Genomic DNA, 87,465 nt, shown 5'->3' on the forward strand with positions numbered 1-87,465 from the left:
TGTCACTTTGAGTGCCCACACAGATTGTCTGATAAATTGTTAAAGAGCAGTGCAACGCGGCTTTCGCTCACCGTTGCGAGGTCCCGTATAATACGTTTTCCTCATTCAGAGTCAAGCGTTTATTTTCACTTTTCTCTGTCGGCGTTCATCGCTGAACCCCTGCTGCCACGGCGGTTTGTAATCCGTTGTTCCGTGTCAGTGGAGGCGCATTATAGGGAGTTCTTCGGCGGTGACAAGCATAAATATGAAAAAGTTTTTCGTTCGCTTACTTTTCGGTCTTTACGTTTATTAAAGCCGCGAATCGCGGGTTAAATGCGCTATCTGATGGGCAAAACTGGCAACCTGGGACCAGTCTGTGTAGACCACTTCTTTACGCGTATCGGTTTCACCGCCCGTCATCTTCATAATGAGGCGAATCATAAAGCGATCGTACCAGCGATAACGCGGATAACGCAGCGCCCCCGCAAAGACCGCACTCACCATTGGATGCCAGGGAGAGCTCAGCAAAAACTTCCGCGTGTAGCTGTTGGTCTGCGGCGTACGCTTTTCTGCTTTACGCGCCACCAGGTTCACAGAATAGAAAGCGCTCGGCAGGTCATTCAGCATTGCCGCATGCTTTTTCACAAAACGGTCCACTGCGGGATGGAAATGACCATAGCGAATCGATGCGCCGATCACCACGCGGTCATACTCTTGCCAGGCAATCTCTTGCGTGCGGTTCAGATTAACGACATCGGCATAGATGCCCTGCTCTTTAAGCTCTGATGCCAGGTAAGCTGCAATCTCACGCGTTTGTCCGTCACGCGTGGAAAATAGAATTAATGTTTTCACAAACAACTCCCTTTATTCGCGCCAGAAGGTTGGCGTAAAGAGGACCAACAGCGTAAAGACCTCAAGACGTCCGAACAGCATGTTGGCAATCAGGATCCACTTCGCGGTTGGATTCATGCTGGCAAAGTTATCAGCCACCACGCCAAGCCCGGGTCCAAGGTTATTCAGCGTGGCGACGACAGAGGCAAACGCCGAGAAGTCATCGACACCCGTTGCAATAATCGCCAGCATACTGACGATAAATACCAGCGCATAAGCAGAGAAGAAACCCCACACCGCTTCGAGGATGCGCTCCGGCAGCGCGCGGTTGCCAAGCTTAATGCTATAAACCGCATTAGGATGCACCAGGCGCTTAAGCTCGCGGTTGCCCTGTTTAAACAGTAAGAGAATGCGGATCACCTTTAACCCGCCCCCCGTCGACCCGGCACACCCGCCAATAAATGCAGAGCAGAGTAACAGCACCGGCAGGAACAGCGGCCAGCGGGCAATACTGTCGGTTGTGAAGCCAGCGGTGGTCGCCATTGACACCACCTGGAAGAAGGCCTGATTTACCGTCGTCAATGCTGAGCTGTAGACATCGTGCAGCCACAGCACCAGCGTACAGATGATCACCAGCGTGAGCTGCACGCCGATAAACATCCGAAATTCCGGATCGCGCCAGTACACCTTCAGGTTACGGCCACTTAATAAAGAGAAGTGCAGACCATAGTTACAGCCGGAGATCAGCAGGAAGATAGCAATAATGGTGTTGATTGTTGGGCTATCGAAATAGCCAATGCTGGCATCATGCGTCGAGAACCCGCCAATCGCGATGGTGGCAAAGCTGTGGCCTATTGCATCAAAGGCTGGCATCCCGGCGAACCAGAGTGCCAGCGCACAGGCGATGGTTAACAGCACATAAATGAACCACAGCGTTTTCGCTGTTTCGGCAATGCGCGGGCGCATTTTATTGTCTTTCAGCGGCCCCGGCATTTCAGCACGGTACAGCTGCATCCCCCCGACGCCCAGAATAGGCAGAATAGCCACGGCTAAAACGATGATCCCCATACCGCCGAACCACTGCAGCATCTGCCGGTAAAAGAGGATGGCGTGAGGAAGCGAGTCCAGCCCCACCAGCGTGGTCGCACCCGTGGTGGTCAGCCCGGAAAAGGATTCAAAGAATGCATCAGTGACGGTTAAATTGGGTCGTTCAGAAAAGATAAAGGGCAACGCACCCACGCTGCCCAGTACGGTCCAGAACAGCACCACGATAAGAAAACCTTCGCGGGATTTCAGCTCGCCTTTTTCCCGGCGGTTAGGCCACCACAGCAGGGAGCCAATCACCAGCGCGACAAAAAAGGTCTGTGTAAAGGCGCGGCCCGCACCATCCCGATAAATAAGCGCCACCAGTCCCGGGAGAATCATCGTCCCGGAAAACAATATGACCAACAATCCAACGATTCGGGTTATGGCACGAAAATGCATTCTGCCGCTTCCTTAGGTATTCAATAAGTAAGGGGGGGATTATTCTTCAATCGACCGTAATTGCAACGCGCCACGACTAAAATCAGCCAGTTTTGCTGAAAACGCCGGAAGCGATACCTGAGGCAACGCCACCCGCAGTTGCACCGTGGCCTGGTAATCACTGTGGACAATCAGACCCTGATAAAGCTTCAACAGCGCTTCGATGCCGGATAACTGGGCGTAATCACACAATAAAGTATATTCGGTTAACGGCGTTTTGCGGAGCGTCGTGAGGAGATTGAGCGCCTGCTGGACACCGCCGCCATAGGCCTTCACCAGCCCACCCGTACCTAACAAGACGCCGCCGTAGTAGCGCACTACCACGGCGGTAATTTCACCAACCCCACTGCCCATTAGCTGAGAGAGCATCGGCTTGCCCGCCGTGCCCGCCGGTTCACCGTCATCCGAGAAACCGAGCTTTTGCGAATCGTCAGGCGGCCCGGCCACCCACGCCACACAGTGGTGGCGGGCGTCAGGATGTTCCGCGCGTACTGACTCAATAAAGGCTTTTGCTGACTCCACGCCGTCGGTATGCGCCAACAGCGTGATGAAACGGCTTTTCTTGATCTCTTCCGTAAAGGTGACCGGCGCTGCCGGTATGAGCCAGCTTTCCATTACGCCAGCTTTAAATCTCGCGTCATGTTTTCTGTACCGTGCTCGTGGATCACCACGTTATCTTCGATACGGATCCCGCCAAACGGCTTCAGCGCGTCAATTTTCTGCCAGTTGAAGTGTTTGCTGAACTGCCCTTCACGCCACGGCGCAAGCAGAGACTCGATAAAGTAGATACCCGGCTCAATAGTCAGCACCATGCGCGGCTGCAGGATACGGGTACAGCGCAAATAAGGATACTTCGACGGTGCCGCCAGATGCGTGCCGGTGTCATCCTGCATAAAGCCTGCGGTGTCGTGCACCTGCAGACCCAGCGGGTGGCCGATACCGTGCGGCATAAACGGCCCGGTCAGGTCGTTTTCGACCATCGCCTCTTCGCTCATGTCATTGAGGATCTGATGTTTACGCAGCAGCTTCGCAATGCGCTGATGGAACTGGATATGGTAATCAACGTAGCTCACGCCAGCCTTCATGGTAGCAATCAGGGCCAGTTGCTCTTCATTGACATCTTTGATCAACGTAGCAAACTCGGTATCGCTGTTACCGGCCCAGGTACGGGTCAGGTCAGCGGCATATCCGTTGTATTCCGCCCCGGCATCCAGCAGGAAGCTGCGCATTTCGGACGGAGCACGGTGATCGAGTTTGGTGTAATGCAGCACCGACGCGTGTTCATTCAGAGCCACAATATTGCTGTACGGCACGTCAGTATCACGGTGGCCAGTGGCCGTCAGGTAAGACTGGTTGATATCGAACTCGCTCATGCCGGACAGAAACGCTTCGTGCGCCGCACGATGGCCGTTGACCGCCGTTTTTTGCGCTTCACGCATGCACGCCAGTTCATAGTCGGTCTTATAAGAGCGGTAATAATGCAGGTAATCGATCACGCCTTTCGGGTTGACGTTATCCGCCGTAATGTCGAGGCCGCGCGCACGTTCAGGTACTGGTCCGATATAGGCGATGTTGCCACGATCGGCAGGCAGCTGGCTGCCAATTCCGTCTGCTTTCGGCAGCGCGATAACCTCAATGTCTTCCGTCCAGAAGGAGGTCGGCAGCGGCTCCACGTTGTGCCAGTAATCAACCGGCAGATAGAACCACAGTTTCGGCTTGTTCACGCCATCCACCAGCAACCAACAATTGGGAACCTGCGTTACCGGTACCCAGGCTTTAAATTGCGGATTAACCTTAAACGGATAAGCGTGATCGTCGAGAAAGACATTGAACAGTTCGCCAGAGTGGATGAGCAGCGCATCCAACTTAAAACGAGCCAGTACGTCGCGAGTACGTTCCTGTAACGTAACAATATGATTCTTATACAGCGCGGCCAGTGAGTCCATCTTAGTTCCTTTTGTTTTGACCTCAAGTCACCGCATCTTAGCACACCTCAGAAAAGCTGCGTGATCTGCACCGAGCGTGATCGAGCCTACAATTATTTAATGAGTAATTTGCATTTTATTAACATAAATCCCACACTCCGATTCATCTGGTATGACCAGATCCTATTGCTGGATTCAGGAGACTGACATGCTCTACAAAGGCGACACCCTGTACGTAGACTGGCTGGAAGGTGGCATTGCCGAACTGGTGTTCGACGCCCCCGGCTCAGTGAATAAGCTGGACACTGCGACGGTGGCCAGTCTTGGCCATGCGCTGGACGTTCTGGAAAAACAATCCGACTTAAAAGGTCTGCTGCTGCGCTCAGAAAAAGCGGCGTTTATCGTCGGGGCAGACATCACCGAATTCCTCTCCCTGTTCCAGGTTCCGCAGGAGCAGTTGAGCCAGTGGCTGCATTTTGCCAACAGCGTCTTTAACCGCCTCGAAGATCTGCCGGTCCCGACAATCTCTGCGGTGAATGGCTATGCGCTGGGCGGCGGCTGCGAGTGCGTGCTGGCGACAGATTACCGTCTGGCGACGCCGGATCTGCGCATCGGTCTGCCGGAAACCAAGCTGGGCATTATGCCGGGCTTTGGCGGTTCTGTGCGTCTGCCGCGTCTGCTGGGTGCCGATAGCGCGCTTGAGATCATTGCCGCCGGTAAAGATGTCGGTGCCGATCAGGCCTTAAAACTTGGGCTGGTTGACGGGGTCGTCAAACCTGAAAAACTGTTAGAAGGAGCCGTGACCATCCTGCGTCAGGCGATTAACGGCGATCTGGACTGGAAAGCAAAACGCCAGCCGAAGCTGGAACCCCTGCATTTAAGCAAGATTGAAGCCACCATGAGCTTCACCATCGCCAAAGGGATGGTGATGCAGACGGCGGGTAAACACTACCCGGCACCGATCACGGCGGTGAAAACCATTGAAGCGGCGGCGAAGCATGGCCGTGAAGAAGCACTCAAACTCGAAAACCAAAGCTTCGTTCCGCTGGCGCACACCAGTGAAGCCCGCGCGCTGGTCGGGATTTTCCTCAACGATCAGTACGTGAAGGGCAAAGCGAAGCAGCTCACCAAAAACGTCGAGACGCCAAAATACGCCGCGGTACTGGGCGCGGGCATTATGGGCGGCGGCATCGCTTACCAGTCTGCGTGGAAAGGCGTCCCGGTCGTCATGAAAGATATCAGCGACAAATCGCTGACGCTGGGGATGACCGAAGCCGCCAAGCTGCTGAATAAGCAGCTCGAGCGCGGCAAAATCGACGGTCTGAAGCTTTCCGGGGTGATTGCAACCATTCATCCGACGCTGGACTTCAGCGGTTTCGATCGCGTTGATGTTGTCGTTGAAGCGGTGGTCGAAAACCCGAAAATCAAAAAAGCCGTGTTGGCAGAGACCGAAGATAAGGTGCGCCCGGATACCGTACTGGCCTCCAACACCTCCACCATTCCGATTAACGAGCTGGCCAGCGTACTCAAACGCCCGGAAAACTTCTGCGGGATGCACTTCTTTAACCCGGTACACCGGATGCCGCTGGTTGAAGTGATTCGCGGGGAAAAAACCTCCGACGAAACCCTCGCCAAAGTGGTGGCGTGGGCCAGCAAGATGGGTAAAACCCCGATTGTGGTGAATGACTGCCCGGGCTTCTTCGTTAACCGCGTGCTGTTCCCGTATTTTGCCGGTTTCAGCCAGCTGCTGCGCGATGGTGCCGACTTCCGCAAAATCGACAAAGTCATGGAGAAGCAGTTCGGCTGGCCGATGGGCCCGGCTTATCTGCTTGACGTGGTCGGCATTGATACTGCGCATCACGCCCAGGCGGTGATGGCAGCGGGCTTCCCGCAACGGATGGAGAAAGATTACCGCGACGCTATCGACGCGCTGTTCGCGTCCAACCGGTTTGGTCAGAAAAATGGCCTTGGCTTCTGGCGTTATAAAGAAGACAGCAAAGGCAAACCGAAGAAAGAAGAGGATGCGGCCGTGGATGGCCTGCTGGCCGAGGTAAGCCAGGCGAAGCGCGATTTCAGCGACGAAGAGATTATCGCCCGCATGATGATCCCAATGGTCAACGAAGTGGTGCGTTGTCTGGAAGAGGGCATTATCGAAAGCCCTGCTGAAGCGGATATGGCGCTGGTCTACGGCCTTGGCTTCCCGCCGTTCCACGGCGGCGCGTTCCGCTGGCTGGATACCATTGGCAGCGCCAGATATCTCGATATGACGCAGCAGTATGCACATTTGGGTGCACTGTATCAGGTACCGGATGGCCTGCGTAACAAAGCGCGCCATAACGAAGCGTACTATCCCCCGGTTGAGCCTGCCCGTCCGGTCGGCGCACTGAAAACGGCTTAAGGAGTCACAATGGAACAGGTTGTCATTGTCGATGCAATTCGCACCCCGATGGGCCGTTCGAAGGGCGGCGCATTCCGTAACGTACGTGCAGAAGATCTCTCCGCACATCTGATGCGTAGCCTGCTGTCGAGAAATCCGGCGCTTGCTGCCACCGCGATTGACGATATCTACTGGGGCTGCGTGCAGCAGACGCTGGAGCAGGGTTTTAACATTGCCCGTAACGCGGCTCTGCTGGCGGAAATCCCGCACTCGGTGCCGGCCGTCACGGTTAACCGCCTGTGTGGTTCGTCGATGCAGGCCCTGCACGATGCGGCTCGCATGATCATGACCGGTGACGCGCAGGTGTGCATGATTGGTGGCGTGGAACACATGGGCCACGTCCCGATGAGCCACGGCGTCGATTTCCACCCCGGCATGAGTCGCACCGTGGCAAAAGCCGCGGGCATGATGGGCCTGACGGCAGAAATGCTCTCCCGTCTCCACGGCATCAGCCGCGAGATGCAGGACAGCTTTGCTGCCCGCTCTCACGCTCGCGCCTGGGCCGCCACCCAGTCCGGTGCCTTTAAAAATGAAATTCTGCCGACCGGTGGCCACGACGTGGACGGCGTGTTGAAGCAGTTTTACTTTGACGAAGTGATCCGCCCGGAAACCACGGTGGAAGCACTCTCCACGCTGCGACCGGCCTTTGATCCTGTGACCGGAACCGTGACGGCGGGCAGCTCTTCTGCCCTCTCCGATGGTGCTGCGGCGATGCTGGTGATGAGTGAAAGCCGTGCCCGCGAATTGGGTCTGACGCCGCGCGCGCGCATCCGCTCAATGGCGGTTGTTGGCTGCGATCCGTCGATTATGGGCTACGGTCCGGTTCCGGCGTCGAAACTGGCGCTGAAAAAGGCCGGGCTTGCCGCCAGCGATATCGACGTGTTCGAGATGAACGAAGCGTTTGCCGCACAGATCCTGCCCTGCATTAAAGATCTGGGGCTGATGGATCAGATTGACGAAAAGATTAACCTCAATGGCGGTGCCATTGCTCTGGGTCACCCGCTGGGTTGCTCCGGGGCGCGCATCAGCACCACGCTAATCAACCTGATGGAACGCAAGGATGCCCAGTTTGGTCTGGCGACCATGTGTATCGGGTTAGGTCAGGGGATTGCGACGGTATTTGAGCGAGTATAAATCGACGAAAGGTATCTCTTCGCCAATGAAGCCATCACTGCGTTGGCGAAGAGAGAGAGTTTAGTTGCCGTTTTTCCCGCCCGTCAGGGGCGGGTTTTTTTATGCTCAGATAAAGGCAAACGCATCGCCGAACAGACGATCTTCACGCGCCTGGCGTTCGTTGCAGAACAGATCCCGGGCAATTTTTGCCATTTCGAAGCGGCCCGCAATATAGATATCGTGGTTAACCAGCGTGCCATGATCCTGCAGCACTGCCGTTAACACCGTCCCGCTGCGACCACGCCAACCCTCTTCCGGCTGTTCGACCACCGGCTCAACGCGCAGATTCGGGTGCGTAATGCTCAGCGATTCCAGTTCAGAGAGATCGTAAAGGTGCTTCTCTTCGCGGCCACCCCAGTAAATGGTGATATCACGGTCCGGATTACGCGCCAGCGCCGTCAGCAGAATGGAGCGCACGTAAGAGAAACCGGTGCCGCCCGCAATCAGGATCAGCGGACGCTCTTCGTCATCGCGCAGCCAGGCTTCGCCGTGCGGAATATCAATCTCGATTTCACTCTCTTTCAGGATGCGATCCATCACCGCCATCGCATACAGGTTGAGCTCTGACGCCCCAATGTGCAGCTCGATAAATTCTTGCTCATCCGGCGTGGACGCCATTGAGAAAGGGCGCTTATCCCGCTCATCCATCACTACCATCAGATACTGGCCAGCACGGAAGGAGAACGCCGCTTCAGGCACTAAACGGACGCGATATACGGTGTCGGTGATAGCGTCTACCGAGGTCACTTTACAGCTTAAGGTTGTCATTCGCTCTCTCTGTCGGGAAGTCTATAGGGCTTAACGGCTGCGTCAGGCATCTTTACCGTTATTCAGTATGGCCAGTTCGTCCCAGATGGCGTCAATACGCGCCGTCACTTCGGGATCTTTTTTGATCGGACGGCCCCATTCACGCTGAGTCTCGCCGGGCCATTTATTAGTGGCATCCAGTCCCATTTTCGAGCCAAGGCCGGAAACCGGCGAGGCAAAATCCAGATAATCAATTGGCGTATTTTCAACTAACACGGTGTCGCGCGCCGGATCCATTCGCGTAGTGATAGCCCAGATCACGTCATTCCAGTCGCGGGCGTTGACGTCATCATCACAGACGATCACAAACTTGGTGTACATAAACTGGCGCAGGAAAGACCATACGCCCATCATCACCCGTTTTGCGTGACCCGCATACTGCTTCTTGATGGTCACCACGGCCAGGCGGTATGAGCAGCCTTCCGGCGGCAGGTAGAAATCGACAATTTCCGGGAACTGCTTTTGCAGGATCGGCACGAACACTTCGTTAAGCGCAACGCCGAGAACTGCGGGCTCATCCGGCGGACGGCCCGTGTAGGTGGAATGGTAAATCGCATCTTCACGCTGAGTGATGTGCGTGACGGTAAAGACCGGGAAGCTGTCCACTTCGTTGTAATAACCGGTGTGGTCGCCATACGGGCCTTCCGGTGCCATTTCGCCTGGCTCGATATAGCCTTCGAGCACGATCTCCGCGCTGGCGGGCACTTCCAGATCGTTGGAAATGCACTTCACCACTTCAGTTTTGGTGCCGCGCAACAGCCCGGCAAAGGCATATTCAGAGAGGGTGTCCGGCACCGGCGTAACGGCACCCAGAATGGTGGCCGGATCGGCACCCAGCGCAACCGCGACCGGGAAGCGTTCACCTGGATGAGCGGCACACCACTCCTGGAAATCAAGCGCGCCGCCGCGATGCGACAGCCAGCGCATAATCAATTTGTTTTTGCCAATCAGCTGTTGGCGATAGATACCGAGGTTCTGACGCTCTTTGTGCGGGCCGCGAGTGACGGTCAAGCCCCAGGTAATCAGCGGCGCGGCATCTTCTGGCCAGCACTGCATGATGGGAATGCGCGTCAGATCAACCGCCTCACCTTCCACGATTTTCTGCTGACAAGGCGCACCGCGCAGCCGTTTGGTCGGCATGTTCAGGACTTGCTTAAACTGTGGCAACTTATCAAAGAGATCGCGAAAACCTTTCGGCGGCTCGGGCTCTTTCAGAAAGGCCAGCAGCTTACCCACTTCACGCAACGCACCGACATCCTCCTGCCCCATCCCCATCGCCACGCGTTTTGGGGTGCCAAACAGGTTACAGAGCACCGGCATGGTATAGCCTTTCGGGTTTTCAAACAGAAGCGCCGGCCCGCCCGCCCGCAGGGTGCGGTCGGCAATCTCTGTCATCTCCAGAATAGGGTCAACAGGAAGGGTGATGCGTTTAAGTTCGCCCTGCTTTTCCAGCAGTGCCAGGAAGTCGCGTAGATCGTTGTATTTCATGAAGTTAGTCATGGCCTCTCTGTAAGCGCTTCATTATACGGTGTAAGACTGCGTGATGCTGTAGTTTTGTTAAATTAGCGTAAAGATTCACGGTTACAGCGCCGTTTCGCCATTATAATCAACTTAGCCATCGCGCCAGGGTTTTGATATGCTTGCCCACATAAAAAGCGGAAAAGAGTCATTATGCAGGCCTGGTATTTACTGTATTGCAAGCGTGGGCAACTTCAACGTGCTCAGGAACATCTTGAACGTCAGGCGGTGAACTGCCTGACGCCGGTGATTACGCTGGAAAAAATGCTCCGTGGTAAGCGCACGACGGTCAGCGAACCGCTGTTTCCTAACTATCTGTTTGTCGAGTTTGACCCTGAGGTTATTCACACCACCACTATCAATGCGACGCGCGGTGTAAGCCACTTCGTGCGTTTTGGTGCACACCCGGCAATGGTGCCCTCTACCGTTATTCATCAGCTATCCGTCTACAAGCAGCCAGAAGGCATTACCGATCCCGATACGCCCTTCTCCGGTGACAATGTGGTGATCACCGAAGGCGCGTTCGAAGGACTGGTCGCTATTTTCGCTGAGCCAGACGGCGAAGCCCGCTCCATGCTGCTGCTCAACTTATTGAATAAAGACGTTTTGCAGAGCGTGAAAAACACCAGTTTCCGTAAAACTTAAAACTGTACGCCAAACAGGCGGCGTACGTTGTCATCCGTCTGCTCCGCCAGCCGCTGTGTCTCTTCTCCACGCCAGTGGGCGATCCGCTCAACGATATGTCCCAGATAAGCCGGTTCATTGCGCCGCGATTTAGGTTTTGGGCTGAGATCGCGTGGCAGCAGATACGGGGCATCCGTCTCGATGAGCAGGCGATCGGCCGGGATAACCGGGAGTAACTCGCGCAGTTCCAGCCCGCGTCGTTCATCACAGACCCAGCCGGTGATCCCCAGATACAACCCGCGTTCCAGACAGTCCAGCGCTTCCTGCCGGGAACCGGTAAAACAGTGCAGGACTGCACCCGGCAGTTTATCCAGCCAGGGTTCAAGCAGCGCCAGAAAACGTTCGTGTGCATCCCGGCAGTGCATAAACACCGGCATGTTCAGCTCTGCCGCCAGCGCCAGCTGGGCGTTAAAAGCGTATTCCTGCTCAGCGGGCGTGGAGAAGTTACGGTTAAAATCGAGACCACATTCCCCGATAGCCACCACCTCAGGCGAAGCGGCCAGGGCCCGCAGGGCGTCAGCGCTTTCCGGCCCCCACTGGCTGCTGTCATGGGGGTGAACGCCGGCGGTAGACCAGCAGTGGGCATAGCGCTGCGCCAGCTGTTGCGCCTGTTCACTTTCATGAAGATTGGTCCCCGTCAGCAGCAGGCCATTAACCCCAGCGTCGAACGCCCGGGCGACGACCTCATCGCTATCGTGCGCAAACTGCGGGCTGGTCAGGTTCAGACCGATATCAAACATGCTGTCTCCCATATGACAACCGCCCTGACGGGCGGCTGGTATTATTCTTCAGTGGTGTGTTCCGACTCGTCGTCGTGATCCGCTCGCCGCTTACCGACATAGAAGCGCGAGAAGAACAGGCCGACCTCAAACAGACAATACATCGGTATCGCCAGCAGGGTCTGCGAGAAAACATCCGGCGGCGTCAGCAGCATGCCGACAACGAAGGCCCCCACCAGAATGTACGGGCGTTTGTTACGCAGATCGTCCGGGGTCGTTATTCCCACCCAGCACATCAGCACGATAGCGACCGGAACCTCAAAGGCGACGCCGAAGGCCATAAACAGCGCCATCACGAAGCTCAGATAACTCGCAATATCGGTCGAGACCTGGACACCTACCGGCGCGGTATTTGCCAGGAAGCCAAACGCCAGCGGGAAGACAACGAAGTAGGCAAACGCCATGCCGATATAAAACAGCAGGGAGCTGGAAACCAGCAGTGGGATCACCAGCCGGCGTTCATGCTTATACAACGCGGGGGCGATAAACGCCCAGACCTGATAGAGGATCACCGGCGCAGAGGCAATCAGCGACACCCAGAAGGTGAGCTTAATCGGCGTGAAGAACGGCGAGGCGACGTCGGTGGCAATCATGGTTGCGCCCAGCGGCATCTGCTTGATCAGGGGCGCAGAGACCACCTGATAGATGTCATTGGCGAAATAGACCAGCCCTAAGAAAATGAGACAAACCGCAATAATGCAGTTCAGCAGGCGTTTACGCAGCTCGATCAGGTGCGCAATCAGCGGTTGAGTTTCTTCTACTGCCATGTTTACGATTTATCACTCGACGAGGAAGACGGTTCGGCAACGGGCGCAGGTTTTGATGCTGCTGAGGCTGCCGTCTTTTCTTGCTTCTGGATGGGCGGTTCTGTCGGCGTCTGCTCTGGCGCACTGGCCTGATGCTCGGCGCTGGCAGGCGTTACGCCTTCATGCTGCGCTTCGTTGTCTTTGACCAGCGGATTACGAATGGTATTGGCTTCATCGCTCGCCTGTTCCGGATCGTTAACGCTGTAGGAGCGCTTCATGGATTCTGCTGCTTCGCGCAGTTCATCCATCGAGGCTTTGAGTTCAGGCGTCAGGTTATCCAGGCTCGCCTTCTCCACTTTTTTCAGGCTGTCCTGAAACTCCTGCAGCTTAAGCTCTTGCGCCAGCTCATTCTGCACCGTCGTCGCCAGCGAACGCAGCGCGCGTACCCAGCCTGCAACTGTTTTGACTGCCACGGGTAAACGCTGAGGCCCCAGCACAATGAGACCAATCACGAATACCAGCAGCAGTTCGCTAAAACCGATATCGAACACGAATTACACCTGCTCGTTGTCGTGGCGTTTAGCGTTTTCCTTTTTGGCGTCGTCTTGTTTGTCGGCGATTGATTTAGCAGTGAAATCAGCGTCCTGGCTGGTTTTCTCCTGCTTATCTTTATCGTCATCATCACTGACCGCTTTCTTGAAGCCTTTGATGGATGCGCCAAGATCGGAGCCGATGGAGCCCAGTTTCTTGGTCCCAAACAGCAGCACAACGATGACGGCAATGATCAACAATTGCCAGATACTGATACCACCCATACATCTTCCTCGTTATAGATGATTAATTAACCAGGTCGCATTATACGTTATGCGACCCTGCGTTAGCGACGCAATTCAACGCGTTTTACGCCACCCTATCAACCAGGCCACTACGCCGCCTGCCATCAACCAGGCGGGCATAAATTCCCACTCCGGTCGATTGATCAGCAGTAGCGTGCCGCTTAATAACAGCGTCGCACCAATCCCAAACAGATAACGGGACTGACCCTGACGCACATGGTTTGTTTGCAATTCGTGGGCGATTTTATCCACGCTGTACTGCAATTTTTTGCTCTGGCGCAAACTGTCATACACCAGTTCCGGAATTTCGGGCATTTTTTCAATCCAGAACGGCGCTTTCTCTTTCAAGGAGCGAACCAGCGAGGGTAAGCCAACCTGATCCTTGATCCACGACTCAAGAAACGGCTTGGCCGTTTTCCATAAGTCTAACTGAGGATAGAGCTGCCGCCCCACCCCTTCAACGTAAAGTAATGTTTTCTGGAGTAAAACTAACTGTGGCTGCACTTCCATATTAAAGCGGCGTGCAGTATTGAACAGATTCAGCAGAACGTGACCAAACGAGATCTCTGCCAGCGGCTTCTCAAAGATGGGCTCGCAGACGGTGCGAATGGCAAACTCAAATTCCTCGACATTGGTATCCAGCGGAACCCAGCCAGAATCCACGTGCAGCTCAGCCACTTTGCGATAGTCGCGGTTGAAGAAGGCGATAAAGTTTTCCGCCAGATAGCGCTTATCTTCTTTGTTCAGCGAGCCGACAATCCCGCAGTCAATGCCGATGTACTGCGGATCTTCAGGGTGTTCGTAGCTGACGAAAATATTGCCTGGGTGCATGTCAGCATGGAAGAAGCTGTCGCGGAACACCTGGGTGAAGAACACCTGCACCCCACGTTCGGCCAGCAGCTTCATGTTGGTGCCCTGCTGTTCCAGCGTCACCACATCCGAGACCGGGATCCCGTAGATACGCTCCATCACCATCATGTTCTGGCTGCAGTAGTCGGAATAGACTTCCGGCACGTACAGCATTGGGCTGTTTTCAAAGTTACGGCGCAGTTGTATGGCGTTCGCCGATTCACGCAGCAGATTCAGCTCATCAATCAGCGTTTTTTCATATTCACGCACCACTTCCATCGGACGCAGGCGGCGACCGTCAGGCAGCAGACGCGGCACCCAGCGGGCCAGACGATAGATGAGCTTCATGTCCGCTTTGATGACCGGCAGAATGTCAGGGCGGATCACCTTGATGACCACCTCTCTACCGTTTTCTTTCAGGCGTGCGGTATGCACCTGCGCAACAGAAGCCGAAGCCAGCGGCTGGATATCGAAATCATCGAACCAGCTCTCAACCGGAATATCACCCATCGCTTTCTCGATCTGCTGCTTTGCCAGGGCGCCGTCGAATGGGGCGACCTTGTCCTGCAGCAGTGCCAGCTGATCGGCGATCGATGGCGGAAACAGGTCACGACGCGTGGAGAGCATCTGACCTAACTTGATCCACACCGGACCAAGCTCCTGCAGCGCCAGCCTCAGCCGCTCGCCAAGCAGTTTGTCCTTATGGCGATTAGGTATCCAGAACAGCGTCCGCCGCCAGAGGCGCAGCGGCAGTGTGATACGCATTTTGGGGATAAGCTCGTCGAGCCCGTAACTCAAAAATGTGCGAATGATAAAGTAGAGGCGCCGAATTTCACCAGGCGTCATTTGCCCTCCAATTTTTCAAGCCGTTTTGTCAGTACATCGACCGCACGCTCAACCGCGGCGGTTTCTTCAGCGAACCATGCTGCCTCTAGCGGGCCAGGGGCCATGCGCCACTCTTCGGTGATCACTTCGGCCACGTAGCGCTGCTGGCGCTGAAAACCTTTCTGCAGCAGGGAAGCCCCGCCGCGCAGCACTTTGCTGATCCCCTCAGCGGCAATATCACCTGTCCAGGGGGCCAGCAGTTCTGCCGGGTCGAACTCGGCCAGATCGGCCAAAGCGACGAAGTTTTGCACCACCTGAATATCGCCTTCGACCTCCAACTCACCGCTGCGGATGAGCGCGGTAAGCTGTTGGCGATCGCGCAGTTTTGGCAGCACGTTAATATGCGTGATGACGGAGCAGTCGGCCTCGCCTTCCCATTCCCCCATCACATCGAGCTGGCGTTCGCTGAACACCAGCACCAACGGGGTCGTGAACTCTTTTAACACCACCCGCAGCACTTTGCCGTTCAGACGCTGACGCGCCGGTTTTAACGCCACAGAGCGATAGAGAAAAGTATTGAGTACGTTTTCTACACCGGCTGTAATCAAGGGTTTAAACGGCATCTGCCACCTCCACTCAGAACTTGTAACCGCGATGCAGCGCAACAACACCGGCCGTCAGGTTGAAGTAATCAACATTGTCAAAACCTGCATCCTGCATCATCGCTTTCAAGGTGTCCTGATTGGGGTGCATACGGATGGATTCAGCCAGATAGCGATAGCTTTCTGCGTCGTTGGCGACCATTTCGCCAATACGCGGCAAAATGTGGAACGAATAGGCATCGTAGGCTTTGCTCAGCGGCTCGATAATCGGCTTGGAAAACTCGAGCACCAGCAGACGACCGCCCGGCTTCAGCACGCGGTACATAGAGCGCAGCGCTTTCTCTTTGTCGGTGACGTTACGCAGGCCGAAAGAGATGGTGATGCAGTCGAAGGTGTTGTCCGGGAAAGGCAGCGCTTCGGCGTTGGCCTGCACGTATTCGACGTTACCCACCACGCCAATATTGCGCAGTTTTTCACGGCCCATTTTGAGCATCGAATCGTTGATATCGGCCAGCACCACGCGGCCAGTTTCACCCACCAGACGCGAGAATTTTGCCGTCAGATCGCCCGTTCCTCCGGCCAGATCCAGCACAGTTTGACCACGACGCACGCCGCTGCAGTCAATGGTGAAGCGCTTCCACAAGCGATGAATACCGAATGACATCAGGTCATTCATTACATCGTACTTCGCCGCCACGGAATGGAATACGTGGGCCACCATGTCAGCTTTCTGCGCTTTAGCGACAGTCTGAAAGCCAAAGTGCGTTGTGTCTTGTGAATCTTCAACCATCTCAGAGCCTGCTTATCAGTCAAATGTTCGAGAAGTGTAACAGATTGGGCGCATTTGCCCTACGATTCAACCACCCTGGGAATATCGTTCCGCGGGTGCAGTTGGCGTGTGTGGATCCGCTAACGCGTTGTCTTTGTTGTCTGTATTTTGAGCGCAGGTGCTCTCTCGCAAACGATACTCATCGTCCTGCGAAAGCGCCTGCTCAACCAATTCCGGATTAATCTCGCGCTTCACCTCCACGCCAAGACTGCGGAACGATTCGGCCTGCGCCAGCAGATTTCCCCGGCCGGAAGTGAGCTTTTTCATCGCCTGGCGATAGTTGTCCTGGGCGCGGTCAAGATTTTGCCCGACCGAGGACATGTCATCGACAAACAGGCGCATTTTGTCGTACAGGCGGCTGGCGCGGTCAGCAATCTGCTGCGCATTACGGCTTTGGTGCTCGTAGCGCCACAGATTAGCAATGGTGCGCAGCGCCACCAGCAGCGTGGTAGGGCTGACCAGCATAATGTTATTTTTCAGCGCTTCGGAAATCAGCTCCGGCTGGCGATCCAGCGCCAGTAAAAAGGCCGGTTCGACCGGGATAAACATCAGGACGTAATCCAGCGAGCGTAGCCCCGGCAGTTGTTGATAATCTTTGCGCCCCAGCAGGCGGATGTGGTTTCGCACCGAGGCGATATGCTCCTGCAACGCCGCCTCGCGGGTGTAGTCGTCTTCTGCATTGAAATAGCGCTCGTAAGCCACCAGCGTCATTTTGGCGTCGATGACCACGTCTTTGTCCTGCGGCAAACGGACGATAACGTCCGGCTGCATGCGCGAGCGGGTCTCGGTTTCTATGCTGACTTGCGTTTGATATTCATGGCCTTCGCGCAGGCCGGAGGCCTCAAGTACGCGAGTCAGGACCACTTCTCCCCAGTTGCCCTGGGTTTTATTGTCGCCTTTTAACGCCCGGGTCAGGTTGACCGCCTCCTGTGCCATCTGCGCATTCAGCTGCTGGAGGTTACGAATTTCATGGGCGAGGGTGTGCCGCTCCCGCGATTCCTGACCAAAGCTGTCCTGCACCTGGCGACGAAAGCCATCCAGTTGCTCGCGCAGGGGAGTCAGCAGGCCGTTCAGGCTCTGGCGGTTTTGCTCATCGACGCGGCGATTACTGTGCTCAAAGATGCGGTTCGCCAGGTTTTCGAACTGCTCGCTCAGGCGCTGCTCGCTGTTCATCATTTGGCGGATTTTGTCTTCTGCATGCAGCTGCGTCGACTCCAGCCGGGTGGTGACTTCGCGCAGGTCGGCTTCCAGCGAGGTGTTGATATCCCGCAGATTACGCAGCTCGTTGTTAAGCAGCTCGCACTCATCGCGCCAGTGCCCGCTCTGGGCCGTTTGTTGTCTCAACGCACTCAGATCGGCCACCATCTCTTCACGTTCGAGCAACTGGTCGGCCTTTTGCTGCGCATGTTGATAGCTGGCCATCAGCCAACCCACTCCCACGCTGACCAGCGCAATAACGGCATACATTAAGATGGAAATATCCACAACGCCCCCGGCATCAAGCGATTACCCGCACAAAATAGAATTGTGCTGTATAAACGTCCAGTTTGAAAAGGGTTTTCTGCGAGGCGCTGCGCAAAGAAAAAGGCCGAACAGGTCGGCCTTTGTTGAAGAGAGAACGGAATTACAGCAGGCGGCGAGCCGCTTCCACCACGATTTTCACCGCGTGGCTTTCGGTCTTCTTCATGGTCTCCGCGTTCGGGATCTCCTGCTGGGTGCGGTTGACGATCACGCCCGCCACCATCCCGGCGCGCAGGCCCTGGCTGGCGCACATGGTCAGCAGCGTTGCGGATTCCATTTCATAGTTCATCACGCCCATGGACTGCCACTCTTCCATCGAGCCTTTGAAACGGTTTACCACGCGACCGGAGAAGGTGTCGTAGCGCTCCTGGCCTGGGTAGAAGGTATCGGAAGACGCGGTCACGCCAATGTGGGTGGTGGCACCAACCGATTTTGCTGCTTCAACCAGGGCGGTGGTGCATTCGAAATCAGCCACTGCCGGGTATTCCATCGGTGCAAAGTGCAGGCTCGCGCCGTCCAGACGAACAGACGCCGTGGTCACCAGAACGTCACCGACGTTGATATGTGGCTGGATTGCGCCGGTAGTCCCGATACGCAGGAAGGTACGAATACCCAGCTGGGCCAGCTCTTCAACGGCAATAGAAGTCGACGGGCCACCGATACCGGTAGAACAGACGATCACGGCTTTACCGTCCAGCTCCGCACGCCAGGTAGTGAATTCACGATGTGATGCCAGCTTAACCGGCTTATCCATCAGCGCGGCGATCTTTTCCACACGCTCTGGATCGCCAGGGACGATAGCGAGCTGGGCCCCTTGTAAATCATTTTTAGTGAGGCCGAGATGAAAAACATCAGACTTAGACATAAAAACTCCTCTGTGGATCGGGTTGTCAGCAGAAGTAAAACGGTACTTTACCGAAGCACATGGCTTCTTTTCGTGACAGACATCACCATGAATGAAATTGATTGCATATAATTACCATGAAATAGTGATTTACATCACATTAACAAGTTATATCGCTATCCGTTGCACAAAAGATAGACTGTTTCGGGCACTGTGAATTCATTACCTGCGGACTATATTTACCCTTGCGCTAATTGGTACGGAGAATGCCATGACTGAAAAAACTGAATTTGCACCTGCTGCTGGCCCTCAGGCCGATACCGTCGTCACTACGCCCAACGCGGCGATTAGTGCCGGAGAGACCTCGATTCCGACGCAGGGCGATAACATGCCCGCTTACTATGCTCGTCCACAAGATGTGGAGGGCAGCCTGCCGATCGTCATCGTGATTCAGGAAATTTTCGGCGTGCACGAGCACATCCGCGATCTGTGCCGTCGCCTGGCGCTGGAAGGCTATCTGGCGGTGGCGCCGGAGCTCTATTTCCGCCAGGGCGATCCGAATGATTACAGCGACATCCCCACCCTGTTCAGCAATCTGGTGACGAAAGTACCGGATGCGCAGGTGCTGGCCGATCTCGATCACGTGGCGAACTGGGCATCGCGTAATGGCGGCGATCCGCATCGCCTGCTGGCAACCGGCTTCTGCTGGGGCGGGCGCATCAGCTGGCTGTATGCCGCCCACAACCCGCAGCTCAAGGCGGCTGTGGCGTGGTACGGCAAGCTGGTAGGTGAAAAAACGCTGAACTCACCGAAGCATCCGGTGGATATCGCGACCGATTTAAACGCGCCGGTGCTGGGTCTGTATGGTGCCGACGATACCAGCATCCCGCAGGATACCGTCGAGACCATGCGCCATGCTCTGCGCGCGGCAAACGCGACGGCAGAAATTGTGGTCTATCCCGGTGTGGGGCATGCTTTTAATGCCGACTATCGTCCGAGCTATCACCAGGAATCAGCGCAAGATGGCTGGCAGCGCATGTTGGCGTGGTTTAGCCAGTACGGCGTGAAAAAGAGTTAAGCCGCTCACAATTCACGCGCTCAGGCGCAGCGGTTGTTTGACTTTCAGCCGCAATATGGTCGATATAAAAAGCACAGGCGTGTAACTACGATCCGTAGGCAAGACCTGAAGCCCATCTCCTCCTCCAGGGGGAGATGGGCTTCAGGTCTTTTTTTTTGCTCTGGAGACAGGGGCCAGACATGAATCACTTGCAGACTGCGCTGGATATCATCACCCAGGTGGGTGGCGCGGAAAATATCGAACATATCGAACACTGCTCCACCCGACTGCGACTGAGCCTGTACGACAACGGCAAGGTCAACGAGGCCGCGCTGGCAAAAATCGACGGTGTGCTGGGTGTACGCATTAACGTGCAGTGCCAGGTGATTATTGGCCACGAGGTCGTACAGGTTTACGAGGCCGTACGCTCGCTGGCGGGTGAGCCGCAGGCCAATGCACCGCAGGTGACCACCCGCCCCAGCCGGGGTGCGCAGGCGGTGGATTTTGTAATCAGCGTGTTCCAGCCGCTGGTACCGGCCATCGCCGGGGGTGGGGTGCTGAAATCGCTCCTGCTGTTGCTGGACGTGCTGGGCTGGCTCAGCCGCGACAGTTCCACTTACAAGGTGCTGGATAACATCGGCTCGGCCCCGCTCTATTTCCTGCCAATCCTGGTGGCGATCACCACCGCCACCAAACTAAAAGTGAACGTGCTGGTGGCAGTCTCGGCCGTGGCGGTGATGGTCCTGCCCGCGATGACCAAACAGCTGGCGGACGGGGCGCAGTTTATGTCGTTCGACCTGCGCAATGTGGCCTACGCCTCACAGGTGTTCCCGGCTATCCTCTGCGTGCTGTTTTACGCCCAGACGGAAAAGCTGTTTAACCGCTATTCGCCGGGCGCGTTGCGTATTTTTCTGTCACCGATGCTCTCCCTGCTGGTCACGGTTCCGGTCACGCTGCTGATTCTGGGGCCGCTGGGCTATGAGCTGGGCGCCGGGCTGGCGACGGTGATCCTGTGGCTGTACGGCAAACTGGGCTTCGTGGCGACCGGTCTGCTCGCCGCCGCCCTGCCCTTTATGGTTGCCGCCGGGATGCACAAACCGATGCTGCCTTACGCCGTAGCCTCGATGAGCCAATTTGGTCGGGAGCTGCTTTACTTGCCTGCTTCGCTGGCGCACAACATTGCCGAATCGGGTGCTTGCCTGGCGATTGCGCTCAAAAGCAAAGACAAGGTGCTGAAGTCCACCGCCTTCTCAGCCGGGATCTCCGCGCTGTTCGGCATTACCGAACCGGCGCTGTATGGCGTGACGCTGCTGAATAAAAAGGCGCTCTACAGCGTAATTCTGGGCAGCGTGGTGGGCGGGGCATTTATTGGCTGGATGGCAATCGAAGCCTTTGCGCTGGTAGGACCAGGGCTTGCCAGTATCTCGATGTTTGTCTCGCCGGATAATCCGCTGAATATCGTCTGGGCCTTTGCAGGCGCAGGGCTGTCGTTTGTCATCGCCTTTATCAGCGCCCTGCTGCTGTGGCGAGATAAAGTGGTCGAAAAAGAGGATGAGCTGGCCTTTACCCGTCCGGTTGAAGGGCAAATCGTTCCCCTGGAGACCGTTAACGACGACGTGTTCTCGCGCAAAATCATGGGCGACGGCATCGCGATTATTCCCTCGCAGGGTGTGCTGCGCGCCCCGGCGAACGGCACGGTTGTGAACGTATTTGAAAGCGGACACGCATTAAGCCTGCTTACCGACACCGGTGTTGAACTGATTTTCCATATTGGCATCGACACCATCAAGCTGCAGGGCGAAGGCTTCTATCCCAAGGTAAAAGAGGGTCAGCAGGTAAAAACCGGCGACACCTTAATTGAGTTTTCCCTCGATACCATCACCGCCGCGGGTCTTGATCCGGTGGTCATGATGGTGGTCACTAACGGCGAACGCTTCTCGCTGACACCAGGCAATACCCACAAGAAATCCTCCCATCCGCATATCATCATGACACTTAAGGAGTCCATGTAATGGATAAATCCCTCCCGTTTCCGCAAGGTTTTTTATGGGGCGGTGCGATTGCCGCTAATCAGGCCGAAGGGGCATGGAACGTTGACGGCAAAGGGCCGTCAGTGGCTGACGCCATCACCTGGAAACCCAATCTGTCGCTGAAAGACTATGACGGCCACATGGCGCTGACCGATGAGAACATCCGCGACGCCTTTGAGGGCAAGAATGACGCGCTGTACCCCAAACGCCGGGGGATTGATTTCTATCACCATTATAAAGATGACATCGCCCTGTTCGCCGAAATGGGCTTTAAGGTGCTCCGCGTCTCTATCGCCTGGTCACGCATCTTCCCGACGGGCGAAGACGCCGCGCCGAACGAGGCGGGTCTGCACTATTACGAAGGGATGTTCCGTGAGCTGCGTCGGCACAACATTGAGCCGCTGGTGACGCTCTCCCACTACGAGATGCCGCTGGCGCTGAGCGAAAAATATAACGGCTGGGTGCATCGCAGCGTGGTAGATGCGTTTGTACGCTTCAGTAAGGTCTGCTTCGAGCGTTATAAAGAGCTGGTGCGCTACTGGCTGACCTTTAATGAGATCGACAGCATTCATCGTCACCCGTTTACCACCGCGGGCATCCGGGAAGAGAAAAGCCTGCCAGGCAAAGCGAAGCAGGACATATATCAGGGTCTGCATCATCAGTTTGTCGCCTCTGCGCTGGTCACCCGCGACTGCCATAACATCATCCCGGGCAGCCAGGTGGGCTGCATGCTGACCAAGCTCACCACCTACCCGCACAGCTGCCGCCCGGAAGATGTCGAAGCCACATTGAAGAAAAACCTGGAGAACTACTTCTATGCCGACGTGCAGGTATTTGGCGAATACCCGCCGCTGATCCTGCGCGATCTGGCCAGTCGTGATATTCAGATCGACATGCAGGCCGAGGATCAACGCATTCTGAAGGATCATACCGTCGACTTCGTCTCCTTTAGCTACTACATGTCGCTGACCGAATCGACCCAGCCAGACGTTGAACGCATTCCAGGCAATACCATTCTCGGGGTGAAAAACCCGTACTTGCCTGCATCCGAATGGGGCTGGCAGATTGATCCGGTGGGGCTGAAGATCTCCCTGCTCGAACTGTATGACCGCTACCAAAAGCCGCTGTTTATTGTGGAAAACGGGCTGGGGGCCAAAGACGCAGTGGAAGACGGCAAAATCCACGACAGCTACCGTATCGACTATTTCCGCGCCCACTTCGAGCAAACGTTGGCAGCTATTAATGAAGGGGTGGATGTGATGGGATTCACCACCTGGGGCTGTATCGACATTATCAGCGCCGGCACCTCGCAGATGTCCAAGCGTTACGGCTTTATTTATGTCGACCAGGACGATGAAGGCAAAGGTACGTTAAAGCGCCTGAAGAAAGATTCTTTCTGGTGGTACCAGAGAGTCATTGCCAGCAATGGCGCTGACATGAGCTAAGCGGCCCGGCCGCAGGAACAAACGTGATAACGATAAAAAAATCGCTTAACAACAGCATGCTGCTGGTTGATAACGACCAGCGCGAGATGATTCTGTTTGGCAAGGGAATTGGCTTTGGCGCTAAACCGGGCACTAACATCGATCTGGCGCAGGTAGAGAAAGTCTTTCTGCCGCTGAGCGATCTCAAATCCCGCCACTTTTTATCGCTGACGGATACCATTCCTGCGGCATTCTTCGATATCAGCCACGATATTCTGACGCTGGCACGCAGCATCTGCGGCGACAAGCTCAATTCTGTGCTGCTGTTTACCCTCGCCGAGCACCTGCATTTTGCCGTGGAGCGCAGCCGTAACGGGCAGCTAATCCTCAATAAGCTGAGCTGGGAAGTGAAACGCTACTACCCGCAGGAGTACAGCGTGGGGATGCAGGCGCGATCCAAAGTGAATGCCCTGTTTGCAGTTGAACTGCCGGAAGATGAGGCGGTGAATATTGCCTTCCATCTGATTAACGCCAGCAGTCAGACCGACGACAGTACCGCTCACCAGCAGGTTGAACTGGTGAACCGCATTGCCGAGATCGTGCGTTACAAGCTGGGCAAATCCATTGATACGCAGTCGGTGAACTACATGCGGTTTATTACCCATCTGCGCTATTTTGCCGAGCGGGTGTTAAGCGGGAAAATTGTGGTCAGCGAGACCGAGGATTTTTATCAGGAGCTGATGCGCCACCGCCCGGATGCGATGACCGTCGCCTGGGTGATCCGCGACTATGTGCAGGAAAAATACCAGCTCACCTTACCGAAAGATGAGCTGACGTGGTTGAGTATTCATATCAGCCGGTTGATGGATGGGCAGTCATAAATCGCCCGGTGGCGGCTACGCCTTACCGGGCCTACAACCGCAGTGAATTGTAGGCCGGGCAAGCGCCAGCGCCGCCCGGCAATCGAGCGCCGGGGTTAACCATACTCACCTCCTGATTTAGTGATCCTTCACAAAGTACAAACGCTTTAGGAAATTAACCATACTTTTAATGTTTCCTGTTCTGTACGCCGGGCGTACGTTGGTATTAATACCTATTGTTGAAACAGGAGGTCTTAATATGGCTATACCCGTCTATCTTTGGTTAACAGACTACGCAGGAAAACAGGTTAAAGGTTCTGTTGATATACGTGGGAGAGAAGGAAGCATAGAGATTATAGAGCTTATGCACTCTGTCGATCTTCCCACAGATGACCTTACAGGTAAAATCACGGGTAAACGCATCCATGGTGACTTTTCTTTAATCAAAGAAATTGATAGTTCATCCCCTTACCTTTATCAAGGCGTATCTACTGGTAAAACATTCAAGCAAGCACAGCTTAAATTTTATCGTATAAATTTTAATGGTCAGGAAGAAGAATACTTCCGAATAACAATGGAGAATGCCAGGATTAATGGAATAGAATCGTTAATGTTTGACATTAAAAACCCTACCTTTAACAAACACAATCATCTTGAAGCATTTTATTTAGCTTATGAAATAATCACTTGGCACTATCTGGACGGTAACATCATACATTCAGATAGATGGAATGCTATGCAGGAGGCCGCATTATGACGTGGGTTTATAAAGTGAGTTCGCATTCTTTTTATTTAAATGGCACGCACCAGTTTGATGGTCAGTATGCAGGAAGACCAGAATTTAGAGATGACTCGGCGAATGAATGCGTAAAAAATAAAGGCCCTTTACCAAGAGGAACTTATACAATAGGACTCGCCTTTTATCACCCGAAAACCAAAGCATGGACAATGAGATTAACCCCCTTCCTCGGTAACGATATGTGTGGTCGTGATGGATTCATGATACATGGTGATAGTTCAGCACATCCAGGTGAAGCATCAGATGGCTGCATTATTCTTAATTTATCCAGCCGTAAAATCATTGCCGCCAGCAGTGATCGAATATTAGTTGTGGAGGACTAAATGTTTAAAAAAAGACTCCTCTGGATATTGGTAATGGTTCCGTTACTCTCAGATGCACAGAACCATGGGTGTGCTACTGTCGGGTCATCAATGGAAGTAGATTTATTGAATGCTGTTTCCAGAGATCTAAAAATAGACATATCGAACATTCAGAGAAAGAAAACCATCGTTGAGACTATCGATACTTCTCCCGTATCAAGACTGTACGCAACATCATTAGCCAAAATTGATTTTCAAAGTGCTATAACACAGGGTAAAGCGACAATATCCGAAAGCGCTTACTTTGACAGTTATTATGAAAACCATACTCAATCGCTAACTGCAAAATACATATACATAAGTAAAGAGATGAAGAAAGATATATTTATCGCCTCCAGCCTTATTAATAGAGATGAGTGCTCTGTCAGGTTTAATGGCTATATAACGCTTTCAAGAGAATTTTAATCTCTCAGGAAGGCTTTATGTAGGCCGGGCAAGCACCAGCGCCGCCCGGCAATTTCACATCACGCCTGACGCAGGTTCTGCGCCGCTTGCACCATATTCGCTAGCGCGGCACGTGTTTCCGGCCAGCCGCGGGTTTTCAGGCCGCAGTCCGGGTTAACCCACAGGCGCTCTGCCGGGATACGCTGCGCCGCTTTTTCCAGCAGCGCTTCAATCCATTCCACGCTCGGGACGTTCGGGGAGTGAATGTCGTATACACCCGGCCCGATTTCGTTCGGGTAATCGAACTCTTCGAACGACTCCAGCAGCTCCATGTCGGAACGGGAAGTCTCGATGGTGATCACGTCTGCATCCAGCGCCGCAATGGAATCCATGATGTCGTTGAATTCGCAGTAACACATGTGGGTGTGGATCTGGGTGTCATCTTTCGCCACCGCGGCGTTGATGCGAAACGCGTCCACACCCCACGCCAGGTACGCGTCCCATTCGCTGCGTCGCAGCGGCAAGCCTTCGCGCAGGGCCGGTTCGTCAATCTGGATGATACCGATACCTGCCGCTTCGAGATCGGCCACTTCATCACGCAGCGCCAGCGCAATCTGCTTCGCGATGGTTTCGCGGGTGACGTCTTCACGCGGGAAGGACCAGCAAAGAATAGTCACCGGACCGGTGAGCATGCCTTTTACCGGCTTGTCGGTCAGGGACTGAGCGTACTTCGCCCACTCGACAGTGATTGCCTCCGGACGGCTGACGTCGCCGATCACCACCGGTGGCTTCACGCAGCGGGAGCCGTAGCTCTGCACCCAGCCGTTCTGGGTAAAGACGAAACCGTCCAGGTGTTCACCAAAGTATTCCACCATGTCGTTACGTTCGGCTTCCCCGTGCACCAGCACGTCCAGACCTAAGCGCTCCTGTTCAGCAATCGCCTGTTTGATGTGTTCGGCGATGCCGGTGCGGTAGTTGCTTGCATCGAGGTTGCCCTTTTTAAAATCCAGGCGCAGGCCGCGGATCTCGGTGGTCTGCGGGAAAGAACCGATAGTGGTGGTCGGCCATGCTGGCAGGTTAAAGCGCGCACGCTGGGCTTGCGCACGCACGTCGTAGGCGTTTTCACGCTGACTGTGCTGGGCGGTGATGGCCGCCAGACGTTGTGCAACTGCCGTATTGTGAACGCGCGTGGAGTGACGACGGGCCTGAATTGGCGCGCTCCATTCGGTAATGGCCGCCGTGTCGCCGCTGTTCAGAGCATCACGCAGCAGGGTCAGCTCTTCACATTTTTGCAGGGCGAAGGCAAACCAGCTCTTCACTTCAGCGTCCAGACGGGTTTCTACGCTCAGGTCGATTGGGCTGTGCAGCAGGGAGCAGGAAGAGGCGATCCACAGGTCACGATGACCGACAATGTCTTTGATCTGCGAGTATTTCTCGGTCAGATCGGCGCGCCAGACGTTACGCCCGTTCACCAAGCCAGCCGAGAGCAGCCACTCAGCAGGCAGACGGTTATGCAATTCAGCCACATCATCTTTGCCGTGAACCAGGTCAACGTGCAGACCCTGTATCGGCAGGGCGGTAATGGTCTCAAGGTTTGGCGTCACACCTTCGAAATAGGTGGTCAGCAGCAGCTTAACCTGGCCTTGCAGCGCGTCGTAAGCCGGTTTGAAAGCATCCAGCCACGCTTGCGGCAGCTCCAGTACCAGAGCGGGTTCGTCGATTTGCACCCACTCAATGCCGCGTTTCGCCAGCTCGGCCAGTACCTGCTGGTACACCGGCAGGATGTCGTTCAGCAGGCTCAGGCGGTCAAACGACTCGCCCTTTACTTTGCCCAGCCACAGGTACGTTACCGGGCCCAGCAGTACGGGTTTGATCGTGTGGCCCAGCGCCAGCGCTTCGTCCACTTCATCTAGCAGCTGGGTCCAGGTCAGCTTGAACTGCTGGCCTTTAACGAACTCCGGCACCATATAGTGATAGTTGGTATTAAACCATTTGGTCATTTCGGCTGCCGCTGCGGGCTCACCGGTTGGCGCACGGCCACGGCCGAGGCGGAACAGGGTGTCGATATCTACCGATCCATCGCTGTTCTGATGACGAGCCGGCACGTTGCCAAGTAGCAGGCTGGTGGTCAGAACATGGTCGTACCAGGCGAAATCGCCCACCGGCAGCAGGTCAATACCCGCCTGCTTCTGTTGATCCCAGTGACGAGCACGCAGCTCACGACCCACCGTCAGCAGTTCTTCACGAGTAGCGTTGCCTGCCCAGTAGCTTTCTTGCGCTTTTTTCAGTTCGCGGCGCAGACCGACACGAGGAAAACCCAGAGTGTGATTAATGATTGTCATAGTGTGCCTCTTATGGAATTTTCAGGATTTAGCCGTCCAGATGTTTACACATCTATAATTGGCGGTTACTGTATATTCCTCAAGCGCAACTTGTTCATGGCGAAGTGAAGGACTTTCATGATCGAAATAAAACATCTGAAAACGCTACAAGCGTTGCGGAGCTGCGGTTCACTCGCGGCAGCAGCGGCCACGCTGCACCAGACCCAGTCCGCCCTTTCTCACCAGTTCAGCGATCTGGAACAACGCCTTGGCTTTCGTCTGTTTGTGCGCAAAAGCCAGCCGCTGCGCTTTACGCCGCAGGGCGAAGTGTTGCTTCAGCTGGCTAACCAGGTGCTGCCGCAGATCGCCAGCGCACTGCAGGCCTGCAACGAACCGCAGCAAACGCGGCTGCGCATCGCCATTGAGTGTCACAGTTGTATCCAGTGGCTGACCCCCGCGCTTGAGATTTTCCGCCAGAACTGGCCGCAGGTGGAGATGGACTTTAAATCCGGCGTGACCTTCGACCCGCAACCCTCGCTGACGCAGGGCGAACTGGACCTGGTAATGACCTCGGATATTCTGCCGCGCAGCGGTCTGCATTATTCGCCAATGTTTGATTATGAAGTGCGGCTGGTGCTGGCCCCGGATCATCCGCTGGCTGCCAAAACGCGCGTGTCACCGGAAGATCTGGCCAGCGAAACGCTGCTGATCTACCCGGTACAGCGCAGTCGTCTGGATATCTGGCGCCACTTTTTACAACCAGCCGGTATCAACCCGCAGCTGAAAAGCGTGGATAACACCCTGCTGCTGGTGCAGATGGTGGCGGCAAGAATGGGAATTGCAGCGCTGCCCCACTGGGTGGTGGAGAGCTTTGAACGCCAGGGTCTGGTGGTGACCAAAACCCTGGGCGAGGGACTGTGGAGCCGGTTGTACGCTGCGGTGCGCGATGGCGAGCAGCGTCAACCGGTAACGGAAGCGTTTATTCGCTCAACGCGGAATCACGCTTGCGACCATCTGCCGTTTGTGCGGAGCGCGGAGCGACCCAACGGCGATGCACCCACAGTGAAGCCAGGATCACCGTTCCCCCAATAATAAAGCTCGGCCAGTGCGGTTGTTCCTGCCAGATGGCCAGGTTCACCAGCAGGCCCGCCGGGACGTGCACGTTGTTCATGATCCCAAGCGTACCGGCGTCAACCTGGGTGGCGCCGTAGTTCCACATAAAATACCCCAGCCCGGAAGCGACCACGCCCAGCCAGATCAACACGCTCCACTGCACCGTGGTGGTCGGCAGTTTTTGTGGATTCCCCAGCATAAACCACGCCACCACCGCGACGATAAACGCCCCCATATAAAACCAGGCAAAGGCGTTGTGCTGCGGCATCGGATGGATCTCCATCAGCCGTTTATAGCCCACCATGCCGATGGCAAAGCTGATATTGGCGAGCTGAACGAACATCAATCCAGTCCAGAAGTGATCGCTGACTTTGTCGTAGCGAATGATGGCCGCCCCCGCCACCGCCAGCGCCGCACTCAGCAGATAGCCCCAGCGCAGGCGACGTTTGCTCATCAGATCGTAGATCAGGGTGATATACAGCGGCGTCAGCACGGTAAACAGCAGGAACTCCGATACCGACAGGTAGACGTAGGCGCGGAAGCTGAATAAATACATGATGCCGAGCTGCAGCGCGCCCACCAGCATGTACAGCGAAATCGTTCTCAGCGTTTGCCCGCGCAGGCGCAGAAACGGCAGGAATACCAGGGCCGCCAGTCCGACGCGCATCAGCACCGAAAAGTAGCTGTCCACGTGCCCGGCAAGGTACTCACCGATCAAGCTGAACGAGAAGGCCCACAGAATAGTGGTGATAATGAGTAGCGCCACAATGCTTGTCTCTCTGGAAGAAGGACAGGCATTGTAGCGAACTCTTAGGTTGACAACTGAACGTTAAATAACCAAATGAAGATTATTCAAGAAACAGCTTACGCAGGTAATTCGGGACGGCGTTGTCGCCGTTAGTGCCAATCACTTCCAGCTCCGGGTGGAGATCTTTCAGGCGCTGGTGCGCATTTTCCATAATGCAGCCTTTACCCGCCATCGACAGCATCTCGGCGTCGTTCATGCCGTCACCAAAGGCGATGCAATCCTGCAGTCTAAAGCCCAGACGTTTCGCAACCGCTTCCAGCGCATGGCCTTTAGAAACCCCGCCGGCCATCACTTCCAGGCAGGTCAGCGTGGAGAAGCTGACGTTAACCCGATCGCCCCAGCGGGCATTGATCGCCTGCTCCAGCGGCAGCAGCGCTTCGTGGGTGTCGGTGGTGAAGAACACTTTGCTGATACCTTCCGGCTCCAGCAGGCCCGGCTCGTACAGGGCATAGTTAAAGACCGCTTCTTTGAAGAAACGCATCTCGTCCGGACGGTGGCGGTTCATAAACCACTCATCATCACGGTAAACGTTGGTGATGATATCGGGGTTGTTATGCACCACGCCGAACAGGTCGGTGGCAATATCGCGATCGAGGTTGTGGGTGAAGATCAGATTACCGTCCAGATCGTGCACGCGGGCCCCGTTGGAGGTGATCATGTAAGATTTGATCTCCAGATTATCGCGGATCTGCCCCACATCGACGTGATGGCGGCCGGTCGCGAAGACGAAGTTCACACCGCGGGCAGTCAGGAGTTTTAAGGTTTCTTTCGCGTAAGGCGATAAGGTGTGGTCGGGAGAGAGCAGCGTGCCATCTAAGTCAGACGCGACAACCTGGTACATAGGAAAATTTAACCTCTGGTGAATATCAGTTATGCCTGCCGAAAAAATCGACAATGGCGTGGAGTGCGACTGAGCGCATGGCGTCCTTTTCGAAAAGGATCTCATGGTACGCGCCGTTTATGACCAGCGGTTGACCCCCATCACACGGGTATCCCACTGCGGCTCGCTGTTCACAAAAGCGTTGGTGCATGCGGTTATCCACCACCTGCTCGTCTTCTGCCTGAAGTAAGAGCATCGGGGTGTCATCCCGATCGGCACCTGCCAGTGCCTCTTCACCCGCCAGAATGCCTTCACGCACCCAGTGGTAAGTTGGACCACCGACGCGTAAGCGGGGTTCATCCGCATAAAAGCGCAGGTTGCGGCGATAGCGCTGCCGACTGTGGGTTAACACGTTAAGGGCAAACGGCAGTGCGCGCCAGCGTCCGGTGCCGATGGCATAGCCTTCACGAACGCGCTGATGGCCCTCAGCCCAGTCGAGAATATGGCGTATCATCCACTCCGGCAGGCGCATCACGATGCCAAACATCGGGGCACTGAGCGCAATGGCATCACACTGATGGGGGTGACGCTGCAAAAACAACGTCGCAATTGCGCCTCCCATCGAGTGCGCCAGGATAAACCGTTTTCGCCACGGACCCGGCTGCACTTCCTGCTGCCAGAAGGCGGCAAAATCATCGACGTAATCGCTGAATTTACTCACATGGCCCCGGTGCGTGTCGGACAACATGCGCCCGGAACGTCCCTGACCGCGGTGATCAATAATCAGCACATCAAAACCGAGGTGGAAAAGGTCGTAGGCCAGCTCGGCGTACTTCACATAGCTTTCGATACGCCCCGGGCAAACGACAATTACCGAATCGTGATGCTCTGCCCGAAAACGCACAAAGCGTACCGGCACATCATCGACTCCCGTAAACCCGCCTTCTTCACGCTGGCGCCAGAAATCGGTCAGTGGCCCCATGGAGAAAGCAGCAAATGCCTTTTCTCGTGTTTCCCAGTCCGTTTTCTGCTGAAACATTGGGTTTGTGCCCCTGTAAGCCAAGGAATATCGTTTTTTCGTGACGGGTCACAAAATGACTCAACATTAGCGTATTGTGGCATAAAAATAGACGATTCGGGAGTTTCAAATGACCTTAGAGTGGTGGTTCGCTTACCTGCTGACATCCATCATCCTCAGCCTTTCCCCGGGCTCCGGGGCGATCAATACCATGACCACAGCGATGAATCACGGCTATCGCGGCGCAGCGGCATCGATTGCCGGATTGCAGACCGGGCTGGCCATTCACATTGTGCTGGTGGGTGTTGGATTGGGCACGCTGTTCTCCCGTTCGGTACTGGCCTTTGAAGTGCTGAAATGGGCGGGTGCGGCGTATCTTATCTGGCTGGGCATTCAGCAGTGGCGCGCCGCAGGTGCCATCGATCTGAATACGATGGCCAAAACTCAAAGTCAGGGTCGGCTGTTTAAACGCGCGGTATTTGTGAACCTGACCAACCCGAAGAGCATCGTCTTTCTTGCCGCCCTGTTCCCGCAGTTTATCGTGCCGCATCAGCCCCAGCTCGCGCAGTACGTGGTGCTCGGGATGACGACGATTGTGGTCGATATTATTGTGATGATTGGCTATGCGACGCTGGCAACGCGAATTGCGGTATGGATTAAAGGGCCTCGTCAGATGAAGGCCCTGAATAAAGTGTTCGGTTCGCTGTTTATGCTGGTTGGCGCACTGCTGGCGTCAGCACGACATGCTTAGCGCGACAAAATGAGATGAATGCCGAAGCCGGCGAACAATGCGCCGGCAACGCCGTCAATCCACTTCGCCAGCCGCTGATAACCGCGGCGCATCGACGGTAAGGCAAACAGGCTCGCCACCACCGTGAACCAGGCGAAAGTTTCCAGCACGATCAGCAGGAAAATCCCCCAGCGTGCACCGACGCCCACGCTGTCGCCAACGAACAGCGAGAAGACCGAACCGAAATAGATAATCGCTTTGGGATTGGCCAGGTTGGTCAGCAGCCCTTTGACAAAGCTCCGTCCGCCCGACGCCAGCTCCATTTTCGGTTCAGGTGCTGCAGCGTCCTCTTTCTTTAGCGCGCCGCGCAGCATCTGGTAACCCATCCAGCACAGATACAGACCGCCACCGACCATAATGATGGTGTGCAGCCAGGCCATTTTTTCGAGGATCAGGTTCAGGCCCAATAGCGCAACCGCCGCCCACACCAGCACGCCGAGCGTAATGCCCAGCACACCCATCATTGCCTCTTTGCGGGAACGGCTCACCGCCGTTTGCGAGACGAAGAAAAAGTCGGGGCCGGGGCTCATCAGCGCGACAAGATGCACCAGCGCCACAGTCAGAAACAGGGTTAACATAATTAACTCGCGGGGGAATAGTTCAGTGAGTGATCATCCTGGCACTTTTTCGCCCGGCTGACTACTCCTCATCATCGCCGTCGGCATGGGAACGAATCAGCGCCATGAACTCTTTGCCAAAGCGCTCCAGCTTGCGCGTGCCGACGCCATTGACGCTGAGCATTTCGCTGGCGCTGAGCGGCATCTGCTCGGCCATTTCAATCAGCGTAGCATCGTTAAACACCACATACGGCGGGATGTTCTCTTCGTCGGCGATAGCTTTGCGCAGCTTACGCAGTTTGGCGAACAGCTTGCGGTCGTAGTTGCCGCCGTAGGATTTCTGCATCACGCGCGGCTTAAGGGCCACCACGCGCGGTACGGCAAGCTGCAGCTCCACCACGCCGCGCAGCACCGGGCGGGATGCTTCCGTCAACTGCAGCGCGGAATGCTGGGCAATGTTTTGCGTCGCAAACCCGAGGTGAATAAGCTGGCGAATAATGCTGACCCAGTGTTCGTGGCTGTTCTCTTTGCCAATCCCGTATACCGGCAGTTTATCGTGGCCCATCTCGCGGATGCGCTGGTTGTTCGCCCCGCGCAGCACTTCTACCACATAGCCCATCCCAAAGCGCTGATTGACACGTCCGATGGTGGACAGCGCTTTACGCGCGTCCATCAGACCATCGTACTGTTTGGGCGGATCGAGACAGATATCGCAGTTGCCGCACGACGCCTGGCGACCTTCGCCAAAGTAGTTGAGCAGCACCAAACGACGGCAGGTTTGCGCCTCGGCAAAGGCACCCATCGCATTGAGCTTGTGGCGCTCAATATCCAGCAGCGCCCCGGCGGGTTTCTCTTCCAGACAGCGACGCAGCCAGGCCATATCGGCCGGATCGTAAAACAGCATCGCCTCTGCCGGCAGGCCGTCACGCCCGGCACGGCCCGTCTCCTGATAGTAGGATTCGATATTGCGCGGAATGTCAAAATGCACCACAAAGCGCACGTTCGGTTTGTTGATGCCCATGCCAAAGGCAACGGTCGCCACCACAATTTGCAGGTCATCGCGCTGGAACTTCTCCTGCACGTCGGCGCGGATGTGGTTTTCCAGCCCGGCATGGTAAGCCGCGGCGCTAAACCCCCGGCTTTGCAGACGGGCGGCGGTGTCTTCTACTTTTGCCCGGCTGTTACAGTAAATAATGCCCGACTTGCCGCGCTGCTCCTGCACGTAGCGCAGCAGCTGATCCAGCGGCTTAAACTTTTCCATCAGCATGTAGCGGATATTCGGGCGATCGAAGCTGCTGACCTGAATCAGCGGATCGTCGAGCCCCAGCAGGCGTGCGATATCCAGTCGGGTAGTGTCATCGGCAGTGGCGGTAAGCGCCATGAACGGCACCGCCGGGAAACGCTGACGCAGCTGGCCGAGGGCGGCATATTCCGGGCGGAAATCATGCCCCCACTGAGAGATACAGTGGGCTTCGTCCACCGCCACCAGCACCGGATTCCAGTGGGTCAGATGCTCAAGGAAGTTATCCAGCATCAGGCGTTCCGGTGCGATGTACAGCAGGCGGATCTGCCCGGTACGGCAACCGGCCATGACTTCCTGCTGCTGCTCACGGGTTTGGGTCGAGTTCAGGCAGGCCGCCGCCACGCCGTTGGCCAGCAGCTGGTCGACCTGATCTTTCATCAACGAGATCAGCGGCGATACCACGATGGTCAGGCCATTCAGTACCAGCGCAGGCACCTGATAGCATAAGGATTTGCCACCGCCGGTCGGCATCACCACCAGGCAGTCGCGGCCGGTCAGGGCAGCATTAATGATGGTTTCCTGGCCCGGGCGAAACTGCTGGTAGCCAAAGGTTTCATGTAAAACCTGTTTAGCCAGCAACTCCTGATTCATAACGTCCGCCTGCACCACATCAACCCCATTTGCCGAAATAAAAACAGGCGCTATTTTCAGCGCCTGCGAGAGAAACTTCAACGTTTAAGACAAAAACATTCGAGGACGCTAGAAAAGATCGTTCAGCATCACGCCCACGCCGACGCGCGTCTGGTTGAAATTGTAATCAATCAGCGACTCGCCATAGCCGCTGTAGACCTGCGTATACAGGCGAACATGGCGGGTCAGCGGATAGCTCACCCCCACTTCTGCTCCGCCGTAGCCGCTGTTCCAGTTGTACTGGCCTTTCACGCTGAGTACCGCTTCGCCCAGTTGATAGCCAACCCGCAGCTGGTAGTAGCCCATGTATTTGGTGATATCCGGGTTATCGTCGGTATTACCAATCACATACCAGGGTTTGACCTCGACCAGCCAGTTATTGTTTTGCGCCATCAGGCGAGTATAGAGGCGGTTCCAGCTGCGCGAGGTGGGATCGGAACGGCCGTTGGACTGGTGGTTATAGCCAAATTCCACGTCCCGCAACGTCCAACCGCCCAGCGAGTAGTCGGTGGCGAAGCCGAGGAACAGCTGGGGTTCATAGTTAGTTTCACGAAACGGCGAGGACTCATCGCTGTTGGACAACTGCCACCACGACCGTTGCGTGTACGAGCCACCCAGCAGTGAGTTGGGCCCGAGGATCCCGCGCCACAGCGGGAAAGCGAGACTCAGCTGAAATTTCACCTCATCTTTACGCGCATTGTCGACCCAGTCATAGGTGCTGATCGCCTCTTTATTGAGATCGCTGGTGGCGGTGTAGATCAGGTAGTTGCTGTCATAGGGATAGAGCGTGAACGGGTTGTCATACTCTTTCAGCAGGTTGGCGATGATGCTCCCGCGCACAGCTGGGATATCACTGGCCTCCACATTTTTCGCGTCCTGCGCAAAGGTGACAGACGGCAGCGCAGCCGCTGCCAGGAACCAGGCCAGATACGTCCGCATCGGGGGTGCTCTCCTGCAAGTGATTAAAAGAAGAATTATTTTGAATCAATTTAACATATTTGACGATTAGCGGCTTTACCGCTGCTCCTAATGTGGAAATTCACATTAATGAGGAATAAAATCAACATCCTCTTAACAATAAGGATGTGACGTGCCATGTCAGCCACGCTTACTGCCGAACAAGTGCTCAAGCTCGTCGGCGAGATCTTCGTCTACCACATGCCGTTCAACCGTGCGCTAGGCCTGGAGCTGGAGCGCTACGAGAAAGATTTCGCTCAGCTCAGTTTTAACAACCAGCCGATGATGGTCGGCAACTGGGCGCAAAGTATTCTTCATGGCGGGGTGATCGCCTCCGCGCTGGACGTTGCCGCCGGGCTGGTCTGCGTGGGCAGCACCCTGACGCGCCACGACACCATCAACGAAGATGAACTGCGTCAGCGCCTGTCGCGTATGGGTACTATCGATCTTCGCGTCGATTATCTGCGTCCCGGTCGCGGCAATCGCTTCACCGCCAGCAGCAGCCTGCTGCGCGCAGGTAACAAAGTGGCGGTGGCGCGCGTGGAACTGCATAACGAAGAGCAGGTTTACATCGCCAGCGCAACCGCCACTTATATGGTGGGTTGAGACGGTAAAATCGGGTAAAATTGCGTTACTTTTTTGTAACGGATTTTCCTGATGGATGCTAAACAGACGCGGCAGGGCGTTTTACTCGCCCTCGCCGCCTATTTTATTTGGGGTATCGCACCGGCGTACTTCAAGCTGATTCACTATGTTCCCGCCGACGAAATCCTTACTCACCGCGTGATCTGGTCGTTTTTCTTTATGGTGGCGCTGATGAGCGTGAGCCGTCAGTGGTCAGGCGTGAAAACACTCCTGCAAACGCCGAAGAAAATCTTCCTGCTGGCCCTCTCTGCCGTCCTGATTGGCGGCAACTGGCTGCTGTTTATCTGGTCGGTTAATAACCATCACATGCTGGAAGCCAGCCTCGGCTACTTCATAAATCCGCTGGTGAATATTGTGCTGGGGATGTTGTTCCTCGGGGAGCGCTTCCGTCGGATGCAGTGGATGGCCGTCATTCTTGCCCTTTGCGGCGTGCTGGTTCAGCTCTGGACATTTGGCTCCCTGCCGGTCATCGCGCTGGGGCTGGCGTTTAGCTTTGCCTTCTACGGCCTGGTGCGTAAGAAAATCGCCGTGGAAGCGCAAACCGGGATGCTGTTTGAAACCCTGTGGCTGCTGCCGCTGGCCGCGATCTACCTGTTCGGTATTGCCGACAGCAGCACCAGCCATATGGGCAATAACCCGTGGACGCTGAACGTGATGCTGATGGCGGCCGGTGTCGTCACCACCATCCCATTACTGTGCTTTACCGGTGCGGCGACGCGCCTGCGTCTCTCAACGCTGGGCTTCTTCCAGTACATCGGCCCGACGCTGATGTTCCTGCTGGCAGTGACGTTCTACGGCGAGGTGCCGGGTGCAGATAAAATGGTGACGTTTGCGTTTATCTGGGTCGCGCTGGCGGTGTTTGTTGCGGATGCGATTTATACCCAACGCAGAGTACGTCGAGGATTGTAGTGCCTTTGTAGGCCCGGTAAGCGTAGCGCCACCGGGCGCAACAATCACAACCAGTTGCGGCGCTTAAAGTACAGATACGGCGCCAGCCCGGCGAGCACCATAAAGATAATCGCGCCCGGGTAGCCAAAGCTCCATCTTAGCTCCGGCATAAACTCAAAGTTCATCCCGTAGCTCGACGCTACCAGCGTCGGCGGCAGGAACACCACCGATACCACCGAGAAGATCTTGATGATGCGGTTCTGCTCGATGTTGATAAAGCCCATTGCCGCCTGCATCAGGAAGTTAACTTTCTGGAACAGAGATTCGTTGTGCGGCAGCAAGGATTCGATATCGCGCAGGATCTCACGCGCCTGCTCCAGCTGACCGCCCGGCAGTCGCGCCTTGCGCACCAGGAAGTTCAGCGCGCGCTGGGTATCCATCAGACACAAACGCACTTTCCAGCCGATATCTTCCAGCTCTGCCAGCGTCGAGAGCGCTGCGTCGTACTCATCGCCCTGATGCCCTTCCATGATCACCCGACTCAGCTTTTCCAGATCGCTGTAGATGTTTTCAATCTCATCCGCCAGCTGTTCGATTTTGGTTTCAAACAGGTCGAGCAGCAGCTCATAGGCATTACCGTCGACCATCGCCTGGCTACGAGCGCGCATACGATACAGACGGAACGCAGGCAGTTCGCGCTCGCGCAGAGTAAACAGGCGACCATCGCGGATGGTAAATGCGACGGTGGAGTTACCGGCGTGATCTTCCGCATCTTCGAAGAAGAAAAAGGAGTGAATGTGCAGACCGTCTTCGTCTTCGAAGAAACGGGCGGATGCCTCGATGTCTTCCAGTTCCGGGCGGGTTGCCAGGCTTTGTCCGAGCTCAGATTGTACGCGCAGGCGTTCGTCGTCATCCGGTTCGACCAGATCCACCCAAACGGCATCGATGAGGGGTTGTGACTCTTCAGCTTCAAGCCGAATCAGTCGGTTTTTTTCCAGTTGAAATGCGCTCAGCATGACCGGGACTCCCAATGCAAAAAATATCGGACAGTTCGGTGGGCACACAGAAACAAATTGGGTTTCAGACCATTAAACAGCCTGACTCAGTGCGACGGGAAAAACAGATCGCTGGCAACCACGAAGGCCATCAGCGCAAGGAGATAGCCTTAGAAGTTGTTCCTGGATGACAGGAAATTGAGCCAGTATGTACTGGGTGTGTCCAAGGCGAATGTCCTCAAGCGTAATCGTGCGCGCATGTTACGCCAGCAGCAACGGCGGCGTCAACACGCAACGGAACGCTGAAGAGCATTAAATGCCCTTCAACGTTTAAGCCTGGCATATTATGACAAAATAGTGATATTTTTCTGAAAGTTAAACTGTTTCCAGCCGCGCGTAAGCCGCCACCAGCCATTTGATCCCCTGCCCCTGGAACGCCACCTGCAGGCGGCTGTGCTCGCCGCTGCCTTCCAGATTCACAATGGTGCCTTCGCCAAATTTGGCATGACGAACGCGCTGGCCGAGCTTAAAGCCGGTATCGTTTTCTGAGATAGGCGTACCCAGCCGCTGATGGCTGACCGGACGGCTAATGCTGGCCCGCAGGCGCACCTCTTCGACGCAGGCTTCCGGCAATTCACCGACAAAACGCGACGGGCGATGGTAAACCTCTTTGCCGTACAGACGGCGCGTTTCGGCATAGGTCAGGGTCAGTTTTTGCATCGCACGGGTCACGCCCACGTACGCCAGCCGACGCTCCTCTTCCAGACGACCGCCTTCATCCAGCGACATCTGGCTCGGGAACATCCCCTCTTCCATGCCGACGATAAACACCTGCGGGAACTCCAACCCTTTGGCCGAGTGCAGGGTCATCAACTGAACCGCGTCCTGCCAGGTGTCGGCCTGCCCTTCGCCCGCTTCCAGCGCAGCGTGGGACAAGAACGCCTGCAGCGGCATCAGATCTTCTTCTTCGTCGTTGTAGCTGAACTGGCGCGTTGCCGTCACCAGCTCCTCTAAGTTCTCAATACGGGTCTGGCCTTTCTCGCCCTTCTCCTGCTCGTACATTATGCGCAAGCCGGAGTCTTTAATCACCCGGTCAGTCTGGACGTGCAGCGGCATGTCGGCCGTCTCCTGTGCCAGCGCTTCAATAAGCTCAAGGAAGCGCTGCAGCGCGCTGGCTGCGCGTCCGGCAAGGGCTTTCTCCTGCAGCAGCTCGCGGCAGGCCTGCCACAGGGTCAGTTGGCGCTCACGGGCTGCCTGGCGCACGACGTCGAGCGTGCGATCGCCGATTCCGCGGGTCGGCGTGTTAACCACGCGTTCAAACGCGGCATCATCGTTACGGTTGGCCATCAGGCGCAGATACGACAGCGCGTCTTTGATCTCCTGGCGTTCGAAGAAGCGCATTCCGCCATAAATGCGATACGGCATGCTCACCTGCAGCAGCGCCTCTTCCAGCACGCGCGACTGGGCATTGCTGCGGTACAGGATGGCGCACTGCTCAAGCGCGCCGCCGTTGTCCTGCCAGGTCTTGATGCGGTTTACCACAAAGCGGGCTTCATCCAGCTCGTTAAAAGCGCAGTACAAGGAGATGGGTTCGCCATCGACGCCGTCAGTCCACAGCTTTTTGCCCAGACGACCGCTGTTGTTTTCGATCAGGGCATTCGCCGCGCTGAGGATGTTGTTTGTCGAGCGGTAGTTTTGCTCCAGGCGGATGGTCTCAGCGCCCGGGAAATCATTCAGGAAACGCTGGATGTTCTCGACCTGCGCCCCGCGCCAGCCGTAGATGGACTGATCGTCGTCGCCGACGATCATCACCTTGCTGGAGTCGCCCGCCAGCAGGCGGATCCACGCGTACTGAATGTTGTTGGTATCCTGGAATTCGTCCACCAGGATATTGGTAAAACGTTCGCGGTAGTGCTGCAGAATATGCGGCTTGTTGAGCCACAGCTCGTGAGCGCGCAGCAGCAGTTCGGCAAAATCCACCAGCCCGGCACGATCGCAGGCTTCCTGATAGGCCTGATAGACCTTCTGCCAGGTCTGCTCAATCGGATTGCCAAAGCTCTGGATATGATGCGGGCGCAGCCCTTCGTCTTTCTGGCCGTTGATGTACCACATCGCCTGGCGCGGCGGCCACTGCTTCTCGTCGAGGTTCATGGCCTTGATCAGGCGCTTAAGCAGACGCAGCTGATCTTCGCTGTCGAGGATCTGGAAGTCCTGCGGCAGCCCGGCGTCCATATGGTGCGCGCGCAGCAGACGGTGTGCCAACCCGTGGAAGGTGCCCACCCACATGCCGCCCTGGCTGCTGCCCATCAATTGGGCGATACGGTGGCGCATCTCGGCCGCCGCTTTGTTGGTGAACGTGACCGCCATAATGGAGTACGGCGAGCAGTTTTCCACGCTCTGCAGCCACGCGATACGGTGTACCAGCACACGCGTCTTACCACTGCCTGCCCCTGCCAGTACCAGCATATTGGTTCGCGTCGCGGCAACCGCGTCACGCTGTTTGTCATTAAGGCTGTCGAGCAGGTAAGAAACGTCCATTGGCACCGCCGCAAATAATTTGTCCGGCGGCCATAGGCCGCCGGATACACTGTGAATTTATACAGAACTACTGGTGATTATATCAGCGTAGTGAGGGATGCCAACCGTGAAATTTCGATGTGTGGCAGCAGGCGGCTGTCGAGGGTCTGCATTAGATCGGCGTTTTCAGGTTTGATCCAGCAGGCCTGCATGCCACAGCGGATCGCCCCGGCAACATCGGTGGTCAGATCATCGCCGACGTGCAGAATGTCACCCAGCGGCAGGCCGAGCTTATCGGCAGCCAGATGGTACATGTCGTTAAAGGGCTTGGAACGGCCGTGTGGACCCGCGCGCAGCACAAATTCAAAGTAGTCACCCAGGCCGAACAGCTCCGGCTGGGCGTTACCGTTGGTGATCGCCACCAGCGGCCACTTCGCGGCCAGTTTCGCCAGCGTGTCGTGGGTCTCCTGCGGCACATCGATGCGGCTGCGCCAGGTGGCGAAGTGCGCCATGGACGCTTCTGCACCCAGCGCGGCCTCAGAGGCAGTCAGCCCGGCGTTCAGCATCGCCTGCTCCACGGCACGACGCCGCCACTCGGTAACGTCGTGATAGATTTCCGGCTCGGTTTGCCGCAACGCCTGACGCAGACGGTGAAACTCTTTGTTCTCCAGCGCGTTTAACGCCGGATGGTAATTTTGCACAAAGGCCAGCGCTTCCCGCTCGGTACGCAGGATCACTTCGCGATTGTCGTAAAGGGTGTCATCAAGGTCGAACGTCAGTGCGGATATTTGGCCTAATGGACGATAAAAACGCATTATTTCCCCCGTTTGGCGCGTGGATGCGCCGCGTCGTACACCGAGGCTAGGTGTTGAAAATCAAGATGGGTATAGATTTGAGTGGTCGATAAATTAGCGTGGCCCAGCAGTTCCTGAACTCCGCGCAAATCGCCGCTGGATTCGAGCATGTGTGTGGCGAAAGAGTGGCGTAGCTTATGCGGATGAACATGGCTGTTAAGCCCCTGTTTGATGCCCCACTCAGCAAAGCGTTTTTGCACGTTACGCGCCGAGATCCGCTTGCCCAGCTTCGAGAGGAACAGGGCGTTGTCTTCTGTGCCAAACAGACCGCGCAGATCCAGCCAGTGCTCAATCCACGCCACCGCATTGCGGCCAATCGGCAGGCGGCGCTCTTTGCTGCCTTTACCCATCACCCACACTTCGCCGGTGTCCAGATCGAGGTGTTTGATATCCAGGTTTACCAGCTCAGAAAGACGCAGTCCGGCACCGTACATCACTTCCAGCATTGCCCGGTCCCGCACCGCCAGTGGATCGTTAAGATCGATATCCAGCAGGCGGTTAACATCATCGACATCGATATTCTTCGGCAGATGGCGCGCCGCTTTGGGTGCAGCAATGCCTTTGGCCGGGTTCGCCTTGAGCTCGCCCTGGCTGACCAACCAGTCGAAAAGGCTGCGCAATGCCGAGAGCCGCAGCGCCAGGCTGGCGGGGCCAAGCCCTTTACGGCGGCTGCGCACGGCAATCGCCCGCACGGTAGCGGCATCACAGTGTTGCCAGCAGGTCAGGTTCATTTCAGTAGCCAGCTGCATGATGTCATCCAGCTGGCGCTGATAGTTCAGCAAGGTTATCGGGCTGAGCTGTCGCTCCACGCCAAGGTAGCGCAGAAAACGCGTTACAGCGGGTGCGAGGAGATCGCTCATACGCGTTCAATCCAGCGTTCCAGCAGCTCGGGCAACATCTGCGCGATCTCCTGGAGTAACTGCGTCCCTTGTCCCTGCTGATAATGCTGCGGATCGCGGCTGGTAAAAAGCATCACCCCGAGATCGCCTTCGCGTCCCATCAGCGACATCGCTACCGACCCGATGGCTTTTGCTTCCGGTAGAACCACCAGCAGCTCAGGGCCGTTCAGCGACCCCAGATAGTGAGACTCATGACCCAGACGCTGGATGCGCAGCGGCTCAAACGCCTGCCGCTGTAGTGCCAGATGGGTGAACCCGGACGGCGCGCCAATGCGCCAGCGATCCGGGAACAGGCGGATGGTTGCCCCTGCCAGCCCCAGCTCCTTCGCCCAGCGATGGAAGCGCATCAAAAACTCATCCAGGCTGCTGGCCGAGGCCAGCCGGGACTGCAAATGCAGCAGGCGATAAAACAGGCCTTCGTTACTGCTGGCCTGCTCCATCAGCAGCGAGATGTTCTCTTCAAGATGGTTGATGTGATTGCGCGAGCGCGCCATGTGCCATTCGACCAGCGATACCGTTCCGCGAATCGGATGTGGCACGCGCATCTCTTCAACCACGCGGGCATTACGAATAAAAAACTCAGGATGGCGCAGCAGATAGTCGACGACCGCCCGATCGTCCATTGCCGTCAGCGTCTCCTGCAGTTCTTCTCCTGGTTGTTTCATAGATGGATAAACCCGTCATAAACTTGTGTTGCCGGGCCGGTCATATACAGCGGCTGGCCCGGGCCTTTCCAGGCAATATCGAGACGCCCGCCAGGTAAATCTACGCGGACTTCTTCTGCCAGTAAACCTTGCGCGATCCCTACTGCGACGGCTGCACAGGCACCGCTGCCGCAGGCCTGCGTCTCGCCCGCCCCGCGTTCAAATACGCGCAGGCGAATGTGTTCGCGGGTGAGCACCTGCATAAAGCCGATGTTGGCGCGTTCCGGGAAGCGTTCATGGCTTTCCAGTACCGGACCAAGGGTTTCGACAGGGGCCGTTGCGACATCCTCAACCTGAATCACGCAGTGCGGATTGCCCATAGACACCACGCCGCACAAGACTGTCTGTTCAGCGACGCGCATGATATAGGTCTTTTCCGCTTTGTTGGCGCGAAACGGCACCTGAGACGGCTCAAAGTTGGGTTCACCCATGTTCACCCGCACCAGCTCGTCGTCGGTGACGCTCAGGACCATGCGCCCGTTGGCGGTACTGACGCGAATATCACGTTTATTGGTGAGCCCTTTCAGGCGCACAAAGCGGGCAAAACAGCGTGCGCCGTTGCCACACTGCGACACTTCACTGCCGTCGGCATTAAAGATGCGGTAATGAAAATCGAGATCCGGATCGTAAGGCGGCTCAACGACCAGCAGCTGATCAAAACCTACACCGAGGTGCCTATCGGCCAGACGGCGGATCAGCTCCGGAGAGAAGAAGACATTCTGCGTTACCGCGTCGACGACCATAAAATCATTGCCAAGGCCATGCATTTTAGAAAACTGCATTATTCACTCCATTGCGCGGATCAGAACGCTCGTCAGTAATTCACCTGGCTTGGGCCGCCATTATCGCCACGATCGTTACGACCTGGCACTGAAGATTCCATGGTGCTTTCCGCTTTTTTGGTTGGCGGCGGCGCAGTTTTATCTGCTGGCGGGAAATAGAGCGGCCCTTTCAGACCACAGCCCGTCAGGCTAAACAAAGTGAGGAGAACGGCAAGCGTTCGAAAAACGTTTTTCATTATGGGTTGCCTGTAAGTTCGTGCTTTCTATTTCTATCATCGCAGGAGAGGGCACAAAAGCAAGAGTTTGCCGCTAACCTGCAACGGGAATTATTTAGCGTTATACTGCCGCCATCACGAAAAACAGGAACAGAACCATGAATGACAGTGAATTCCACCGCCTTGCCGATAACCTGTGGCAGACAATCGAAGAACACCTGGACAACTGGGATGGCGACAGCGATATCGATTGTGAAATTAACGGCGGCGTGCTGACCCTAAGCTTTGAGAACGGCAGCAAGATCATTATCAACCGTCAGGAACCGCTGCATCAGGTGTGGCTGGCCACCAAACAGGGCGGCTACCATTTCAACCTGAAAGGGGACGAGTGGATTTGCGATCGCAGCGGTGAGGCGTTCTGGGATCTGCTGGAAAAAGCGGCGACCGCGCAGTCAGGCGAAGAGGTGAGTTTCCGAGGTTAATGCAAAAACCGTCTCGTAAAGAGACGGTTTTTTTATGTTTGCCCCCTCTCCCTGTGGGAGAGGGCATCAGGCCGCAGTCAGGAAAAATACTGCTGCAACAGCGGGGAAGCTTCCTGATTGGCAGGCACGGCGGTGGTGATCGCCTGGGTGCGGAACGGTATCACCTGTGCACGACCATCGACTTTCACGATCTGATAGAACTGCGGCAGGTTGAAGTTGATAAAACTTGAACCGTAGGTGAAACGGTCATGCGAAGAAGAGTAGAAGCGGCTAACGTCGCGCACCAGATCCTCTTTGCTGCCTTCGCAGTGGTGATACACCTCGGCGCGGTTGGTCTCATCAAGAATATAGATATTGAAACCTGACTCGTCCCCCGCTTCTTCAAAGAAGAACTGAATGATCCCTTCGCTGGCAAAGCCATCCACTACCTGTGGCAGTTTGACGGGGTTGGTTTCAACCTGAACCGACAGACTGTGCAGCTTGTTGTGCGAAATGGCGCCATAGAACTCGATGGCGTTTTCCAGCTTCTGCACCGAAACGTTCAGACGTTCAAAGAACAGACCCCAGGTTTGCCCGGAAACGCGCAGCGCTTTGAAGCGTCCGGTTTCATGACGGGTGCTGGAGAGGCGTAAATCGATACACTCAGAGACCAGCTGCTGTACACGGGTACGGATCAGGCCGCGCAGATGCTGGCTGTAGCAGAATACTTCAACGCTGTCCGGCGGTGCCGCATCCTGGTGCATCTTACCGAGGATGGTTTTCAGCGCTTCGATCATCGCCTGCTCGCCGTTAAAATGCAGGGTACGCACCTCATTCCACGAGTTGCGGTACAGCAGATCAACGCTGCCCACCAGGCAATTTTGCTGCTCGCCAAAGCTGAACACATCCAGCTTGCGGAAATCGAAATGCACCACCTGATTGCGAAACGCCGCCGTCGGGTCATATTCCAGGTTGACGATAATCGCCAGGTGCCGGATTTCGCACGGGCTGTAGAGCGCTTTTGGCGTCGGAGCAGGCAGACGCAGCGGGAAGTGGTGCGATACGTCAGCGATCATTTCCTGCAGTTTCGCGAGATCGACCACCTCGTTGCCCTTAATAAACAACCGGGTACGGGAGGTCAGCAGGCCGTTGAACCACGCCCATGCCACCAGCTTGTTCAGGTAACGGTTATATTCCAGCGGCTGATGGCTGACGATCGAATCCATGTTCGGTGCGCGGTTGTAGAGATACCAACCGGTCCGGTTCGCGCGGCCAGGCGGAACGTAGATAAAGGTCAGGTTCGGTTCAGACAGGTCAGGCGAAATCTGCGGGTTCACCAGGGTTACTTTACCCGGCAGCGCTTCAAACGCGGCGTACAGCTTACGGGTCAACACCCCGATATCCTGCGGGCTGGCAGAGACGCTGAGGTTGTTGCGACGAGCAAAGCGGATCAGGTTACGGTAGCTCTGCATCATGGCATCGAGCAGTTCGTTATGCGCTTCACGCACCTGGTCGATTTTCCAGTTGGCGCGGTTATCGAGCATCGACAGGCGCTCTTCGTCCCATCCCCACTCTTTCACTAACTGACTGAGCACTTCACGACGCCAGCCAACGCACGCGCGTTCACGGCTGAGCTTTTCACAGACTTTGAGATAGAAACATCGACGAACCAGATCCAGACGGGTGGGATCGTCAATGGCTTTAAGGTATTCGGTGACGCGCTCAAGCATCATGCAGTAGGCATCGAGCCCAAAGGAGACGATCTCACCGTCATGCAGACGCTGTTTGATGTCCTTCGCCAGCAGGCGCGGCGTCGGGTATTCCCACGAGTAGGCTTCAAGCAGCAGGGTTTTCAATACCGCTTTGTACGGTGAATCGATACTTTTATACAGCTGCCACAGGCTCGCGCCAAAATACTCTTCAGCAGACAGGGAGCTTAAGCCGCCCAGATCCAGCCACTCGTTTGGCGTCAGCACTCCCTGGGAGTAAAGCATCATGACGTAATCGTCGTAATGCTCTTCTTCATTGCACGGCACCATATTCCACAGAATACGCTTACCGGCCAGGCGCACGGCGGTACGATAAAATTCATCCAGCAATAAGATATGCTGCGTCGAGCCGCAGTCTTCACCGCCCAGACTGCCACTTTCGTTATGACGGAAACGGTTTTCATCAATCAGGAAGAAGCTGACTTCAACGCCAAGCGATGCGGCCCAGCTCTCCAGCAGGCTGCACTTACGCTGCAACAACTGGCGCTCTTCATTATCGAGCCACGACTGATGGCAGACCCAGATATCCAGGTCGGAAGAACAGCTCTGCCCGACCGATGAAGTACTGCCCATGGTATAGAGGCCGGTGATCGGCAGTTCGCCTTTCGGCGATTCCTGCGGCGGCATGCCACGGTACAGTTCCAGCTCGTTCAGATAGTGCTGTTGGGTTTCATCAGGCGTGAAAATACAGATGCCCTGGGGAACGTTACCATCAAGATAACCCGGCATCAGCGGATGGTGATAATGCAGCAATGTCGGCAGTAGACTGTAAACCTGTTGGAAAGCAGGTCCCATCGCAGCAAGCGCGCGATCGACACGCAGTTGATTGATGGCATCCAGTCGCTGTTTCAGAGTCTCAATGTAGAGGTACAAGAGTATCGCCTGATGTTTAGAAGCTCTAATCTTCAATCGGACCGAGGATTATGCATTCACAGAATTCAGAAATAGCTGTCAGCCTTTTCGCCCTTGTCTTTATGGTCTGAGAGACGAAAAAATGGTCTAAAACGTGATCAATCTAACACCTTGCCGATTGACCGTAAAGAAAGATGCGCTACATACAAGTGTAGCACCGTTCTGTACGTGTAAATTCCTGAATACGGCTGCAGGCAACTAAGGTCGCCGCCTTGCCCTGATTCCCTTCAATGTCCGTAAAACTGACAGTCCAGAGACAACAATGTTAGGATGGTCAGCAGACGATTAAGACGGTAACAAGCATGTTAGACAATGTTTTAAGAATTGCCACACGCCAAAGCCCACTTGCGCTCTGGCAGGCACATTATGTGAAGCAGCGCCTCGAAGCCTGCCATGCGGGTTTACGCGTTGAGCTGGTGCCCATGGTCACCCGTGGCGATGTGATTCTTGATACCCCGCTGGCGAAAGTCGGCGGTAAAGGCTTGTTTGTGAAAGAGCTGGAGCTGGCGCTGCTTGAGGATCGCGCCGATATCGCGGTCCATTCAATGAAAGACGTGCCGGTTGATTTCCCCGAAGGGCTGGGTCTGATCACCATTTGCGAGCGTGAAGATCCGCGCGACGCCTTTGTATCAAATCACTACGACTCGCTGGCGGCGCTGCCTCAGGGCAGCGTGGTTGGCACGTCAAGTTTACGCCGCCAGTGCCAGTTGGCCGAGTGCCGTCCGGATCTGATTATTCGATCCCTGCGCGGCAACGTTGGCACCCGCCTCAGCAAGCTGGATAACGGTGAATATGATGCCATTATTCTGGCGGTCGCGGGCCTGAAGCGCCTGGGGCTGGAATCACGCATTCGCGTGGCTCTGTCGCCCGAACAATCGCTGCCGGCCGTTGGCCAGGGCGCTGTGGGTATTGAGTGCCGCCTCGATGATACGCGCACCCATGCGCTACTCGCGCCCCTCAACCACGCTGAGACCGCGATCCGCGTGCAGGCCGAACGCGCCATGAATATGCGTCTGGAAGGGGGATGCCAGGTACCGATTGGCAGCTATGCTGAATTAATCGATGGTGAACTGTGGCTGCGCGCGCTGGTTGGTGCCCCAGACGGTTCGCAGATGGTGCGCGGCGAACGTCGCGGCAAACCGCAGGATGCCGAGCTGTTGGGCGTTTCGCTGGCAGAAGAGCTGCTGAATAATGGCGCCCGTGAAATCCTCGCGGACGTGTATAACGGAGAACCCCCGGCATGAGTATTCTTGTCACCCGCCCTTCTCCCGCTGGAGATCAGTTAGTGAGCCGTCTGCGCGCACTGGGGCAGGTGGCCTGGAGCTTTCCGCTGATTGAATTTTCCCCAGGCCGGGAGCTACCGATGCTTGCCGGTCATCTTCGCACGCTGCAGGCAAGCGATCTGCTGTTTGCCCTGTCTCAACATGCCGTCGAATTTGCCCACGCCCGGCTACAGCAGGACGGCCAGTGCTGGCCTGATGAACCCGGCTATTTCGCCATTGGCCGGAGCACCGCCCTCGCGCTGCATACCGAAAGCGGCAAGGACGTTCGTTATCCACGGGATCGGGAAATCAGCGAAGTCTTGCTACAATTACCTGAATTACAAACTGTTGCAGGGAAGCGCGCCCTGATTTTGCGCGGCAACGGTGGACGCGAACTGCTGGGCGACACGCTCCGCGATCGCGGAGCCGAAGTCATATTTTGTGAATGTTATCAACGTTGTAATAAGTACTATGACGGTGCGCAAGAGGCGATGCGCTGGCAGTCTCGTGGTGTTACCACGCTGGTGGTGACCAGCGGTGAAATGCTGCAACAGCTCTGGTCGCTTACGCCAGAATGGTATCGCGAAAACTGGTTACTCCGCTGTCGGCTGCTGGTCGTCAGTGAGCGTCTGGCGAACCTCGCCCGGGAACTGGGCTGGCAAGATATTCGGATCGCTGATAATGCCGACAACGATGCGCTGCTGCGCGCATTACTATAACTCTCATAATGGGAAGCCATAATGACGGAACAAGAAAAATCCTCCGCCGTGGTTGAAGAGACCAGGGAGACTGTGGATGTTACGCCACAGCCAGAAACGACTGAGAAAAAACAGGGCAGCAATAAAACCAGCCTGGCGCTGAGCGCGATTGCGATCGCCATTGCGCTGGCCGCAGGCATTGGCCTGTATGGTCTGGTGAAACAACAAGCCACCAACCAGACAACCACCAGCGATGCGCTGGTCACGCAGATAACGGCGCTGCAACAATCTCAGCAGACGCAAAAAGCGGAGCTGGATGCAGTCATCAAGCAGCAGGCCGCGCAGCTGACCGATGCCAATCGTCAGCAGGCTGACCTGACGAAACAGCTGGATGAGATGCAGCAAAAAGTGGCAACCATTTCTGGCACAGACGCCAAAACCTGGCTGCTGGCACAGGCTGATTTCCTGGTCAAACTGGCCGGGCGTAAACTGTGGAGCGATCAGGATGTCACCACTGCAGCAGCGCTGCTGAAAAGTGCGGATGCCAGCCTTGGTGACATGAATGACCCGAGCCTGATCGCCGCACGTCGTGCGCTGACCGAAGATATCGCCAGCCTGGCGACCGTCTCGCAGGTGGACTATGACGGCATCATTCTGAAAGTGAATCAACTGTCGAACCAGATTGATAACCTGCGTCTGGCTGACAATAACGACGATGACTCCCCGATGGATTCCGACAGCAGCGAGCTCTCCAGCTCTCTCGGCGAATGGCGCATTAACCTGCAAAAAAGCTGGCAGAACTTTATGGACAGCTTTATTACCATTCGCCGTCGCGATGAAACTGCCGTACCGCTGCTTGCCCCAAATCAGGACGTCTACCTGCGCGAGAATATTCGTTCACGCCTGCTGGTGGCCGCACAGGCGGTCCCGCGCCATCAGGAAGAGACCTATAAACAGGCGCTCGATAACGTCTCGACCTGGGTCCGCGCTTATTACGATACTGATGATGCCACCACCACGGCCTTCCTCGACGAAGTGGACAAGCTAAGCCAGCAAAACATCACCATGAACGTGCCGGATAAACTGGAAAGCCAGCCAATCATGGAAAAGCTGATGCAAACGCGCGTGCGTAATCTGCTGGCCCAGCCTGGCGTCGCGGCGCAACCTGCTGCTGAGGCGCCAGCGCCAACACCGGCCCCTGACAGCGCACCACAAGGAGAGTAATCATGATTAAAGTCTTATTACTCTTCGCACTGTTGATCGCCGGGATCGTGCTCGGCCCAATTCTGGCGGGTCATCAGGGCTATGTGTTGATCCAGACCGACAACTACAACATCGAAACCAGTGTCACCGGTTTAGCGATCATACTGATCCTGGTAATGGTGGCGTTCCTGGCGATCGAGTGGATCCTGCGCCGTATTTTCCGCACTGGCGCGCATACCCGCAGCTGGTTTGTCGGACGCAAGCGCCGCCGTGCGCGTAAGCAGACCGAGCAGGCGCTGCTGAAGCTGGCCGAAGGCGATTATCAGCAGGTTGAAAAGCTGATGTCGAAAAATGCCGATCACGCCGAACAGCCGGTGGTCAACTATCTTCTGGCAGCCGAAGCGGCGCAGCAGCGTGGGGATGAAATCCGCGCCAATCAGCATCTGGAGCGCGCATCCGAGCTGGCAGAAAAAGATCAGATCCCGGTCGAAATCACCCGCGTACGACTGCAGCTGGCACGCAATGAGAATCATGCTGCCCGCCACGGCGTCGATCACCTGCTGGAAATCGCTCCGCGTCATCCGGAAGTGCTGCGTCTGGCAGAACAAGCCTATATTCGTACGGGCGCATGGGGCTCGCTGCTGGACATTATCCCGTCGATGGCAAAAGCCGAAGTGGGTGATGATGAACAGCGCGATGACCTGCAGCGTCAGGCCTGGATTGGTCTGATGGACCAGGCGCGTGCCGATCAGGGCAGCGATGGTCTGAAAACCTGGTGGAAAAACCAGAGCCGTAAAACGCGCCAGCAGGTACCCCTGCAGGTGGCGATGGCGGAGCATCTCATTGAGTGTGACGATCATGACACGGCGCAGGGCATTATTCTGGATGGCCTGAAGCGTCAGTACGACGATCGGCTGGTGATGGTGATCCCGCGTCTGAAAACCAATAACCCGGAACAGATCGAAAAAATGCTCCGTCAGCAAATCAAAACTGTGGGCGACCGCCCGCTGCTGTGGAGCACCCTCGGTCAGTCGCTGGCGAAGCATGGCGAATGGAAGGAAGCCAGCCTTGCCTTCCGCGCGGCGCTAAAACAGCGCCCGGATGCGTTTGATTACGCCTGGCTTGCCGATACGCTGGACAAGCTGCACATGCCGGAAGAAGCCGCCGCGATGCGTCGCGATGGTCTGCTGCTGACGTTGCAGAACAATCCCCCGCAATAATTCAACAGGAGGCCAGACGGCCTCCTTTTTTTATCACTCTTCTCACCGATAGATTCTCCTGCTACATTTTCTGCAATCATCTTCAGGATCGCCTCCGCCAATGTAACGACATCCTTTCATCAAACATTTTTCCTGCACGCGCCTTGCCGCGTGGACGTAATCGTTTTTGAAAGGATTGTTCATGAACACGCTTTTATATGCGCTTTTTAGCGCGCTCCGCTGCCATCGCTGGCTGCGAATGTTGGCCTGCGCCTTTCTCTTTACCTCGCTGGGAAATGGCTTAACTCAGGTGCTGGTGTTTGGTCTGCTTTTAGACTGGCAGGCTCCCGCCTCACTGTTAACCCTGGCATACCTGTTTGCAACGCTACCAGGATTTTTAGGCAGCCTCGTCGGGGAGAAGCTGTGCCTCTCTTATTCACCCATCACACTGCTGATAGCAACGGAGTGCCTGGGTTTCATCGCCCTGCTGTTTCCGCTGATGGGTATTCATTTTCATAGCATCACGGCAATGCTGGCGGTTCAGTCCACGGAGGCCTTTCTGGGCGGGATGAGCTGGCCGGCGCTCACCTTGCTGTTCAAGCGTGGGTTATCTGAAGCCGAACTGCCTGCTGCGACCTGTCTGGAGAATGTCATTTTTGCTTCTCAGGTGCTGGCAGGAACGGGACTGGGCATTGTACTTTTCCATCATCTGCCCGCTCTGGCACTGGTTGGGATCGACGCACTCACTTTTGCTGGCTCGTTGCTGATGCTGGCGCTTGCAGGCAAATCACTGCCTTCTCTTGTCACGCATTATGCAGCAGAAACTGCCCGACCTGGCGCAGTGCACTGGCGAACGCTGGCACCGCAACAAAAGCGCAGCCTTTTGCTGTTACCCGCTCTCGCTGCCGTGGGTTCACCTGCCATGGCGCTGCTTCCTGCGCTGGCGCAGCAAATCGAACCGGATAACGCCGCAGGTCTGGCACTGCCCTTACTTTTTGCCCGTAGCCTGGGGCAATTGTGCGGCCCGCTGCTGCTTAAAAGAGACAGCTTGCCGCGCTATGCCAGACAAAACCGGCTCCTGCTGCTCTGCCTCGGTCTCTTTTTAATCTCATACGGTGTAATTCCGCTGCTGTCAGGCGTGCAGATACTGGGGATGGTTTTTCTCGCCCATCTGGCCTCTAACATTGTCTTTGCGGCAGGCACGTTTAGCGTATTAAGCAGCTTTCAGGCAGCCGAGGTCTCTTCTGCCAGCGGCAAGGCGTGGCGATGGCAAACGGTCAGCGCATCATTGTTTACCTGCATCGCCGCGCTGGTTGCCGCCTCGCTGGGGCCGATGCAGGCCCTATACATTGTTTCGACGGGCGCGCTGCTGATGGTGGCGGGGATCATGGCGCATTATCGTCAATAACCCATAAAAAAACGCCTGCTAAAAAGCAGGCGTTAAAAAGGTCATTTGACAACTTGTGGTGCTTCACTCAACGTTGTGCCCAGGGTGTTTGATGAGGCCGAAGCGACATCTGTCAGTGGACGATAAGCACCGTAAATGGCTCTGCATCATTCCGGAGTTTATGAGGCACTAAGGCGAACATAAGAGGTGGAATGAGCATCTACAGGTATATTATTGCACGTAACGTGCCAACGCTGCATGTTGAAGTTCTACATCACGCAACTTTTTAAGATAAAAGGAATTTGTGCCGGTTCGGCAGTATTACGACAGTAGAAAGCGGCGGCACGAGCGGTAAATTGTCGCCTGAGAGCGACACTAATTGCGGAAAGGTAAAATATTGTTGTTTTTCAATTAGATAAGTGTCACTTATTCACGACAAGCAGAGATGTCGCTGTCGGTCATTAGCAACACGGGCAGGAATGGCAGAAAACAAAAAACCCCGCCGAAGCGGGGTTCAAAATTGGTCGGCGAGAGAGGATTCGAACCTCCGACCCACTGGTCCCAAACCAGTTGCGCTACCAAGCTGCGCTACTCGCCGTTGTACTGCTTTTTTTGAATTTTTATTTCAATTCAATATAAGTCGTGGTGCGAGGGGGGGGACTCGAACCCCCACATCCTAAGGACACTAACACCTGAAGCTAGCGCGTCTACCAATTCCGCCACCTTCGCAATTCACAACCTATCTAATAATGGGGTGGCTAATGGGACTCGAACCCACGACAACTGGAATCACAATCCAGGGCTCTACCAACTGAGCTATAGCCACCACAACTTTATTCTTTCACGCGGTTCTGCCTACTTAACAGACCACCGCAGCTCCAGCACCGGGTTAATGGTGCGCCCGACAGGATTCGAACCTGAGACCTCTGCCTCCGGAGGGCAGCGCTCTATCCAGCTGAGCTACGGGCGCTTAGCGCCGTTGCGGGGCTGGATATTACGGAGGTCTCGGTCTGCTGTCTAGTGCTTTTTTAAAAATAAATGCGCGTTTGATTATAGATTGCGCATTTTGCCGCTTATTCCTTCATTTTCAGACTTTCAACATGCCGACCGAGGCCAAAAAGCTTATATCCGAGCGACACGGCAGCCATGAAGATCGCACCGACAAACAGCGACATGCGGGTATCTTCATTGATATACATTCCAACCAGGACGCAGACCAGGAATGCCATGGTTAAATAGTTTGCCCATGGGAACAGTATTGAGCGGAACGGATGGCTGGCAATCGCGTTTTTATGTGCCTGACGGAAACGCAGCTGGCTAATCAGGATCACAAACCACGGCACCATGCCCGGCAGCACGCTAGCGCTGTAGACATAGACAAACACCTGCTGCGGATTCGGAATAATGTAGTTCAGGCAAGATCCCACCAGCAGAATGAGAATAGAAACCGCCACCCCCGCCACCGGCACCCCCACGCGCGACACTTTACCCATCGCCGCCGGAAGCTGACGGTTTTTCGCCAGCGCGTACAGCATACGCCCGCAGCTGTACATGCCGCTGTTACAGCCGGAGAGTGCCGCCGTCAGCACCACAAAATTAATAATGCCCGCCGCGGCAGTAATACCAATCTTCGCAAAAGTCAGCACGAACGGGCTGCCGGTGGTGCCGATCTGGTTCCACGGGAAGATAGTTACGATGACAAAAATGGCGCCTACATAGAAAATCAGGATCCGCCACAGCACCTTGCCTACCGCGCTGCGCAGCGTGACCTGTGGGTTTTTCGCTTCACCTGCGGTAATGCCGATAAGCTCAACCCCCTGATAAGAGGCTACCACGATACAGAGCGCGGTCAGGAAGCCTTTCCAGCCGCCCGCAAAGAAGCCACCGTGTTCGGTGAGGTTGCCAAAACCGATTGCCTGCCCGCCGTTGCCGAGGCCAAAGAAGATCACCCCCAGGCCCACCACAATCATCACAATAATAGTGGTGACTTTAATCATCGCGAACCAGAACTCAATCTCACCGTACAGGCGCACGGCAGCAAGGTTGGCCAGCGCCACCAGCCCCACGGCGATAAGCGCGGGTATCCACTGCGCCATTTCCGGGAACCAGAACTGCACGTAGACCCCGATGGCGGTGATCTCCGATATCCCCACCGCCATCCACATAAACCAGTACGACCATGCGGTGAGATAGCCGAAGAACGGGCTCATGTAACGGTGCGCATACACGGCGAACGAACCGGCAACCGGCTCAAGGAATAACATTTCGCCCATTGAGCGCATGATGAAGAAAACGAACAGTCCGGCGACGATATACGCCAGCAGGACCGACGGGCCAGCCCATTTCAGGGTGCTGGCGGAGCCCATAAACAGGCCCACGCCAATCGTCCCCCCCAGGGCGATAAGTTCTATATGACGTGCTTCCAGCCCACGCTGAAGCTCCGGTTTTTTCTCTGCCATAAATCCTCGGTTGTGCTTGCTATTTTCCCGGCCTGCGCCGGTTATTGTTATGGGTAAAGATCGGCTATCGCAGGCTATGCAAAATCGACCGTCAATGTTTACGGTTGGCGCAAAAACAGCCTGGTGCGGTAGTGAGGGGAGGAATGGTTTCTTAAAATAGGTGAAATGGCAAATGAAGCGTTAAAAAAATGAATGTATTGCACATAAAACCAGCAGATTCTGCCGGAAAAGCGCAGCGCGAAGCGTCTATCGCGCTGCCAGGAAAGATTACAGGCGACCGGAGTAGTGCCAGCCGAGATAACGCAGCAGACGCAACTGACGGGTAATACGGCTGGGCTGCGACAGCAGACGATACAGCCACTCCAGACCCAGGTTCTGCCACACTTTTGGCGCACGTTTAACGTGGCCAGTAAAGACATCGTAGGTGCCACCGACGCCCATATACAGCGCATCCGGGCATACCTGGCGGCAGTCGCGCATCAGGATCTCCTGGCGCGGTGACCCCATCGCGACGGTGACAATTTTCGCCCCGCTGTCGCGAATACGGGCGAACAGCGCCTGCTGCTGATCGGCGTTGAAGTAGCCATCCTGGCTGCCGACGATGTTCACCTGCCACTGCGCGCGCAGTTTCTGCTCGGTTTGCGCGAGGATCTCAGGCTTGCCACCAATCAGAAAGACCGGTGTTCCATCACTACCCGCCCGCGCCATCAGCGCTTCCCAGAGGTCGGCCCCTGCTACACGCGAGATATTGGCATCCGTGTATTTTTTACGTACCGAGCGCACCACGCTGATCCCGTCGGCGTATTTAAACTCAGCCGCCTCGATCAGGTCGCGGACCTGGGCGTTATCCTCAATGGTAAGCATTTTTTCTGCATTGATGGCCACCAGAGTGCCGGTTTTGATCCTGCCGTCGGCGCACAGGTAGTCCAGCGCGTGTTGCATATTGCGCCAGCCAATCAACTTTAGTCCGCGCAGGTCATACAGCGGCGCAGAAGTATTATCCGTCATTACTATCCTTATCAGACTTGCGAAAGCGTCCTGCCGCTTGTCGGTTCACGTTTATGCACGAGTCCTGCCACGTCGAATAGCCAGTACAGCAGCTTCGCCATCAGCAGGCAGATGCCAAAAACCACCATAAAGAAGACCACGCGGGAGACAAACGAATCCAGCCCCTCACGCGCCAGCACGATCATATTGAAAATGGCACCAAAACAGAAACTATGCAAAATCGCTGCCTTATAGCGGTTCGTCTCCCGGTTACCCAGCGTATACAGCCAGTCGAACCATTTGATGATCAGCCCTACGGCAATGGCACCCGGCAGGATAAACCAGCCGCCGCCCATGACCACCAGCGACCCGATTAGCGTCGGCGATATCGCCAGCCCAGAGTGGTTGTTAAGCACTTCCCAGGTGAAGTAGTTGGCGGTATTCAGGACGATGCCCGGCCTGTCTGGCCATAGCCAGGTGGGGATAAAGACATAGAAATCGCGCACAATAGGCGCCAGCCCCTGGAAGTCGATTTTGTCGTAGTTCTGCAGCAGCAGGGCTAAATTTTCCCACGGCGAGAAGGTGTCGCGCGTCAGATACAGGAAGGTATAAAACGCCTCGTCGCCGCTGACGTTCATCCCATAGCGCTTCAGCGCCAGCCAGAACATGCCAACAATCCCCAGCACGCCCGCCGCAGCCAGCATCCACAACGAGATCCAACCGCGAATGATGCCGATAAACAGGAAGATGGCGAAGGCGATGATGATATTCGCACGCGTCCCGCCGACAATCATGTAGGTCAGCAGGCCAAACGCCACGGTACTGACGAGAAAAAACAGCCACGCCCGGGCGTCCTGACGCAGAAAATAGACCACCAGCATTGCCGGGATGAAGAAGTAAAAGAAGCGCTTAAGCGCCACGCCGGAGACTTCGCTGGAGAAGATCTGGCTGTAGGAGTTGAGCTTGAACAGCAAAAAGCCGTTGTGCATAAAGAAGATGCCGACGGTGACCAGCGCAATCAGCATCAACATCACCCAGGTAAGATGCGTCTCCACCCGGTTCATGGTAAACAGCGGCCTTCGGGGAGCAGTACGGCCTGCGGGTTTTAGCCGCGTCTTGTAGGCAATGTAGTAGACCGCATAGAAGCAGGTGGCCGACAGCAGCGCCTGCATCAGGATTTCCGGCGGTACCACCCCCACGTCGAAGCGGAACACCAGAATACTGGTCAGCGGAAAGCCGAAGTAGAAGGTCAGCAGGAACAGCAGCGAGAAGAAGACATTAAAGTTAAAGCGCACCCGCCGGAACTCAAACCAGGTCAGGGTGGCGATAAACAGCGAGCTCAGCAGCCAGATGACTAACAAGCCGCTAAATTGCAACTGGCTCATGCATTGTCTCCTGAGGCAATCCGCAGCGCATGTTGCCACGGCGTGAGGTAGTTGGGGCTGAAGAAGTCGATCGCGTTTTTATCCACCTGCGTCAACTGTCGTTGCGCTTCCCGCACCACCTCTTCGTTGAGGTCGTCAGTGGTGAACAGCACCGGAATGTGCTGCTCCGCCATATCCTGCCAGAACGGGTTATCGCGGTTGAGCACGCACGGCACGCCTGCCTGAATTAGCAGACACAGCGTGCCAATCCCCTGCTGGCGCGCGAAGATGAAATAGCCAAGATCGCACTGGCGCACCAGTGCGAGATAGTCATCAAACGCCAGCTTGTCGCTGAGGATCTGCAGATTTTCAGCACTGAATAGTGCCTGACCACTCTGACGGACTTCATCAATGTACGCCGCGTTATTAGCAGGATAGCCCATCGGCACAATCACGTTGACCGTATCGCCGAATTGCTGATGCACGGACTTCAGGGCGGCAATGTGCTCGTTACTGCGATCCCCGGAATTCCCCACCAGAATCGTCAGCTTGCCCTCACGTTTCGCCTCATTGGCTAAACCGTTCAGCGCCGGATCCATACGGGTCGGAAAATAGAGCCGTTCACGGCGAACCTTCGGATGACGCTGCGCGAAATAATTGAGATCGCCTTGGGTGGCAAAGACACAGCCCACGCGGCCCTGTGCCATACGACGCAGCGGGTAGAAGAGACGGAACTTCCATCCCTGCGATACCTCATACAGATCGGCACCCCAGATATGCCAGTAAAACTGGGCGGGTTTAATGCCACCACTTAGCAGCGCCAGCCACAGGCCGGTATTAAACTGCCCGTGGAAAAAGAAACGCTGCTGGCGATTGGCTTTTGCTTTAGCAATCACTGCCCTGGCGAGTGAAGGTTTGTCCGGCCAGAAAGTCAGCTGCAGTGCCGGGCACGCAGCACACAGCCCGTTATCGTGCCCCACCACCATAAATTCGCGGGCCTGGTCACTGCCGGGCGCCAGTTCGTCATTAAAGAACCGCAAAACGGTCTGGTTATGGTGTGGGATATCCGATCCCAGGACGTGAATCAGTGCAGTCATGTACGTTTATGCCAAAGTAAAAAGACGCCGCAACAGGCAGCAAAATAAACGATGTAAGTAGCCATATACGCCTGGGCCGCCCCCAGTGCGCCGTGTGCAGGGATCAGCCAGTGCGAAAATACGGTGAGCAGCGCGAACTGGCTGATTTCTGCCAGAATATAGAGCCGCAGTGAGGCTTTGGCGATCACCAGATAACCAAAGACGTAAGCGCCTACTTTCAGTACATCGCCCACCAGCTGCCAGGCAAACAGATCGCGCATGGCGATAAATTTGTCGGAGAACAGCAGCCAGATCGCCACATCGCGCAGGAGCCAGACGGTAAAGCTGGCCGCTGCTACGGCAGGGAGTACGAAGCGCAGCGCGCGCAAAATCTCGCGGGAGATCTCCTGCCGGGCGGTCAGCCGCGACAGAGTTGGCAGCAGGTAAACGCTAAACGAAGCGGTGATGAACTGCAGGTAGGCATCGGAAATACTGCTAACTCCTTGCCAAATCCCCACTTCATCCCAGCTGTAATGCGCCGCCAGCAGGTTTCGCATCATCACGTAGGCCACCGGCAGGGTCACGGAGGTAATGAGCGCCATAAGGGTAAATTTACCCAGCTGCCCCGCCAGCATCTTATCCCACTGGGGCTTCAGGTAACTGAGCGGAACGGAGCCTCTGCGAATCAGCATAACCGCAGCCGGGATCACCACCAACGCAGGAACCAGCGCCAGGCCAAGCAGCGCGCCTTCGTAGCCGCCCAGACGATAGCAGGCGTAATACGCGACGACGCCAATCAGGCTGCCGGCGATCAGCGCGAGCGCATTCCCGGCCGCATCACGAAAGCCCTTCATCAGGGCCAGCAGCAGGTTCGCCCAGGCGATGCCCATCTGCACCAGTGCTACCAGCCGCACCAGGCCCTGGTAGCCTTGATGACCGAAGAGCCCCTGGCTGATGGGCGCTGCCGCCAGCAGGAATACCGCCGCCAGCAGAGTGGAAAAGCCCAGCACCATCGCCGACGAGGTGCCCACTACCTTACGCAGCTGTGCCGTATCGTCGTGGTATTGCGCGACGTACTTGGTTACACCGTTGAAAATGCCCGCCCCGGCCAGCACACCCAGCACAGTGACCAGTTGGCGAAAGTTACCCGCCTGTCCGACCCCCGCAGGGCCAAACGACACGGCCAGCAGTTTGACGACCAGCAAGCCTACGCCGATCTTGACGAGTGTGGACGCTGCCGTCCACACCGATGCTTTCGCCAGAGACATATCAGCCGAAGTAACTCAGAAGGGTATTAATGACCGTACGCTGGTTGACCGGCGCGAGGTTGTAGAACAGCGGCAAGCGGAGTAACCGCTCACTTTCTTTGGTGGTAAAGCGATCGGCACCCACAAACTCGCCAAAGGCTTCACCTGCCGGACTGGAATGCAGCGGAATGTAGTGGAACACCGCCATGATCTCGGCTTCTTTCAGATACGCGATAAGCGCACTGCGATCGTCATTATCCCGCAGCTTCAGGTAGAACATATGCGCGTTATGCACACAGTCGGCCGGAATAGTCGGCAGTTCGATAAGACCTTTACGCGCCAGTGGGGCCAGCGCATCGTAATAGGTCTGCCACAGCGCCAGGCGCTGCTGGTTAATACGATCGGCTGCTTCCAGTTGGGCCCACAGGTAAGCCGCCTGCAGATCCGCCATCAGATAGCTGGAGCCGATATCGCGCCAGGTGTACTTATCCACCTGCCCGCGGAAGAACTGGCTGCGGTTAGTGCCTTTCTCGCGGATGATTTCAGCGCGTTCAACCAACGCGCGGTCATTAATCAGCGTTGCGCCGCCTTCACCGCCCGCGGTGTAGTTTTTGGTTTCATGGAAGCTAAAGCAGCCGATATGACCGATGGTGCCCAGCGCCCGCCCCTTGTAGGTAGACATCACGCCCTGAGCGGCATCTTCCACCACGAACAGGTTGTGCTTTTTAGCGATGGCCATGATGGTGTCCATCTCGCACGCCACACCCGCATAGTGCACCGGCACGATGGCCCGGGTCTTATCGGTGATCGCCGCTTCAATCAGCGTCTCGTCGATATTCATGGTATCCGGGCGGATATCAACAAAAACGATTTTCGCCCCGCGCAGGACGAAGGCGTTTGCCGTCGAGACGAAGGTGTAGCTCGGCATGATCACTTCATCGCCTGGACCGATGTCCAGCAGCAGTGCCGCCATTTCCAGCGATGCGGTACAGGACGGAGTGAGCAGCACCTTCGCGCTCTTGAAACGCTGCTCCATCCACTGCTGACAACGGCGCGTAAAGCCGCCATCGCCACAAAGTTTGCCACTGCCCATCGCAGACTGCATGTAATCGAGTTCAGCGCCCACGACAGGAGGCGCATTAAATGGGATCATCTTTTCACCTGTATAGCCAGTAAGCGGTTGATTCAATGTTGCCACCGCTTGCAATGTAACGTTTAAGCGCGGCGGTGTTACCCATTTGGGTCGCCACCCGCAACGTGGAAAGCTTCTGCTGCTGCGCCCAGCACAGCGCCGCCTGCATCAGTTTCTCGCCCATCCCACGCCCGGCCAGCAGGCCAATACGCGCTTCGGCATCGTTTAGCTGACGCAGGGAGACAAAACCCTGGAGGGTGCCATCCGCTGCACGGAACACGAGACAAAGATGGTCGAAGGTGCCTTTTACCGCGTTTTCGATCCACTGGGCATAGAATCGGCCGCTGTCATCAGGGGCGTACCATGGCGCACGGAAGCGGCTCTGGGCGAAGGCCTGCGCGGCCAATTGGCGCAGTGCAGGGATATCCTGTTCAGTTGCCCTTTCGCCACCCGGGTTAGCGTGTTGCGTCACGGCGATCGCCAGATCGACCTCACCTTCGACCAGCCTGAATCCCTGCTGCTGGAGCGCGTCCAGCCAGTCGGCTCGGGTGGCCGGTATTTTGGCCTGCACGCGCTGCCAGGAGGTAAAATCTGACGCGGTCAGCGGCGGGGCGTCATCTGAGACCCGCACAATCGCGCTGGGCAGAGAGAAAAACTGACTTTCCCACTCCAGCGGCTGCAGCACACCGTGCAGCTGACTCAACGCCAGACGCCTTTGGTATCAACGATATAACTCTGCTGAACAGCGTCGCCCGGGATCGCTTTAAATTCATTGTGATCCACAAGCAGTACCAGCACATCTGCCGTGGCCAGCGCGTTATCCAGGTTTGTCAGGGTGCAGCGATCGGCAAGCTTGTTCGGTAACGTATGGATATTCGGCTCAACCACCTGCGTTTCGCCGCTGTGCCAACTGGCTATCATTTCAGCAATTTCCATCGCCGGGCTTTCACGCAAATCGTCAATGTTCGGCTTAAATGCCAGGCCAAAACAGGCGATGGTCAGCTCGTTTGCCCGCTTGCCGCTGTGGGTCAGGCAATCGGCAACGGTGGCTTTCACCTGATCCAGCACCCAGTGCGGTTTGCTGTCGTTCACTTCGCGGGCAGTGCGGATAAGACGCGCCTGCTCGGGATTTTGCGCCACGATAAACCACGGATCGACCGCGATACAATGGCCGCCGACCCCAGGGCCAGGCTGCAGAATATTGACCCGAGGATGGCGATTTGCCAGACGAATCAGTTCCCAGACATTAATCCCCTGATCGGCGCAAATCAGCGACAGCTCGTTGGCAAACGCAATGTTGACGTCGCGGAAGCTGTTTTCCGTCAGTTTGCACATTTCAGCAGTGCGTGAGTTGGTCACCACGCACTCACCTTCGAGGAAAATGTTGTACAGCTCACTGGCGCGGGCGGAACAGACCGGAGTCATCCCGCCAATCACGCGGTCATTCTTAATCAGCTCGACCATTACCTGCCCCGGCAGCACACGCTCCGGGCAGTAAGCGATGTTAATGTCGGCCTGCTCCCCTGCCTGCTGCGGGAATGTCAGGTCCGGGCGCGCTTCGGCCAGCCACTGGGCCATCTGCTCGGTGGCACCCACGGGTGACGTTGATTCCAGGATAACCAGCGCGCCTTTTTTCAGCACCGGGGCGATGGATCTGGCTGCCGCTTCGACATACACCATATCTGGCTCGTGATCGCCTTTGAAGGGCGTCGGTACCGCAATCAGGTAGGCATCGGCAACCACCGGCGTGGTGCTGGCTTTCAGGAACCCGCCCTCAACGGCGGCTTTCACCACCTTGTCGAGATCCGGTTCGACGATATGAATTTCACCGCGGTTGATGGTGGCAACCGCATGCTGGTTGATATCCACGCCCACGACCTGTTTTTGACGGGAAGCAAATGCCGCCGCCGTTGGCAGCCCAATGTAGCCAAGACCAATGACTGAAATGGTAGCAAAACTCATAGCGATACCCGATTGTGTTTAAGTGCGTACAAAATACGGTCGCAGGCCTGTCCATCGCCATAAGGATTATGGGCGCGACTCATGGCCTGGTACTCTCCGTCGTCGTGCAGCAGACGCGTCACTTCTTCAACGATCAGCTGCGAATCGGTACCCACCAGGCGTACCGTTCCGGCTTTTACTGCTTCCGGACGTTCGGTGGTTTCACGCATCACCAGCACCGGTTTACCCAGCGACGGTGCTTCTTCCTGAATACCGCCCGAGTCCGTCAGGATCAGCCAGGCGTGATTCATCAGCCAGACAAAGGGCAGATAGTCCTGTGGCTCGATGAGGATGACGTTTTTAACGTGCCCCAGAATACGATTGACCGGCTCGCTGACGTTGGGATTGAGGTGCACTGGATAGACGATCTGCACATCTTCATTTTGTGCAGCAATTTGCGCCAGCGCGTGGCAAATTTGCTCGAAGCCCTGGCCAAAACTTTCCCGACGGTGGCCGGTGACCAGAATCATTTTTTTGCCGTTGGCGAGGAACGGATACCGCTCGGCCAGTTCACCGCGCAGGGTATCGCTTGCCAGTACCCGATCGCGCACCCAGATCAGCGCATCAATCACCGTATTGCCGGTCACAAAGATATGTTGATCCGCGATATTTTCCCGGCGCAAGTTTTGCCGGGAATTCTCGGTCGGAGCAAAGTGATACATCGCCAGATGGCCGGTCAGAGTACGATTCGCCTCTTCAGGCCAAGGGGAATAGAGATCGCCGGTACGTAATCCGGCCTCCACATGCCCTACCGGAATGCGCTGGTAAAAGGCCGCCAGGCTCGTGGCGATGGTGGTGGTGGTATCGCCATGAACCAGCACCACGTCAGGCTTAAATGATTCCAGAATAGGCTTTAACCCTTCCAGAATACGGCAGGTAATTTCGGTTAATCCTTGCCCGGGCTTCATAATATTGAGGTCGTAATCGGGAACAATGGAAAAGAGATTAAGGACCTGATCCAGCATCTCCCGATGCTGTGCGGTCACGCACACCTTCGCTTCAAAATCAGGATCATTTGCCAGCGCATGCACCAGAGGCGCCATCTTGATGGCTTCCGGCCGTGTACCAAAGACGGTAAGTACTTTCACATCGATTCTCTTCGATTAGACGATGAAGGCCATGAGCCTTCATCGTAGATGGCGTTCTTAAATTTTGCGACGACGCGTTAATGCCACGCCAGCGCCAATTAAGGCACCTACAATCCCCCACATAATCATCAGGAATGCACGACGTGGACTATCGCGTTTTACAGGTTCTTCAGGCGTTCGCAAATAACGATAGGTCTGAAAACGCGGGTCCAGTGTCGGACCTACGTTGAGGGTGGTCAGCATGGCGCGGTTTTGATCGTAGTCGAGGTCAAAGTCAGGCCCTACAGCCTGCAGATTTTCGAGTCGTGCCTGCAGCATTGGACGACCAAGCAAGAACATTTCAGAATCAGGCAGTTCATCGGCAGGGACGTCAGTTTCACTGCGGGAGATATTGCTCTTCTCCGCCACTTTCAGCGCCTGTTCGATGGTGTGGATCCGACGGGTAAAGATCGCTTTGGCCACCTCTTCCTGACGTTTCACCTGCGCTTTCATCTGGATGGTCCGCGCAGCCCAGGCACCTTTCAGCTCATCATTGAGATGGCTCGCCGCCCGCTGACTCGCAAAAGCAACGTACTGACGCAGCAGGTTGTTGGCATCCGGCGCGGTTTCGGCGATCAGCTTGACGCTGTCGTTGACGTTGCGCAGCGGATCGCCTGCCATAAACTGGATATTATTGATTAACTCATCAAGGAGAGCGGCATCCGCTTTACTGTTGCCAACCATCCGCTGTTTGAAATAATCGGTCTGGTTCCAGAAATCGCGACGCGTATCCCAGGAGGCGAGTTGCATGACGAATTCTTTATACGATTCATCCATTACCGAAGGCTGGTCTGCGGGCACGAGATTCGCTTTGACATCCAGATTGCGCAAAAACTGCTGCTGTGAGTAAAAGCCACCGAGCATGTTAACCGTCGGACGATCGGTGATAGCCGTTGCGCTCCATTCCTGTCTGGCGAAAAAGGTGTAAGCCAGTGCGATAAGCGCAAAGCCCAGCGCGATTCCTGCAATCCACAACTTGCCCGCCCATAACACGCGGAACAAACCACGAACGTCCAGCTCATTCTCAGTAACCACTGATTCTGCTCCCGCCAACGGTTGAGTCATTACAATCCCGATTTACTTAGTTATAGTTGGGTTATTGCCATTGCTTCGACGCATCCGGCGTTTTACGCGTTTAATGAATCGCGCCACTTTCCATGCGCGTTTAATGCAATAACCGTACAGGAAGAATGCTAGCAAGAATAATACCAACATTACCCATTCAGGAACGATATGCGTATATTCTGCGGCGACCCCAATCCCGGCCAGAAGAGCAGCGGCCAGGGTGATAAGGACAAATGCCTGCCGCGAGGTGAAGCCCGCCCGCATAATTAAGTGGTGAATGTGTTGACGGTCTGGCGAGAAAGGACTCATGCCCTTACGCAGACGGCGATACATAATCGCCACCATATCCATCAGTGGAATAGCAATAATCCACAGCGCTGTCACCGGGCTGATGGGATGGGTATTCCCCTGAGTCGTTTCCAGCAGGATCCAGATAACGGTAAAGCCGATTAACGTACTGCCCGCATCGCCCATAAACACTTTGTAGCGGCGCCCGAGCACGCCGAGGTTAAGGCAGATATACGGCAGAATGGCGGCGATCATTGCAAAACACCACATCGACAGGCTGTATTGACCGTCAAACCACAGGATGATGCCGATCGCAGCAAACGAGACGCTGGAAAGACCGCCCAGCAGGCCATCAATACCGTCCACCATGTTAAAGGCGTTAATCGCCGCCCAGACGGCAAACAGCGTCAGGAAGTAGCCGAACGGACCGAGTACCATCTCCCAGGTGCCAAAAATATAGCCAAGGCTGCTGAGATAGAGCTTGCCGACCACCATCATCACAACGCCAATGCCCGCCTGGACAGCGGCACGGAACTTCACGCTAATGTCAAATCGGTCATCAAGGGCACCCACCAACACCAGCACACCCGCGCACGCCAGATAGAGCGCAGCGTGTGGGATATAGTAGTCCGCAATCGCAAAGGTAAAGCAGATACCCGCATAAACGGAGATCCCCCCGACGAGCGGAATCAGACCTTGATGGCGTTTACGGAAATTGGGTTTATCCACCAGCCCCACGCGTTTCGCCACCTTACGGGCGAAAAACAAAAAGCAGGTGGTGAAAAGAAAAATACTGATTAGCTCAGTCACCGCAGTGAGTAGATTCACAATGGATGCTCTCAACAAATGTTAATCCTGGAAGTATAACCTTGAAGGCTCTGCTCCAGAAGGAAAAAGCAGGCCTCTGACAAGTCCCTTTGTTTATTTTTCAATCAATTAATTTTCTACTTTGACTAACATTCCTGTTTTCCAACTCGTCAGTAAACAGGGGTCGTCTGAAATTACAGCGTATAAGCCACAAAAGAAAAACGCCACGTAAAAACGTGGCGTTTTAGGCGTTTATTTACTTTACGAACGTTTCATCATGTCGAAGAAGTCGTCGTTGGTTTTGGTCATCGCCAGCTTGTTAATGAGGAATTCCATTGCGTCGATTTCACCCATTGGATGGATGATTTTGCGCAGGATCCACATTTTCTGCAGCTCTTCCTGAGTGGTGAGCAACTCTTCTTTACGGGTACCGGAACGGTTGTAATCGATAGCCGGGAAGACGCGTTTTTCAGCGATTTTACGAGAGAGGTGCAGTTCCATGTTGCCTGTACCTTTAAACTCTTCGTAGATAACCTCATCCATTTTGGAGCCGGTATCAACCAGCGCTGTAGCGATGATGGTCAGGCTGCCGCCCTCTTCAACGTTACGTGCCGCACCGAAGAAGCGTTTTGGACGATGCAGGGCATTAGCGTCCACACCACCGGTCAACACTTTACCGGAAGCCGGAACCACGGTGTTGTAGGCACGCGCCAGACGGGTGATAGAGTCAAGCAGGATGATCACGTCTTTCTTGTGTTCAACCAGACGCTTCGCCTTCTCGATTACCATCTCCGCAACCTGAACGTGACGGGATGCTGGTTCGTCAAAGGTAGAAGCAATCACTTCGCCTTTCACCAGACGCTGCATCTCGGTCACTTCTTCCGGACGTTCGTCAATCAGCAATACCATCAGCACACAGTCAGGGTGGTTGTAAGCAATGCTCTGCGCGATGTTCTGCAGCAGCATCGTTTTACCCGCTTTTGGCGGTGCAACAATCAGACCACGCTGACCACGACCAATCGGAGAAGCCAGATCCAGTACGCGAGCAGTTAAATCTTCAGTCGATCCGTTACCACGCTCCATACGCAGGCGAGAGTTCGCGTGCAGCGGCGTTAAGTTTTCAAACAGGATCTTATTGCGCGCGTTTTCCGGTTTATCGTAGTTAACTTCGTTAACTTTCAACAGCGCAAAGTAGCGTTCACCCTCTTTAGGAGGACGAATCTTACCTGAAATGGTGTCACCGGTGCGGAGGTTGAAACGGCGGATTTGGCTGGGAGAAACGTAGATATCATCAGGACCGGCGAGGTAGGAGCTGTCTCCAGAGCGGAGGAAACCAAATCCGTCCTGCAATATTTCCAGCACACCGTCGCCAAAGATATCTTCGCCACTCTTTGCGTGCTGCTTCAGGATGGCAAAAATGATGTCCTGCTTGCGCATACGAGCCTGGTTTTCCAGGCCCATATTTTCGCCGAGAGTGATCAGCTCAGAAACCGGCGTATTCTTTAATTCGGTAAGATTCATAATGGTGTGGGTTCTTAAACTCGGGGTAATACTCGAACTTAATTTGTGAGTGGTATGGCAGGGTCATCCATGCCTGTTAGCGGCTATCAACTCATGTCTGTTCGCTGTCTGCTTACAGGGAAAGCACAGAACTGAAACGACAAGACGGATTGAGTGACAAGCCCGGAATCTATCGACTTCTCGCACTGTGTATGTCAACAACGGGAAGTATCGGGTCAAACAAGATTCAAACAACAAGGTATGTTTAAAACGTAGTCATAGCTAACTTAGCACGACTAATGCCGGGCGTCCAGAGATCCAAACAATTTAGAAACCCCGGACGCACAGCCGAGAAACCTTACGCCAGATTAGCGTCGAGGAACTCTTTCAGTTGACCTTTGGACAGTGCGCCCACTTTGGTCGCCGCGACTTCGCCATTTTTAAACAGCAACAGGGTCGGGATGCCACGGATACCGTACTTCGGTGCGGTGCCCGGATTCTGGTCGATGTTCAGTTTAGCAACGGTCAGTTTGCCCTGATATTCGTCGGCGATCTCATCCAGAATCGGGGCGATCATTTTGCAAGGACCACACCATTCAGCCCAGAAATCGACGAGGGTCAGCCCGTCAGCTTTAAGTACGTCCGTGTCAAAACTGTCGTCAGTCAGGTGAATAATTTTATCGCTCATATATAACTCCACAGGAATAAGCCTGGCGCGTTGATGTCGCATCCATCAACGACGTGTTGATGGAGCAATAACCAACTAAAGGTTGACTTTATTTCACCGGATACGCTTTCGTAAAGCAATAGTAAGCTGATATTCTACCACACTATGAGCAAAACACATTTAACAGAACAGAAGTTTTCCGACTTCGCCCTGCACCCAAAAGTCATCGAAGCCCTTGAAACAAAAGGGTTTCATAACTGTACGCCCATTCAGGCTCTCGCCCTCCCGCTCACGCTGGCGGGTCGCGATGTTGCAGGGCAGGCGCAAACCGGTACCGGCAAAACGATGGCGTTCTTGACGTCAACGTTTCATTATTTACTTTCTCATCCGACAATTGCTGACCGTAAAGTTAACCAACCGCGCGCGCTGATCATGGCCCCGACGCGAGAACTTGCGGTACAGATCCACGCTGATGCAGAACCGCTGGCGCAGTCCACCGGCCTGAAACTCGGCCTGGCCTACGGCGGTGACGGTTATGACAAACAGCTGAAAGTGCTGGAAAGCGGCGTCGATATTCTGATCGGCACCACTGGCCGCCTTATCGATTATGCCAAACAGAATCACATCAACCTTGGCGCGATCCAGGTTGTGGTGCTGGATGAAGCCGATCGCATGTACGATTTGGGCTTTATTAAAGATATCCGCTGGTTGTTCCGTCGTATGCCTGTCGCGAACCAGCGCCTGAACATGCTGTTCTCCGCAACGCTTTCGTATCGCGTGCGCGAACTGGCGTTCGAACAGATGAACAACGCCGAGTACGTCGAAGTGGAACCGGAACAGAAAACCGGCCACCGTATTAAAGAAGAGCTCTTCTACCCTTCTAACGAAGAGAAAATGCGCCTGCTGCAGACGCTGATTGAAGAAGAGTGGCCGGACCGTGCAATCATTTTCGCCAACACCAAGCACCGTTGCGAAGATATCTGGGGCCATCTGGCTGCCGATGGACACCGCGTAGGTCTGTTGACCGGCGACGTTGCCCAGAAAAAACGTCTGCGCATTCTTGAAGACTTCACCCGTGGCGATCTGGATATTCTGGTTGCAACGGACGTCGCCGCACGTGGGCTGCACATCCCGGCCGTAACGCACGTCTTCAACTATGACCTGCCGGACGATTGTGAAGATTACGTTCACCGTATTGGTCGTACCGGTCGTGCAGGTGCCAGCGGAAACTCCATCAGCCTCGCCTGTGAAGAGTACGCGTTAAACCTGCCCGCGATTGAAACCTATATCGGGCACTCCATTCCGGTCAGTAAGTACAACCCGGATGCCCTGATGAGTGAGTTACCGCCGCCGAAACGCCTGACTCGCGCGCGTTCCGGCAATGGCCCGCGCCGTTCCAGCGCACCGCGTAATCGTCGTCGTTCAGGCTAAAAACTATGCACCGTTCCGCCTCGCTCTATGCAGCTATTGATTTGGGTTCGAATAGTTTTCATATGCTGGTTGTGCGCGAGGTGGCGGGTAGCATTCAGACGCTGACGCGTATTAAGCGTAAGGTCCGCCTCGCAGCGGGCCTTAGCGCGAATAATCAACTCTCTCCAGAAGCGATGGAGCGTGGCTGGCAATGCCTGCGCCTCTTTGCTGAACGTCTGCAAGATATTCCCTCCCTGCAAATTCGTGTCGTCGCCACTGCTACCCTGCGGATGGCGGTGAATGCTGGTGAGTTTCTTGCAACCGCGCAGGCGATCCTGGGCTGCCCGGTCCATGTGATTAGCGGCGAAGAAGAAGCCCGGCTTATTTATCAGGGCGTGGCGCATACCACCGGCGGTGATGAGCATCGTCTTGTCGTCGATATCGGCGGTGCAAGCACCGAACTGGTCACCGGTAATGGGGCGCAGGCCACTTCCCTGAACAGCCTGTCGATGGGCTGCGTCACCTGGCTTGAGCGTTACTTTACCGATCGCAACCTGGCGCAAGAAAACTTCGATGAAGCCGAAAAAGCCGCACGGGAAGTGTTACGCCCGGTAGCAAATGCACTGCGTTACCATGGCTGGAAAGTCTGCGTCGGCGCTTCCGGCACGGTGCAGGCGCTGCAGGAAATCATGATGGCGCAGGGGATGGACGAGCGCATCACGCTGGCAAAACTCCAGCAACTGAAGCAACGCGCCATTCATTGCGGACGGCTGGAAGAGCTGGAAATTGAAGGTCTCACCCTGGAGCGCGCGCTGGTGTTCCCCAGCGGGCTGGCGATCCTGATTGCCATTTTTACCGAGCTAAACATTCAGTGCATGACCCTTGCGGGCGGCGCACTGCGGGAAGGTTTGGTGTATGGCATGCTGCATCTGGCGGTAGATCAGGATATCCGCAACCATACGCTGCGCAATGTTCAGCGCCGGTTTATGGTGGATATCGAACAGGCAAATCGGGTGGCCAATCTTGCAGTAAGTTTTCTCGATCAAGTCGAAGATGAGTGGCATATTGAACCTATCAGCCGTGAACTGTTGCTAAGTGCCTGCCATCTACACGAGATAGGCCTGAGCGTTGATTTTAAACAAGCTCCACTGCATGCTGCGTACCTGGTACGTAATCTTGATCTCCCCGGTTTTACTCCCGCGCAAAAGAAACTGTTGGCCACGCTGGTCTTAAACCAGACGAACCCCGTCGACCTCTCTTCGCTCCATCAGCAAAATGCAGTGCCGCCGCGCGTGGCAGAACATCTCTGTCGCCTGTTACGTCTGGCGATTATCTTTGCCAGTCGTCGTCGGGATGATTTACTTCCAGCCATTACGTTGCAAGCAGAGGGCGAAACGCTCACACTGACGATGCCCGAGAAATGGCTGGATATTCATCCGCTTGCATCAGAAATGATCGAGCAGGAGTGTCAGTGGCAAAGTTATGTACACTGGATGTTGGACATCCATTAATCCAGGCCCGGCAGCGCCACGCTTACCGGGTCTTCAACACTAACGCCCTTTCGCTTTCTCCATCATCGCGCGAATATTTGCGATACTGGCCTGCCCTTTATGCATCCGCTCCTCGGCGCTAATCACTTTGCGTTCCTGCTCCCAGATAATATCGTCCTGAGGCAATTCCAGCAGGAAGCGGCTCGGCTCCGGACGGACCGTTTCACCGTACTGGCGGCGCTCTTTGCACAGGGTAAACGTCAGCTCTTTCTGCGCCCGCGTAATGCCTACGTAGGCCAGACGACGCTCCTCATCGACGTTCTCTTCTTCAATGCTGCTCTGATGCGGCAGTAAGCCCTCTTCCATTCCCACCAGATAGACGTACGGGAACTCAAGCCCTTTGGACGCATGGAGGGTCATCAACTGCACCTGATCCGCCTCTTCTTCGCTTTCGCCGCGCTCCATCATATCGCGCAGGGTAAAGCGTGTGACGACCTGGGTCAGGGTCATCGGTTCATCGATATCCGAACCTTCCAGCATGTCGGTCATCCAGCTGAAAAGCGTATTGACGTTTTTCATGCGCATTTCTGCCGCTTTTGGGCTGGCGGAGGTTTCATACAGCCAGGATTCGTAGTCGATACCGCGGATCAGATCGCGCACCGCGGAAATGGGCTCACGTTCGCTCAGCTGTTGGATCTCACCCAGCCAGTGGGTAAAGCGGGTCAGCGATTCGTAACCGCGCCCGGCCAGCGTCTGGCTCAGGCCCATATCGAAGCTGGCCGTGAACAGGCTTTTGTTGCGGGTCATCGCCCACTCGCCGAGTTTTTGTAACGTCGCCGGGCCAATTTCGCGCTTTGGCGTGTTCACTATTCGCAAAAAGGCACTGTCATCATTTGGGTTGGTCAGCACCCGCAGATAAGCGAGCAGATCTTTGATTTCAGGGCGTGAGAAGAACGACGTCCCACCAGAGATTTTGTACGGGATGCGGTTCTGCATCAGCATCTTTTCAAAGACCCGCGACTGGTGATTGCCGCGATAAAGAATGGCGTAATCTTTGTAATTGGTTTTATTAATGAAGTGATGGGCGATCAGCTCGCCAGCCACGCGCTCGGCTTCATGATCTTCATTATTGGCGCTTAGCACCTTCAGCTCGGTGCCGTAGCCCAGCTCGGAGAAGAGGCGTTTTTCAAAAACGTGCGGGTTATTGGCGATCAGGATGTTTGCCGCTTTCAGAATACGCCCTGATGAGCGGTAGTTTTGCTCAAGCTTGATGACCTGCAGTGCCGGGAAATCCGTGCTGAGCAGCACCAGGTTTTGCGGCCGGGCACCGCGCCAGGAGTAGATCGACTGGTCATCGTCGCCCACCACGGTAAAACGGGCTCGCTGCCCCACCAGCAGTTTTACCAGCTCATACTGGCTGGTGTTGGTGTCCTGATACTCATCCACCAGCAGATAACGGATCCTGTTCTGCCAGCGCTCGCGCACCTCTTCATTACGCTGCAGCAACAGCGTAGGCAGCAGGATCAGATCGTCAAAATCCAGCACGTTACAGGCTTTAAGGTGATCGTGGTACAGGCTGTAGCAGTGAGCAAAGATCCGGTCACGTTCGCCTTTGGCACTCGCCGCAGCCTGAGCGGGATCCATTAGATCGTTCTTCCAGTTGGAGATCGTCGAGATCAGCTGCTGCAGCACCACTTTGTCGTCTTCAATCAGCTCTTCGGTAAGCTCTTTGAGCAGCGCCACCTGGTCGGTATCGTCGAACAGAGAAAAGTTTGATTTCATTCCCAGGGCGGCGTATTCGCGTTTAATGATGTCCAGGCCCAGCGTATGGAAGGTGGAGATCATCAGGCCGCGCGCCTCTTTACGTCCCAGCGTTTGCCCGACGCGCTCTTTCATCTCGCGCGCGGCTTTATTGGTAAAGGTCACCGCTGCGATATGGCGTGCCTGATAGCCGCAGCCACGGATCAAGTGGGCGATTTTATTGGTGATCACGCGGGTTTTACCGGAACCAGCCCCTGCCAGCACCAGGCATGGTCCAGTAACGAATTCGACCGCTTGTTGTTGTCCAGGGTTTAAACGCATGGGAAATATTGCTCAATCTTCGAACGGGGTGTGGATTGTAGCAGAAAGCCGGGCGCAGATTTACCGGCTAATGATAAAGTGATCCAAACGCAATAGATCCTGAGAACACAACCATGGTTAAGACCGCAGCAGCCCTGCATATTCTGGTAAAAGAAGAGAAGCTGGCGCAGGAGATCCTCACGAAGCTGGAACGCGGCATTAGCTTCGATCATCTGGCCAAACGCTACTCCCGCTGTCCGACCGGACGCAACGGCGGCGATCTGGGAGAGTTTAAGCAGGGGATGATGGTGGGGCCATTTGATGAGGCCGTCTTTAGTTGTCCGCTGTTAAAACCGTACGGACCGGTGAAAACCAAATTTGGTTACCACATTATCAAGGTGCTGTTTCGGCGATAAGCCATGCTAAAATCGCCAGCCTCATTCCCCCTTTGAAGGCGCACATCATGGCTAAAACAGCAGCAGCACTGCATATCCTTGTTAAAGAAGAGAAACTGGCTCTTGAGCTTCTGGAGCAGATTAAGAACGGCGGTGACTTCGAGAAGCTGGCGAAAAAGCATTCCACCTGTCCATCAGGCAAAAAAGGCGGTCACTTAGGTGAATTCCGTCAGGGTCAGATGGTTCCGGCGTTCGATAAAGTGGTGTTCTCTTGCCCGGTGCTGGAGCCAACGGGCCCACTGCACACTCAGTTCGGTTATCACATTATTAAAGTGTTGTATCGTAACTAATAAAAAAAACCGGTGTTTGAACACCGGGCTTTTTTTTGCCGGATGGCGGCTACGCCTTATCCGACCTGTGAATCGCGATTTGTAGGTCGGGTAAGCGAAGCGCCACCCGACACTGTTTACGCTTAACCCGCTACGGCGATACGCTTCATATCGGTCATGTAGCCACGCAGTTTATGACCTACGCTCTCGATCGCATGGCTGCGAATCGCTTCGTTTACATCACGCAGCTGGGCGTTGTCTACCGCGCCATCCGCAACGGTTTTACCCAGATCGCCGGCCTGCAGAGTGGTCATGAACTCTGTCAGCAACGGTACGCAAGCGTAAGAGAACAGGTAGTTGCCATACTCCGCGGTGTCAGAGATAACCACGTTCATTTCATAAAGACGCTTACGCGCGATGGTGTTCGCAATCAGCGGCAGCTCGTGCAGTGATTCGTAGTAAGCCGACTCTTCGATGATGCCGGAATCAACCATGGTTTCGAATGCCAGTTCAACGCCCGCTTTCACCATGGCAATCATCAGAACGCCTTTATCGAAGTACTCCTGCTCGCTGATTTTTCCGTCAAACTGTGCAGTGGTTTCGAACGCGGTTTTACCGGTCTCTTCACGCCAGGTCAGCAGGTTTTTGTCGTCGTTAGCCCAGTCAGCCATCATCCCGGAAGAGAACTCACCGGAGATGATGTCGTCCATGTGTTTCTGGAACAGCGGTGCCATAATCTCTTTCAGCTGTTCAGACAGTGCGTAAGCACGCAGTTTCGCCGGATTAGACAGGCGATCCATCATCAGGGTGATGCCGCCCTGCTTCAGCGCTTCGGTGATGGTTTCCCAGCCGAACTGAATCAGTTTTTCTGCGTAAGTCGGGTCGGTACCTTCTTCCACCAGCTTGTCGAAGCACAGCAGAGAGCCCGCCTGCAGCATACCGCACAGAATAGTCTGCTCGCCCATCAGGTCAGATTTCACTTCTGCCACGAAGGAGGATTCCAGCACGCCTGCACGGTGGCCGCCGGTTGCTGCTGCCCAGGCTTTAGCAATCGCCATGCCTTCGCCTTTTGGATCGTTTTCCGGGTGAACTGCGATCAGCGTCGGAACGCCGAAACCACGCTTGTACTCTTCACGCACTTCAGTACCTGGGCACTTCGGTGCCACCATGACTACGGTGATGTCTTTACGGATCTGCTCGCCCACTTCAACGATGTTGAAGCCGTGGGAGTAACCCAGCGCAGCGCCGTCTTTCATCAGCGGCTGCACGGAACGCACAACGTCGGAGTGCTGTTTGTCTGGCGTCAGGTTAACTACCAGGTCCGCCTGTGGGATCAGCTCTTCGTAGGTACCGACTTTGAAGCCATTTTCGGTCGCTTTACGCCATGAAGCACGCTTCTCAGCAATCGCTTCTTTACGCAGGGCATAAGAGATATCCAGACCGGAGTCACGCATGTTCAGGCCCTGGTTCAGGCCCTGTGCGCCACAGCCAACGATGACCACTTTTTTACCCTGAAGGTAGCTTGCGCCATCGGCAAATTCGTCACGCGCCATGAAGCGGCATTTGCCCAGTTGCGCCAGCTGCTGACGCAGGTTCAGTGTGTTGAAGTAGTTAGCCATGGTGATACCTCGTGATGTTGTACTGTCTTATTGTTCGGTTCGCTTATGCGAGAATGGACTTACTATATGACAGGAAATTTATTGCGGAAATTGATATATTCACAACATCACGTTGCAATTTATGCAACGAAAAACCGTGGGGTATCGGCTGTGGATTTACGCGTTCTGAAAATGTTCCTGCATCTGGCGGATAGCCGCCATTTTGGCCGCAGCGCGCGGGCGATGCACGTCAGCCCCTCCACGCTCTCCCGACAGATCCAGCGCCTGGAAGAGGACCTCGGTCAGCCGCTGTTTGTACGCGATAACCGCACGGTCACGCTCACGGAAGCAGGCGACGAGCTACGCACGTTTGCCCAGCAAACGCTGTTGCAGTATCAGCAATTGCGCCACACTATCGATCAGCAGGGTCCTTCGCTCTCAGGCGAGCTTCACATCTTTTGCTCGGTGACGGCGGCATACAGCCATCTCCCGCCGATCCTCGACCGCTTTCGCGCCGAACATCCCTCAGTCGAAATTAAGCTCACTACCGGCGATGCCGCCGACGCAATGGAAAAAGTGGTGACCAACGAAGCCGATCTGGCGATTGCCGGCAAGCCGGAAACGCTGCCTGGCGCGGTGGCATTCTCAATGCTGGAGAATCTGGCAGTGGTGTTGATTGCCCCGGCACTGCCGTGCCCGGTGCGTAACCAGGTATCCGTCGATGAACCTGACTGGTCAACGGTGCCTTTTATCATGGCCGATCAGGGCCCGGTGCGTCGTCGCATCGAGCTGTGGTTTCGCCGACACAAAATCAGCAACCCGTCGATTTATGCCACGGTGGGCGGGCATGAGGCGATGGTGTCAATGGTGGCACTCGGCTGTGGCGTGGCGCTGCTGCCAGAAATCGTGCTGGAAAACAGCCCGGAGCCGGTGCGTAACAGGGTGATGATTTTAGAGCGTAGCGATGAGAAAACGCCGTTTGAGCTTGGCGTCTGCGCACAAAAAAAGCGGCTGCATGAGCCGCTTATTGATGCGTTCTGGAATTTATTGCCTAACCATTAACCCGCCAGGAAGAACCTGAACGCCGGGTTGTGCGTCTCATCGTGACAGTCATAACCCAGTTCGTTCAGCCGCGTTTCGAAATCTGGCTCGTGCTCGCCCAGTTCGAATCCCGCCAGCACGCGACCATAGTCAGTGCCGTGGCTGCGATAGTGGAACAGGGAGATATTCCAGTGCGTACCCAGGGTATGCAGGAATTTCAGCAGCGCGCCGGGAGATTCCGGGAACTCGAAGCTGAACAGACGTTCCTGTAACGGCTTCGACGGACGCCCGCCAACCATATAGCGCACGTGCAGCTTCGCCATTTCGTCGTCAGACAGATCCACCACGCTGTAGCCGCCGTCGTGCAGCAGGGAGAGGATCTCCTTGCGCTCTTCCAGTCCGCGACTCAGACGCACGCCGACAAAAATGCAGGCATCTTTGGCATCGGCAAAGCGGTAGTTAAATTCCGTTACAGAACGACCACCCAGCAGTTGGCAGAATTTGAGGAAGCTGCCTTTCTCTTCCGGGATGGTCACGGCCAGTAGCGCTTCGCGTTGTTCACCCAGCTCGCAACGTTCAGAGACGTAGCGCAGGCCGTGGAAATTAACGTTGGCACCCGAAAGAACATGCGCCAGACGTTCACCGCGAATGTTGTGCTGCGCGATGTATTTTTTCATCCCCGCCAGCGCCAGCGCGCCGGACGGCTCCGCCACCGCACGCACATCCTCGAACAGGTCTTTCATTGCCGCGCAGATCGCATCGCTGTCGACGGTAATGATGTCGTCGAGATACTCCTGACAAACGCGGAAGGTTTCATCACCGATGCGCTTAACCGCCACGCCTTCAGCAAACAAACCCACACGCGGCAGATCCACCGGATGCCCGGCATCCAGCGCTGCCTTCAGGCAGGCGGAGTCTTCCGCTTCCACGGCAATGACTTTGATCTGTGGCATCAGCTGTTTGATCAGTACCGCGACGCCTGCCGCCAGACCGCCACCGCCGACCGGCACGAATACGCGATCGAGATGGGCATCCTGCTGCAACAGCTCCAGCGCCAGGGTGCCCTGGCCGGCGATCACCATCGGATGATCGAACGGCGGAACCCAGGTGAACCCCTGCTGCTGTGACAGTTCAATGGCTTTGGCTTTCGCTTCGTCAAAGTTGGCACCGTGCAGCAAAACTTCGCCACCAAAACCACGCACCGCATCCACTTTGATATCGGCCGTCGCCACCGGCATAACGATCAAGGCTTTCAGCCCCAGACGCGCGGCAGAGAAAGCCACACCCTGGGCATGGTTGCCTGCCGACGCGGTGATCACACCGCGCGCTTTTTGCTCTTCGGTCAGCCCAGCCATCATCGCGTAGGCACCGCGCAGCTTGAAACTGTGCACCGGCTGCCTGTCTTCGCGCTTCACCAGGATGACGTTATCCAGTCGCGAGGACAGCTTCTCCATTGTTTGTAGCGGTGTAACCTGTACCGCTTCATAGACCGGTGCGCGAAGCACCGCCCGGAGATATTCCGCCCCTTCAGGAGCGGCGGACAGGGGTTGGGATTCGGCCATCATTAGCCCCCGAGTTTAGATTTATCGCGTACAGCGCCTTTATCTGCACTGGTCGCGAGGGTCGCGTAAGCGCGCAGGGCGAAGGAAACTTCACGCTGGCGATCTTTCGGTTTCCAGGCTTGATCTCCGCGGGCTTCCTGCGCTTCACGACGGGCTGCCAGCTCCTGATCGCTCAGCTGCAGCTGAATACCGCGGTTCGGGATATCAATCGCAATCAGGTCGCCATCTTCAATCAGCGCAATGTTGCCGCCGCTGGCCGCTTCCGGGGAGGCGTGGCCAATGGAAAGCCCGGACGTGCCGCCGGAGAAACGACCATCGGTGATCAGGGCGCAGGCTTTGCCCAGACCCATCGATTTAAGGAAGGTGGTCGGGTAGAGCATTTCCTGCATCCCTGGCCCGCCTTTCGGCCCTTCATAACGGATCACAACCACATCCCCGGCAACCACTTTACCGCCGAGAATGGCTTCTACCGCATCGTCCTGGCTTTCGTAGACTTTTGCCGGGCCGGTAAATTTAAGGATGCTGTCATCCACGCCTGCGGTTTTTACGATACAGCCATTTTCGGCCACGTTGCCGTACAGTACCGCCAGACCGCCATCTTTGCTGTAAGCATGTTCCAGCGAGCGGATACAGCCTTCAGCGCGATCGTCATCCAGGGTATCCCAGCGGCAGTCCTGCGAGAACGCCTTAGTGGTACGAATGCCCGCCGGACCGGCACGGAACATGCTTTTCACGGCTTCATCTTTGGTGAGCATCACGTCGTATTGATCCAACGTTTGAGGCAACGTCAGGCCAAGAATGTTTTTCACCTCACGGTTCAACAGCCCGGCGCGATCCAGCTCGCCCAGAATCCCCAGCACGCCACCGGCACGGTGAACATCTTCCATGTGATATTTAGGGGTACTTGGCGCGACCTTACACAGCTGTGGCACTTTGCGGGACAGCTGATCGATGTCAGTCATGGTGAAATCAATTTCTGCTTCCTGGGCAGCAGCCAACAGGTGCAGAACGGTATTAGTGGAACCGCCCATCGCGATATCCAGCGTCATCGCGTTTTCAAACGCCGCTTTGTTAGCGATATTGCGCGGCAGTGCGCTGGCATCGTCCTGCTCATAGTAGCGTTTGGTCAGTTCAACGATGCGCTTACCGGCGCTGAGGAACAGCGTTTTACGATCGGCGTGGGTGGCCAGTAATGAACCGTTAGCTGGCTGGGATAAGCCCAGCGCTTCGGTCAGACAGTTCATCGAGTTGGCGGTGAACATCCCGGAACAGGAGCCGCAGGTCGGGCATGCAGAACGCTCAACCTGATCGCTCTGCGCGTCGGAAACTTTCGGATCGGCACCCTGAATCATCGCGTCAACCAGGTCGAGCTTGATGATTTTATCGGAAAGCTTGGTTTTGCCTGCTTCCATTGGACCACCGGAGACGAAGATCACCGGAATGTTCAGGCGCAGGGAAGCCATCAGCATCCCCGGGGTGATTTTGTCGCAGTTGGAGATACAGACCATCGCATCGGCACAGTGGGCGTTAACCATGTACTCCACCGAGTCGGCAATCAGCTCGCGCGACGGCAGTGAATACAGCATGCCCCCGTGCCCCATCGCGATACCGTCATCCACGGCGATGGTATTAAACTCTTTTGCCACGCCGCCAGAGGCTTCAATCTGTTCGGCAACCAGCTTCCCGAGATCGCGAAGATGGACGTGACCCGGTACGAACTGGGTAAAAGAGTTGACCACGGCAATGATCGGTTTGCCGAAATCGTCGTCGGTCATCCCGGTGGCGCGCCACAGCGCGCGGGCACCCGCCATATTGCGGCCATGAGTGGTGGTGGCGGAACGGTACTTAGGCATGCGTTATTTACTCCCGTCTATCTGGTAAATGGGATGGTGCGTGCCATCCCATATTTAAGCGTATTAATTAACTTGATCCAACCAACCCCATTTATCTTCGGTTTCGCCGGTGAAGAGGCCAAAGAAAGCATCCTGAATACGTTTGGTGACCGGTCCACGGCGGCCTTCGCCTACCTGAATACCGTCAACGCTGCGCACCGGGGTGATCTCTGCCGCGGTGCCGGACATGAAGACTTCGTCTGCCAGATACAGGGATTCGCGGGACAGAACCTGCTCACGCACTTCGATACCCATATCCTGCGCCAGCTTGATGATGGCGTCGCGGGTGATACCCGGCAGCGCAGACGAGGTGAACGGTGGCGTGAACAGAATGCCGTCTTTCACTTCGAACAGGTTCTCGCCCGCACCTTCGGAGATGTAGCCGTTCACATCCAGCGCGATACCTTCCTGATAACCGTGGCGACGGGCTTCACTGCCAACCAACAGAGAAGAGAGGTAGTTACCGCCCGCTTTTGCGGCGGTCGGGATAGTGTTCGGAGCAACGCGGTTCCAGGAGGAGACCATGGCATCGATCCCCTGCTCCAGCGCTTCTGCGCCCAAGTATGCTCCCCACGGGAACGCAGCGATGATCACATCGGTGGTATACCCTTCTGGCGGGTTCACGCCCATTCCGACATCACCGACGAACACCAGCGGGCGAATATACGCGCTGGTCAGACTGTTTTTGCGAATGACGGCGCGGCAGGCTTCCATCAATTCGTCAACGCTCTGAGAAACCGGGAAGCGATAAATTTTGGCTGAGTCACGCAGACGCTGCATGTGTTCGCGATGACGGAACACCACTGGGCCTTTGTGAGAATCGTAGCAACGGATACCTTCAAACACAGAAGTACCGTAGTGCAGAGCGTGGGACATCACGTGGACTTTAGCGTCCTCCCAGCGGATCATCTCACCGTTAGACCAAATGAAATCAGCTTTTTTCGTCGTCATTTCTCTTCCTTTTACGCTCAGGCGCGGATTTGTTGTGTTTGTGATGAGGCGGTACGCTGCTGGATATCAACCCGGGCGACGTCGACCAATTTGCTCAATTGGCTAAACAGTAAGTCGACGGGGCGCTGGCTGGCAACGGTCAATTCAATATTTATGTTCTGGGCATCGGTGGCGGTTTCCATATTCATCGAACAAATCTGGAATCCACGATGGCGTACCACGCGCAATACACGTTCTAATGTTTCCGGATTGAAGCGAGCCTGCACGGCGACCTGATGATGCATCATGATAATTTCTCCAGCATTTGTGAGTTACTGGCACCGGGCGGCACCAACGGCCAGACATTCTCAAGCTCATCGATTGAGACATGAAGCAGGTAAGGCCCCTTGCTTGACAGCATTTCATCAAGTGCCGCTTCAACCTGGTCTTTACGGGTAATGTGCTGACCAGGGATGCCGAAGGCGCTGGCCAGAACGAGAAAGTCGGGGTTATCGGTGAGCGTGGTTTCGCTGTAACGCTCCTCAAAAAAGAGCTGCTGCCACTGGCGCACCATGCCTAAACGCTGGTTATCCAGCAGCACGATTTTCACCGGTAACTGCTTGCGCTTGATGGTGCCCAGCTCCTGCACGTTCATCATAAATGAACCATCACCGGAAACGCAGATTACCGTATCGTTTGGGCGCGCCACCTGGGCTCCCACGGCGGCAGGCAGACCGAAGCCCATGGTGCCTAACCCACTTGAAGTGATGAAGTTTTCCGGGCGCATGTAGGTCATATGCTGAGCCGACCACATCTGATGTTGACCCACGTCGGTAGTCACCACGCTGTCTGTTGGTTTACGATCCGACAGTTGCTTCAGCAGCAGCGGCGCATAAATTGCCTCACCTGGATGGTCGTAACGCCAGGCATGTTCGCTGCGCATATCAGCAGCGTGCTGACGCCATGCGTCGATACTTAATGGCTGCTGTAACGCAGGCAGCAGTCCTTTAAGATCGCCCTGTAAGGCCACATGGGTCTGGCGAAGCTTGTTCATCTCCGCCGGATCGATATCCATATGAATGACTTTTGCGTTCGGTGCAAAGGTATTCAACTTACCGGTGACACGGTCATCGAAGCGTGCACCCACGGCGATCAGCAGGTCGCACCCCTGCACGGCGAGGTTAGCCGCTTTAGTGCCATGCATCCCCAGCATGCCAAGGTAGTACGGATAGTCAGCATCAACCGCGCCCAGTCCTTTTAAAGTACACACCGCAGGCATTTGGGTTGTGGCAATAAATTTACGCAGAACGGGGACCGCCTGTGCCATACCGACGCCACCGCCAACATAGAGGATGGGTTGTTTCGCCTGCGCCAGCATCTGGCAGGCTTCATCGACCTCGGCAAATGGGAAAGTGTCGTCACTCTCTACCGTTGAGAAGTGCGGTTCCAGATCGCCGAAAGCAATCTGGATATCCTTAGGAATATCGACCAGAACCGGACCTGGACGACCTGAGTTTGCCACCTCAAAGGCTTCCGCCATGACGCGCGGGAGCTCTTCAAGAGATTGCACGAGGAAACTGTGCTTAGTACAAGCCAGTGACAAACCGAGAACGTCCACTTCCTGGAAAGCATCAGTACCGATAAGGGGCGAGGCGACCTGACCGGTGATGGCCACAACAGGAACGGAATCAAGCAGTGCATCAGCCAGGCCGGTGATCAGATTGGTTGCGCCCGGACCGGAGGTCGCCATACAGACGCCGGTTTTACCGGTTGCGCGCGCATAACCAATGGCTGCCATCGCTGCACCCTGCTCGTGTCGGCACAACAGGTGTTCCACGCCGCCATCATACAATGCATCGTAAATAGGCATAATTGCGCCACCCGGATAACCGAAGATTGTCTCGACACCCTGCGCTCGCAACGCATGTACTACCCACTGTGCGCCATTCATAGTTAGTTCCCCGCCGTAAATCGGTAGAAACAGAATTTTATGCTACTTCTCATCATCTGCTCCTCAGTTATGTTTTAAGGTCATAAAAAAACCCCCGGACCTTTCGGTGCGGGGGTCTTAGTTCGTTAAGGCTTGATTTTTAAGCCTTTCCTCGTCCAAGTACAGCCCCGCACGGTGGGATAATAATCACCACCACGCTAATCACGACCAGGCTAATCACTCGTAGAAGGGCTGTCATTTTCAGTTCTTTTGGCTTCTTGTTCGAAGGAATACCTAAAGAGTTATCACAGATATCACTCCAGACACAAGATTTTTTTATAATTCACTTCGTTATTACGCTAATGATTTAGATAAAAATCATTGTTTTTTATAACAAAAACAGAAAATGAATTATTTTCATTTTTTTGATGCCCTGAACAGCCAGAAGTCATGCTTATCGCAAAATGCGAGCGGAGATCCAGGATGATGAAATGATTACAGTTTTGCCAAAGTAATTCGGAATAGCGTACGTAATACCGCAATTCGCTAGTAAAAATAGGTGTCTGCCGATGACATAGTAGGGCTTCAAGGAGGATATCTATGTCATTGTCGGTTATCTATACCCGCGCGGCGTTAGGCGTGGAAGCGCCACTTATTTCGGTAGAAGTCCATCTCAGCAATGGTCTCCCTGGGTTAACGTTAGTTGGGCTGCCGGAAACCACGGTCAAAGAGGCCAGGGATCGCGTGCGCAGTGCCATTATTAATAGTGGTTACACCTTCCCGGCAAAAAAGATCACCATTAATTTGGCCCCAGCCGATTTGCCTAAAGAAGGGGGGCGATATGATTTACCTATCGCCATTGCGCTTCTCGCAGCCTCTGAGCAACTCTCCTCCTCACTGTTGAGTCGTTACGAGTTTGTGGGTGAACTGGCGCTCACAGGCGCATTAAGAGGGGTTCCCGGAGCAATATCCGGCGCGATGGCGGCCATACGCGCCGGCAGAGAGATTATCGTCGCCACAGATAACGCTGCAGAAGTCAGTCTGATTGAAGAGAAAGGCTGTCTGGTGGCCGAACACCTCCAGGAAGTATGCGCCTTTCTTGAAGGCCGACATGAATTAGCAGCCCCCACAGGCGAGCCCTGCCCTGTAGAAAATGATGCTCACGATATCAGTGACATCATCGGACAGGAACAGGGAAAACGGGCGCTGGAGATCACCGCCGCGGGTGCCCATAACTTGCTGCTCATTGGCCCACCGGGCACGGGCAAAACTATGCTGGCGAGTCGGCTCAATGGGTTGTTGCCGCCGCTCAGCAATCATGAAGCGCTGGAAAGTGCGGCTATCGTAAGCCTGGTCAATGCCACTTCACTGCATAAGCAGTGGCGTCGACGCCCTTTCCGCGCGCCGCACCATAGCGCTTCGCTGATGGCCATGGTCGGTGGGGGATCAATCCCCGCGCCGGGGGAGATCTCGCTGGCGCATAATGGCATCCTCTTTCTCGATGAATTGCCCGAGTTTGAACGCCGGGTACTTGATGCGTTGCGCGAGCCGATTGAATCCGGGCAGATCAATATCTCCCGGACACGAGCCAAGATAAGTTATCCAGCCCGCTTTCAACTTATTGCCGCGATGAACCCCAGCCCTACGGGACACTATCAGGGTAACCATAACCGCTGTACACCCGAGCAGACGCTACGCTATCTGGGGCGTTTATCGGGCCCTTTTCTCGATCGCTTTGATTTATCACTTGAGATCCCGCTTCCCCCACCGGGGTTGCTGAGCCAGACACATAAAATGGGAGAAACCAGTAAAACCGTACGCAACCGAGTTATTGCCGCGCAGGACCGACAGCTGGCGCGGCAGCATAAACGTAACGCCCTACTGGATAACGCGGAGATCCGCAGATTTTGTCAGTTGATACCCGAAGATGCACTATGGCTGGAACAGACGCTTACGCGCTTCGGTCTGTCGGTACGGGCCTGGCAGCGATTACTGAAGGTGGCTCGCACTATTGCCGACCTGGAGGAGAGTGAAAAGATTGAACGCAGACACTTACAGGAGGCGCTAAGCTACCGCGCGATTGATCGCCTGTTATTGCATCTGCAAAAAATGCTGGCATGAAAAAGGGGCTGTAGCCCCTTTTTCTTAATCGTCTGAATCGGTGTAGTCTTCTGTACCTTCCGTCTGTGGTTTACCACCAGACAGAGTATGGAAACGCTTTGGACGCTTGATGCGTGCCATATACTTAATCCACACGCGCTCTGCTTCTGTTACTGGCTCACGTTCGCCACGGCAGACGGCAACAAACGATTTCTCGTCTTCAGTGTTAGGTTCACGCTTTCCCAGATCCAGTTCATTGAAGGCATAACCATGACGTTCAAGCAGTTGTGCCTCTTTGATGGTGAAATCACCATGGCGAGAAAATCCGCGTGGATAATTTTTGTTGTCGAAAAAACGATTAGTCGTCGTAAAGCTTTCCGCCATCCTACACGCTCCTATTTCTTTGGCCGAGCTATTTATGGCGCGGAGTATTGGTTACGCTTGACAGAGTGTAAAACAAAACATTTAAATCATAACGACAAATAATTTTGCGGAGAAAACCTTGGATACGGAATTGCTAAAAACTTTTCTCGAAGTGAGCAGGACTCGGCACTTTGGGCGCGCCGCAGAAGCGCTATATCTGACGCAATCGGCTGTCAGCTTTCGTATTCGGCAGCTTGAAAACCAGCTCGGCGTTAATCTTTTCACCCGCCATCGCAACAATATTCGCTTAACGCCAGCGGGTGAAAAGCTCCTGCCCTATGCAGAAACGTTAATGAACACCTGGCAGGCCGCGCGTAGAGAGGTCGCTCATACCTCAAAGCATAATGAGTTTTCTATCGGGGCCAGCGCCTCGCTATGGGAGTGCATGCTTAGCCCATGGCTGAGCCGCTTATATCGTTCTCATGGACAGCTGCAATTTGAAGCGCGCATTGCACAGCGGCAATCGCTGGTTAAACAGCTGCATGAAAGGCAGCTGGATTTACTCATTACTACCGAAGCACCAAAAATGGATGAATTCAGCAGCCAGATCCTCGGGCAATTCACGCTGGCGCTCTATGCAGCTGCACCCGCGTCCATGAAAGCCGATCTGAACTATCTGCGACTAGAGTGGGGACCCGATTTTCAACCACACGAGGCCGGTCTGATTGCCCATGATGATGTTCCCATGTTGACCACCAGTTCTGCTGAGATCGCCTGTCAGCAGCTTGAATCGTTAAAAGGTTGCACCTGGTTGCCACAACGATGGGCCAGTAGTAAATCTGGATTACATACCGTGACGGACTCTGCCACACTTCAGCGGCCCCTCTATGCCATTTGGCTTCAGAACAGCGATAAGCAAGGACAGATTAAAGATCTGCTAAAAATCAATGTGATGGATTGAATTGAAAGGTTGCAGGGACGCAACGTACAGGCGTAAAGGAAGGTTTTCAGTATGTTATTACAGGCAAAAAAAATCCTTTGCCGAAGCAAAGGATTCTTATATGGCAGGGGCGGAGAGACTCGAACTCGCGACACCCGGTTTTGGAGACCGGTGCTCTACCAACTGAGCTACGCCCCTAAATTTTCTTACTATTAAGCCTGCTAATATAGCAGGCTTAATATCTTAATAAGTGGCGGAACGGACGGGACTCGAACCCGCGACCCCCTGCGTGACAGGCAGGTATTCTAACCGACTGAACTACCGCTCCACCGAAGACTTCTGTAACCACCGGTTTATTGCCCCGGTTTACTA

80 protein-coding genes and 6 tRNA genes are annotated in these 87,465 nt (G+C 55.3%); 27 read left to right on the plus strand and 59 right to left on the minus strand.

All coding sequences use genetic code 11. The annotated features are described in order from the left end of the window. Positions 1 to 288: 288 nt before the first annotated feature. Genes hemG through pepQ form a run of 4 tightly spaced genes read right to left on the minus strand, consistent with a single transcriptional unit; the run spans position 289 to position 4,280 of the window. Complete coding sequence (hemG, locus tag M8013_RS01335) at positions 289 to 831, minus strand: menaquinone-dependent protoporphyrinogen IX dehydrogenase (RefSeq protein ID WP_271266041.1); 543 nt, start codon at positions 829 to 831, stop codon at positions 289 to 291. Between the two features lie 12 nt (positions 832 to 843). After that, entirely contained in the window at positions 844 to 2,295 is a 1,452-nt protein-coding gene (trkH, locus tag M8013_RS01340; protein ID WP_271266042.1) for a Trk system potassium transporter TrkH, read from the minus strand. 39 nt (positions 2,296 to 2,334) lie between these two features. Beyond that, positions 2,335 to 2,949: an IMPACT family protein gene (locus tag M8013_RS01345; protein ID WP_271266043.1), complete on the minus strand. Its 615-nt coding sequence runs from the start codon at positions 2,947 to 2,949 to the stop codon at positions 2,335 to 2,337. Then, the gene (pepQ, locus tag M8013_RS01350; RefSeq protein WP_271266044.1) at positions 2,949 to 4,280 is read right to left on the minus strand and encodes a Xaa-Pro dipeptidase; all 1,332 of its coding nucleotides are present in this window, start codon (positions 4,278 to 4,280) and stop codon (positions 2,949 to 2,951) included. Before pepQ ends, M8013_RS01345 begins: the two co-directional genes overlap by 1 nt. Before the next feature lie 187 nt (positions 4,281 to 4,467). On the opposite strand from pepQ, the gene fadB reads away from it, so the two are divergent. Together fadB and fadA are read left to right on the plus strand one after the other, a co-directional pair. Beyond that, on the plus strand, positions 4,468 to 6,657 hold the full coding sequence (gene fadB, locus M8013_RS01355) for a fatty acid oxidation complex subunit alpha FadB (RefSeq protein WP_271266045.1): 2,190 nt from the start codon (positions 4,468 to 4,470) through the stop codon (positions 6,655 to 6,657). A 9-nt stretch (positions 6,658 to 6,666) separates the two neighbouring features. Next, complete coding sequence (gene fadA / locus M8013_RS01360) at positions 6,667 to 7,830, plus strand: acetyl-CoA C-acyltransferase FadA (RefSeq protein ID WP_271266046.1); 1,164 nt, start codon at positions 6,667 to 6,669, stop codon at positions 7,828 to 7,830. 105 nt (positions 7,831 to 7,935) lie between these two features. Here fadA and fre read toward each other — a convergent pair whose 3' ends face one another. Together fre and ubiD are read right to left on the minus strand one after the other, a co-directional pair. Continuing rightward, a complete protein-coding gene (fre, locus tag M8013_RS01365) occupies positions 7,936 to 8,637 on the minus strand; it encodes an NAD(P)H-flavin reductase (RefSeq protein WP_271266047.1) in 702 nt (233 codons plus the stop codon). 42 nt (positions 8,638 to 8,679) lie between these two features. Beyond that, positions 8,680 to 10,176 carry a 4-hydroxy-3-polyprenylbenzoate decarboxylase gene (gene ubiD, locus M8013_RS01370; RefSeq protein WP_271266048.1) on the minus strand — a complete coding sequence of 499 codons (1,497 nt, stop codon included), beginning with the start codon at positions 10,174 to 10,176 and terminating at the stop codon, positions 8,680 to 8,682. Between the two features lie 171 nt (positions 10,177 to 10,347). Between ubiD and rfaH the strand changes: the two genes are divergently transcribed. Next, complete coding sequence (gene rfaH, locus M8013_RS01375; RefSeq protein ID WP_271266049.1) at positions 10,348 to 10,839, plus strand: transcription/translation regulatory transformer protein RfaH; 492 nt, start codon at positions 10,348 to 10,350, stop codon at positions 10,837 to 10,839. On the opposite strand, the gene tatD is transcribed toward rfaH, so the two are convergent. The 9 genes from tatD to udp form a co-directional block, all read right to left on the minus strand. Beyond that, entirely contained in the window at positions 10,836 to 11,618 is a 783-nt protein-coding gene (tatD, locus tag M8013_RS01380) for a 3'-5' ssDNA/RNA exonuclease TatD (protein WP_271266050.1), read from the minus strand. The genes rfaH and tatD overlap by 4 nt on opposite strands. Positions 11,619 to 11,659: 41 nt before the next feature. Next, positions 11,660 to 12,424, minus strand: a complete 765-nt coding sequence (tatC, locus tag M8013_RS01385) for a Sec-independent protein translocase subunit TatC (RefSeq protein WP_271266051.1) — start codon at positions 12,422 to 12,424, stop codon at positions 11,660 to 11,662. Between the two features lie 2 nt (positions 12,425 to 12,426). After that, entirely contained in the window at positions 12,427 to 12,954 is a 528-nt protein-coding gene (gene tatB / locus M8013_RS01390; protein ID WP_271266052.1) for a Sec-independent protein translocase protein TatB, read from the minus strand. Between the two features lie 3 nt (positions 12,955 to 12,957). Next, entirely contained in the window at positions 12,958 to 13,218 is a 261-nt protein-coding gene (gene tatA, locus M8013_RS01395; RefSeq protein ID WP_271266053.1) for a Sec-independent protein translocase subunit TatA, read from the minus strand. A gap of 75 nt (positions 13,219 to 13,293) precedes the next feature. Further along, entirely contained in the window at positions 13,294 to 14,934 is a 1,641-nt protein-coding gene (ubiB, locus tag M8013_RS01400) for a ubiquinone biosynthesis regulatory protein kinase UbiB (protein WP_271266054.1), read from the minus strand. Beyond that, the gene (gene ubiJ, locus M8013_RS01405; protein WP_271266055.1) at positions 14,931 to 15,536 is read right to left on the minus strand and encodes a ubiquinone biosynthesis protein UbiJ; all 606 of its coding nucleotides are present in this window, start codon (positions 15,534 to 15,536) and stop codon (positions 14,931 to 14,933) included. Before ubiJ ends, ubiB begins: the two co-directional genes overlap by 4 nt. Positions 15,537 to 15,549: 13 nt before the next feature. Further along, complete coding sequence (gene ubiE, locus M8013_RS01410; RefSeq protein WP_271266056.1) at positions 15,550 to 16,305, minus strand: bifunctional demethylmenaquinone methyltransferase/2-methoxy-6-polyprenyl-1,4-benzoquinol methylase UbiE; 756 nt, start codon at positions 16,303 to 16,305, stop codon at positions 15,550 to 15,552. Between the two features lie 66 nt (positions 16,306 to 16,371). Next, a complete protein-coding gene (gene rmuC, locus M8013_RS01415; protein ID WP_271266057.1) occupies positions 16,372 to 17,829 on the minus strand; it encodes a DNA recombination protein RmuC in 1,458 nt (485 codons plus the stop codon). A gap of 139 nt (positions 17,830 to 17,968) precedes the next feature. Then, positions 17,969 to 18,730: a uridine phosphorylase gene (udp, locus tag M8013_RS01420; RefSeq protein WP_271266058.1), complete on the minus strand. Its 762-nt coding sequence runs from the start codon at positions 18,728 to 18,730 to the stop codon at positions 17,969 to 17,971. A 250-nt stretch (positions 18,731 to 18,980) separates the two neighbouring features. On the opposite strand from udp, the gene M8013_RS01425 reads away from it, so the two are divergent. The 7 genes from M8013_RS01425 to M8013_RS01455 all read left to right on the plus strand — a co-directional run bounded on the left by M8013_RS01425 (position 18,981) and on the right by M8013_RS01455 (position 25,646). Next, positions 18,981 to 19,787: a dienelactone hydrolase family protein gene (locus M8013_RS01425; protein WP_271266059.1), complete on the plus strand. Its 807-nt coding sequence runs from the start codon at positions 18,981 to 18,983 to the stop codon at positions 19,785 to 19,787. 179 nt (positions 19,788 to 19,966) lie between these two features. Beyond that, complete coding sequence (locus tag M8013_RS01430) at positions 19,967 to 21,778, plus strand: beta-glucoside-specific PTS transporter subunit IIABC (RefSeq protein ID WP_271266060.1); 1,812 nt, start codon at positions 19,967 to 19,969, stop codon at positions 21,776 to 21,778. Next, on the plus strand, positions 21,778 to 23,241 hold the full coding sequence (locus M8013_RS01435) for a glycoside hydrolase family 1 protein (protein WP_271266061.1): 1,464 nt from the start codon (positions 21,778 to 21,780) through the stop codon (positions 23,239 to 23,241). Before M8013_RS01430 ends, M8013_RS01435 begins: the two co-directional genes overlap by 1 nt. A 23-nt stretch (positions 23,242 to 23,264) precedes the next feature. After that, entirely contained in the window at positions 23,265 to 24,101 is an 837-nt protein-coding gene (locus M8013_RS01440; protein WP_271266062.1) for a PRD domain-containing protein, read from the plus strand. Between the two features lie 238 nt (positions 24,102 to 24,339). Beyond that, positions 24,340 to 24,837: an Hcp family type VI secretion system effector gene (locus M8013_RS01445; RefSeq protein ID WP_271266063.1), complete on the plus strand. Its 498-nt coding sequence runs from the start codon at positions 24,340 to 24,342 to the stop codon at positions 24,835 to 24,837. Next, entirely contained in the window at positions 24,834 to 25,202 is a 369-nt protein-coding gene (locus M8013_RS01450; protein WP_271266064.1) for a tlde1 domain-containing protein, read from the plus strand. The genes M8013_RS01445 and M8013_RS01450 overlap by 4 nt, the downstream gene beginning before the upstream one ends. Before the next feature lie 33 nt (positions 25,203 to 25,235). Then, positions 25,236 to 25,646: a Shiga toxin A subunit gene (locus tag M8013_RS01455; RefSeq protein WP_418939518.1), complete on the plus strand. Its 411-nt coding sequence runs from the start codon at positions 25,236 to 25,238 to the stop codon at positions 25,644 to 25,646. A 59-nt stretch (positions 25,647 to 25,705) separates the two neighbouring features. On the opposite strand, the gene metE is transcribed toward M8013_RS01455, so the two are convergent. Next, positions 25,706 to 27,967 (minus strand): 5-methyltetrahydropteroyltriglutamate--homocysteine S-methyltransferase, encoded by a 2,262-nt coding sequence (gene metE, locus M8013_RS01460; protein ID WP_271266066.1) that lies wholly within the window; start codon positions 27,965 to 27,967, stop codon positions 25,706 to 25,708. 117 nt (positions 27,968 to 28,084) lie between these two features. On the opposite strand from metE, the gene metR reads away from it, so the two are divergent. After that, entirely contained in the window at positions 28,085 to 29,038 is a 954-nt protein-coding gene (gene metR / locus M8013_RS01465; protein WP_271266067.1) for an HTH-type transcriptional regulator MetR, read from the plus strand. Here metR and M8013_RS01470 read toward each other — a convergent pair. The 3 genes from M8013_RS01470 to pldB all read right to left on the minus strand — a co-directional run bounded on the left by M8013_RS01470 (position 28,926) and on the right by pldB (position 31,726). After that, the gene (locus tag M8013_RS01470; RefSeq protein WP_271266068.1) at positions 28,926 to 29,825 is read right to left on the minus strand and encodes a carboxylate/amino acid/amine transporter; all 900 of its coding nucleotides are present in this window, start codon (positions 29,823 to 29,825) and stop codon (positions 28,926 to 28,928) included. The two genes, metR and M8013_RS01470, sit on opposite strands and share 113 nt — an antisense overlap. 82 nt (positions 29,826 to 29,907) lie before the next feature. Further along, positions 29,908 to 30,708 carry a sugar/pyridoxal phosphate phosphatase YigL gene (gene yigL, locus M8013_RS01475; protein ID WP_271266069.1) on the minus strand — a complete coding sequence of 267 codons (801 nt, stop codon included), beginning with the start codon at positions 30,706 to 30,708 and terminating at the stop codon, positions 29,908 to 29,910. Between the two features lie 25 nt (positions 30,709 to 30,733). Continuing rightward, on the minus strand, positions 30,734 to 31,726 hold the full coding sequence (gene pldB, locus M8013_RS01480) for a lysophospholipase L2 (protein ID WP_271266070.1): 993 nt from the start codon (positions 31,724 to 31,726) through the stop codon (positions 30,734 to 30,736). A 109-nt stretch (positions 31,727 to 31,835) separates the two neighbouring features. Between pldB and rhtB the strand changes: the two genes are divergently transcribed. Then, positions 31,836 to 32,456: a homoserine/homoserine lactone efflux protein gene (gene rhtB / locus M8013_RS01485; RefSeq protein WP_271266071.1), complete on the plus strand. Its 621-nt coding sequence runs from the start codon at positions 31,836 to 31,838 to the stop codon at positions 32,454 to 32,456. On the opposite strand, the gene rhtC is transcribed toward rhtB, so the two are convergent. The 3 genes from rhtC to pldA form a co-directional block, all read right to left on the minus strand. Beyond that, entirely contained in the window at positions 32,453 to 33,073 is a 621-nt protein-coding gene (rhtC, locus tag M8013_RS01490; protein WP_271266072.1) for a threonine export protein RhtC, read from the minus strand. The genes rhtB and rhtC overlap by 4 nt on opposite strands. Positions 33,074 to 33,134: 61 nt before the next feature. Next, complete coding sequence (gene recQ, locus M8013_RS01495) at positions 33,135 to 34,964, minus strand: ATP-dependent DNA helicase RecQ (RefSeq protein WP_271266073.1); 1,830 nt, start codon at positions 34,962 to 34,964, stop codon at positions 33,135 to 33,137. A gap of 90 nt (positions 34,965 to 35,054) precedes the next feature. Continuing rightward, the gene (pldA, locus tag M8013_RS01500) at positions 35,055 to 35,924 is read right to left on the minus strand and encodes a phospholipase A (protein ID WP_271266074.1); all 870 of its coding nucleotides are present in this window, start codon (positions 35,922 to 35,924) and stop codon (positions 35,055 to 35,057) included. A gap of 156 nt (positions 35,925 to 36,080) precedes the next feature. Between pldA and yigI the strand changes: the two genes are divergently transcribed. Together yigI and rarD are read left to right on the plus strand one after the other, a co-directional pair. Further along, positions 36,081 to 36,548, plus strand: a complete 468-nt coding sequence (yigI, locus tag M8013_RS01505) for an acyl-CoA thioesterase YigI (RefSeq protein WP_271266075.1) — start codon at positions 36,081 to 36,083, stop codon at positions 36,546 to 36,548. A 51-nt stretch (positions 36,549 to 36,599) separates the two neighbouring features. Beyond that, positions 36,600 to 37,496, plus strand: a complete 897-nt coding sequence (rarD, locus tag M8013_RS01510) for an EamA family transporter RarD (protein ID WP_271266076.1) — start codon at positions 36,600 to 36,602, stop codon at positions 37,494 to 37,496. A gap of 44 nt (positions 37,497 to 37,540) precedes the next feature. Here the strand turns inward: rarD and corA are convergent, their stop codons facing one another. From corA to lptM, 8 genes are all read right to left on the minus strand, one after another. Beyond that, positions 37,541 to 38,491 (minus strand): magnesium/cobalt transporter CorA, encoded by a 951-nt coding sequence (gene corA / locus M8013_RS01515; RefSeq protein ID WP_271266077.1) that lies wholly within the window; start codon positions 38,489 to 38,491, stop codon positions 37,541 to 37,543. 149 nt (positions 38,492 to 38,640) lie between these two features. Continuing rightward, positions 38,641 to 38,730 (minus strand): YsgD/CorL family protein, encoded by a 90-nt coding sequence (ysgD, locus tag M8013_RS23585; RefSeq protein WP_418939517.1) that lies wholly within the window; start codon positions 38,728 to 38,730, stop codon positions 38,641 to 38,643. Between the two features lie 115 nt (positions 38,731 to 38,845). After that, positions 38,846 to 41,008, minus strand: a complete 2,163-nt coding sequence (gene uvrD / locus M8013_RS01520; RefSeq protein WP_271266078.1) for a DNA helicase II — start codon at positions 41,006 to 41,008, stop codon at positions 38,846 to 38,848. A gap of 77 nt (positions 41,009 to 41,085) precedes the next feature. Next, positions 41,086 to 41,802 carry a 5-amino-6-(5-phospho-D-ribitylamino)uracil phosphatase YigB gene (gene yigB / locus M8013_RS01525; protein WP_271266079.1) on the minus strand — a complete coding sequence of 239 codons (717 nt, stop codon included), beginning with the start codon at positions 41,800 to 41,802 and terminating at the stop codon, positions 41,086 to 41,088. Next, entirely contained in the window at positions 41,802 to 42,701 is a 900-nt protein-coding gene (gene xerC / locus M8013_RS01530; RefSeq protein WP_271266080.1) for a tyrosine recombinase XerC, read from the minus strand. Before xerC ends, yigB begins: the two co-directional genes overlap by 1 nt. Further along, a complete protein-coding gene (locus tag M8013_RS01535) occupies positions 42,698 to 43,405 on the minus strand; it encodes a DUF484 domain-containing protein (RefSeq protein ID WP_271266081.1) in 708 nt (235 codons plus the stop codon). The genes xerC and M8013_RS01535 overlap by 4 nt, the downstream gene beginning before the upstream one ends. Then, positions 43,402 to 44,226: a diaminopimelate epimerase gene (gene dapF, locus M8013_RS01540; protein WP_271266082.1), complete on the minus strand. Its 825-nt coding sequence runs from the start codon at positions 44,224 to 44,226 to the stop codon at positions 43,402 to 43,404. Before dapF ends, M8013_RS01535 begins: the two co-directional genes overlap by 4 nt. Positions 44,227 to 44,258: 32 nt before the next feature. After that, a complete protein-coding gene (lptM, locus tag M8013_RS01545) occupies positions 44,259 to 44,462 on the minus strand; it encodes an LPS translocon maturation chaperone LptM (protein ID WP_271266083.1) in 204 nt (67 codons plus the stop codon). A 137-nt stretch (positions 44,463 to 44,599) separates the two neighbouring features. Between lptM and cyaY the strand changes: the two genes are divergently transcribed. Next, the gene (gene cyaY, locus M8013_RS01550; protein ID WP_271266084.1) at positions 44,600 to 44,923 is read left to right on the plus strand and encodes an iron donor protein CyaY; all 324 of its coding nucleotides are present in this window, start codon (positions 44,600 to 44,602) and stop codon (positions 44,921 to 44,923) included. Between the two features lie 77 nt (positions 44,924 to 45,000). Here the strand turns inward: cyaY and cyaA are convergent, their stop codons facing one another. Further along, complete coding sequence (gene cyaA, locus M8013_RS01555) at positions 45,001 to 47,544, minus strand: class I adenylate cyclase (RefSeq protein ID WP_271266085.1); 2,544 nt, start codon at positions 47,542 to 47,544, stop codon at positions 45,001 to 45,003. Positions 47,545 to 47,885: 341 nt separating this feature from the next. Here cyaA and hemC point away from each other — a divergent pair, with 341 nt between their 5' ends. The 5 genes from hemC to M8013_RS01580 all read left to right on the plus strand — a co-directional run bounded on the left by hemC (position 47,886) and on the right by M8013_RS01580 (position 53,353). Continuing rightward, positions 47,886 to 48,827 (plus strand): hydroxymethylbilane synthase, encoded by a 942-nt coding sequence (gene hemC, locus M8013_RS01560; protein WP_271266086.1) that lies wholly within the window; start codon positions 47,886 to 47,888, stop codon positions 48,825 to 48,827. Continuing rightward, a complete protein-coding gene (hemD, locus tag M8013_RS01565; protein ID WP_271266087.1) occupies positions 48,824 to 49,564 on the plus strand; it encodes a uroporphyrinogen-III synthase in 741 nt (246 codons plus the stop codon). The genes hemC and hemD overlap by 4 nt, the downstream gene beginning before the upstream one ends. Before the next feature lie 21 nt (positions 49,565 to 49,585). Next, a complete protein-coding gene (hemX, locus tag M8013_RS01570; protein ID WP_271266088.1) occupies positions 49,586 to 50,767 on the plus strand; it encodes a uroporphyrinogen-III C-methyltransferase in 1,182 nt (393 codons plus the stop codon). Positions 50,768 to 50,769: 2 nt separating this feature from the next. After that, positions 50,770 to 51,966 carry a protoheme IX biogenesis protein HemY gene (gene hemY / locus M8013_RS01575; RefSeq protein WP_271266089.1) on the plus strand — a complete coding sequence of 399 codons (1,197 nt, stop codon included), beginning with the start codon at positions 50,770 to 50,772 and terminating at the stop codon, positions 51,964 to 51,966. A gap of 181 nt (positions 51,967 to 52,147) precedes the next feature. Continuing rightward, a complete protein-coding gene (locus M8013_RS01580) occupies positions 52,148 to 53,353 on the plus strand; it encodes an MFS transporter (protein WP_271266090.1) in 1,206 nt (401 codons plus the stop codon). A gap of 500 nt (positions 53,354 to 53,853) precedes the next feature. Here the strand turns inward: M8013_RS01580 and M8013_RS01585 are convergent. The 17 genes from M8013_RS01585 to trxA all read right to left on the minus strand — a co-directional run bounded on the left by M8013_RS01585 (position 53,854) and on the right by trxA (position 69,073). Beyond that, positions 53,854 to 53,930, minus strand: a tRNA-Pro gene (locus tag M8013_RS01585). Positions 53,931 to 53,975: 45 nt separating this feature from the next. Continuing rightward, a tRNA-Leu gene (locus tag M8013_RS01590) sits at positions 53,976 to 54,061 on the minus strand. 21 nt (positions 54,062 to 54,082) lie between these two features. Further along, positions 54,083 to 54,158 (minus strand) — tRNA-His (locus M8013_RS01595). Positions 54,159 to 54,225: 67 nt separating this feature from the next. Then, positions 54,226 to 54,302: transfer RNA gene (locus M8013_RS01600), tRNA-Arg, on the minus strand. Positions 54,303 to 54,405: 103 nt separating this feature from the next. Next, positions 54,406 to 55,791 carry a bifunctional threonine/serine APC transporter ThrP gene (thrP, locus tag M8013_RS01605; protein ID WP_271266091.1) on the minus strand — a complete coding sequence of 462 codons (1,386 nt, stop codon included), beginning with the start codon at positions 55,789 to 55,791 and terminating at the stop codon, positions 54,406 to 54,408. A gap of 267 nt (positions 55,792 to 56,058) precedes the next feature. Further along, positions 56,059 to 56,799 carry a lipopolysaccharide N-acetylmannosaminouronosyltransferase gene (gene wecG, locus M8013_RS01610; protein WP_271266092.1) on the minus strand — a complete coding sequence of 247 codons (741 nt, stop codon included), beginning with the start codon at positions 56,797 to 56,799 and terminating at the stop codon, positions 56,059 to 56,061. Positions 56,800 to 56,810: 11 nt separating this feature from the next. After that, positions 56,811 to 58,163, minus strand: a complete 1,353-nt coding sequence (gene wzyE / locus M8013_RS01615; RefSeq protein ID WP_271266093.1) for an ECA oligosaccharide polymerase — start codon at positions 58,161 to 58,163, stop codon at positions 56,811 to 56,813. Next, positions 58,160 to 59,239, minus strand: a complete 1,080-nt coding sequence (locus tag M8013_RS01620; RefSeq protein WP_271266094.1) for a TDP-N-acetylfucosamine:lipid II N-acetylfucosaminyltransferase — start codon at positions 59,237 to 59,239, stop codon at positions 58,160 to 58,162. Before M8013_RS01620 ends, wzyE begins: the two co-directional genes overlap by 4 nt. Beyond that, a complete protein-coding gene (gene wzxE, locus M8013_RS01625; RefSeq protein WP_271266095.1) occupies positions 59,236 to 60,486 on the minus strand; it encodes a lipid III flippase WzxE in 1,251 nt (416 codons plus the stop codon). Before wzxE ends, M8013_RS01620 begins: the two co-directional genes overlap by 4 nt. Position 60,487: 1 nt before the next feature. Continuing rightward, positions 60,488 to 61,618, minus strand: a complete 1,131-nt coding sequence (gene rffA, locus M8013_RS01630) for a dTDP-4-amino-4,6-dideoxygalactose transaminase (protein WP_271266096.1) — start codon at positions 61,616 to 61,618, stop codon at positions 60,488 to 60,490. A 4-nt stretch (positions 61,619 to 61,622) separates the two neighbouring features. Beyond that, a complete protein-coding gene (gene rffC / locus M8013_RS01635) occupies positions 61,623 to 62,300 on the minus strand; it encodes a dTDP-4-amino-4,6-dideoxy-D-galactose acyltransferase (RefSeq protein WP_271266097.1) in 678 nt (225 codons plus the stop codon). Then, the gene (wecC, locus tag M8013_RS01640; protein WP_271266098.1) at positions 62,297 to 63,559 is read right to left on the minus strand and encodes a UDP-N-acetyl-D-mannosamine dehydrogenase; all 1,263 of its coding nucleotides are present in this window, start codon (positions 63,557 to 63,559) and stop codon (positions 62,297 to 62,299) included. The genes rffC and wecC overlap by 4 nt, the downstream gene beginning before the upstream one ends. Then, positions 63,556 to 64,686, minus strand: a complete 1,131-nt coding sequence (gene wecB / locus M8013_RS01645) for a non-hydrolyzing UDP-N-acetylglucosamine 2-epimerase (protein ID WP_271266099.1) — start codon at positions 64,684 to 64,686, stop codon at positions 63,556 to 63,558. Before wecB ends, wecC begins: the two co-directional genes overlap by 4 nt. 57 nt (positions 64,687 to 64,743) lie before the next feature. Beyond that, on the minus strand, positions 64,744 to 65,790 hold the full coding sequence (gene wzzE / locus M8013_RS01650; RefSeq protein ID WP_271266100.1) for an ECA polysaccharide chain length modulation protein: 1,047 nt from the start codon (positions 65,788 to 65,790) through the stop codon (positions 64,744 to 64,746). 12 nt (positions 65,791 to 65,802) lie between these two features. Further along, entirely contained in the window at positions 65,803 to 66,906 is a 1,104-nt protein-coding gene (gene wecA, locus M8013_RS01655) for a UDP-N-acetylglucosamine--undecaprenyl-phosphate N-acetylglucosaminephosphotransferase (RefSeq protein WP_271266101.1), read from the minus strand. Between the two features lie 240 nt (positions 66,907 to 67,146). Further along, positions 67,147 to 68,406: a transcription termination factor Rho gene (gene rho, locus M8013_RS01660; RefSeq protein WP_110276891.1), complete on the minus strand. Its 1,260-nt coding sequence runs from the start codon at positions 68,404 to 68,406 to the stop codon at positions 67,147 to 67,149. 337 nt (positions 68,407 to 68,743) lie between these two features. Continuing rightward, entirely contained in the window at positions 68,744 to 69,073 is a 330-nt protein-coding gene (gene trxA, locus M8013_RS01665; RefSeq protein WP_004386384.1) for a thioredoxin TrxA, read from the minus strand. A 144-nt stretch (positions 69,074 to 69,217) separates the two neighbouring features. On the opposite strand from trxA, the gene rhlB reads away from it, so the two are divergent. Together rhlB and gppA are read left to right on the plus strand one after the other, a co-directional pair. After that, the gene (rhlB, locus tag M8013_RS01670; protein WP_271266102.1) at positions 69,218 to 70,483 is read left to right on the plus strand and encodes an ATP-dependent RNA helicase RhlB; all 1,266 of its coding nucleotides are present in this window, start codon (positions 69,218 to 69,220) and stop codon (positions 70,481 to 70,483) included. 5 nt (positions 70,484 to 70,488) lie between these two features. Continuing rightward, the gene (gene gppA, locus M8013_RS01675; RefSeq protein ID WP_271266103.1) at positions 70,489 to 71,973 is read left to right on the plus strand and encodes a guanosine-5'-triphosphate,3'-diphosphate diphosphatase; all 1,485 of its coding nucleotides are present in this window, start codon (positions 70,489 to 70,491) and stop codon (positions 71,971 to 71,973) included. 39 nt (positions 71,974 to 72,012) lie between these two features. On the opposite strand, the gene rep is transcribed toward gppA, so the two are convergent. Next, a complete protein-coding gene (rep, locus tag M8013_RS01680; protein ID WP_271266104.1) occupies positions 72,013 to 74,034 on the minus strand; it encodes a DNA helicase Rep in 2,022 nt (673 codons plus the stop codon). Between the two features lie 113 nt (positions 74,035 to 74,147). Here rep and ppiC (M8013_RS01685) point away from each other — a divergent pair, with 113 nt between their 5' ends. Then, entirely contained in the window at positions 74,148 to 74,429 is a 282-nt protein-coding gene (gene ppiC / locus M8013_RS01685) for a peptidylprolyl isomerase PpiC (RefSeq protein ID WP_271266105.1), read from the plus strand. Positions 74,430 to 74,476: 47 nt separating this feature from the next. Continuing rightward, complete coding sequence (ppiC, locus tag M8013_RS01690; protein WP_271266106.1) at positions 74,477 to 74,758, plus strand: peptidylprolyl isomerase PpiC; 282 nt, start codon at positions 74,477 to 74,479, stop codon at positions 74,756 to 74,758. Positions 74,759 to 74,880: 122 nt separating this feature from the next. On the opposite strand, the gene ilvC is transcribed toward ppiC (M8013_RS01690), so the two are convergent. Further along, positions 74,881 to 76,356, minus strand: coding sequence for a ketol-acid reductoisomerase (gene ilvC, locus M8013_RS01695; RefSeq protein WP_271266107.1), 1,476 nt, complete (start codon positions 76,354 to 76,356; stop codon positions 74,881 to 74,883). 150 nt (positions 76,357 to 76,506) lie between these two features. On the opposite strand from ilvC, the gene ilvY reads away from it, so the two are divergent. After that, complete coding sequence (ilvY, locus tag M8013_RS01700) at positions 76,507 to 77,397, plus strand: HTH-type transcriptional activator IlvY (RefSeq protein ID WP_271266108.1); 891 nt, start codon at positions 76,507 to 76,509, stop codon at positions 77,395 to 77,397. On the opposite strand, the gene ilvA is transcribed toward ilvY, so the two are convergent. The 6 genes from ilvA to ilvL form a co-directional block, all read right to left on the minus strand. Then, positions 77,394 to 78,938 carry a threonine ammonia-lyase, biosynthetic gene (ilvA, locus tag M8013_RS01705; RefSeq protein ID WP_271266116.1) on the minus strand — a complete coding sequence of 515 codons (1,545 nt, stop codon included), beginning with the start codon at positions 78,936 to 78,938 and terminating at the stop codon, positions 77,394 to 77,396. The genes ilvY and ilvA overlap by 4 nt on opposite strands. Before the next feature lie 2 nt (positions 78,939 to 78,940). Further along, positions 78,941 to 80,791 (minus strand): dihydroxy-acid dehydratase, encoded by a 1,851-nt coding sequence (gene ilvD, locus M8013_RS01710; RefSeq protein WP_271266109.1) that lies wholly within the window; start codon positions 80,789 to 80,791, stop codon positions 78,941 to 78,943. 63 nt (positions 80,792 to 80,854) lie between these two features. Next, on the minus strand, positions 80,855 to 81,781 hold the full coding sequence (locus M8013_RS01715) for a branched-chain amino acid transaminase (RefSeq protein WP_271266110.1): 927 nt from the start codon (positions 81,779 to 81,781) through the stop codon (positions 80,855 to 80,857). Positions 81,782 to 81,798: 17 nt separating this feature from the next. After that, positions 81,799 to 82,068, minus strand: a complete 270-nt coding sequence (gene ilvM, locus M8013_RS01720) for an acetolactate synthase 2 small subunit (RefSeq protein WP_271266111.1) — start codon at positions 82,066 to 82,068, stop codon at positions 81,799 to 81,801. Further along, positions 82,065 to 83,711: an acetolactate synthase 2 catalytic subunit gene (gene ilvG, locus M8013_RS01725; RefSeq protein ID WP_271266112.1), complete on the minus strand. Its 1,647-nt coding sequence runs from the start codon at positions 83,709 to 83,711 to the stop codon at positions 82,065 to 82,067. Before ilvG ends, ilvM begins: the two co-directional genes overlap by 4 nt. A gap of 139 nt (positions 83,712 to 83,850) precedes the next feature. Then, entirely contained in the window at positions 83,851 to 83,949 is a 99-nt protein-coding gene (ilvL, locus tag M8013_RS01730) for an ilv operon leader peptide (protein WP_048969883.1), read from the minus strand. A gap of 341 nt (positions 83,950 to 84,290) precedes the next feature. On the opposite strand from ilvL, the gene M8013_RS01735 reads away from it, so the two are divergent. Beyond that, complete coding sequence (locus tag M8013_RS01735) at positions 84,291 to 85,811, plus strand: YifB family Mg chelatase-like AAA ATPase (protein ID WP_271266113.1); 1,521 nt, start codon at positions 84,291 to 84,293, stop codon at positions 85,809 to 85,811. A gap of 24 nt (positions 85,812 to 85,835) precedes the next feature. Here M8013_RS01735 and M8013_RS01740 read toward each other — a convergent pair whose 3' ends face one another. Further along, positions 85,836 to 86,174 carry a MaoP family protein gene (locus M8013_RS01740; RefSeq protein ID WP_271266114.1) on the minus strand — a complete coding sequence of 113 codons (339 nt, stop codon included), beginning with the start codon at positions 86,172 to 86,174 and terminating at the stop codon, positions 85,836 to 85,838. Between the two features lie 118 nt (positions 86,175 to 86,292). Here M8013_RS01740 and hdfR point away from each other — a divergent pair, with 118 nt between their 5' ends. Continuing rightward, entirely contained in the window at positions 86,293 to 87,114 is an 822-nt protein-coding gene (gene hdfR / locus M8013_RS01745) for an HTH-type transcriptional regulator HdfR (RefSeq protein WP_271266115.1), read from the plus strand. A 101-nt stretch (positions 87,115 to 87,215) separates the two neighbouring features. Here hdfR and M8013_RS01750 read toward each other — a convergent pair. Next, a tRNA-Trp gene (locus M8013_RS01750) sits at positions 87,216 to 87,291 on the minus strand. Between the two features lie 53 nt (positions 87,292 to 87,344). Beyond that, positions 87,345 to 87,421 (minus strand) — tRNA-Asp (locus M8013_RS01755). Between the last annotated feature and the right edge of the window lie 44 nt (positions 87,422 to 87,465).

It is taken from the genome of Silvania confinis (genome assembly GCF_025564085.1).
Lineage (GTDB): Bacteria > Pseudomonadota > Gammaproteobacteria > Enterobacterales > Enterobacteriaceae > Enterobacter > Enterobacter confinis.

Excerpts from the sequence above, each read along its gene's own strand:
- trkH (WP_271266042.1), bottom strand. The coding sequence starts at position 2,295 with ATGCATTTTCGTGCCATAACCCGAATCGTTGGATTGTTGGTCATATTG.
- M8013_RS01345 (WP_271266043.1), bottom strand. The coding sequence starts at position 2,949 with ATGGAAAGCTGGCTCATACCGGCAGCGCCGGTCACCTTTACGGAAGAG.
- pepQ (WP_271266044.1), bottom strand. The coding sequence starts at position 4,280 with ATGGACTCACTGGCCGCGCTGTATAAGAATCATATTGTTACGTTACAG.
- fadB (WP_271266045.1), top strand. The coding sequence starts at position 4,468 with ATGCTCTACAAAGGCGACACCCTGTACGTAGACTGGCTGGAAGGTGGC.
- fadA (WP_271266046.1), top strand. The coding sequence starts at position 6,667 with ATGGAACAGGTTGTCATTGTCGATGCAATTCGCACCCCGATGGGCCGT.
- fre (WP_271266047.1), bottom strand. The coding sequence starts at position 8,637 with ATGACAACCTTAAGCTGTAAAGTGACCTCGGTAGACGCTATCACCGAC.
- ubiD (WP_271266048.1), bottom strand. The coding sequence starts at position 10,176 with ATGACTAACTTCATGAAATACAACGATCTACGCGACTTCCTGGCACTG.
- rfaH (WP_271266049.1), top strand. The coding sequence starts at position 10,348 with ATGCAGGCCTGGTATTTACTGTATTGCAAGCGTGGGCAACTTCAACGT.
- tatD (WP_271266050.1), bottom strand. The coding sequence starts at position 11,618 with ATGTTTGATATCGGTCTGAACCTGACCAGCCCGCAGTTTGCGCACGAT.
- tatC (WP_271266051.1), bottom strand. The coding sequence starts at position 12,424 with ATGGCAGTAGAAGAAACTCAACCGCTGATTGCGCACCTGATCGAGCTG.
- tatA (WP_271266053.1), bottom strand. The coding sequence starts at position 13,218 with ATGGGTGGTATCAGTATCTGGCAATTGTTGATCATTGCCGTCATCGTT.
- ubiB (WP_271266054.1), bottom strand. The coding sequence starts at position 14,934 with ATGACGCCTGGTGAAATTCGGCGCCTCTACTTTATCATTCGCACATTT.
- ubiJ (WP_271266055.1), bottom strand. The coding sequence starts at position 15,536 with ATGCCGTTTAAACCCTTGATTACAGCCGGTGTAGAAAACGTACTCAAT.
- ubiE (WP_271266056.1), bottom strand. The coding sequence starts at position 16,305 with ATGGTTGAAGATTCACAAGACACAACGCACTTTGGCTTTCAGACTGTC.
- udp (WP_271266058.1), bottom strand. The coding sequence starts at position 18,730 with ATGTCTAAGTCTGATGTTTTTCATCTCGGCCTCACTAAAAATGATTTA.
- M8013_RS01425 (WP_271266059.1), top strand. The coding sequence starts at position 18,981 with ATGACTGAAAAAACTGAATTTGCACCTGCTGCTGGCCCTCAGGCCGAT.
- M8013_RS01430 (WP_271266060.1), top strand. The coding sequence starts at position 19,967 with ATGAATCACTTGCAGACTGCGCTGGATATCATCACCCAGGTGGGTGGC.
- M8013_RS01435 (WP_271266061.1), top strand. The coding sequence starts at position 21,778 with ATGGATAAATCCCTCCCGTTTCCGCAAGGTTTTTTATGGGGCGGTGCG.
- M8013_RS01445 (WP_271266063.1), top strand. The coding sequence starts at position 24,340 with ATGGCTATACCCGTCTATCTTTGGTTAACAGACTACGCAGGAAAACAG.
- M8013_RS01450 (WP_271266064.1), top strand. The coding sequence starts at position 24,834 with ATGACGTGGGTTTATAAAGTGAGTTCGCATTCTTTTTATTTAAATGGC.
- M8013_RS01455 (WP_418939518.1), top strand. The coding sequence starts at position 25,236 with ATGGTTCCGTTACTCTCAGATGCACAGAACCATGGGTGTGCTACTGTC.
- metE (WP_271266066.1), bottom strand. The coding sequence starts at position 27,967 with ATGACAATCATTAATCACACTCTGGGTTTTCCTCGTGTCGGTCTGCGC.
- metR (WP_271266067.1), top strand. The coding sequence starts at position 28,085 with ATGATCGAAATAAAACATCTGAAAACGCTACAAGCGTTGCGGAGCTGC.
- yigL (WP_271266069.1), bottom strand. The coding sequence starts at position 30,708 with ATGTACCAGGTTGTCGCGTCTGACTTAGATGGCACGCTGCTCTCTCCC.
- pldB (WP_271266070.1), bottom strand. The coding sequence starts at position 31,726 with ATGTTTCAGCAGAAAACGGACTGGGAAACACGAGAAAAGGCATTTGCT.
- rhtB (WP_271266071.1), top strand. The coding sequence starts at position 31,836 with ATGACCTTAGAGTGGTGGTTCGCTTACCTGCTGACATCCATCATCCTC.
- rhtC (WP_271266072.1), bottom strand. The coding sequence starts at position 33,073 with ATGTTAACCCTGTTTCTGACTGTGGCGCTGGTGCATCTTGTCGCGCTG.
- pldA (WP_271266074.1), bottom strand. The coding sequence starts at position 35,924 with ATGCGGACGTATCTGGCCTGGTTCCTGGCAGCGGCTGCGCTGCCGTCT.
- yigI (WP_271266075.1), top strand. The coding sequence starts at position 36,081 with ATGTCAGCCACGCTTACTGCCGAACAAGTGCTCAAGCTCGTCGGCGAG.
- rarD (WP_271266076.1), top strand. The coding sequence starts at position 36,600 with ATGGATGCTAAACAGACGCGGCAGGGCGTTTTACTCGCCCTCGCCGCC.
- corA (WP_271266077.1), bottom strand. The coding sequence starts at position 38,491 with ATGCTGAGCGCATTTCAACTGGAAAAAAACCGACTGATTCGGCTTGAA.
- ysgD (WP_418939517.1), bottom strand. The coding sequence starts at position 38,730 with ATGCGCGCACGATTACGCTTGAGGACATTCGCCTTGGACACACCCAGT.
- uvrD (WP_271266078.1), bottom strand. The coding sequence starts at position 41,008 with ATGGACGTTTCTTACCTGCTCGACAGCCTTAATGACAAACAGCGTGAC.
- yigB (WP_271266079.1), bottom strand. The coding sequence starts at position 41,802 with ATGCGTTTTTATCGTCCATTAGGCCAAATATCCGCACTGACGTTCGAC.
- xerC (WP_271266080.1), bottom strand. The coding sequence starts at position 42,701 with ATGAGCGATCTCCTCGCACCCGCTGTAACGCGTTTTCTGCGCTACCTT.
- M8013_RS01535 (WP_271266081.1), bottom strand. The coding sequence starts at position 43,405 with ATGAAACAACCAGGAGAAGAACTGCAGGAGACGCTGACGGCAATGGAC.
- dapF (WP_271266082.1), bottom strand. The coding sequence starts at position 44,226 with ATGCAGTTTTCTAAAATGCATGGCCTTGGCAATGATTTTATGGTCGTC.
- lptM (WP_271266083.1), bottom strand. The coding sequence starts at position 44,462 with ATGAAAAACGTTTTTCGAACGCTTGCCGTTCTCCTCACTTTGTTTAGC.
- cyaY (WP_271266084.1), top strand. The coding sequence starts at position 44,600 with ATGAATGACAGTGAATTCCACCGCCTTGCCGATAACCTGTGGCAGACA.
- hemC (WP_271266086.1), top strand. The coding sequence starts at position 47,886 with ATGTTAGACAATGTTTTAAGAATTGCCACACGCCAAAGCCCACTTGCG.
- hemD (WP_271266087.1), top strand. The coding sequence starts at position 48,824 with ATGAGTATTCTTGTCACCCGCCCTTCTCCCGCTGGAGATCAGTTAGTG.
- hemX (WP_271266088.1), top strand. The coding sequence starts at position 49,586 with ATGACGGAACAAGAAAAATCCTCCGCCGTGGTTGAAGAGACCAGGGAG.
- hemY (WP_271266089.1), top strand. The coding sequence starts at position 50,770 with ATGATTAAAGTCTTATTACTCTTCGCACTGTTGATCGCCGGGATCGTG.
- M8013_RS01580 (WP_271266090.1), top strand. The coding sequence starts at position 52,148 with ATGAACACGCTTTTATATGCGCTTTTTAGCGCGCTCCGCTGCCATCGC.
- thrP (WP_271266091.1), bottom strand. The coding sequence starts at position 55,791 with ATGGCAGAGAAAAAACCGGAGCTTCAGCGTGGGCTGGAAGCACGTCAT.
- wecG (WP_271266092.1), bottom strand. The coding sequence starts at position 56,799 with ATGACGGATAATACTTCTGCGCCGCTGTATGACCTGCGCGGACTAAAG.
- wzyE (WP_271266093.1), bottom strand. The coding sequence starts at position 58,163 with ATGAGCCAGTTGCAATTTAGCGGCTTGTTAGTCATCTGGCTGCTGAGC.
- M8013_RS01620 (WP_271266094.1), bottom strand. The coding sequence starts at position 59,239 with ATGACTGCACTGATTCACGTCCTGGGATCGGATATCCCACACCATAAC.
- wzxE (WP_271266095.1), bottom strand. The coding sequence starts at position 60,486 with ATGTCTCTGGCGAAAGCATCGGTGTGGACGGCAGCGTCCACACTCGTC.
- rffA (WP_271266096.1), bottom strand. The coding sequence starts at position 61,618 with ATGATCCCATTTAATGCGCCTCCTGTCGTGGGCGCTGAACTCGATTAC.
- wecC (WP_271266098.1), bottom strand. The coding sequence starts at position 63,559 with ATGAGTTTTGCTACCATTTCAGTCATTGGTCTTGGCTACATTGGGCTG.
- wzzE (WP_271266100.1), bottom strand. The coding sequence starts at position 65,790 with ATGACTCAACCGTTGGCGGGAGCAGAATCAGTGGTTACTGAGAATGAG.
- rho (WP_110276891.1), bottom strand. The coding sequence starts at position 68,406 with ATGAATCTTACCGAATTAAAGAATACGCCGGTTTCTGAGCTGATCACT.
- trxA (WP_004386384.1), bottom strand. The coding sequence starts at position 69,073 with ATGAGCGATAAAATTATTCACCTGACTGACGACAGTTTTGACACGGAC.
- rhlB (WP_271266102.1), top strand. The coding sequence starts at position 69,218 with ATGAGCAAAACACATTTAACAGAACAGAAGTTTTCCGACTTCGCCCTG.
- gppA (WP_271266103.1), top strand. The coding sequence starts at position 70,489 with ATGCACCGTTCCGCCTCGCTCTATGCAGCTATTGATTTGGGTTCGAAT.
- rep (WP_271266104.1), bottom strand. The coding sequence starts at position 74,034 with ATGCGTTTAAACCCTGGACAACAACAAGCGGTCGAATTCGTTACTGGA.
- ppiC (WP_271266105.1), top strand. The coding sequence starts at position 74,148 with ATGGTTAAGACCGCAGCAGCCCTGCATATTCTGGTAAAAGAAGAGAAG.
- ppiC (WP_271266106.1), top strand. The coding sequence starts at position 74,477 with ATGGCTAAAACAGCAGCAGCACTGCATATCCTTGTTAAAGAAGAGAAA.
- ilvC (WP_271266107.1), bottom strand. The coding sequence starts at position 76,356 with ATGGCTAACTACTTCAACACACTGAACCTGCGTCAGCAGCTGGCGCAA.
- ilvA (WP_271266116.1), bottom strand. The coding sequence starts at position 78,938 with ATGGCCGAATCCCAACCCCTGTCCGCCGCTCCTGAAGGGGCGGAATAT.
- ilvD (WP_271266109.1), bottom strand. The coding sequence starts at position 80,791 with ATGCCTAAGTACCGTTCCGCCACCACCACTCATGGCCGCAATATGGCG.
- M8013_RS01715 (WP_271266110.1), bottom strand. The coding sequence starts at position 81,781 with ATGACGACGAAAAAAGCTGATTTCATTTGGTCTAACGGTGAGATGATC.
- ilvM (WP_271266111.1), bottom strand. The coding sequence starts at position 82,068 with ATGATGCATCATCAGGTCGCCGTGCAGGCTCGCTTCAATCCGGAAACA.
- ilvG (WP_271266112.1), bottom strand. The coding sequence starts at position 83,711 with ATGAATGGCGCACAGTGGGTAGTACATGCGTTGCGAGCGCAGGGTGTC.
- ilvL (WP_048969883.1), bottom strand. The coding sequence starts at position 83,949 with ATGACAGCCCTTCTACGAGTGATTAGCCTGGTCGTGATTAGCGTGGTG.
- M8013_RS01735 (WP_271266113.1), top strand. The coding sequence starts at position 84,291 with ATGTCATTGTCGGTTATCTATACCCGCGCGGCGTTAGGCGTGGAAGCG.
- M8013_RS01740 (WP_271266114.1), bottom strand. The coding sequence starts at position 86,174 with ATGGCGGAAAGCTTTACGACGACTAATCGTTTTTTCGACAACAAAAAT.